At 57.7% G+C, this 96,164-nt stretch carries 103 protein-coding genes, 4 tRNA genes and 2 pseudogenes; 89 read left to right on the forward strand and 20 right to left on the reverse strand.

Features of this window, described 5'->3' with window-relative positions; all coding sequences use genetic code 11:
• Positions 1–420 precede the first annotated feature (420 nt).
• The 49 genes from birA to bfr all read left to right on the forward strand — a co-directional run bounded on the left by birA (position 421) and on the right by bfr (position 35,818).
• The gene (birA, locus tag AC19YR_RS16235) at positions 421–1,380 is read left to right on the forward strand and encodes a bifunctional biotin--[acetyl-CoA-carboxylase] ligase/biotin operon repressor BirA (protein ID WP_095109695.1); all 960 of its coding nucleotides are present in this window, start codon (positions 421–423) and stop codon (positions 1,378–1,380) included.
• On the forward strand, positions 1,370–2,119 hold the full coding sequence (locus tag AC19YR_RS16240; RefSeq protein WP_500599242.1) for a pantothenate kinase: 750 nt from the start codon (positions 1,370–1,372) through the stop codon (positions 2,117–2,119). Before birA ends, AC19YR_RS16240 begins: the two co-directional genes overlap by 11 nt.
• Before the next feature lie 7 nt (positions 2,120–2,126).
• Positions 2,127–2,576, forward strand: coding sequence for a hypothetical protein (locus AC19YR_RS16245; RefSeq protein WP_095109693.1), 450 nt, complete (start codon positions 2,127–2,129; stop codon positions 2,574–2,576).
• A 143-nt stretch (positions 2,577–2,719) separates the two neighbouring features.
• A tRNA-Tyr gene (locus AC19YR_RS16250) sits at positions 2,720–2,804 on the forward strand.
• 24 nt (positions 2,805–2,828) lie between these two features.
• Positions 2,829–2,902 (forward strand) — tRNA-Gly (locus tag AC19YR_RS16255).
• Between the two features lie 26 nt (positions 2,903–2,928).
• Positions 2,929–3,004, forward strand: a tRNA-Thr gene (locus AC19YR_RS16260).
• Positions 3,005–3,149: 145 nt separating this feature from the next.
• Positions 3,150–3,225 (forward strand) — tRNA-Trp (locus AC19YR_RS16265).
• Positions 3,226–3,270: 45 nt separating this feature from the next.
• Positions 3,271–3,639: a preprotein translocase subunit SecE gene (secE, locus tag AC19YR_RS16270; protein WP_009045851.1), complete on the forward strand. Its 369-nt coding sequence runs from the start codon at positions 3,271–3,273 to the stop codon at positions 3,637–3,639.
• Positions 3,640–3,648: 9 nt separating this feature from the next.
• Positions 3,649–4,182, forward strand: a complete 534-nt coding sequence (gene nusG / locus AC19YR_RS16275) for a transcription termination/antitermination protein NusG (protein WP_003186097.1) — start codon at positions 3,649–3,651, stop codon at positions 4,180–4,182.
• A gap of 117 nt (positions 4,183–4,299) precedes the next feature.
• On the forward strand, positions 4,300–4,731 hold the full coding sequence (gene rplK, locus AC19YR_RS16280) for a 50S ribosomal protein L11 (protein WP_003210097.1): 432 nt from the start codon (positions 4,300–4,302) through the stop codon (positions 4,729–4,731).
• On the forward strand, positions 4,731–5,426 hold the full coding sequence (gene rplA / locus AC19YR_RS16285; RefSeq protein WP_003232403.1) for a 50S ribosomal protein L1: 696 nt from the start codon (positions 4,731–4,733) through the stop codon (positions 5,424–5,426). Before rplK ends, rplA begins: the two co-directional genes overlap by 1 nt.
• A 198-nt stretch (positions 5,427–5,624) precedes the next feature.
• Complete coding sequence (gene rplJ, locus AC19YR_RS16290; RefSeq protein WP_095109692.1) at positions 5,625–6,125, forward strand: 50S ribosomal protein L10; 501 nt, start codon at positions 5,625–5,627, stop codon at positions 6,123–6,125.
• 78 nt (positions 6,126–6,203) lie between these two features.
• Entirely contained in the window at positions 6,204–6,569 is a 366-nt protein-coding gene (rplL, locus tag AC19YR_RS16295) for a 50S ribosomal protein L7/L12 (RefSeq protein ID WP_003176432.1), read from the forward strand.
• 220 nt (positions 6,570–6,789) lie between these two features.
• The gene (gene rpoB / locus AC19YR_RS16300) at positions 6,790–10,863 is read left to right on the forward strand and encodes a DNA-directed RNA polymerase subunit beta (protein WP_095109691.1); all 4,074 of its coding nucleotides are present in this window, start codon (positions 6,790–6,792) and stop codon (positions 10,861–10,863) included.
• Positions 10,864–10,927: 64 nt separating this feature from the next.
• Positions 10,928–15,127 (forward strand): DNA-directed RNA polymerase subunit beta', encoded by a 4,200-nt coding sequence (rpoC, locus tag AC19YR_RS16305; protein WP_095109690.1) that lies wholly within the window; start codon positions 10,928–10,930, stop codon positions 15,125–15,127.
• 216 nt (positions 15,128–15,343) lie between these two features.
• Positions 15,344–15,715, forward strand: a complete 372-nt coding sequence (rpsL, locus tag AC19YR_RS16310) for a 30S ribosomal protein S12 (RefSeq protein WP_002555494.1) — start codon at positions 15,344–15,346, stop codon at positions 15,713–15,715.
• 119 nt (positions 15,716–15,834) lie between these two features.
• Complete coding sequence (rpsG, locus tag AC19YR_RS16315) at positions 15,835–16,305, forward strand: 30S ribosomal protein S7 (RefSeq protein WP_002555493.1); 471 nt, start codon at positions 15,835–15,837, stop codon at positions 16,303–16,305.
• A 30-nt stretch (positions 16,306–16,335) separates the two neighbouring features.
• A complete protein-coding gene (fusA, locus tag AC19YR_RS16320; RefSeq protein ID WP_095109689.1) occupies positions 16,336–18,441 on the forward strand; it encodes an elongation factor G in 2,106 nt (701 codons plus the stop codon).
• Between the two features lie 30 nt (positions 18,442–18,471).
• Positions 18,472–19,665 (forward strand): elongation factor Tu, encoded by a 1,194-nt coding sequence (tuf, locus tag AC19YR_RS16325; protein ID WP_095109688.1) that lies wholly within the window; start codon positions 18,472–18,474, stop codon positions 19,663–19,665.
• A gap of 159 nt (positions 19,666–19,824) precedes the next feature.
• Positions 19,825–20,136, forward strand: a complete 312-nt coding sequence (gene rpsJ / locus AC19YR_RS16330; protein WP_003186070.1) for a 30S ribosomal protein S10 — start codon at positions 19,825–19,827, stop codon at positions 20,134–20,136.
• An 80-nt stretch (positions 20,137–20,216) separates the two neighbouring features.
• The gene (gene rplC, locus AC19YR_RS16335) at positions 20,217–20,852 is read left to right on the forward strand and encodes a 50S ribosomal protein L3 (protein WP_003186059.1); all 636 of its coding nucleotides are present in this window, start codon (positions 20,217–20,219) and stop codon (positions 20,850–20,852) included.
• 12 nt (positions 20,853–20,864) lie between these two features.
• On the forward strand, positions 20,865–21,467 hold the full coding sequence (gene rplD, locus AC19YR_RS16340) for a 50S ribosomal protein L4 (protein WP_003210082.1): 603 nt from the start codon (positions 20,865–20,867) through the stop codon (positions 21,465–21,467).
• Positions 21,464–21,763: a 50S ribosomal protein L23 gene (gene rplW / locus AC19YR_RS16345; protein WP_002555488.1), complete on the forward strand. Its 300-nt coding sequence runs from the start codon at positions 21,464–21,466 to the stop codon at positions 21,761–21,763. Before rplD ends, rplW begins: the two co-directional genes overlap by 4 nt.
• A gap of 14 nt (positions 21,764–21,777) precedes the next feature.
• The gene (gene rplB / locus AC19YR_RS16350) at positions 21,778–22,602 is read left to right on the forward strand and encodes a 50S ribosomal protein L2 (RefSeq protein ID WP_003176423.1); all 825 of its coding nucleotides are present in this window, start codon (positions 21,778–21,780) and stop codon (positions 22,600–22,602) included.
• Between the two features lie 16 nt (positions 22,603–22,618).
• Positions 22,619–22,894, forward strand: a complete 276-nt coding sequence (rpsS, locus tag AC19YR_RS16355) for a 30S ribosomal protein S19 (RefSeq protein ID WP_002555486.1) — start codon at positions 22,619–22,621, stop codon at positions 22,892–22,894.
• 11 nt (positions 22,895–22,905) lie between these two features.
• Positions 22,906–23,238 carry a 50S ribosomal protein L22 gene (gene rplV / locus AC19YR_RS16360; protein ID WP_003210077.1) on the forward strand — a complete coding sequence of 111 codons (333 nt, stop codon included), beginning with the start codon at positions 22,906–22,908 and terminating at the stop codon, positions 23,236–23,238.
• A gap of 13 nt (positions 23,239–23,251) precedes the next feature.
• Entirely contained in the window at positions 23,252–23,938 is a 687-nt protein-coding gene (rpsC, locus tag AC19YR_RS16365; protein ID WP_003176422.1) for a 30S ribosomal protein S3, read from the forward strand.
• Positions 23,939–23,950: 12 nt separating this feature from the next.
• Entirely contained in the window at positions 23,951–24,364 is a 414-nt protein-coding gene (gene rplP / locus AC19YR_RS16370) for a 50S ribosomal protein L16 (protein ID WP_003232424.1), read from the forward strand.
• Positions 24,364–24,555, forward strand: a complete 192-nt coding sequence (rpmC, locus tag AC19YR_RS16375; protein ID WP_002555481.1) for a 50S ribosomal protein L29 — start codon at positions 24,364–24,366, stop codon at positions 24,553–24,555. Before rplP ends, rpmC begins: the two co-directional genes overlap by 1 nt.
• Before the next feature lie 2 nt (positions 24,556–24,557).
• Positions 24,558–24,824: a 30S ribosomal protein S17 gene (gene rpsQ, locus AC19YR_RS16380; protein WP_003176419.1), complete on the forward strand. Its 267-nt coding sequence runs from the start codon at positions 24,558–24,560 to the stop codon at positions 24,822–24,824.
• A 23-nt stretch (positions 24,825–24,847) separates the two neighbouring features.
• The gene (gene rplN / locus AC19YR_RS16385) at positions 24,848–25,216 is read left to right on the forward strand and encodes a 50S ribosomal protein L14 (protein WP_002555479.1); all 369 of its coding nucleotides are present in this window, start codon (positions 24,848–24,850) and stop codon (positions 25,214–25,216) included.
• An 11-nt stretch (positions 25,217–25,227) separates the two neighbouring features.
• Entirely contained in the window at positions 25,228–25,542 is a 315-nt protein-coding gene (gene rplX, locus AC19YR_RS16390) for a 50S ribosomal protein L24 (RefSeq protein WP_042561341.1), read from the forward strand.
• A gap of 20 nt (positions 25,543–25,562) precedes the next feature.
• Positions 25,563–26,102 (forward strand): 50S ribosomal protein L5, encoded by a 540-nt coding sequence (gene rplE / locus AC19YR_RS16395; RefSeq protein ID WP_003210069.1) that lies wholly within the window; start codon positions 25,563–25,565, stop codon positions 26,100–26,102.
• Positions 26,103–26,115: 13 nt separating this feature from the next.
• The gene (gene rpsN, locus AC19YR_RS16400; protein WP_095109687.1) at positions 26,116–26,421 is read left to right on the forward strand and encodes a 30S ribosomal protein S14; all 306 of its coding nucleotides are present in this window, start codon (positions 26,116–26,118) and stop codon (positions 26,419–26,421) included.
• A 209-nt stretch (positions 26,422–26,630) separates the two neighbouring features.
• A complete protein-coding gene (gene rpsH / locus AC19YR_RS16405; protein ID WP_017848802.1) occupies positions 26,631–27,023 on the forward strand; it encodes a 30S ribosomal protein S8 in 393 nt (130 codons plus the stop codon).
• A gap of 12 nt (positions 27,024–27,035) precedes the next feature.
• Positions 27,036–27,569, forward strand: coding sequence for a 50S ribosomal protein L6 (rplF, locus tag AC19YR_RS16410; protein WP_007896774.1), 534 nt, complete (start codon positions 27,036–27,038; stop codon positions 27,567–27,569).
• A 10-nt stretch (positions 27,570–27,579) separates the two neighbouring features.
• Positions 27,580–27,930: a 50S ribosomal protein L18 gene (rplR, locus tag AC19YR_RS16415; RefSeq protein ID WP_003186037.1), complete on the forward strand. Its 351-nt coding sequence runs from the start codon at positions 27,580–27,582 to the stop codon at positions 27,928–27,930.
• Positions 27,931–27,933: 3 nt separating this feature from the next.
• Positions 27,934–28,434, forward strand: a complete 501-nt coding sequence (gene rpsE / locus AC19YR_RS16420; protein WP_003176409.1) for a 30S ribosomal protein S5 — start codon at positions 27,934–27,936, stop codon at positions 28,432–28,434.
• A 2-nt stretch (positions 28,435–28,436) separates the two neighbouring features.
• Positions 28,437–28,613: a 50S ribosomal protein L30 gene (gene rpmD / locus AC19YR_RS16425; protein ID WP_003186033.1), complete on the forward strand. Its 177-nt coding sequence runs from the start codon at positions 28,437–28,439 to the stop codon at positions 28,611–28,613.
• Positions 28,614–28,616: 3 nt separating this feature from the next.
• Complete coding sequence (rplO, locus tag AC19YR_RS16430) at positions 28,617–29,051, forward strand: 50S ribosomal protein L15 (RefSeq protein WP_047277881.1); 435 nt, start codon at positions 28,617–28,619, stop codon at positions 29,049–29,051.
• On the forward strand, positions 29,052–30,380 hold the full coding sequence (gene secY / locus AC19YR_RS16435) for a preprotein translocase subunit SecY (protein WP_095109686.1): 1,329 nt from the start codon (positions 29,052–29,054) through the stop codon (positions 30,378–30,380). It begins immediately after the preceding gene.
• Positions 30,381–30,410: 30 nt separating this feature from the next.
• Positions 30,411–30,527 carry a 50S ribosomal protein L36 gene (rpmJ, locus tag AC19YR_RS16440; RefSeq protein ID WP_002555468.1) on the forward strand — a complete coding sequence of 39 codons (117 nt, stop codon included), beginning with the start codon at positions 30,411–30,413 and terminating at the stop codon, positions 30,525–30,527.
• Between the two features lie 129 nt (positions 30,528–30,656).
• Positions 30,657–31,013 (forward strand): 30S ribosomal protein S13, encoded by a 357-nt coding sequence (rpsM, locus tag AC19YR_RS16445; protein WP_003194635.1) that lies wholly within the window; start codon positions 30,657–30,659, stop codon positions 31,011–31,013.
• 30 nt (positions 31,014–31,043) lie between these two features.
• Positions 31,044–31,433, forward strand: a complete 390-nt coding sequence (gene rpsK, locus AC19YR_RS16450) for a 30S ribosomal protein S11 (protein WP_007924177.1) — start codon at positions 31,044–31,046, stop codon at positions 31,431–31,433.
• 18 nt (positions 31,434–31,451) lie between these two features.
• Positions 31,452–32,072 (forward strand): 30S ribosomal protein S4, encoded by a 621-nt coding sequence (rpsD, locus tag AC19YR_RS16455; protein WP_003210056.1) that lies wholly within the window; start codon positions 31,452–31,454, stop codon positions 32,070–32,072.
• Positions 32,073–32,094: 22 nt separating this feature from the next.
• Positions 32,095–33,096, forward strand: a complete 1,002-nt coding sequence (locus AC19YR_RS16460; RefSeq protein WP_003176403.1) for a DNA-directed RNA polymerase subunit alpha — start codon at positions 32,095–32,097, stop codon at positions 33,094–33,096.
• A gap of 41 nt (positions 33,097–33,137) precedes the next feature.
• Complete coding sequence (rplQ, locus tag AC19YR_RS16465; protein ID WP_095109685.1) at positions 33,138–33,524, forward strand: 50S ribosomal protein L17; 387 nt, start codon at positions 33,138–33,140, stop codon at positions 33,522–33,524.
• A 225-nt stretch (positions 33,525–33,749) separates the two neighbouring features.
• The gene (locus AC19YR_RS16470) at positions 33,750–35,198 is read left to right on the forward strand and encodes a catalase (protein WP_095109684.1); all 1,449 of its coding nucleotides are present in this window, start codon (positions 33,750–33,752) and stop codon (positions 35,196–35,198) included.
• Positions 35,199–35,353: 155 nt separating this feature from the next.
• The gene (gene bfr, locus AC19YR_RS16475) at positions 35,354–35,818 is read left to right on the forward strand and encodes a bacterioferritin (protein ID WP_095109683.1); all 465 of its coding nucleotides are present in this window, start codon (positions 35,354–35,356) and stop codon (positions 35,816–35,818) included.
• A gap of 91 nt (positions 35,819–35,909) precedes the next feature.
• On the opposite strand, the gene uvrA is transcribed toward bfr, so the two are convergent.
• Positions 35,910–38,744: an excinuclease ABC subunit UvrA gene (gene uvrA / locus AC19YR_RS16480; protein ID WP_095109707.1), complete on the reverse strand. Its 2,835-nt coding sequence runs from the start codon at positions 38,742–38,744 to the stop codon at positions 35,910–35,912.
• A 189-nt stretch (positions 38,745–38,933) separates the two neighbouring features.
• Between uvrA and AC19YR_RS16485 the strand changes: the two genes are divergently transcribed.
• Together AC19YR_RS16485 and AC19YR_RS16490 are read left to right on the forward strand one after the other, a co-directional pair.
• Positions 38,934–40,331, forward strand: coding sequence for an MFS transporter (locus AC19YR_RS16485; RefSeq protein WP_095109682.1), 1,398 nt, complete (start codon positions 38,934–38,936; stop codon positions 40,329–40,331).
• A 9-nt stretch (positions 40,332–40,340) separates the two neighbouring features.
• Positions 40,341–40,859 carry a single-stranded DNA-binding protein gene (locus AC19YR_RS16490; protein ID WP_095109681.1) on the forward strand — a complete coding sequence of 173 codons (519 nt, stop codon included), beginning with the start codon at positions 40,341–40,343 and terminating at the stop codon, positions 40,857–40,859.
• Between the two features lie 78 nt (positions 40,860–40,937).
• Here the strand turns inward: AC19YR_RS16490 and AC19YR_RS16495 are convergent, their stop codons facing one another.
• Entirely contained in the window at positions 40,938–41,492 is a 555-nt protein-coding gene (locus tag AC19YR_RS16495) for a cysteine hydrolase family protein (RefSeq protein ID WP_500599264.1), read from the reverse strand.
• Between the two features lie 96 nt (positions 41,493–41,588).
• Between AC19YR_RS16495 and AC19YR_RS16500 the strand changes: the two genes are divergently transcribed.
• The 3 genes from AC19YR_RS16500 to pgnE all read left to right on the forward strand — a co-directional run bounded on the left by AC19YR_RS16500 (position 41,589) and on the right by pgnE (position 44,532).
• Complete coding sequence (locus AC19YR_RS16500) at positions 41,589–42,593, forward strand: GlxA family transcriptional regulator (RefSeq protein ID WP_095109680.1); 1,005 nt, start codon at positions 41,589–41,591, stop codon at positions 42,591–42,593.
• Positions 42,594–42,725: 132 nt separating this feature from the next.
• Positions 42,726–43,610, forward strand: coding sequence for a sugar nucleotide-binding protein (locus tag AC19YR_RS16505; protein ID WP_095109679.1), 885 nt, complete (start codon positions 42,726–42,728; stop codon positions 43,608–43,610).
• Positions 43,603–44,532 (forward strand): UDP-N-acetylglucosamine epimerase PgnE, encoded by a 930-nt coding sequence (gene pgnE, locus AC19YR_RS16510; protein WP_095109678.1) that lies wholly within the window; start codon positions 43,603–43,605, stop codon positions 44,530–44,532. Before AC19YR_RS16505 ends, pgnE begins: the two co-directional genes overlap by 8 nt.
• Before the next feature lie 58 nt (positions 44,533–44,590).
• Here pgnE and AC19YR_RS16515 read toward each other — a convergent pair whose 3' ends face one another.
• The 5 genes from AC19YR_RS16515 to AC19YR_RS16535 all read right to left on the reverse strand — a co-directional run bounded on the left by AC19YR_RS16515 (position 44,591) and on the right by AC19YR_RS16535 (position 48,572).
• Complete coding sequence (locus AC19YR_RS16515; protein WP_500599267.1) at positions 44,591–45,289, reverse strand: OmpW/AlkL family protein; 699 nt, start codon at positions 45,287–45,289, stop codon at positions 44,591–44,593.
• A 120-nt stretch (positions 45,290–45,409) separates the two neighbouring features.
• Positions 45,410–45,928 (reverse strand): DUF3299 domain-containing protein, encoded by a 519-nt coding sequence (locus tag AC19YR_RS16520; protein ID WP_095109676.1) that lies wholly within the window; start codon positions 45,926–45,928, stop codon positions 45,410–45,412.
• Positions 45,929–45,939: 11 nt separating this feature from the next.
• Positions 45,940–47,205, reverse strand: coding sequence for an ABC transporter permease (locus tag AC19YR_RS16525; protein WP_500599268.1), 1,266 nt, complete (start codon positions 47,203–47,205; stop codon positions 45,940–45,942).
• A gap of 1 nt (position 47,206) precedes the next feature.
• Positions 47,207–47,917, reverse strand: coding sequence for an ABC transporter ATP-binding protein (locus tag AC19YR_RS16530; RefSeq protein WP_500599269.1), 711 nt, complete (start codon positions 47,915–47,917; stop codon positions 47,207–47,209).
• A gap of 82 nt (positions 47,918–47,999) precedes the next feature.
• The gene (locus AC19YR_RS16535) at positions 48,000–48,572 is read right to left on the reverse strand and encodes a DUF2796 domain-containing protein (protein WP_500599271.1); all 573 of its coding nucleotides are present in this window, start codon (positions 48,570–48,572) and stop codon (positions 48,000–48,002) included.
• A 122-nt stretch (positions 48,573–48,694) separates the two neighbouring features.
• On the opposite strand from AC19YR_RS16535, the gene AC19YR_RS16540 reads away from it, so the two are divergent.
• Positions 48,695–49,048, forward strand: coding sequence for a hypothetical protein (locus AC19YR_RS16540; protein ID WP_095109672.1), 354 nt, complete (start codon positions 48,695–48,697; stop codon positions 49,046–49,048).
• Here AC19YR_RS16540 and trxA read toward each other — a convergent pair.
• The 3 genes from trxA to AC19YR_RS16555 form a co-directional block, all read right to left on the reverse strand.
• Positions 49,045–49,917, reverse strand: coding sequence for a thioredoxin (gene trxA, locus AC19YR_RS16545; RefSeq protein ID WP_095109671.1), 873 nt, complete (start codon positions 49,915–49,917; stop codon positions 49,045–49,047). The two genes, AC19YR_RS16540 and trxA, sit on opposite strands and share 4 nt — an antisense overlap.
• Before the next feature lie 92 nt (positions 49,918–50,009).
• A complete protein-coding gene (locus tag AC19YR_RS16550) occupies positions 50,010–50,666 on the reverse strand; it encodes a class I SAM-dependent methyltransferase (protein ID WP_500599273.1) in 657 nt (218 codons plus the stop codon).
• Entirely contained in the window at positions 50,663–51,127 is a 465-nt protein-coding gene (locus tag AC19YR_RS16555; RefSeq protein ID WP_095109669.1) for a hypothetical protein, read from the reverse strand. Before AC19YR_RS16555 ends, AC19YR_RS16550 begins: the two co-directional genes overlap by 4 nt.
• A 129-nt stretch (positions 51,128–51,256) precedes the next feature.
• Here AC19YR_RS16555 and nrdR point away from each other — a divergent pair, with 129 nt between their 5' ends.
• The 12 genes from nrdR (at position 51,257) to AC19YR_RS16615 (ending at position 59,936) form a co-directional block, all read left to right on the forward strand.
• Positions 51,257–51,721 (forward strand): transcriptional regulator NrdR, encoded by a 465-nt coding sequence (nrdR, locus tag AC19YR_RS16560; RefSeq protein ID WP_176465121.1) that lies wholly within the window; start codon positions 51,257–51,259, stop codon positions 51,719–51,721.
• Positions 51,718–52,851: a bifunctional diaminohydroxyphosphoribosylaminopyrimidine deaminase/5-amino-6-(5-phosphoribosylamino)uracil reductase RibD gene (gene ribD, locus AC19YR_RS16565; RefSeq protein ID WP_095109668.1), complete on the forward strand. Its 1,134-nt coding sequence runs from the start codon at positions 51,718–51,720 to the stop codon at positions 52,849–52,851. The genes nrdR and ribD overlap by 4 nt, the downstream gene beginning before the upstream one ends.
• A gap of 45 nt (positions 52,852–52,896) precedes the next feature.
• Entirely contained in the window at positions 52,897–53,562 is a 666-nt protein-coding gene (locus AC19YR_RS16570; protein ID WP_095109667.1) for a riboflavin synthase, read from the forward strand.
• Positions 53,563–53,578: 16 nt separating this feature from the next.
• Positions 53,579–54,670, forward strand: coding sequence for a bifunctional 3,4-dihydroxy-2-butanone-4-phosphate synthase/GTP cyclohydrolase II (ribBA, locus tag AC19YR_RS16575; protein ID WP_095109666.1), 1,092 nt, complete (start codon positions 53,579–53,581; stop codon positions 54,668–54,670).
• 92 nt (positions 54,671–54,762) lie between these two features.
• On the forward strand, positions 54,763–55,239 hold the full coding sequence (gene ribH / locus AC19YR_RS16580) for a 6,7-dimethyl-8-ribityllumazine synthase (protein WP_095109665.1): 477 nt from the start codon (positions 54,763–54,765) through the stop codon (positions 55,237–55,239).
• Complete coding sequence (nusB, locus tag AC19YR_RS16585) at positions 55,236–55,736, forward strand: transcription antitermination factor NusB (RefSeq protein ID WP_095109664.1); 501 nt, start codon at positions 55,236–55,238, stop codon at positions 55,734–55,736. The genes ribH and nusB overlap by 4 nt, the downstream gene beginning before the upstream one ends.
• Before the next feature lie 18 nt (positions 55,737–55,754).
• The gene (gene thiL, locus AC19YR_RS16590; protein ID WP_500599276.1) at positions 55,755–56,720 is read left to right on the forward strand and encodes a thiamine-phosphate kinase; all 966 of its coding nucleotides are present in this window, start codon (positions 55,755–55,757) and stop codon (positions 56,718–56,720) included.
• A complete protein-coding gene (locus tag AC19YR_RS16595; protein WP_095109662.1) occupies positions 56,717–57,220 on the forward strand; it encodes a phosphatidylglycerophosphatase A family protein in 504 nt (167 codons plus the stop codon). The genes thiL and AC19YR_RS16595 overlap by 4 nt, the downstream gene beginning before the upstream one ends.
• Positions 57,221–57,242: 22 nt before the next feature.
• The gene (locus AC19YR_RS16600; protein ID WP_500599277.1) at positions 57,243–58,004 is read left to right on the forward strand and encodes a substrate-binding periplasmic protein; all 762 of its coding nucleotides are present in this window, start codon (positions 57,243–57,245) and stop codon (positions 58,002–58,004) included.
• Between the two features lie 104 nt (positions 58,005–58,108).
• Entirely contained in the window at positions 58,109–58,726 is a 618-nt protein-coding gene (gene ribA / locus AC19YR_RS16605; protein ID WP_095109661.1) for a GTP cyclohydrolase II, read from the forward strand.
• Positions 58,723–59,142: an MFS transporter gene (locus AC19YR_RS16610; protein ID WP_500599279.1), complete on the forward strand. Its 420-nt coding sequence runs from the start codon at positions 58,723–58,725 to the stop codon at positions 59,140–59,142. The genes ribA and AC19YR_RS16610 overlap by 4 nt, the downstream gene beginning before the upstream one ends.
• On the forward strand, positions 59,142–59,936 hold the full coding sequence (locus AC19YR_RS16615; RefSeq protein ID WP_095109659.1) for a cobalamin-binding protein: 795 nt from the start codon (positions 59,142–59,144) through the stop codon (positions 59,934–59,936). Before AC19YR_RS16610 ends, AC19YR_RS16615 begins: the two co-directional genes overlap by 1 nt.
• 168 nt (positions 59,937–60,104) lie before the next feature.
• Here the strand turns inward: AC19YR_RS16615 and AC19YR_RS16620 are convergent, their stop codons facing one another.
• The 4 genes from AC19YR_RS16620 to AC19YR_RS16635 all read right to left on the reverse strand — a co-directional run bounded on the left by AC19YR_RS16620 (position 60,105) and on the right by AC19YR_RS16635 (position 65,228).
• Positions 60,105–61,985, reverse strand: coding sequence for a TonB-dependent receptor domain-containing protein (locus tag AC19YR_RS16620; protein WP_500599281.1), 1,881 nt, complete (start codon positions 61,983–61,985; stop codon positions 60,105–60,107).
• 104 nt (positions 61,986–62,089) lie between these two features.
• The gene (dxs, locus tag AC19YR_RS16625) at positions 62,090–63,988 is read right to left on the reverse strand and encodes a 1-deoxy-D-xylulose-5-phosphate synthase (protein ID WP_500599282.1); all 1,899 of its coding nucleotides are present in this window, start codon (positions 63,986–63,988) and stop codon (positions 62,090–62,092) included.
• Positions 63,989–64,101: 113 nt separating this feature from the next.
• Positions 64,102–64,989 (reverse strand): (2E,6E)-farnesyl diphosphate synthase, encoded by an 888-nt coding sequence (gene ispA, locus AC19YR_RS16630; RefSeq protein WP_095109656.1) that lies wholly within the window; start codon positions 64,987–64,989, stop codon positions 64,102–64,104.
• Positions 64,986–65,228, reverse strand: coding sequence for an exodeoxyribonuclease VII small subunit (locus AC19YR_RS16635; RefSeq protein ID WP_095109655.1), 243 nt, complete (start codon positions 65,226–65,228; stop codon positions 64,986–64,988). The genes ispA and AC19YR_RS16635 overlap by 4 nt, the downstream gene beginning before the upstream one ends.
• A 132-nt stretch (positions 65,229–65,360) precedes the next feature.
• Between AC19YR_RS16635 and AC19YR_RS16640 the strand changes: the two genes are divergently transcribed.
• Together AC19YR_RS16640 and AC19YR_RS16645 are read left to right on the forward strand one after the other, a co-directional pair.
• On the forward strand, positions 65,361–65,660 hold the full coding sequence (locus AC19YR_RS16640) for a hypothetical protein (RefSeq protein WP_500599283.1): 300 nt from the start codon (positions 65,361–65,363) through the stop codon (positions 65,658–65,660).
• Positions 65,661–65,755: 95 nt separating this feature from the next.
• Positions 65,756–66,910, forward strand: coding sequence for an MFS transporter (locus AC19YR_RS16645; protein WP_500599317.1), 1,155 nt, complete (start codon positions 65,756–65,758; stop codon positions 66,908–66,910).
• Positions 66,911–66,915: 5 nt separating this feature from the next.
• Here AC19YR_RS16645 and AC19YR_RS16650 read toward each other — a convergent pair whose 3' ends face one another.
• From AC19YR_RS16650 to AC19YR_RS16675, 6 genes are all read right to left on the reverse strand, one after another.
• Positions 66,916–68,100, reverse strand: a complete 1,185-nt coding sequence (locus AC19YR_RS16650) for a GGDEF domain-containing protein (protein WP_500599284.1) — start codon at positions 68,098–68,100, stop codon at positions 66,916–66,918.
• 186 nt (positions 68,101–68,286) lie between these two features.
• The gene (locus AC19YR_RS16655; protein WP_500599286.1) at positions 68,287–69,735 is read right to left on the reverse strand and encodes a surface lipoprotein assembly modifier; all 1,449 of its coding nucleotides are present in this window, start codon (positions 69,733–69,735) and stop codon (positions 68,287–68,289) included.
• Positions 69,736–69,879: 144 nt separating this feature from the next.
• On the reverse strand, positions 69,880–70,638 hold the full coding sequence (locus AC19YR_RS16660; protein ID WP_095109641.1) for a Slam-dependent surface lipoprotein: 759 nt from the start codon (positions 70,636–70,638) through the stop codon (positions 69,880–69,882).
• Between the two features lie 88 nt (positions 70,639–70,726).
• The gene (locus AC19YR_RS16665) at positions 70,727–73,876 is read right to left on the reverse strand and encodes a TonB-dependent receptor domain-containing protein (RefSeq protein ID WP_500599288.1); all 3,150 of its coding nucleotides are present in this window, start codon (positions 73,874–73,876) and stop codon (positions 70,727–70,729) included.
• A gap of 128 nt (positions 73,877–74,004) precedes the next feature.
• The gene (locus tag AC19YR_RS16670; RefSeq protein WP_500599290.1) at positions 74,005–75,000 is read right to left on the reverse strand and encodes a FecR family protein; all 996 of its coding nucleotides are present in this window, start codon (positions 74,998–75,000) and stop codon (positions 74,005–74,007) included.
• A gap of 49 nt (positions 75,001–75,049) precedes the next feature.
• Entirely contained in the window at positions 75,050–75,538 is a 489-nt protein-coding gene (locus tag AC19YR_RS16675) for an RNA polymerase sigma factor (RefSeq protein WP_095109638.1), read from the reverse strand.
• 328 nt (positions 75,539–75,866) lie between these two features.
• On the opposite strand from AC19YR_RS16675, the pseudogene AC19YR_RS16680 reads away from it, so the two are divergent.
• From AC19YR_RS16680 to AC19YR_RS16775, 20 genes and pseudogenes are all read left to right on the forward strand, one after another.
• Positions 75,867–76,136: pseudogene (locus AC19YR_RS16680) on the forward strand (CopG family ribbon-helix-helix protein); the annotation flags it as partial.
• Positions 76,127–76,420: a type II toxin-antitoxin system RelE/ParE family toxin gene (locus tag AC19YR_RS16685; RefSeq protein ID WP_500599292.1), complete on the forward strand. Its 294-nt coding sequence runs from the start codon at positions 76,127–76,129 to the stop codon at positions 76,418–76,420. The pseudogene AC19YR_RS16680 and the gene AC19YR_RS16685, both read left to right, overlap by 10 nt.
• Before the next feature lie 389 nt (positions 76,421–76,809).
• A complete protein-coding gene (locus tag AC19YR_RS16690) occupies positions 76,810–77,709 on the forward strand; it encodes a glycosyltransferase family 2 protein (RefSeq protein WP_500599319.1) in 900 nt (299 codons plus the stop codon).
• A 4-nt stretch (positions 77,710–77,713) separates the two neighbouring features.
• Positions 77,714–78,784 carry a dTDP-glucose 4,6-dehydratase gene (rfbB, locus tag AC19YR_RS16695; protein ID WP_500599294.1) on the forward strand — a complete coding sequence of 357 codons (1,071 nt, stop codon included), beginning with the start codon at positions 77,714–77,716 and terminating at the stop codon, positions 78,782–78,784.
• The gene (gene rfbD, locus AC19YR_RS16700) at positions 78,781–79,683 is read left to right on the forward strand and encodes a dTDP-4-dehydrorhamnose reductase (RefSeq protein ID WP_500599296.1); all 903 of its coding nucleotides are present in this window, start codon (positions 78,781–78,783) and stop codon (positions 79,681–79,683) included. Before rfbB ends, rfbD begins: the two co-directional genes overlap by 4 nt.
• A complete protein-coding gene (gene rfbA, locus AC19YR_RS16705) occupies positions 79,683–80,564 on the forward strand; it encodes a glucose-1-phosphate thymidylyltransferase RfbA (protein WP_500599321.1) in 882 nt (293 codons plus the stop codon). Before rfbD ends, rfbA begins: the two co-directional genes overlap by 1 nt.
• Positions 80,564–81,106, forward strand: coding sequence for a dTDP-4-dehydrorhamnose 3,5-epimerase (gene rfbC / locus AC19YR_RS16710; RefSeq protein WP_500599298.1), 543 nt, complete (start codon positions 80,564–80,566; stop codon positions 81,104–81,106). Before rfbA ends, rfbC begins: the two co-directional genes overlap by 1 nt.
• 17 nt (positions 81,107–81,123) lie before the next feature.
• A complete protein-coding gene (locus tag AC19YR_RS16715; protein ID WP_500599299.1) occupies positions 81,124–82,578 on the forward strand; it encodes an ABC transporter permease in 1,455 nt (484 codons plus the stop codon).
• A 98-nt stretch (positions 82,579–82,676) separates the two neighbouring features.
• A pseudogene (locus AC19YR_RS16720) lies at positions 82,677–83,288 on the forward strand (ABC transporter ATP-binding protein); the annotation flags it as partial.
• A gap of 17 nt (positions 83,289–83,305) precedes the next feature.
• Complete coding sequence (locus AC19YR_RS16725; RefSeq protein ID WP_500599301.1) at positions 83,306–83,776, forward strand: hypothetical protein; 471 nt, start codon at positions 83,306–83,308, stop codon at positions 83,774–83,776.
• 138 nt (positions 83,777–83,914) lie between these two features.
• Entirely contained in the window at positions 83,915–85,186 is a 1,272-nt protein-coding gene (locus AC19YR_RS16730) for a rhamnan synthesis F family protein (protein ID WP_500599303.1), read from the forward strand.
• Complete coding sequence (locus tag AC19YR_RS16735) at positions 85,183–86,367, forward strand: hypothetical protein (RefSeq protein WP_500599304.1); 1,185 nt, start codon at positions 85,183–85,185, stop codon at positions 86,365–86,367. The genes AC19YR_RS16730 and AC19YR_RS16735 overlap by 4 nt, the downstream gene beginning before the upstream one ends.
• Positions 86,368–86,447: 80 nt before the next feature.
• Positions 86,448–87,473: a glycosyltransferase gene (locus AC19YR_RS16740; RefSeq protein WP_500599323.1), complete on the forward strand. Its 1,026-nt coding sequence runs from the start codon at positions 86,448–86,450 to the stop codon at positions 87,471–87,473.
• A complete protein-coding gene (locus tag AC19YR_RS16745) occupies positions 87,473–88,603 on the forward strand; it encodes an NAD(P)/FAD-dependent oxidoreductase (protein ID WP_500599306.1) in 1,131 nt (376 codons plus the stop codon). Before AC19YR_RS16740 ends, AC19YR_RS16745 begins: the two co-directional genes overlap by 1 nt.
• Positions 88,590–89,948 carry a hypothetical protein gene (locus tag AC19YR_RS16750; RefSeq protein WP_500599307.1) on the forward strand — a complete coding sequence of 453 codons (1,359 nt, stop codon included), beginning with the start codon at positions 88,590–88,592 and terminating at the stop codon, positions 89,946–89,948. The genes AC19YR_RS16745 and AC19YR_RS16750 overlap by 14 nt, the downstream gene beginning before the upstream one ends.
• Entirely contained in the window at positions 89,941–90,735 is a 795-nt protein-coding gene (locus tag AC19YR_RS16755; RefSeq protein WP_500599309.1) for an NAD-dependent epimerase/dehydratase family protein, read from the forward strand. Before AC19YR_RS16750 ends, AC19YR_RS16755 begins: the two co-directional genes overlap by 8 nt.
• Positions 90,732–91,568 (forward strand): sugar phosphate isomerase/epimerase family protein, encoded by an 837-nt coding sequence (locus AC19YR_RS16760; RefSeq protein WP_500599311.1) that lies wholly within the window; start codon positions 90,732–90,734, stop codon positions 91,566–91,568. Before AC19YR_RS16755 ends, AC19YR_RS16760 begins: the two co-directional genes overlap by 4 nt.
• A 2-nt stretch (positions 91,569–91,570) precedes the next feature.
• Positions 91,571–91,927 carry an SMR family transporter gene (locus AC19YR_RS16765; RefSeq protein ID WP_500599325.1) on the forward strand — a complete coding sequence of 119 codons (357 nt, stop codon included), beginning with the start codon at positions 91,571–91,573 and terminating at the stop codon, positions 91,925–91,927.
• On the forward strand, positions 91,927–92,757 hold the full coding sequence (locus AC19YR_RS16770; protein WP_500599313.1) for a glycosyltransferase family 2 protein: 831 nt from the start codon (positions 91,927–91,929) through the stop codon (positions 92,755–92,757). Before AC19YR_RS16765 ends, AC19YR_RS16770 begins: the two co-directional genes overlap by 1 nt.
• A gap of 4 nt (positions 92,758–92,761) precedes the next feature.
• Positions 92,762–95,971, forward strand: a complete 3,210-nt coding sequence (locus AC19YR_RS16775; RefSeq protein WP_500599315.1) for a hypothetical protein — start codon at positions 92,762–92,764, stop codon at positions 95,969–95,971.
• Positions 95,972–96,164: the final 193 nt, after the last annotated feature.

Here is a 96,164-nt window from a genome sequence, read left to right on the forward strand (position 1 = left end):
AGTGAAACGATGCATCGCCGATGGTAGTGTGGGGTTTCCCCATGTGAGAGTAGGTCATCGTCAAGATTAAATTCCGAAACCCCATTTGCGAAAGCAGATGGGGTTTTGTTTTGCGCGATGGAAAAGTTCGAGTAGCAAAGGCGAAGCTAAGTTGTTGGATTGCCGCACCACTCTTTGATTTAGGCCAGCTTCTGCTCTATTTTTGTATGCGCGCAACTTTCTGGGAGATTGGAAGGCAAGTTGGTCTGTGACGACTGCTGACGTAGTGGGTGAGTGAAATTGGGGAGTTGTTGTCACATCGTTGGCAGTCGGCTTAGCTACGCAAGATGGGATGCCTGACCACTTCACCCCTCTTGTGATTTCTATGCAATAGGCTGAGGCATGGCTATTATGCGTGCCTCATTGTGAGGCGAGGCTTGCATGCTGACGTTGTTAAAGCTCCTGAAGGATGGTCGGTTTCACTCGGGTGAAGCGCTGGGCGCGATCCTAGGCGTCAGTCGAAGTGCTGTATGGAAACAACTACAGCGCCTTGAATCTGAACTCGGCATGCCTATCCATAGAGTGAGAGGGCGTGGGTACCGTTTAGCTGAGCCACTGCAGCTGTTGGAGGCTGGCGCCATAATGAGTCTCGCTCATGGGTCCTGCTGGCCGATGTTCATTTCTGATTCTGTTGACTCCACAAATGCCCACGCCTTACGTCTTGTTGAGGAGGGAGTGGTTGCGCCATTTCTCGTGCTCGCAGAACAGCAGTTGGCTGGGCGTGGGCGACGTGGCCGCAAATGGGTGAGTCCTTTTGCTCAAAACCTTTATTACAGTCTTGTTCTACGCATCGATGGCGGTCTTCGGCAACTAGAAGGGCTTAGCTTGGTTGTCGGCTTGGCGGTGCTCCAGGCGCTACGTGATTCCGGTGTATCGGAGGCGGGCTTAAAGTGGCCGAATGATGTGTTGGTCGGGCCTAGGAAAATAGCTGGGATTTTGTTGGAGCTGGTCGGTGATCCTGCGGATGTTTGCCACGTCGTGCTTGGTATAGGAGTTAATGCGAACATGCGGGTTGCTGAGGAGGTCGATCAGCAATGGACGTCAATCCGGCTCGAAACGGGTGAATTGGTTGATCGTAATCAGCTGGTGGCTCACTTGGGAGGTGTGCTCCAGAGCTACCTGCTTCGTCATCAGCAGTTTGGTTTTGCGGCGATTCAGGCGGAATGGGAAAAAAATCACCTGTGGCAGGGGTGTGCGGTCTCTCTCGTTGCTGGAGTTAGCCAGATTGATGGCGTCGTACTTGGAATTGATCGGCAGGGGGCCTTGCGCCTGGATGTGGCCGGGGTTGAGAACACATATAGCGGTGGCGAGCTGAGTCTGAGGTTGCGTGATGATACTTGAGCTCGATTGTGGAAATAGCTTCATCAAATGGCGGGTCCTTGAAGCGGACAAGGTGCGAGTGTTTGCCGAAGGCGTCGTTGATTCGGATCTTGCTCTGTTGGTAGGGTTGCATGCCCTCGTGGGGCTCTCATTGGAGCATTGCCGCCTGGTAAGTGTCAGGGCTGCGGCGGAGACCGCTAATCTAGTTGCTGTCTTGGTGGACGCCTTTGGTGTCTCTATCGCCTGTGCTGCTCCTGCTCGGGAGATGTCGGGGGTGAAGAATGGCTATGAGGATTTTGAACGCTTAGGGTTGGATCGCTGGCTCGCGATGCTTGGAGGGTTTCGTCTGGCGTCAGGGGCATGTTTGGTGCTCGACTTCGGTACCGCCGCCACGGCGGATTTCATCTGTGCAGATGGTGAGCACCTGGGTGGGTTTATCTGCCCTGGCATGCCGTTGATGCGTCACCAGCTACGAACGCATACACGAAAAATAAGATATGACGATATGGCTGCCGAGCGCGCGCTGGATAGTTTTACTCCTGGTCGCTCAACCGTGGAGGCCGTCGAGCGCGGATGTACATTGATGCTCCGGGGTTTTGTGCTGACCCAGCTTGAGTTGGCCCGCAGCTATTGGGGGGACGATTTTGAAGTATTCCTCACAGGTGGGGATGCGGCGCTGGTCTCGAGCATAGTGCCGAAGGCGAAGGTTGTCCCTGACCTGGTATTTGTCGGCTTGGCGATGGCGTGCCCATTGTCTTGAGGTGTTTATGCGTTGGTTGTTTTTGTTGCTGGTGGTTCTCAATGTCTTCTATTACTTCTGGCATCAGCAGGAGGCGCCGTTAAGGGCGAAAGACGTTATGCCGCTAACGCTGTACCGCGGGTCCCAGCAAGATATTCGGCTGGTCAGTGAGTCGGCGATTACGGGTATGTCGTGGGGGGCAGGTGGCGCGGCGCCGCAAGCCAAAAGTACTTGCCTCTTTGTTGGTGGCTTTGCCAGCTCGCAGGAGGTTCAGTCTTTGGAGCGGCGCCTGGCGGGACTCCAGATTCGGAGTCGACGTGAGTCTGCTGGTTTGGGTGGCGTGATGGGTGTTTGGCTTCGTATTGAGCCTGAAAGTCGTAACCTGTTGGACGATCCGTTGTTGCAGAACCTTGCCAAGGAATTCAATGAGTTAAAACATAAAATAATGCCCTGTGAGGGGGTTGCAACTCAGGAATAGGTTGCATAGAATGGCGCCCGCTCAGCAGTGATGACCTTAGCGGGTTGATAGTGTAGAGCGAAGGTCAACGCAGCTAACCTCAGGTTTTTAATGAGAAAATGCTTGACAGAAGGTCGGCGTAATGTAAAATGCCGGCTCGCTTAGGAGGGGTTCCCGAGCGGCCAAAGGGATCAGACTGTAAATCTGACGTCTACGACTTCGAAGGTTCGAATCCTTCCCCCTCCACCATTTTTAGCGTGAGCTGCAAGCTCCGCGGGTATAGTTTAGTGGTAGAACCTCAGCCTTCCAAGCTGATGATGCGGGTTCGATTCCCGCTACCCGCTCCAAGTTTGCAGGTTGTGCGGCGTGTTTTGCTCTTGTAGCTCAGTTGGTAGAGCACACCCTTGGTAAGGGTGAGGTCAGCGGTTCAAATCCGCTCAAGAGCTCCATATGACAAGGCAGATATGAAAATATCTGCCTTTGTTTTAAGGGTTGGATTGGTCGGCTTGCAGGTGATGTTGGGCCGCAGTTCAGCAGTCAAGTGGTTGTAATGTCTTTTTCAGGTCTGCATAATGGTCGGCCTGATTTTGTTTTAGGTCAGTAGCTCAATTGGCAGAGCGACGGTCTCCAAAACCGTAGGTTGGGGGTTCGATTCCCTCCTGACCTGCCAGATTCACTCGGTGTGTCTGGCTTTCTTTTCACAGGATCTTCATAGATGACTCCTAAAGCTGAAGCTCAAGGCTCTCGCTTCGATCTGCTCAAGTGGCTTGTAGTAGTCGCTTTGGTTGTTGTTGGCGTTGTTGGTAATCAATACTATTCCGCCTCGCCGATCCTGTACCGCGTACTCGCCTTGCTTGCTATTGCTGCTGTAGCTGCCTTTGTAGGTCTGCAGACTGCCAAGGGCAAGTCATTCTTTGTGCTGGTAAAGGAAGCTCGTACCGAGATTCGTAAAGTCGTTTGGCCAACTCGCCAAGAAACCACGCAGACCACGTTGATCGTTGTGGCTGTTGTTCTGGTTATGGCGTTGCTGTTGTGGGGTTTGGATTCCCTGCTAGGCTGGCTTGTTTCTTTGATTGTTGGCTAAGGGTGTCCCGTGGCTAAGCGTTGGTACGTTGTGCATGCTTACTCGGGTTACGAGAAGCACGTGATGCGCTCGCTGGTAGAGCGTGTAAAGCTGGCAGGCATGGAAGATGGCTTCGGCGAAATTCTGGTTCCCACTGAAGAAGTGGTTGAGATGCGTAATGGCCAGAAACGCAAAAGTGAGCGTAAGTTCTTTCCTGGTTATGTGCTAGTTCAAATGGATATGAATGAGGGTACTTGGCACTTGGTCAAGGATACTCCTCGCGTCATGGGCTTTATCGGCGGTACGGCTGACAAGCCGGCTCCGATTACCGACAAAGAAGCGGAAGCGATTCTGCGTCGCGTTGCCGATGGTAGTGACAAGCCGAAGCCGAAAACACTGTTCGAGCCGGGTGAAGTTGTGCGTGTCACCGACGGTCCGTTCGCTGATTTCAACGGTACAGTCGAAGAAGTTAACTACGAAAAGAGCCGGATTCAGGTCGCGGTGCTCATTTTCGGTCGCTCTACCCCGGTAGAGCTAGAGTTCAGCCAGGTCGAAAAGGTCTAGCAGAACAAACATCCCAACCCCGCAGCCTTAGGCTGTGGGGTTTTGTCGTCACTGGGATAAACGCGCAAGTAACCGGGGAGCCTTTCGAGGCGTTTGAACCCGTAATTGGAGTGCCTCATGGCCAAGAAGATTACCGCTTACATCAAGCTGCAAGTTAAGGCCGCTCAGGCCAACCCAAGCCCGCCCGTCGGTCCAGCTCTGGGTCAACACGGTGTGAACATCATGGAGTTCTGCAAAGCTTTCAACGCCCGTACTCAGGGTATTGAGCCAGGCCTGCCGACTCCAGTGATTATTACTGTCTATAGCGACCGTAGCTTCACGTTCGAAACCAAGTCGACCCCTGCTTCGGTTCTGCTGAAGAAGGCTGCTGGTCTGACTAGCGGTTCCGCTCGTCCTAACACCGTTAAGGTTGGCACCGTTACCCGTGCTCAGCTGGAAGAAATCGCGAAAACCAAAAACGCGGATCTGACTGCAGCTGATATGGATGCAGCCGTGCGTACCATCGCCGGTTCTGCTCGTAGCATGGGCCTTAACGTGGAGGGTGTGTAATGGCTAAGCTGACCAAGCGCCAAAAGGCTATCGCCGGCAAAATCGAAGCAGGCAAGGCCTACAACTTTGTAGACGCCGCCGCTCTGCTGACTGAGCTGTCGACTGTCAAGTTCAGCGAGTCCGTAGACGTTGCTGTAAATCTGGGTGTTGACCCGCGTAAATCCGACCAGGTCGTTCGTAGCGCAACTGTGCTGCCGCACGGTACTGGCAAGACTGTACGCGTTGCTGTCTTCACCCAAGGCCCGGCGGCTGAAGCTGCTCTGGCCGCTGGCGCCGATCGCGTTGGCATGGATGATCTGGCTGCCGAAATGAAAGGCGGCGACCTGAACTATGACGTCGTTATTGCTTCCCCGGATGCAATGCGTGTTGTAGGTCAGTTGGGTCAAATCCTCGGCCCGCGCGGCCTGATGCCCAACCCTAAAGTTGGCACCGTAACGCCAGACGTAGCTACCGCGGTTAAAAACGCCAAGGCTGGTCAGGTTCGTTATCGCACCGACAAAAACGGCATCATTCACACTTCTGTTGGCAAGGTTGGTTTCGACGCCGTCAAGCTGAAGGAAAACGTTGAAGCCCTGATCGCTGATCTGAAGCGTATCAAGCCAGCTTCCTCGAAAGGCATCTACGTCAAGCGCGTTACCCTGAGCACCACTATGGGCCCAGGTCTGGTCATCGACCAAGGCTCGCTGGACGTATAAAACACAGGTTGGCATGAGTAATCGTGCCAATTGAAAGATTGGGGTCCCTGCCTGGCGGGGGCTATCCAAGACCGTAGGCGACGCAAGTCTTAAACCTCAAGCCTACGCAGATGGTGCTCCCGGTTCCTTACCGAATCAGACACCAAAACGACATCCGGCTCCGGTTGGATGAAACGGTAACAAGCAGGAGTTAAACCCGTGGCAATTAATCTCGAAGACAAGAAGGCCATCGTCGCTGAAGTCAACGAGGCTGCCAAAGCTGCTCTGTCCGCTGTCGTGGCTGATGCCCGTGGTGTGACAGTAGGCGCTATGACCGGACTCCGTAAAGAGGCTCGTGAAGCTGGCGTTTACGTACGTGTTGTACGTAACACCCTGCTCAAGCGCGCTGTTGCGGACACTGAATACAGTGTTCTCAATGACGTGTTCACCGGCCCGACCCTGATTGCGTTTTCCAAGGATCATCCAGGCGCTGCTGCCCGTTTGTTCAAGGAATTCGCCAAGGGTCAGGATAAGTTCGAGATCAAGGCAGCTGCGTTCGAGGGCAAGTTCCTCGCAGCTAACCAAATCGACGTACTGGCAACACTGCCGACCCGTGACGAAGCTATTTCGCAGCTGATGAGCGTGATTCAAGGCGCTACCAGCAAGCTGGCTCGTACTCTGGCTGCAGTTCGCGAACAAAAAGAAGCTGCAGCAGCCTAAGGCTGAGCATTTTCTCTCGCGTATTTTTGTTTATTTCGATGGCCGCGTAGGCCGTCCCCCAATTCAGGAAATACAGCAATGTCTATCTCCCAAGACGATATCCTCAACGCCGTAGCTGAAATGTCGGTTCTGCAGGTTGTTGAGCTGATCAAAGCTTTCGAAGAAAAATTCGGCGTTTCCGCTGCCGCTGCTTCCGCTGGCCCAGCTGTTGCTGCTGTTGCTGCTGAAGAGCAAACCGAATTCAACGTCATGCTGCTGGAAGCTGGCGAGAAGAAAGTAAACGTAATTAAGGCAGTACGTGAACTGACCGGTCTGGGCCTGAAAGAAGCCAAGGCTGTAGTTGACGGCGCTCCTGCCCAGGTTCTGGAAGCTGTATCGAAAGACGCAGCTGACAAAGCCAAAGCAACTCTGGAAGAAGCAGGCGCTAAAGTCGAGCTGAAGTAAGCATCGACTTTGCGTCTCCAGCCCAAGCGTTAAGCGAAAGGCTGATGGCTGGTGGCTCTTGCCACCGGCCTTTTTCCGTTATTGGCAATCGACTCGGTCGTCGCCATTAACGTGCGGTAACCACCCGATGCGGTGGCGCAGACCATGGGGTTTGCACGATTTTCTGGCTGCTCCCGTCGGGAGGGGCCAAACAAGCAGGTGACCAAGCTGGGGAACGCTGATGGCTTACTCATATACTGAGAAAAAACGTATCCGCAAGGACTTTAGCAAGTTGCCGGACGTCATGGATGTCCCGTACCTTCTGGCTATCCAGCTGGATTCGTATCGTGAATTCTTGCAGGCGGGAGCGACCAAAGATCAGTTCCGCGACGTGGGCCTGCATGCGGCCTTCAAATCCGTTTTCCCGATCATCAGCTACTCCGGCAATGCTGCGCTGGAGTACGTCGGTTATCGCCTGGGCGAACCGGCATTTGATGTCAAAGAATGCGTATTGCGCGGTGTAACTTACGCCGTACCTTTGCGGGTAAAAGTGCGCCTGATCATTTTCGACAAAGAGTCGTCGAACAAAGCGATCAAGGACATCAAAGAGCAAGAAGTCTACATGGGTGAAATCCCCCTGATGACTGAGAACGGTACCTTCGTAATCAACGGTACCGAACGTGTAATCGTTTCCCAGTTGCACCGTTCCCCTGGCGTGTTCTTCGACCACGACCGTGGCAAGACGCACAGCTCCGGTAAACTGCTGTACTCCGCGCGCATCATCCCTTACCGCGGTTCGTGGTTGGACTTCGAGTTCGACCCGAAAGACTGCGTGTTTGTGCGTATCGACCGTCGTCGCAAACTGCCTGCGTCGGTACTGTTGCGTGCCCTGGGTTACACCACCGAGCAAGTGCTCGATGCGTTCTACACCACCAACGTATTCCATGTGCAAGGTGAGAACCTCAGCCTGGAGCTGGTGCCTCAGCGCCTGCGTGGTGAAATTGCTGTCCTCGACATTCTCGATGACAAGGGCAAGGTTATTGTCGAGCAGGGTCGCCGAATTACCGCTCGCCACATCAACCAGCTGGAAAAAGCCGGGATCAAGGAGCTGCAAGTGCCTCTGGACTATGTCCTGGGCCGCACTACTGCCAAGGTCATCGTGCATCCGGCCACCGGTGAAATCCTGGCCGAGTGCAACACCGAGCTGAACACCGAGATTCTGGCCAAAATCGCCAAGTCTCAGGTTGTCCGCATCGAGACGCTGTACACCAACGACATCGACTGCGGTCCGTTCGTTTCCGACACGCTGAAGATCGACTCCACCAGCAACCAATTGGAAGCGCTGGTCGAGATCTATCGCATGATGCGTCCAGGCGAGCCGCCAACCAAAGACGCTGCCGAAACTCTGTTCAACAACCTGTTCTTCAGCCCTGAGCGTTATGACCTGTCTGCGGTCGGCCGGATGAAGTTCAACCGTCGTATCGGTCGTACCGAGATCGAAGGTTCGGGCGTGTTGTGCAAGGAAGACATCGTTGCTGTGCTGAAGACCCTGGTCGACATCCGCAACGGTAAAGGCATCGTCGACGACATCGACCACCTGGGTAACCGCCGTGTTCGCTGCGTAGGCGAAATGGCTGAGAACCAGTTCCGTGTTGGCCTGGTGCGCGTAGAGCGTGCGGTCAAAGAGCGTCTGTCGATGGCGGAAAGCGAAGGCCTGATGCCTCAGGACCTTATCAATGCCAAGCCTGTGGCTGCGGCAGTGAAAGAGTTCTTCGGCTCCAGCCAGCTTTCGCAGTTCATGGACCAGAACAACCCGCTCTCCGAGATTACCCACAAGCGCCGTGTCTCCGCACTGGGCCCGGGCGGTCTGACCCGTGAGCGTGCTGGCTTTGAAGTGCGTGACGTACACCCGACGCACTACGGTCGAGTTTGCCCGATCGAAACGCCTGAAGGTCCGAACATCGGTCTGATTAACTCCCTGGCCGCCTACGCGCGCACCAACCAGTACGGCTTCCTCGAGAGCCCGTACCGTGTGGTGAAAGACGCTCTGGTAACCGACGAGATCGTGTTCCTGTCCGCCATCGAAGAAGCCGATCACGTGATCGCTCAGGCCTCGGCCACGATGAACGACAAGAAAGTCCTGATCGATGAGCTGGTGGCTGTTCGTCACTTGAACGAGTTCACCGTCAAGGCGCCGGAAGACGTCACCCTGATGGACGTATCGCCCAAGCAGGTAGTTTCGGTTGCTGCGTCGCTGATCCCGTTCCTGGAACACGATGACGCCAACCGTGCGTTGATGGGTTCCAACATGCAGCGTCAAGCTGTACCGACCCTGCGCGCTGACAAGCCGCTGGTAGGTACCGGCATGGAGCGTAACGTAGCCCGTGACTCCGGCGTTTGCGTCGTGGCTCGTCGTGGTGGCGTGATCGACTCTGTTGATGCCAGCCGTATCGTGGTTCGTGTTGCCGATGACGAAGTTGAAACTGGCGAAGCTGGTGTCGACATCTACAACCTGACCAAGTACACCCGCTCGAACCAGAACACCTGCATCAACCAGCGTCCGCTGGTGAGCAAGGGTGATCGCGTTCAGCGTAGCGACATCATGGCCGACGGCCCGTCCACCGACATGGGTGAACTGGCGCTTGGCCAGAACATGCGCATCGCGTTCATGGCATGGAACGGCTTCAACTTCGAAGACTCCATCTGCTTGTCCGAGCGTGTGGTTCAAGAAGATCGCTTCACCACGATCCACATCCAGGAACTGACCTGTGTGGCACGTGACACCAAGCTTGGGCCTGAGGAAATCACTGCGGACATCCCGAACGTGGGTGAAGCCGCACTGAACAAGCTGGACGAAGCCGGTATCGTTTATGTAGGTGCTGAAGTCGGCGCAGGCGACATTCTGGTCGGTAAGGTCACTCCGAAAGGCGAGACCCAACTGACTCCAGAAGAAAAACTGCTGCGTGCCATCTTCGGTGAGAAAGCTAGCGACGTTAAAGACACTTCCCTGCGTGTGCCAACCGGCACCAAAGGTACTGTCATCGACGTGCAGGTCTTCACCCGTGACGGCGTTGAGCGTGATGCTCGTGCCCTGTCCATCGAGAAGACTCAGCTCGACGAGATCCGCAAGGACCTCAACGAAGAGTTCCGTATCGTTGAAGGTGCGACCTTCGAGCGTCTGCGCTCCGCTCTGGTCGGCCACAAAGCCGAAGGCGGCGCGGGCCTGAAGAAAGGTCAGGAGATCACCGACGAAGTGCTCGACGGTCTTGAGCATGGCCAGTGGTTCAAACTGCGCATGGCTGAGGATGCTCTGAACGAGCAGCTCGAGAAGGCTCAGGCCTATATCGTTGATCGCCGCCGTCTGCTGGACGACAAGTTCGAAGACAAGAAGCGCAAACTGCAGCAGGGCGATGACCTGGCTCCAGGCGTGCTGAAAATCGTCAAGGTCTACCTGGCAATCCGCCGCCGCATCCAGCCGGGCGACAAGATGGCCGGTCGTCACGGTAACAAAGGTGTGGTGTCCGTCATCATGCCGGTTGAAGACATGCCGCACGATGCCAATGGCACGCCGGTAGACGTCGTTCTCAACCCGTTGGGCGTACCTTCGCGTATGAACGTCGGTCAGATCCTTGAAACCCACCTGGGCCTCGCGGCCAAAGGTCTGGGCGAGAAGATCAACCGCATGATCGAAGAGCAGCGCAAAGTCGCTGACCTGCGCAAGTTCCTGCACGAGATCTACAACGAGATCGGCGGCCGCAACGAAGAGCTGGACACCTTCTCCGACCAGGAAATCCTGGACCTGGCGAAGAACCTGCGCGGCGGTGTACCGATGGCCACTCCGGTGTTCGACGGTGCCAAGGAAAGCGAAATCAAGGCCATGCTGAAACTGGCTGACCTGCCGGAAAGCGGCCAGATGCAGCTGACTGATGGCCGTACCGGCAACAAGTTCGAGCGCCCGGTTACCGTTGGCTACATGTACATGCTGAAGCTGAACCACTTGGTAGACGACAAGATGCACGCTCGTTCTACCGGTTCGTACAGCCTGGTTACCCAGCAGCCGCTGGGTGGTAAGGCGCAGTTCGGTGGTCAGCGTTTCGGGGAGATGGAGGTCTGGGCACTGGAAGCATACGGTGCTGCATACACTCTGCAAGAAATGCTCACAGTGAAGTCGGACGATGTGAACGGCCGGACCAAGATGTACAAAAACATCGTGGACGGCGATCACCGTATGGAGCCGGGCATGCCCGAGTCCTTCAACGTGTTGATCAAAGAAATTCGTTCCCTCGGCATCGATATCGATCTGGAAACCGAATAACACGTGACGCGAATCGAGAGCGTGGCAGTGATGCCCGCTCTCTGCTCCGCCAGGAGGAAAGGCCTTGAAAGACCTACTGAATTTGCTGAAAAACCAGGGTCAAGTCGAAGAGTTCGACGCCATCCGTATTGGGTTGGCATCGCCTGAGATGATCCGTTCGTGGTCGTTCGGTGAAGTTAAAAAGCCGGAAACCATCAACTACCGTACGTTCAAACCTGAGCGTGACGGCCTGTTCTGCGCCAAGATCTTTGGCCCGGTAAAGGATTACGAGTGCCTGTGCGGTAAGTACAAGCGCTTGAAGCACCGTGGTGTGATCTGCGAGAAGTGCGGCGTTGAAGTTGCGCTGGCAAAAGTTCGCCGTGAGCGCATGGCGCACATCGAACTGGCTTCGCCGGTTGCCCACATCTGGTTCCTGAAGTCACTGCCGTCGCGTATCGGCTTGCTGATGGACATGACCCTGCGTGATATCGAACGCGTTCTCTACTTCGAGAGCTACGTCGTTATCGATCCAGGCATGACCACCCTTGAAAAAGGTCAGCTGCTCAACGATGAGCAGTACTTCGAAGCGCTGGAAGAGTTTGGCGACGATTTCGATGCCCGCATGGGTGCCGAGGCTGTGCGCGAACTGCTGCACGCTATCGACCTGGAACACGAGATTGGTCGTCTGCGTGAAGAAATTCCGCAAACCAACTCCGAAACCAAAATCAAGAAACTGTCCAAGCGTCTGAAGTTGATGGAAGCCTTTCAGGGTTCCGGCAACCTGCCAGAGTGGATGGTGCTGACCGTTCTGCCGGTTCTGCCGCCAGACCTGCGTCCGCTGGTACCGTTGGATGGCGGCCGCTTCGCGACTTCCGACCTCAACGACCTGTACCGCCGCGTTATCAACCGTAACAACCGCTTGAAGCGTCTGCTCGACCTGTCCGCTCCGGACATCATCGTGCGCAACGAAAAGCGTATGTTGCAGGAAGCGGTTGACGCCTTGCTCGACAACGGCCGTCGTGGCCGTGCGATCACCGGTTCGAACAAGCGTCCTCTGAAATCCCTGGCTGACATGATTAAGGGTAAGCAGGGTCGTTTCCGTCAGAACTTGCTCGGTAAGCGTGTTGACTACTCCGGTCGTTCGGTAATTACCGTGGGCCCGACCTTGCGTCTGCACCAGTGCGGTCTGCCGAAGAAGATGGCTCTGGAACTGTTCAAGCCGTTCATTTTCGGCAAGCTTGAAATGCGTGGCCTCGCGACCACCATCAAAGCGGCCAAGAAAATGGTCGAGCGCGAGCTGCCAGAGGTTTGGGACGTTCTCGCTGAAGTGATCCGCGAACACCCGGTTCTCCTCAACCGTGCACCGACCCTTCACCGTCTGGGTATCCAGGCGTTTGAACCGGTACTGATCGAAGGTAAGGCTATCCAGCTGCACCCTCTGGTCTGTGCTGCGTACAACGCCGACTTCGACGGCGACCAAATGGCCGTGCACGTACCGCTGACACTGGAAGCCCAGTTGGAAGCGCGTGCGTTGATGATGTCGACCAACAACATTCTGTCGCCAGCCAACGGTGAGCCAATCATCGTTCCGTCGCAGGACGTTGTATTGGGTCTGTACTACATGACCCGTGAAGCGATCAACGCCAAGGGCGAAGGTCGTGTGTTCGCTGACCTGCAAGAAGTTGACCGTGTATTCCGTGCCGGCGAAGCCGCACTGCATGCCAAGGTCAAAGTGCGGATCCACGAAACCGTCAACGACCGTGATGGCGGCAGCGTGAGCAACGTTCGTATTGTCGACACGACTGTCGGCCGTGCACTGTTGTATCAAGTTGTGCCAAAAGGTCTGTCGTACGACGTCGTCAACCTGCCGATGAAGAAAAAGGCGATCTCCAAGCTGATTAACCAGTGCTACCGCGTGGTTGGTTTGAAAGAGACCGTGATCTTCGCTGACCAGTTGATGTACACCGGTTTTGCTTATTCGACCATTTCCGGCGTTTCCATCGGTGTTAACGACTTCGTTATCCCGGATGAAAAAGCCCGCATCATCAGTGCTGCCACTGATGAAGTGAAAGAGATCGAGAGCCAGTATGCCTCTGGCCTGGTAACCCAGGGCGAGAAGTACAACAAGGTGATCGACCTTTGGTCCAAGGCCAACGACGAAGTCTCCAAGGCAATGATGGCCAACCTCTCGAAAGAGAAAGTCATCGACCGCCATGGCGTTGAAGTCGATCAAGAATCGTTCAACTCGATGTACATGATGGCCGACTCGGGTGCGCGGGGTTCTGCTGCGCAGATCCGTCAGCTCGCCGGTATGCGTGGCCTGATGGCCAAGCCGGACGGCTCCATCATCGAAACGCCGATTACCGCGAACTTCCGTGAAGGTTTGAGCGTACTCCAGTACTTCATCTCCACTCACGGTGCTCGTAAAGGTCTGGCGGATACCGCGTTGAAAACCGCTAACTCCGGTTACCTGACTCGTCGTCTGGTAGACGTTGCACAAGACTTGGTCGTGACCGAGATCGACTGCGGCACCGAGCACGGCCTGCTGATGACTCCGCACATTGAAGGCGGTGATGTAGTTGAGCCTTTGGGTGAGCGCGTACTGGGTCGAGTCATCGCCCGCGACGTATTCAAGCCAGGTACCGAGGACGTTATCGTTCCTGCCGGCACCCTGGTGGACGAGAAGTGGGTCGAGTTCATCGAACTCAACAGCATCGATGAAGTGATCGTTCGCTCGCCGATCAGCTGCGAAACCCGCTACGGCATTTGCGCCAAGTGCTACGGCCGTGATCTGGCCCGTGGTCACCAGGTGAACATCGGTGAAGCGGTCGGCGTAATCGCTGCCCAGTCCATCGGTGAGCCGGGTACCCAGCTGACCATGCGTACGTTCCACATCGGTGGTGCGGCAAGCCGGACCTCCGCAGCCGACAGCGTTCAGGTGAAGAATGGCGGTACCGTCCGTCTGCATAACCTCAAGCACGTTGAGCGAGTGGATGGTCACCTGGTGGCTGTATCCCGTTCCGGTGAGCTGGCCATCGCTGATGACTTCGGTCGTGAGCGTGAGCGCTACAAGCTGCCATACGGCGCCGTGATTTCGGTTAAAGAAGGTGACAAGGTCGACGCTGGCGCAATCGTGGCCAAGTGGGATCCGCACACTCACCCAATCGTTACCGAAATGAAAGGTACCGTGACCTACGTGGGCATGGAAGAAGGCATCACGATCAAGCGTCAGACTGACGAATTGACCGGTATGACCAACATTGAAGTACTTGACGCGAAAGATCGTCCAGCTGCTGGCAAGGACATCCGTCCAGCCGTGAAGATGGTCGACGACAACGGCAAGGATCTGTTGCTGCCAGGCACTGACGTAATCGCTCAGTACTTCCTGCCAGCCAACGCCCTCGTCGGTGTGGCGGACGGTGCGCGGATCGCGATCGGTGATGTAATCGCTCGTATCCCGCAAGAGACCTCGAAGACCCGTGACATCACCGGTGGTCTGCCGCGTGTTGCCGACCTGTTTGAAGCTCGTCGTCCGAAAGAAGCCTCGATTCTGGCTGAAGTCAGCGGCACCATCGCGTTCGGTAAAGAGACTAAGGGCAAGCGCCGTCTGGTCATTACCCCGAACGATGGTACCGACCCGTACGAGGAGCTGATTCCGAAGTGGCGTCACCTGAACGTCTTCGAAGGCGAACAAGTGAACCGCGGCGAAGTTATCTCCGACGGTCCGAGCGACCCGCACGACATCCTGCGTCTGCTGGGTGTGAGTGCATTGGCCAAGTACATCGTCAACGAGATCCAGGACGTTTATCGCCTGCAAGGCGTGAAGATCAACGACAAGCACATCGAGACCATCCTGCGTCAGATGCTGCGTAAAGTTGAGATCGCTGAATCCGGCGATTCCAGTTTCATCAAGGGCGACCAGATGGAACTGACTCATGTACTGGTAGAGAACGAGCGTTTGAGCGCAGAAGACAAATTTGTCTCCAAGTTCACTCGCGTACTGCTGGGTATCACCAAGGCGTCGTTGTCCACCGAATCGTTCATCTCGGCGGCTTCCTTCCAGGAAACCACTCGCGTACTGACCGAAGCGGCGGTAACTGGCAAGCGTGACTACCTGCGCGGCCTGAAAGAAAACGTGGTTGTGGGTCGTTTGATCCCGGCCGGTACCGGCCTGGCCTATCACAGCGAGCGCAAGCGCCGCCGTGATGCTGACAAGCCGCTGCGCGTGAGCGCCAGTGAAGTGGAAGCTGCACTGACCGAAGCGCTGAACTCTAGCGGTAACTGAGTTCTGCGATAAATAAGGCCGGGCCCTGGCAACTCCGTTCGTCGGATCGAGACATTCATGTCCCGGCACGAAGGGTGGAGAGGTCGGGGCCTTGCCTTGACTGGGGGCAAGATCCTCTTTAGACTCTTGTACCCCTAAATTTGGCGGGAACTCGTTCCTGCCATTTTGCTTTTCTTGCAAGACAATAGCGTCGCAAGACAACAGTGGAGCTAGTAGATGGCAACTATCAACCAGCTGGTACGTCAGCCGCGTAAGCGTATCGTCGAGAAATCCGACGTACCTGCGCTGCAGAACTGCCCGCAACGTCGTGGCGTATGCACCCGTGTGTATACCACCACGCCGAAAAAACCTAACTCGGCACTGCGTAAAGTATGCCGTGTGCGTCTGACCAACGGTTTCGAGGTTTCCTCGTACATCGGCGGTGAAGGCCACAACCTGCAAGAACACAGCGTGGTACTGATCCGTGGCGGTCGTGTAAAAGACTTGCCGGGTGTTCGTTATCACACCGTACGCGGCTCTCTGGATACTTCCGGCGTTAAAGGTCGTAACCAGGGCCGTTCGAAGTACGGTACCAAGAAGCCTAAGTAGTAGCGGCTTTTTGTAAAAACTGAACCATCTTATTTTCTGAGTCGATAAGAGTAAGGTCGGAGGCGTCCCGAAAGGGCACCGATTCCGAGCGAACCTGAAGACCGTTTGAGGGCTTATCCATGCCAAGAAGACGCGTAGCAGCCAAGCGCGAAGTGCTTGACGATCCAAAATACGGAAGCCAAATCCTGGCCAAGTTCATGAACCACGTAATGGAAAGCGGCAAGAAAGCCGTTGCCGAGCGTATCGTTTATGGCGCGCTGGAAAAGGTTAAAGAACGCAAGAACAGCGACCCCCTGGAAATCTTCGAGAAAGCTCTCGACGCCATCGCTCCGCTGGTCGAAGTGAAGTCGCGCCGTGTAGGCGGTGCTACTTACCAGGTTCCGGTCGAAGTTCGCCCGTCCCGTCGTAACGCTCTGGCAATGCGCTGGTTGGTAGACTTCGCCCGTAAGCGCGGCGAGAAGTCTATGGCTCTGCGTTTGGCTGGCGAACTGTTGGACGCTGCTGAAGGTAAAGGTGCTGCAGTTAAGAAGCGTGAAGACGTGCACCGTATGGCTGAGGCTAACAAAGCTTTCTCGCACTACCGCTTCTAATTTCAGCGCTACTCATTTTGCGAGGGCTTTATGGCTCGTACTACACCGATTAACCGCTACCGTAACATCGGTATCGTTGCTCACGTGGATGCTGGTAAAACCACCACCACCGAGCGCGTCCTTTTTTACACTGGCAAAAGTCACAAGATGGGCGAGGTGCATGACGGCGCCGCGACCACCGACTGGATGGTTCAGGAGCAGGAGCGTGGTATTACCATTACTTCTGCTGCCATTACCGCCTTCTGGAAGGGTTCTGCTAAGCAGTACAAAGACGAACATCGCTTTAACGTTATTGATACCCCGGGTCACGTAGACTTCACCATTGAAGTTGAACGTTCCCTGCGCGTGCTCGACGGCGCTGTCGTCGTGTTCTGCGGTACTTCGGGTGTTGAGCCTCAGTCGGAAACCGTATGGCGCCAAGCCAACAAATACGGCGTTCCACGTCTTGTTTACGTCAACAAGATGGACCGTGCGGGTGCGAACTTCCTGCGCGTGATCGGTCAGATCAAGCAGCGTCTGGGTCACACTCCGGTGCCAATTCAGTTGGCTATCGGTTCCGAAGATAACTTCCAGGGTCAGATCGATCTGGTCACCATGGAAGCTGTTTATTGGAATGATGCCGACAAGGGCATGACTCCTCGTCGCGAAGCTATTCCTGCTGAGTTGCAGGAGCTGGCTGACGAGTGGCGCAACAACATGGTCGAGGCTGCAGCCGAAGCCAACGAAGAGCTCATGAACAAGTACCTCGAAGGTGAAGAGCTCACCAACGAGGAAATCAAGGCCGCTCTGCGTCAGCGTACTATTGCGGGTGAGATCGTTCTGGCTGTTTGCGGTTCCTCCTTCAAGAACAAGGGTGTTCCCCTGGTTCTCGACGCTGTTATCGACTACTTGCCGGCTCCTACCGACATTCCTGCCATCAAGGGTACTGACCCGGATGATGAGGAAAAGGAAATGGAGCGTCATGCAGACGATAGCGAGCCTTTCTCGGCTCTGGCGTTCAAGATCGCTACCGACCCATTCGTGGGTACCTTGACCTTCGTCCGTGTTTACTCGGGCGTGTTGAACTCCGGCGACGGCGTAATCAACTCGGTCAAAGGCAAGAAAGAGCGCGTGGGTCGTATGGTGCAAATGCACGCAAACGCCCGTGAAGAAATCAAGGAAGTGCGCGCTGGCGACATCGCGGCCTTGATCGGTATGAAGGACGTCACTACTGGCGAGACTTTGTGCAACGCTGACAAGCCAATCATCCTGGTTCGCATGGACTTCCCGGAGCCGGTTATTTCGGTTGCCGTTGAGCCTAAGACCAAGGATGACCAGGAAAAAATGGGCATCGCACTGGGCAAGCTTGCTCAGGAAGATCCATCTTTCCGTGTGAAAACTGATGAAGAGACTGGTCAGACGATCATCTCTGGCATGGGCGAGTTGCACCTGGACATCCTGGTTGACCGGATGCGCCGTGAGTTCAACGTTGAAGCCAACATCGGTAAGCCTCAGGTTTCCTATCGTGAGCGCATCACGAAGAACTGTGAAATCGAAGGCAAGTTCGTTCGTCAGTCCGGCGGTCGTGGTCAGTTTGGCCATTGCTGGATCCGTTTTGCTCCTGCTGACGAAGGTCAGGAAGGTCTGCAATTCGTGAACGAAGTAGTGGGTGGTGTGGTTCCTAAGGAATACATCCCGGCTATCCAGAAGGGTATCGAAGAGCAGATGAAGAACGGTGTTGTTGCCGGCTATCCGCTGATCGGCCTGAAGGCGACCGTTTTTGATGGTTCTTACCACGACGTCGACTCGAACGAGATGGCGTTTAAGGTAGCTGCTTCCATGGCGACCAAACAGCTGGCCCAGAAGGGTGGTGGTGAGCTGCTTGAGCCGATCATGGCGGTGGAAGTTGTTACGCCTGAAGACTATATGGGTGACGTAATGGGCGACCTTAACCGTCGTCGCGGCATGATCCTGGGTATGGAAGATACGGTTTCCGGTAAGGTTATCCGTGCTGAAGTTCCGTTGGGCGAGATGTTCGGTTACGCGACCGACGTTCGTTCGATGTCTCAGGGTCGCGCAAGCTACTCTATGGAATTCAAAAAATACAATACGGCTCCGTCGCACATCGTCGAAACCGTTACCAAAAAACAAGGCTGATTCAGTCCTTTAGGCAAGGAGTTAATTGTCGTGGCTAAAGAAAAATTTGATCGTTCCCTACCGCACGTCAACGTTGGCACTATCGGTCACGTTGACCACGGTAAAACTACGCTGACTGCTGCTCTGACTCGTGTTTGCTCCGAGATTTTCGGTTCGGCTGTTGTTGATTTCGACAAAATCGACAGTGCGCCAGAAGAAAAAGCTCGTGGTATCACGATCAACACTGCTCACGTTGAATACAACTCGCTGATCCGTCACTACGCTCACGTTGACTGCCCAGGTCACGCCGACTATGTGAAGAACATGATCACCGGTGCTGCCCAAATGGACGGCGCGATCCTGGTTTGCTCGGCCGCTGATGGTCCGATGCCACAAACCCGTGAGCACATCCTGCTGTCCCGCCAGGTTGGCGTTCCGTACATCGTGGTTTACCTGAACAAGGCTGACCTGGTAGACGACGCTGAGCTGCTGGAACTGGTTGAGATGGAAGTGCGCGATCTGCTGAGCACTTACGACTTCCCAGGCGACGACACTCCGATCATCATCGGTTCTGCTCGTATGGCGCTGGAAGGCAAAGACGACAACGAAATGGGCACCACTTCCGTACGGAAACTGGTTGAGACTCTGGATAGCTACATCCCAGATCCTGTCCGTGTTATCGACAAGCCGTTCCTGATGCCAATCGAAGACGTATTCTCGATCTCCGGTCGCGGTACTGTTGTAACTGGTCGTATCGAGCGCGGTATCGTCAAGGTTCAAGATCCACTGGAAATCGTTGGTCTGCGTGACACTACCGTCACCACCTGCACCGGTGTTGAGATGTTCCGTAAGCTGCTCGACGAAGGTCGTGCTGGCGAGAACTGCGGCGTTCTCCTGCGTGGTACCAAGCGTGACGACGTTGAGCGTGGCCAGGTTCTGGTCAAGCCAGGTTCGGTTAAGCCGCACACCAAGTTCGAAGCAGAAGTTTACGTTCTGAGCAAGGAAGAAGGCGGTCGTCACACTCCGTTCTTCAAAGGCTACCGTCCACAGTTCTACTTCCGTACTACTGACGTGACTGGTAACTGCGAGCTGCCAGAAGGCGTTGAAATGGTAATGCCGGGCGACAACATCAAAATGGTTGTCACCCTGATCAAAACCATCGCAATGGAAGACGGTCTGCGTTTCGCAATCCGCGAAGGCGGCCGTACCGTTGGTGCTGGCGTTGTAGCTAAAATCATCGAGTAATCTCTCTTCTGAGATTGCGCCGATGTTTTGAGAGAGGCCCCCGCTTAGCGGGGGCCTTTTTTATTGGGTTGACACCTATCTGGGCCGTCTATAGAATTGCGCCTCCTTTTAACGGGCGTATTGCGCTCGCTGGGAATAGCAGCCGGAGTCTGAAATCCAATGCAAAATCAGCAAATCCGTATCAGGTTGAAGGCTTTCGACCATCGCCTGATCGACCAATCCACCCAGGAAATCGTGGAAACCGCGAAACGTACTGGTGCTCAAGTGCGTGGTCCAATTCCACTGCCTACCCGTAAAGAGCGGTTCACCGTTCTGGTCTCCCCGCACGTCAACAAAGACGCGCGTGACCAGTACGAGATCCGTACTCATAAGCGCGTTCTGGATATCGTCCAGCCAACGGATAAAACCGTTGATGCACTTATGAAGCTTGATCTTGCGGCCGGTGTGGAAGTGCAGATCAGCCTCGGCTAAGACTCGGTCTTAGTCGTGTAACGCTCTGAAATGGGCGGCCATAGCGGGTGAAAGCCCCGTACACTCATGAGGTTTACAACATGACTATTGGTGTAGTCGGTCGTAAATGCGGTATGACCCGTATTTTCACCGAAGAAGGTGTCTCCATTCCGGTCACGGTCATTGAGATCGAGCCGAATCGCGTCACCCAGTTCAAAACTGAAGAAACCGATGGCTATCGTGCAGTGCAAGTCACTGTCGGCGAGCGTCGTGCTTCGCGTGTGACTGCTGCTCAAGCAGGTCACTTCGCTAAAGCAAACGTTGCAGCTGGTCGTACCGTAATGGAATTCCGCCTTGAAGAAGGCGAGTACCAAGCAGGCGATCTGATCAACGCTGAAATCTTCGCTGCTGGTCAACTGGTTGATGTAACCGGTCAGTCCAAAGGTAAAGGCTTCCAGGGTACGATCAAGCGTTGGAATTTCCGTGGTCAAGACAACACTCACGGCAACTCCGTTTCCCACCGCGTCCCGGGCTCTATTGGCCAGTGCCAGACTCCTGGTCGTGTATTCAAGGGCAAAAAAATGTCCGGTCATATGGGCGCTGAGCGCGTGACCGTGCAGTCCCTCGAAGTAGTGCGCGTCGACGCTGAACGCAATCTGTTGTTGGTCAAGGGTGCTGTTCCTGGCGCTACTGGCGGCAACCTGGTTGTACGTCCAGCGGCCAAGGCTCGCGGTTAAGGGGAAGCTGACATGCAATTAAATGTAAATGACGCTCAAGCGATCGAAGTTTCCGAACTGACATTTGGCGGCGAATTCAACGAGACGCTGGTTCACCAAGCAGTCGTGGCCTACATGGCCGGCGGCCGTCAAGGTAGCAAGCAGCAAAAGACCCGTTCCGACGTTCGTGGTGGCGGTAAGCGCCCTTGGCGTCAGAAAGGTACTGGCCGTGCTCGTGCCGGTACTATCCGTAGCCCTATCTGGCGCGGCGGCGGTACTACTTTCGCAGCTCGTCCGCAGGATCACACTCAGAAGCTCAACAAGAAGATGTACCGCGCAGCTCTGCGCTCCATCCTTGCTGAACTCGTGCGTACTGATCGTCTGGTCGTGGTTCAGGACTTCGCTGTTGAAGCGCCGAAAACCAAAGATCTGCTGAACAAGCTCAATGGCATGGGTCTGACTGATGTCCTGATCGTGTCCGAAGCTGTAGATCAGAACCTGTACCTGGCTGCTCGCAACCTGCCACATGTTGATGTACGTGACGTGCAAGGTTCCGATCCAGTTAGTCTGATCGCATACGACAAGGTATTGATTACCGTGTCGGCCGTGAAGAAATTCGAGGAGCTGCTGGGATGAACCAGGAACGCGTATTTAAAGTTCTGCTTGGCCCGCACGTTTCCGAGAAGGCTACGGTTCTGGCAGACAAGAAAGGCCAGTTCGTTTTCAAGGTTGCTACTGATGCAACCAAGCTGGAAATCAAGAAGGCCGTCGAAAGCCTGTTCAGCGTGAAAGTAGAGCGTGTTACTACCCTGAATGTTCTGGGTAAGAGCAAGCGCACTGCTCGCGGTCTGGGCAAGCGTAATGACTGGAAGAAGGCAGTTATCTCCCTTCAGCCAGGCCAAGATCTCGATTTCAGCAGCAGTGCTGAGTAAGGAAGGGGTGCATCATGGCAATCGTTAAATGCAAACCGACTTCCCCTGGCCGCCGTTTTGTGGTCAAGGTGGTCAACCAGGAGCTGCATAAAGGCGCTCCTCACGCACCGCTGCTCGAGAAGAAATCGAAGACTGGTGGTCGTAACAACAATGGTCGTATTACCACTCGTCACATTGGTGGTGGCCATAAGCAGCATTATCGTCTGGTCGATTTCCGTCGTAACGACAAAGATGGCATCTCTGCCACTGTCGAGCGTATCGAATACGATCCAAACCGTACTGCTCACATCGCTCTGCTGCTGTACGCAGATGGCGAGCGTCGCTACATCATCGCGCCTAAAGGCGTGAGCGCTGGCGACCAGCTGATCGCAGGTGCCCTGGCACCGATCAAGCCGGGCAACGCTCTGCAACTGCGTAACATTCCAGTTGGTAGCACCGTACACGGCATCGAATTGAAGCCAGGCAAGGGCGCGCAAATCGCTCGTTCCGCTGGTGCTTCGGCTCAGTTGATCGCTCGCGAAGGTGTCTACGTGACCCTGCGTCTGCGTTCCGGTGAGATGCGTAAAGTATTGGCTGAATGCCGTGCGACTCTGGGCGAGGTCTCGAACTCCGAGCACAGCCTGCGTTCGCTGGGTAAAGCTGGTGCCAAACGCTGGCGTGGCGTTCGCCCAACCGTTCGTGGTGTTGCCATGAACCCGGTTGACCACCCACATGGTGGTGGTGAAGGTCGTACCTCTGGTGGTCGTCATCCGGTATCGCCATGGGGCTTCCCGACTAAGGGCGCGAAGACTCGTGGTAATAAGCGTACCGACAAAATGATCGTCCGTCGTCGCAAGTAAATAGAGGGATACGACAGTGCCACGTTCTCTGAAAAAAGGTCCTTTTATTGATCTTCACCTACTGAAGAAGATCGAAGTGGCGGCGGAAAAGAACGATCGCAAACCAGTTAAGACCTGGTCGCGTCGTTCGATGATCCTGCCACAAATGGTCGGTCTGACCATCGCAGTACACAACGGTCGTCAGCACGTCCCAGTTCTCGTTAACGAAGACATGGTCGGCCACAAACTAGGCGAGTTTGCCGGTACCCGCACATATCGTGGGCACGTGGCAGACAAGAAAGCCAAGCGTTAAGGGGTAAGGAAATGGAAGTAGCCGCTAAGTTGTCGGGCGCTCGAATCTCCGCCCAGAAAGCCCGCTTGGTCGCCGACCAGATCCGCGGGAAGAAGGTGGGCGAAGCGCTCAACCTGTTGGCTTTCAGCAGTAAGAAAGCCGCCGAGATCATCAAGAAAGTGCTGGAGTCGGCCGTAGCCAACGCCGAGCATAACGAAGGCGCAGACGTTGATGACCTTAAGGTCTCCACCGTTTTCGTCAACGAAGGGCGTTCGCTGAAGCGAATCATGCCACGTGCCAAAGGCCGTGCTGATCGCATCGTCAAGCGGTCTTGCCATATCACTGTCAAGGTTGCTGACAAGTAACGGAGTCGAAGAGATGGGTCAGAAAGTACATCCCATTGGCATTCGCCTGGGAATCGTCAAGGAGCACACCTCCGTCTGGTACGCAGACGGTCGGACTTATGCGGACTATTTGTTCGCTGATCTGAAGGTGCGTGAGTATCTCCAAGACAAACTAAAAAGCGCGTCCGTAAGCCGTATCGATATCCATCGTCCGGCGCAAACTGCACGTATCACCATCCACACTGCTCGTCCAGGTATCGTTATCGGGAAGAAAGGTGAAGATGTTGAGAAACTGCGTCAGGACCTGACCAAGCAAATGGGTGTGCCTGTGCACATCAATATCGAAGAGATCCGTAAGCCGGAGCTCGACGGTATGCTGGTTGCGCAGAGCGTAGCTCAGCAGCTGGAGCGTCGCGTAATGTTCCGTCGCGCTATGAAACGCGCCGTACAGAACGCCATGCGCATTGGTGCCAAAGGCATCAAAATCCAAGTGAGCGGTCGTCTCGGCGGTGCTGAAATCGCACGTACTGAATGGTATCGCGAAGGTCGTGTGCCACTGCACACCCTGCGTGCCGACATCGACTATGCCAACTACGAAGCTCACACCACTTACGGTGTGATCGGTGTAAAGGTTTGGATCTTCAAAGGCGAAGTAATTGGTGGTCGCCAAGAAGAACTGAAACCACAAGCACCTGCGCCTCGTAAAAAAGCTGCTAAGTAAGGGGTACGCCAAATGTTGCAACCAAAGCGTACGAAGTTCCGCAAGCAGATGACAGGCCACAACCGTGGTCTGGCTCAGCGCGGTAGCAAAGTCAGCTTCGGCGAGTTCGCGCTGAAGTCTGTAGCTCGTGGTCGTCTCACCGCTCGTCAGATCGAGTCAGCGCGTCGTGCTCTGACCCGTCACGTAAAACGTGGCGGCAAGATCTGGATCCGTGTATTCCCGGACAAGCCTATTTCCAAGAAGCCACTCGAAGTTCGGATGGGTAAAGGTAAGGGTAACGTGGAGTACTGGGTTGCCCAGATTCAGCCAGGCAAAGTCCTGTATGAAATCGAGGGTGTAACTGAAGAGCTGGCGCGTGAGGCTTTTGCCCTGGCTGCTGCAAAGCTGCCGCTCGCCACCGCCTTTGTTAAACGGACGGTGATGTGATGAAAGCGAATGAACTTCGTGAAAAATCCGCACAGCAGCTGAACGAGCAACTGCTCGGCCTGCTGCGCGACCAGTTCAATCTGCGTATGCAGAAAGCAACTGGCCAGTTGGGGCAGTCTCATCTGCTCTCGCAAGTTAAGCGTGACATCGCTCGCGTGAAGACTGTGCTCAACCAGCAGGCAGGTAAGTAATCATGGCTGAAGCCGAAAAAACTGTCCGTACGCTGACTGGCCGTGTTGTCAGCGACAAGATGGACAAAACCATCACCGTTCTGATCGAGCGTCGCGTTAAGCACCCGATCTACGGTAAATATGTTAAGCGTTCGACTAAGCTGCACGCGCACGACGAAACCAACCAGTGCCACATCGGCGACAAAGTCACTATTCGTGAAACTCGTCCGTTGGCCAAGACCAAGTCTTGGGCACTGGTTGATGTTCTCGAACGCGCTGTGGAAGTCTAAGGACTAGGGGTCGGAGAAATTATATGATTCAGACTCAATCCATGCTCGATGTGGCCGATAACAGCGGCGCTCGCCGTGTTATGTGCATCAAGGTGCTGGGTGGCTCCCATCGTCGTTACGCTGGTATCGGTGACATCATCAAAGTTACCGTGAAGGAAGCAATTCCTCGCGGTAAAGTGAAAAAAGGCCAAGTGATGACTGCCGTAGTAGTCCGCACTCGTCACGGCGTTCGCCGTGCAGATGGCTCCATTATCCGCTTTGATGGCAACGCTGCTGTTCTTCTGAACAACAAGCAAGAGCCAATCGGCACCCGTATCTTTGGGCCAGTGACCCGTGAGCTTCGTACTGAGAAGTTCATGAAGATCGTCTCGCTCGCCCCAGAAGTGCTGTAAGGAGATCCGACATGCAAAAGATTCGTCGTGACGACGAGATCATCGTGATCGCCGGCAAAGACAAAGGTAAGCGCGGTAAGGTGCTGAAGGTTCTTGCTGACAACCGTCTGGTTGTTGGTGGTCTGAACCTGGTCAAGCGTCATACCAAGCCTAACCCGATGTCGGGCGTACAAGGCGGTATCGTCGAGAAAGAAGCGCCATTGCACGCTTCTAACGTCGCCATCTTCAACGGCGAAACCAACAAAGCTGATCGCGTTGGTTTCAAAGTAGAAGAAGGTAAGAAAATTCGTGTCTTCAAGTCGACCCAAAAAGCGGTTGATGCTTGAACACTGCTAGGTAGAAGACCATGGCACGACTAAAAGAGATTTACCGGAAGGAAATCGCACCGAAACTTAAGGAAGAACTTAAGCTTTCGAACGTGATGGAAGTTCCGCGCGTTACAAAAATCACCCTGAACATGGGTCTGGGCGAAGCGATCGGTGACAAGAAAGTCATCGAACACGCTGTTGCTGACCTGGAAAAGATCACCGGCCAGAAAGTCGTTGTGACCTACGCTCGCAAATCCATCGCAGGCTTTAAAGTCCGCGAAGGTTGGCCGATCGGCGTCAAAGTGACCCTGCGTCGTGAGCGTATGTACGAATTCCTGGATCGTCTGCTGTCGATCTCCCTGCCTCGGGTTCGCGACTTCCGCGGCCTGAATGCCAAGTCCTTCGATGGTCGTGGTAACTACAGCATGGGCGTAAAAGAGCAGATCATTTTCCCGGAAATCGACTACGACAAGATCGATGCTCTCCGCGGTCTGGACATCACCCTGACCACCACTGCCAAGAACGATGATGAAGGCCGCGCTCTGCTGCGTGCATTCAAATTCCCGTTCCGCAACTGATTGGAGTAGGACCATGGCCAAGACGAGCATGAAAAACCGCGAGCTGAAGCGTCAGCTCACGGTTGCCAAGTACGCCAAAAAGCGTGCAGCACTGAAAGCAATCATCGTTGATCTGAACGCAAGTCCAGAAGCGCGTTGGGAAGCTACAGTTGCTCTGCAGAAGCAGCCACGTGACGCAAGCGCTTCGCGCATGCGTAACCGCTGCCGCCTGACTGGTCGTCCACACGGCGTTTACCGCAAGTTCGGCCTCGGCCGTAACAAACTGCGTGAAGCGGCAATGCGTGGTGACGTGCCGGGTCTGGTTAAAGCCAGCTGGTAAGTACGTTCAGCGTCAAGGTGGTTGGTCTCGCAAGATACTGACCGCCGGTGACCTTGAATCAGGAACAAGCCCCTTTTGGGGCTTGTTTCATTTCCGCAGTGTGTCTAGAATACCCGGCTCGCCTGAGCCCGTGTTTTTCTATGCTCGGAGATTCTCGGCGACATATGTAGCCGCAAGGCTAATTTTTTTGTATTAGGAGCGTCTAGCCCATGAGTATGCAGGACCCGTTAGCGGACATGCTAACTCGTATCCGTAATGCCCAGATGGCTGAAAAGTCCGTCGTAAGCATGCCATCTTCCACGTTGAAGGTAGCTGTTGCCAAAGTCCTGAAAGACGAAGGCTACATTGCGGGTTATCAGATCAGCAGCGAAATCAAGCCACTGCTGTCCATCGAGCTGAAGTACTTCGAGGGCCGTCCGGTCATCGAGGAAGTGAAGCGCGTTAGCCGTCCAGGCCTGCGTCAGTACAAGTCCGTTGAAGATCTGCCGAAAGTTCGTGGCGGTCTTGGCGTGTCTATCGTCTCCACCAACAAAGGTGTGATGACGGATCGTGCTGCGCGCGCTGCCGGTGTCGGCGGCGAAGTTCTTTGCACTGTGTTCTAAGGGGGGATAAGCATGTCTCGCGTCGCTAAGAACCCCGTTAAGCTGCCAGCCGGTGTCGAAGTCAAATTCGCAGGCCAACAGCTTTCGGTGAAGGGTGCCAAGGGTACTCTTGAACTGAACATCCATTCGTCCGTTGAGATTGTTGAAGAAGCTGGTGAGCTGCGTTTCGCTGCTCGCAATGGCGATCAACAAACCCGTGCAATGGCCGGTACCACTCGTGCGTTGGTAAACAACATGGTCCAAGGCGTAAGCCAAGGCTTCGAGCGTAAGCTCCAGCTGGTCGGTGTTGGTTACAAAGCGCAAGCAAAAGGCACGGTGCTGAACCTGGCCCTTGGCTTCTCGCACCCAGTGGATTACGAACTGCCGGAAGGCATCACCGCTGAGACTCCTAGCCAGACCGATATCCTGATCCGGGGCATCGATAAACAGCTAGTGGGTCAAGTGGCCGCTGAGATCCGCGACTTCCGTCCACCAGAGCCTTACAAAGGCAAAGGTGTGCGCTACGCGGACGAAGTCGTCCGTCGTAAAGAAGCCAAGAAGAAGTAGGGCATAGCAAATGACCGACAAAAAAGTTACTCGACTGCGTCGCGCTCGCAAAGCACGCCTGAAAATGCACGAACTCGAAGTCGTGCGTCTCTGCGTGTTCCGCTCGTCGCAGCACATCTACGCCCAGGTCATCTCGGCCGACGGCAACAAAGTCCTGGCAAGCGCCTCGACTTTGGATAAAGAACTGCGTGATGGTGCCACCGGCAACATCGACGCGGCCACTAAGGTTGGCCAGCTGGTCGCTACGCGTGCAAAAGCCGCTGGCGTCTCGCAGGTGGCTTTCGACCGCTCTGGCTTCAAGTACCACGGCCGCGTCAAGGCGCTGGCTGATGCTGCTCGTGAAGCTGGGCTGGAGTTCTAAGTTATGTCAAATAACGACCAAAAGCGCGACGAAGGCTACATTGAGAAGTTGGTTCAAGTTAACCGCGTAGCCAAAACCGTTAAAGGCGGCCGTATCTTCACTTTCACCGCGTTGACCGTGGTAGGTGATGGTAAAGGGCGTGTTGGCTTCGGCCGTGGCAAGTCGCGTGAAGTGCCTGCTGCGATCCAGAAGGCAATGGAAGCTGCTCGTCGCAACATGATCCAAGTGGACCTGAACGGCACCACTCTGCAGTACGCCATGAAATCCGCCCACGGCGCTTCCAAGGTTTACATGCAGCCTGCTTCTGAAGGTACCGGTATCATCGCAGGCGGCGCTATGCGTGCTGTCCTCGAAGTTGCTGGCGTTCAGAACGTTCTGGCCAAGTGCTACGGCTCGACTAACCCGGTAAACGTGGTTCACGCCACTTTCAAGGGTTTGAAGGCCATGCAATCTCCTGAGTCTATCGCCGCCAAGCGTGGCTTGACTGTCAAGGAGATCTTCTGATCATGGCTACCGTAAAAGTAACGCTGATCAAAAGCATGACCGGCCGCATCCCTAACCACAAGCTGTGCGTTAAGGGTCTGGGTCTGCGTCGCATCGGTCACACTGTAGAAGTACTTGATACTCCCGAGAATCGCGGGATGATCAACAAGGCTTACTACATGCTGCGTGTCGAGGGTTAATCGATGAAACTCAATGATCTGAGTCCAGCGCCGGGTTCCCGTCGCGAAAAGCATCGTCCGGGCCGTGGTATCGGTAGTGGTTTGGGCAAGACCGGTGGCCGTGGCCACAAAGGTCAGACCTCCCGCTCCGGTGGCACCATTGCTCCAGGCTTTGAAGGCGGTCAACAGCCGCTGCATCGTCGCCTGCCGAAGTTCGGTTTCGTTTCCCTGAAAGCCATGGATCGCGCAGAAGTGCGTCTGTCCGAGCTGGCCAAAGTGGAAGGCGACATCGTCACCGTGCAGACCCTGAAAGATGCCAACGTGATTAACGTCAACGTACAACGTGTGAAAATCATGCTGTCCGGTGAAGTCACTCGCGCTGTCACCATCAAGGGCATCGCCGCCACCAAAGGTGCGCGTGCGGCTATCGAAGCAGCTGGCGGCAAGTTCGAGGAATAAATGGCTAAGCAAGGTGCTCTCTCTGCGCTCGGCAAAGGCGGTATGTCTGAACTCTGGGCTCGTCTGCGTTTTCTGTTCCTGGCGATTATCGTCTACCGAATAGGCGCACACATCCCGGTTCCAGGTATTAACCCTGACCGACTCGCGGACCTGTTTCGACAGAATGAGGGGACCATTCTTAGCTTGTTCAACATGTTTTCCGGCGGCGCGCTGGAACGGATGAGCATATTTGCGCTGGGGATCATGCCGTACATTTCGGCATCGATCATCATGCAACTTATGACCGCCGTCAGCCCGCAGCTGGAGCAGTTGAAGAAGGAAGGTGAAGCTGGCCGTCGCAAGATCAGCCAGTACACCCGCTACGGCACTGTCATCCTCGCCCTGGTTCAGGCTATCGGCATGTCCGTTGGTCTGGCGGGGCAGGGTGTTGCGTTCACTGGTGACTTTGGCTTCCATTTCGTCGCGGTAACCACGTTTGTGGCTGGTGCGATGTTCATGATGTGGCTGGGTGAGCAGATTACTGAGCGTGGTGTTGGCAACGGTATCTCGATGTTGATTTTCGCGGGTATCGTCGCCGGTCTTCCGAGAGCGATTGGGCAGTCTTTCGAGTCTGCCCGTCAGGGCGATATCAATATCTTTGCCCTGGTTGCCATCGGTTTGTTGGCAGTAGCGATTATCGGTTTTGTGGTGTTCATTGAGCGTGGCCAGCGTCGTATCGCTGTTCATTACGCCAAGCGTCAGCAGGGCCGCAAGGTCTTCGCTGCGCAGACGAGCCACTTGCCGTTGAAAGTGAACATGGCTGGTGTTATTCCGGCTATCTTCGCGAGCAGCATTTTGCTGTTCCCGGCTTCGCTGGGTGCCTGGTTCGGTCAGTCTGAAGGTTTGGGCTGGTTGCAGGACATCTCGCAGTCGATCGCTCCTGGTCAGCCGTTGAATATTCTGCTGTTTAGTGCAGGGATTATTTTCTTCTGCTTCTTCTATACGGCGTTGATGTTCAATCCGAAAGACGTAGCGGAAAACCTGAAGAAGTCCGGTGCCTTTATTCCGGGTATCCGTCCAGGTGAGCAGTCTGCGCGCTACATTGATGGCGTTCTGACTCGCTTGACCATGTTCGGTGCTCTATATATGACGGCCGTATGTCTGTTGCCCCAGTTCCTGGTGGTTGCGGCAAACGTTCCGTTCTACCTTGGCGGGACCTCGTTGCTGATCGTGGTCGTGGTTGTGATGGACTTCATGTCCCAAGTACAATCGCACCTCGTTTCGCACCAGTATGAATCCCTGATGAAGAAAGCCAACCTGAAGGGTTACGGCAGCGGCATGTTGCGCTGAGTAGCACCCATAAGGTTCGAGGAGTTGGTGATGAAAGTTCGTGCATCGGTGAAAAAGCTGTGCCGTAACTGCAAGATTATTCGCCGCGAAGGTGTTGTTCGAGTAATTTGCAGCGCGGAACCGCGTCACAAACAGCGCCAAGGCTGAGTGTGATCCGCTTGAAGCCCGGCAGCTAGTGCGCTGCCGGGTTGATTATTTGTTATTACAGCGATATTATCTCGCGCCCTATTTCTTGGCTTCCGGGGCGTAGGTAGCTGTCAATTGGAGTCCCACTGAATGGCCCGTATTGCAGGCGTTAACATTCCAGATAACAAGCACACTGTTATCTCGCTGACCTACATCTATGGTGTTGGTCGCACCACTGCACAAAAAATTTGTGCAGTTGCTGGGGTCAACCCAGCCGCAAAGATCAAGGATCTGAGCGACGAGCAGATTGAACAGCTGCGTGGCGAAGTGGCGAAGTTCACCACTGAAGGTGACCTGCGCCGCGAAATCAACATGAAAATCAAGCGTTTGATGGACCTCGGTTGCTATCGCGGTCTGCGTCATCGTCGTGGTCTTCCAGTACGCGGTCAGCGTACTAAGACTAACGCGCGTACCCGTAAAGGTCCGCGTAAGCCGATCCGCAAGTAATCGCCCCAGCGAATCGACAGGAAATTAATCATGGCAAAACCTGCTGCTCGTCCTCGTAAAAAAATCAAAAAGACAGTGGTTGATGGCATCGCCCACATCCACGCGTCTTTCAATAACACCATCGTGACCATCACCGACCGTCAGGGTAACGCGCTTTCTTGGGCTACCTCCGGTGGTTCGGGTTTCCGCGGTTCTCGCAAGTCCACCCCGTTCGCTGCTCAAGTAGCTGCTGAGCGTGCTGGTCAAGCTGCGCTGGAATATGGCCTGAAAAACCTTGACGTCAACGTCAAAGGTCCAGGTCCAGGTCGTGAATCCGCAGTCCGCGCTTTGAATGGCTGTGGCTACAAGATCGCCAGCATCACCGACGTGACGCCAATCCCGCACAACGGGTGCCGTCCGCCGAAGAAGCGCCGCGTGTAATCCAGGAGATTGTAAAGAATGGCTCGTTACATTGGTCCAAAATGCAAACTCGCTCGTCGCGAAGGCACCGATCTCTTCCTGAAGAGCGGCGTGCGCGCGATCGAATCGAAGTGCAACATTGAAGCAGCACCTGGTATCCACGGCCAACGCCGCGGTCGCCAGTCCGACTACGGCACACAACTGCGTGAAAAGCAGAAGGTCCGTCGTATCTACGGCGTTCTCGAGCGTCAGTTCAGCGGCTACTACAAAGAAGCTGCTGGCAAGAAAGGTGCAACCGGTGAAAACCTGCTGCAACTGCTCGAATGCCGTCTGGACAACGTTGTATACCGTATGGGCTTTGGTTCGACTCGTGCCGAATCCCGTCAGCTGGTATCGCACAAATCCGTCAGCGTAAACGGCCAAACCGTTAACGTCCCGTCCTACCAGGTTCGTGCTGGTGACGTGGTCGCGATTCGCGAGAAAGCAAAGAACCAACTTCGCATTGTCCAAGCTCTCGATCTGTGTGCCCAACGTGGCCGCGTAGAATGGGTAGAAGTAGACACTGAGAAGAAGTCGGGCGTTTTCAAGAACGTTCCAGCTCGCAGTGATCTGTCCGCCGACATCAACGAAAGCCTGATTGTCGAGCTCTACTCCAAGTAAGGGCTAGAAAATAGGTGCATCCATGCAGATTTCGGTAAATGAGTTCCTGACACCCCGCCATATTGATGTGCAGGTTGTCAGTCCAACCCGCGCCAAGATCACTCTCGAGCCTCTCGAGCGTGGTTTTGGCCACACCCTGGGCAACGCGCTGCGCCGCATCCTGTTGTCCTCAATGCCCGGCTGTGCAGTAGTCGAGGCCGAGATTGACGGTGTGCTCCACGAGTACAGCGCCATCGAAGGTGTACAGGAAGACGTAATTGAAATCCTGTTGAACCTTAAAGGTCTGGCTATCAAGCTGCACGGCCGTGACGAAGTTACGCTGACCTTGTCGAAGAAGGGTTCGGGGGTGGTTACCGCTGCCGATATTCAGCTGGATCATGATGTCGAGATCGTTAATCCCGATCACGTAATCGCTAACCTGGCGTCTAACGGCGCCCTGAACATGAAGCTCACTGTAGCTCGTGGTCGTGGTTATGAACCGGCCGACTCGCGTCAGAGCGATGAAGATGAGAGCCGCAGCATTGGTCGCTTGCAGCTTGACTCTTCGTTCAGCCCGGTACGTCGCATCGCATACGTGGTGGAAAACGCCCGTGTCGAGCAACGTACTAACCTGGACAAGCTGGTTATTGATCTGGAAACCAACGGTACCCTGGATCCTGAAGAGGCTATCCGCCGCGCTGCAACCATCCTGCAACAGCAGTTGGCTGCGTTCGTCGACCTCAAGGGTGACAGCGAACCAGTGGTAATCGAGCAAGAAGACGAGATCGATCCGATCCTGCTTCGCCCGGTTGACGATCTGGAACTGACTGTACGTTCGGCTAACTGCCTTAAGGCGGAAAACATTTACTACATCGGCGACCTGATTCAGCGTACCGAAGTAGAACTGTTGAAGACTCCGAACCTGGGCAAGAAATCCTTGACTGAAATCAAGGACGTTCTGGCCTCCCGCGGTCTGTCCCTCGGCATGCGCCTCGACAACTGGCCGCCTGCAAGTCTTAAGAAGGACGACAAGGCGACTGCCTGATCGTCGTAATCACCGAACGTGAGTTTGGTAAGGAATGAACCATGCGTCATCGTAAAAGTGGTCGTCACCTGAGCCGTACCAGCTCGCACCGCAAGGCCATGTTCCAAAACATGGCGGTGTCGCTGTTCGAGCACGAGCTGATTAAAACTACACTGCCGAAAGCCAAAGAATTGCGCCGCGTTGCCGAGCCGCTGATTACTCTGGCCAAGACAGACAGCCTGGCTAACCGCCGTCTGGCTTTCGACCGTACTCGTTCGAAAGCTATCGTTGGTAAGCTCTTCAACGACCTGGGCAAGCGTTACGCTACCCGTGAGGGTGGTTACCTGCGCATCCTCAAGTGCGGTTTCCGCGCTGGCGACAACGCGCCTATGGCGTATGTCGAGTTGGTTGATCGTTCTACCAGCGGTGAAGCTGTATCCGCTGAGTAAGACGTCAGTCTGAACAAAGAACCGGGCCTAGTGCCCGGTTTTTTGTGTGTGCGTGAAAAGTGTCCGTTGCTGATTGGAATAGGCGCACTACATATGGGGGTTAATAATTAGTTATTTTCTATCACGCGCGAATAATTAATGAATTTGATGGTGTCATCGCCATGGTCGATACTCCTCCCCAGCCGATTAGCCGGCAGTGTCCAGGACTGAAGAGGAAGATTGAGCATGAGCCAGAGCAAAACCCTGACGACCGCCAGTGGCGCTCCCGTCGCTGATAACCAGAATTCCCGTTCCGCCGGCCCGCGCGGCCCATTGTTGCTCGACGACTTTCATCTGATCGAGAAGCTTGCCCACTTCAATCGTGAAAACATCCCGGAGCGCCGCGTGCATGCGAAAGGCTCGGGTGCCTACGGCACGTTCACGGTGACGCGGGATATCACTGCCTACACCAGCGCCAAGCTCTTTGAGTCTGTGGGCAAGCAGACCCCGACCTTCCTGCGTTTCTCCACTGTCGGTGGCGAGCGCGGTTCGGCGGATACCGAGCGCGATCCACGCGGCTTTGCCTTGAAGTTCTACACCGAGGAAGGTAACTGGGACATTGTGGGCAACAACACGCCAGTGTTCTTTATCCGCGACCCCCTGAAGTTCCCGGACTTTATCCACACCCAAAAACGTCTGCCGCAAAGCAACCTGAAAAGTGCGCAGATGATGTGGGATTTTTGGTCGCATTCCCCTGAGGCGCTGCACCAGGTCACCATTCTGTTTTCGGATCGCGGGATCCCGGACGGCTATCGCCACATGCATGGTTTCGGCAGCCACACCTACAGCTTGATTAATGCTCAAGGCGAGCGGCACTGGGTCAAGTGGCACTACAAGACCAAGCAAGGCATCAAGAACCTGGCCCCGGCCGAGGCCGCGCGCCTGGCCGGTACCGACCCGGACTACGCCCAGCGCGACCTGTTCGGTGCCATCGAGCGCGGGGACTTCCCGAAATGGCGTGTGTGCATCCAGATCATGACCGAGGCCCAGGCCGTCGCTCATTACGAAAACCCTTTTGACGTGACCAAGACCTGGTCGCAAAAAGAGTTCCCGCTGATCGAAGTGGGTGAGTTGGAACTCAATCGCAACCCGCTCAATTATTTCGCTGAAGTCGAGCAGGCCGCGTTCGGCCCCAGCAACATGGTGCCGGGTGTTGGCCTGTCGCCGGACCGCATGCTGCAGGGGCGCGTATTCGCTTACGCCGATGCTCACCGCTACCGTGTAGGCACCAATCACCAGCAGTTACCGGTGAACGCGCCACGTAGCCCGGTCAACAGCTATCAGCGTGACGGTTCGATGGCTTTGGGCAGCAATGGTGGAGCGGCACCGAACTATGAGCCCAACAGCTACGCTGATGCGCCCAAGCAGGCCCCGCAATACGCTGAGCCGTCGTTGGCGCTGAGCGGCGCGGCAGATCGCTACGATCATCGCGAAGACACCGATTACTACAGCCATGCCGGTGCGCTTTTCCGGTTGATGAATGACGATCAGAAAGCACTGTTGATCGCCAACATTGCCGGCGCGATGGCTGGCGTTTCGGCGGATGTGGTTCAGCGTCAATTGCAGCATTTCATCAAGGCTGACCCTGCTTATGGAGAAGGAGTCGCAGCGGCGCTAGGCGTATCGCTTAACTGACTCTAAACGAGAAGCAGAACCGCCCTCAATTGGGCGGTTTTTGCGTTATTTCGGCCACGTTTCCCGGAAAATCTTCACTTTTCTGCCGTTTGTCCCGTGACCTGCAAGTCCCGTTGGTTCAAACTAGGGCCTTTCAAGCAGGGAGATGTAGGGCGATGCAAGGTCACCCGGACGTAATCGATTACCTCAACACGTTGCTGACGGGAGAACTGGCAGCTCGTGACCAATATTTCATTCACTCGCGGATGTACGAAGACTGGGGCTTTACCAAGCTCTTCGAACGCATCAACCACGAAATGGAAGAGGAGGCGCAACACGCGGATGCTCTGATGCGCCGCATCCTGATGCTTGAAGGCACGCCCCGCATGCGCCCCGACGACCTGGACACCGGCACCACGGTGCCTGAGATGCTCGCCAGCGATCTGCGTCTGGAGAACAAGGTCCGTGCCGCACTCTGTAAGGGCATCGAGTTGTGCGAGCAGCACAACGACTATGTGAGCCGCGAGATCCTGCGGGTTCAATTGAACGACACCGAGGAAGATCACACTTACTGGCTGGAAAAGCAGTTGGGCCTGATTAAATCCATCGGTTTGCAAAACTACCTGCAATCGCAGTTCTGATGCGGCCGCGGACCAGCCCCGCGCCCACATGCCAGAAATGAAGAAGCCCCTGTCACGATTCAAGTGACAGGGGCTTTTTTGTGGCCCGTAATCAGGCGCGGTCGCGCTCCAACAATGGCTTGAGGTAGAAGCCGGTGTGGGATTGCTTCATGTCCGCCACTTCCTCCGGTGTGCCGACGGCGATGATCTGGCCGCCCTTGGAGCCGCCCTCCGGCCCCAAGTCCACCAGCCAGTCGGCGGTCTTGATGACGTCCAGGTTGTGCTCGATCACCACCACCGTGTTGCCGTGATCGCGCAGGCGATGCAGCACATCCAGCAACTGTTGGATATCGGCGAAGTGCAGGCCGGTGGTCGGCTCGTCGAGGATATACAGGGTCTTGCCGGTATCGCGCTTGGATAGCTCGCGGGACAGCTTCACCCGCTGCGCCTCGCCCCCGGACAGGGTGGTCGCCGATTGCCCCAGCTTGATGTAGGACAGGCCTACATCCATCAGGGTTTGCAGTTTGCGCGCCAGGGCCGGGACGGCATCGAAGAACACTCGCGCTTCTTCGATGGTCATCTCCAGGGTTTCGTGGATGCTCTTGCCCTTGTACTTGATCTCCAGGGTTTCGCGGTTGTAGCGCTTGCTCTTGCACACGTCGCACGGCACATAGATGTCCGGTAGAAAGTGCATTTCCACCTTGATAAGGCCATCGCCTTGGCACGCCTCGCAGCGGCCGCCCTTGACGTTGAAGGAGAACCGCCCCGGCCCGTAGCCCCGGGAGCGGGACTCCGGTACGCCGGCGAAGAGTTCGCGGATCGGCGTGAACAACCCGGTGTAGGTGGCCGGGTTGGAGCGCGGCGTGCGGCCGATGGGGCTTTGGTCGATATCGACCACTTTGTCCAGGTGTTCCAGGCCCTTGATGCTGTCGTGGGCTGCCGCTTCCAGGGTGGTCGCGCCGTTCAGTGCCGTGGCGCTGAGGGGGAACAGGGTGTTGTTGATAAGCGTCGATTTACCCGAGCCAGACACGCCAGTGACGCAGGTCAGCAGGCCGATGGGGATTTCCAGGTCGACGTTGCGCAGGTTGTTGCCGCGCGCGCCTTTGAGGGACAGGGTCAGCTTCTTGTTGCGCGGGGTGCGTTTGGCGGGCACTTCGATTTTCACGCGGCCCGACAGGTATTTGCCGGTCAGCGAATCCGGGTGCGCCATGACTTCGGCGGGCGTGCCCTCGGCGACGATGTGGCCGCCATGCACGCCGGCACCGGGGCCGATATCGACCACGTAATCGGCCAGGCGAATGGCGTCTTCGTCGTGCTCGACCACGATCACCGTATTGCCGATGTCGCGCAGGTGCTTGAGGGTGCCGAGTAAGCGGTCGTTATCCCGTTGATGCAGGCCAATGGACGGCTCGTCGAGGATGTACAGCACGCCCACGAGGCCCGCGCCGATCTGGCTGGCCAGGCGAATACGCTGGGCTTCACCGCCGGATAGGGTGTCGGCACTGCGATCCAGGGACAGGTAGTCCAGGCCCACATTGACGAGAAATTGCAGGCGTTCGCGGATTTCCTTGAGGATCTTGTCGGCGATTTCGCCACGCCGGCCGGTCAGCTTCAGCCCGGCAAAGTATTCGCTGGCGTCGCCAATCGGCAGGTTGGTCACCGCCGGCAGGGTTTTTTCGCCGACCCACACGTGCCGAGCTTCACGGCGTAAGCGCGTGCCGCGGCAGTCCGGGCAGGACTGGGTGCTGAGGAACTTGGCCAACTCTTCGCGCACGCTGGCCGACTCGGTTTCGCGGTAGCGCCGCTCCAGGTTCGGCACGATGCCCTCGAACGGGTGGGAGCGCTTGACGATATCGCCCCGGTCGTTGAGGTATTTGAAATCGACGTTCTTCGAGCCACTGCCATGCAGGACGACTTTCTGCTGTTCGGCCGGCAGTTCATTGAACGGCACTTCCAGGCTGAAGCCGAAGTGGCTGGCCAGGGAGCCGAGCATCTGGAAATAATAGACGTTGCGCCGGTCCCAGCCGCGTATCGCACCTTCGGCGAGGGTCAGGTCACCGTTGACCAGGCGTTTGATGTCGAAGAACTGCTTCACTCCCAGGCCATCGCAGGTCGGGCAGGCACCGGCGGGGTTGTTGAAGGAGAACAGCTTGGGCTCCAGCTCGCTGATGGCGTGGCCGCAAATCGGGCAGGCAAAGCGTGCGGAGAAGATGATTTCCTCGCCGGGCTCGTCGTCCATCGGCGCCACCAGAGCGATGCCGTCCGCCAGTTTCAGCGCGGTTTCAAAGGATTCGGCCAGCCGCTGTTGCAGGTCGGCGCGCACCTTGAAGCGGTCGACCACCACGTCGATGGAGTGCTTTTTCTGTTTATCCAGTTTCGGCAACTCGTCCAGCTCGCACAGCTTGCCGTTGACCCGGGCTCGCACGAAGCCCTGCGCACGCAGTTCTTCAAAGACTGAAAGGTGTTCGCCCTTGCGTTCGCGGATCACCGGCGCCAGCAGCATCAGCTTGGCGCCTTCGGGCTGGGCCAGCACCAAGTCAACCATTTGGCTGACGGTCTGGGCTTCCAGCGGGATGTCGTGATCCGGGCAGCGCGGAATGCCGACGCGCGCGTAAAGCAGGCGCAGGTAGTCGTAGATCTCGGTGATGGTGCCCACAGTGGAGCGCGGGTTATGGGACGTCGACTTTTGCTCGATGGAAATGGCCGGCGACAGGCCCTCGATGGTATCGACATCGGGTTTTTCCATCATCGACAGGAACTGGCGGGCGTAGGCTGACAGCGATTCTACATAGCGCCGCTGACCTTCGGCATACAACGTATCGAAGGCCAGGGAAGACTTGCCCGAACCGGACAAGCCAGTGATAACGATCAATTTGTCCCGTGGCAGGGTCAGGTCGATGTTCTTCAGGTTGTGGGTTCGAGCCCCACGAATCAGGATCTTGTCCAAGGTGGCCTCGCTCGGCGGGCGTAAAGGCAGGAGTATAAAGCCAAATACTGGATGGATGCACACTATCAAATGCGCCTTTGCAGGCCATGCCGGGCTGACGCGGGATACATCCTCGCGGCAAACGGTCGCATGTACCCCCTCCCTCGATCGGACTGGTAGAATCGCCGCCGGTTCACACGAGGTTTTTCCATGCACGATCCCCACAGCGAACGCATGAGCAGCGGTGAGACCCGCGCGGCAAGCGGTCTGGCCCTGGTGTTTGCGTTCCGTATGCTTGGCATGTTCATGGTGCTGCCGGTGCTGGCGACCTATGGCATGGACCTGGCGGGCGCCACCCCGGCCCTGATCGGCCTGGCGATCGGCGCCTATGGCCTGACCCAGGCGTTGTTCCAGATTCCCTTTGGCGTCATTTCCGACCGTATCGGTCGTCGGCCGGTGATTTACCTGGGGCTCATCATCTTTGCCCTGGGCAGCGTGCTGGCGGCCAACGCCGATTCCATCTGGGGCGTGATTGCCGGGCGGGTGCTGCAGGGTGCCGGGGCGATTTCCGCGGCGGTCATGGCGCTGCTTTCGGACCTGACCCGCGAACAGCACCGCACCAAGGCCATGGCGATGATCGGCATGACCATCGGCCTGTCGTTCGCCGTGGCCATGGTCGTCGGCCCGCTGCTGACCCGCGCCTTTGGCCTGTCGGGCCTGTTCCTGGCTACCGGGGCGATGGCCATGCTTGGCATTCTGATCGTGGCCTTCATGGTGCCGCGCTCCACCGGCACCTTGCAGCACCGCGAATCCGGCGTCGCGCGCCAGGCCCTGATGCCGACGCTCAAGCACCCGGACCTGCTGCGCCTGGATCTGGGCATTTTTGTGTTGCACGCGATGCTGATGTCCAGCTTCGTCGCCTTGCCCCTGGCCCTGGTAGAAAAGGCCGGGCTGCCCAAGGAGCAGCATTGGTGGGTGTACCTCACCGCGTTGCTGATTTCGTTCTTCGCCATGATCCCGTTCATCATCTACGGCGAGAAGAAACGCAAAATGAAACGAGTGTTGCTCGGCGCCGTGCTGACGCTGCTGCTCACTGAGCTATTCTTCTGGCGGTTCGGCGACAGCCTGAGGGCGCTGGTGGTGGCGACGGTGGTGTTCTTCACCGCGTTCAATCTACTGGAGGCTACGCTGCCGTCGCTGATTAGCAAGGTTTCACCGGCGGGGGGCAAGGGCACGGCGATGGGGGTCTACTCCACCAGCCAGTTCCTCGGTTCGGCGTTGGGCGGCATCATGGGCGGCTGGTTGTACCAGCATGGCGGTTTGTCGGTTGTGTTCCTGGGATGCGCTGCGCTGGCTGCACTCTGGTTCGCCTTTGCTGTTACCATGCGCGAACCTCCGTATGTGACGAGCCTGCGCTTGCCGCTGTCGCCCGAAGCGATTCGCGAAGCCGGCCTGGTCGAGCGCCTCAAGGCCGTCGTCGGAGTAACGGATGCAGTGGTGGTGGCCGAAGAGGCCGCCATTTATATCAAATTGGACACCGAACTATTGGATCGCACGACCCTCGAAGGCCTGGTCAACAACCCGGCACCGACAGCGTGCGAAGCCTAGGAGAACGTTATGGCCCGTGGGGTTAACAAAGTCATATTGGTCGGCACTTGCGGCCAGGATCCCGAAGTTCGCTACTTGCCTAACGGTAACGCCGTGACCAACCTGAGTCTGGCGACCAGCGAACAATGGACCGACAAGCAAACCGGTCAGAAGGTCGAGAAAACCGAATGGCACCGTGTGTCGATGTTCGGCAAAGTGGCGGAGATCGCCGGCGAATACCTGCGTAAAGGTTCGCAAGTCTACATCGAAGGCAAGTTGCAGACCCGCGAGTGGGAAAAAGACGGCATCAAGCGTTACACCACTGAAATCGTGGTTGACATGCAAGGCACCATGCAACTGCTCGGCGGCCGCCCACAACAGGGCGAGCAACAAGGTGGCGGCAACAACTACCAGCAGCAGGCCCCACGCCAGCAGGCTCCGCGCCCGCAGCAGTCGGCCCCGCAACAGCGTTCGGCCCCGGCTCCTCAGCAGGCCGCGCCGCAACCGGCTCCGGATTTCGACAGTTTTGATGACGACATTCCCTTTTAGGCCCTAGCCTCAGGCTGGCAGAACGCACAAAACCCGCGTTTCCTCCCTTGGAAACGCGGGTTTTTTATTGACCGCAATTCAGCCTTGGGAGGCCAGGAATTCATCCGTCGAGACCACGCTGGCATAGGCGAACGCCAACGCCGACATGAACGCCGCATGCGCCTGGGCGGCGGGGACGGTGATGCCGTTGAACTCCAGCTCGCAGGTGGCGCAGGCGTCGTGGATCACGCTGACGTTGTAGCCCAGGTCGGCAGCGGCGCGGGTGATGGCGTCGATGCACATATGACTCATGCTACCGGCGATCACCAGGCTGTCGATGTGATGCTGTTCAAGGATCGCTTGCAGCTCAGTGTCGCGAAATGAATTGACGAAGTGCTTGAGCACCACCGGTTCTTCGGCGCGGTTTTGCACCTTGGGGTGCAGGTGCGCGCCCAGGGAGCCTGGGGTGAAGAACGGCGCATCGTCGTGGGTGAACTCATGGCGGATGTGCACCACCAGGTCTCCCGCCGCGCGGGCCGCGCCGAGCAGGCGGGCGGCGTTGTCGGCGGCGGCTTCCACGCCCGCAAGTGGCCATTTGCCGTCGGGGAAGTAGTCGTTCTGGATATCGACTAGGATGAGCGCTTGCTTGGCCATGGGGCGGTCCTCGGTGATGGAAGTGGCGCCCAGTATCGGCAACGGCTGCGCCTGCGGGCATTGGCCGTACCGACAATAAAGAGGGGAAAACTGACAATGGCGGGAGAACGTGCGGTCGTTGAGTTGGGCGTGCTGGTGTATCCGGGCGCGCAGTGGGCGGCGGTTCATGGTTTGACGGATCTGTTCGGGGTGGCTAACCGCATTGCCGCCGAACAGTGCAGCGCCCAGCTCCCACGCCTGCGGGTCAGCCACTGGCAAACCGAGGCGGATGGCAGGCCAGTGCGGGTGTTCGACAGCCACCCCGGGGCCGAACATCCGCTGGTCGCGGTATTGATTCCACCTTCCATCGCGGCGTTTTCCGACAACCTGCCCTTGCAGGCGCTGACCCAGTGGCTGCGTGAGCAGCACGCCAACGGCGCGACCCTGGGCGGCGTGTGCGTCGGCTCGCTGCTGTTGGCTGAAAGCGGCCTGCTTGATGGGCGCAGCGCCACCACCCACTGGACATCGGTCACGGCCTTCGCCGAGCGTTACCCGGCGATCAAGGTGCAGGCCAATACCCCCATTGTCGACGACGGCGACCTGATAACCACTGCCGGCTTGATGGCCTGGGCCGAGTTGGGCCTGCGCCTGGTGGATCGCCTGCTGGGGCCGAGCATCGCGGCGGGCACGGCGCGGTTTTTGGTGATCGAGCACAGCGACAGCGCACGCCACTGTGGCAGCAATTTTGCGCCGATCCTCAGCCATGGCGATGGGGCGGTGCTCAAGGTCCAACATTGGTTGCAAGGCAATGGCGCGGTGGATGTGTCGGTGGCAGCGATGGCGCAGTGCGCGGGCCTGGAGGAGCGCACGTTCCTGCGGCGTTTTCGCGCCGCCACGGGGCTTAAGCCGACGCAATACTGCCAGCACCTGCGGGTCGGCAAGGCGCGCGAATTGCTGGAGTTCACCCAAGGCACTATCGACCACATCGCCTGGACGGTGGGTTACCAGGACCCCAGCGCTTTTCGCGCCACCTTCAAGAAAATCACCGGCCTGGCGCCGAGCGAATACCGCACGCGTTTTGGTGTGGGTTCGCCCACGGTGGTGCGGGTGGCGGCGCACTGAATGGGCGTACTTTGTAAGTGACGGTTGCGCTGCAAAGCCGCAAAATGCAACGATTCCGGCAATCATCACGGCAAGACCTCCGGGTTTTTGCGCATCAACAATCGTTCTCGACAGACTGGGCCTGCTGACTTTATGCGAATGCGCCTTATGTTATTGGGCGGCGGGAATGCCCTCGGGCAGGCGCTGATTCGCCTCGGTGCGGAAGAAGACATCGGTTTTCTCGCGCCCCGCCCACCGCAAGACGGTTGGGACGCCGCGAGCTTGACGCAACTGCTCGACGACACCCGCCCCGACGCCTTGATTAACCTCGCCTACTACTTCGACTGGTTCCAGGCCGAAGCGGTGGCCGAGCCACGCCTGGCCGAGCAGGAACGCGCGGTGGAACGCCTCGCCGAGCTGTGCCAGCACCACAACATCATCCTCCTGCAACCCTCCAGCTATCGCGTGTTCGACGGCTCGCGGGCCACGGCCTACAGCGAAAAAGACGAGCCGGTGCCGTTGGGCCTGCGCGGCCAGGCGCTATGGCGGATCGAGCAAAGCGTGCGCGCTACGTGCCCGCAGCATGTGCTGTTGCGCTTTGGCTGGTTGCTGGACGACAGCCTCGACGGCACCCTGGGGCGTTTCCTGGCCCGGGCCGAAACCGCCGAAGAGTTGCTGATGGCCGACGACCGGCGTGGCAACCCGACCCCGGCCGACGACGCCGCCCGGGTGATTATCTCGGTGCTCAAGCAGCTCGATTGCGCCGCGCCCCTGTGGGGCACGTACCACTACGCCGGGCACGAAGCCACCACGCCGCTGGCGCTGGGGCAGGCGATTCTCAGCGAGGCGCGGCAGTTGCACCCCCTGGCGATCGAAGCGCCTACCGCGCAGGCCCACGCCGCGCGCCCGGATGCTGGCGAAGAACCGCAACACGCGGTGCTGGCCTGCAAGAAAATTCTGCACACTTTCGGGATCAAGCCACGTGCCTGGCGCGCGGCGCTCCCGGGCTTACTGGATAGGTTTTATCGTCATGGCTAAAGGCATTGTCTTAATCACCGGCGGCGCCGGTTTCATTGGTTCCCACCTGACCGACGCACTGTTGGCCAAGGGTTACTCGGTGCGGGTGCTTGACGACCTGTCCACTGGCAAGCGCAGCAACCTGGCGCTGGATAACCCCAAGGTCGAGCTGATCGTCGGCGACGCCGCCGATGCCGCGTTGGTGGCCCAGGCCATGGCCGGGTGCCAGGCTGTCGCCCACTTGGCGGCAGTCGCATCGGTGCAGGCCTCGGTGGACGACCCGGTACGCACCCACCAGAGCAACTTCATCGCTACCCTCAATGTTTGTGAGGCCATGCGCGAGCACGGCGTCAAGCGTGTGGTGTTCGCCTCCAGCGCGGCGGTGTACGGCAACAACGGCGAAGGCCAGGCCATCGACGAAGACACTCCCAAGGCGCCGCTCACGCCCTACGCCTCGGACAAACTGGCCAGCGAGTATTACCTGGATTTCTACCGCCGCGAGCATGGGCTGGCGCCGGCGATCTTCCGCTTTTTCAACATCTTTGGCCCACGCCAGGACCCGTCTTCGCCGTACTCCGGGGTCATCAGCATTTTCAGCGAGCGGGCGGCCAAGGGCCTGCCGATCACCGTGTTTGGCGATGGCGAGCAAACCCGCGACTTCCTCTACGTGGCAGACCTGGTCGGCCTACTGGTGCAAGCCCTCGAAGCGCCGAGCCTGGAAGTGGGCGCGGTGAACGTCGGCTGGAACCAGTCCATCAGCCTCAAGCAATTGCTGGTGGCGCTTGAAGGCGTGGTCGGTTCGCTGCCCGCCATCAGCCATGGCCCGGCGCGGGCCGGCGATATCCGCCATTCGCGGGCCAACAACCAGCGCCTGGCGCAGCGTTTTGAGCTGCCTGTGCAAACACCGCTGACCGTGGGCCTGGCGCGCCTGCTCGGCCGCTGAGCATTCGACGGGCATAAAAAAGGCGCCTTCGCAGGCGCCTTTTTCGTGGGCGGGGTACTTAGAACTTGTAGCCCAGGCCAACCATGTACACGAACGGATCAACATCAACGTCGACCTTGGCGCGGGTGCCAGGGGATACGCCGTCGTTGTTCACGTAGGCGGTGGTTTCGATGTCGATGTAGCGAACCTGGGCGTTGAGCATGATTCTGTCGGTAATCATGTAGTCGGCGCCCAGTTGAGCGGCCCAGCCCCAGCTGTTGCTGGCGCGGAAATTGTCGAAACCGGCGGCTTGCGCGTCGCTGCCAACGTGTTCGTCATAGATCCAGGTGTAGTTGATGCCGGCGCCCACGTAGGGTTGGAATGCGGACTTGGTGTCCAGCGGGTAGTAGACCACGCTCAGGGTTGGCGGCAGGTGCTTGAGGGAGCCGAGCTTGCCGTTGGCCGGGGCCAGGGCAGTGCCTTTGATTTTCACGTCGTGTTCAAACGGCGTGGCGGCCAGCAGTTCGAGACCCCAGTGGTCGGTCAGCATGTAAGCGAAGTTCAGACCCAGCTGAGTGTCGCTGTTCATGGTGGCTTTGCCGCCCAGGTCGTGACCAGCCAGCGCGCCGCGGTCTACCTTGACGCTGGAGGTGTCGGCTTTCGGGTTGACGGTGATGGCACCGGCACGCACGAGGATGTCGCCAGCCTGGTGGGCATGGGCGATCGGCGCGGCGAGCGCGAGGGCAAACAGGGAAGCGCTAAGCAAAGACTTGTGCATGGGGGCTCCAAAGGACGTTTTTAGTTGGCTGCGTCCAATGGTAGTGATGACCCAGGGGCAGGCTTTGACACAGCTCAATGAAAACGCGATGGACCCCGTAAACAGGGAACCTTTTGCGTTTTACTCGGGCAACTCGTAGAGATAGATCTTCTCGGCGTCCATCTGGTAGCCGGCATCGGCCAATTCGCTGCTGGACGCTTTGACCTGCAACGCGCCCTCGATCCAGTACGGCTGGTACAACTCTTCGAGCTTGACCCCCACTTCGCTTTTCACATGCACGATCTGGTTCGACGGCGGTGGCGGCACGTGGATGCAGGCGCCGAAGTAGGGCACCAGGAGGAAGTCCGTGGTGCGCCCTGCCTCGTTGACCTCCAGCGGCACGATGTAGCCCGGCAGGCGGATGCGCTCACCGTTCAGGCCCTTGACCACCGGCGCGTCGGGCATGTCCTGATGGGCGGCGGGGCCGGCCTCGGCGGCCAGGGCATCGCTGAGCTTGGCCAGGTCGTGTAGGGGCGTCATGTTCGGCTCGACTACGGGCGCGTCGGGCGGGATCATTTCCGACCAGGTCAGGTCCCGGGGCTCGGCCGCCCACGACGGCAGGGCGACCAGTAACAGCAGCGCAAGCAGGGCGCGGGGCATGCGGTGTTTCCTCATAAACGAATGGACAGGCCATCGGCCAGGGATTGCCGGTAGGCGCGCCAGGCCGGCACGCTGCCCATCAGCACAGCGGCCGCCAGGATAGCGCCCATCAGCGCCCACTCATACTCGCTTGGCCAGGCCAGCGGCAGGTACAACCCATAGTTGGCCTGCACATAGCCTTGGGCGAGGGCGATGCCCAGGTACAGCAACCCCAGGCCCGCCGTGACCCCGGCCAACGCCAGGGCGAACGCCTCCAGCACCAGCAGGCTCGCGATGTGCCAGGGCCGCGCGCCCACCGAGCGCAGGATCGCCATCTCGCGGCGGCGTTCGTTGAGGCTGGTGAGAATTGCCGTGAGCATGCCGATCAACCCCGTCAGCACCACGAACAGCGACACCACGAACAGCGCCTTTTCGGCGGTGCCCATCAGGCTCCACAGCTCTTGCAACGCCACCCCCGGCAGGATCGCCAGCAGCGGTTCGCCACGGAACTCGTTGATTTCGCGCTGCACAGCGAAGGTGGAAATCTTGCTGTTGAGGCCGAGCATGAACGCGGTGATGGCTTGGGGCTTGAGGTCCATGTTGCGTGCCTGTTCGGCGCTGACCCGGCCTTTGCCCCGGGCGGGCATGCCGTTTTGCCAATCGATGTGGATCGCTTCCATGCCGCCCAGGCTGATATGCAGCGTGCGGTCCACCGGCGTGCCGGTGCGCTGGAGGATGCCGACCACGGTGAAGGGCTTGTCGTCGTGCTTGGCCAGGCTCACCGCCGCCACGCCATGGGCCAGCACCAGTTGTTCGCCCAGTGTGTAATGCAGTGCCTGGGCCACTTCGGCACCCAGCACCACCTCGAACGGGTCGCTGGCGAAGGCGCGGCCATTGGCCAGCGCCAGGTGCTGCTGGCGCCCGTATTGGTAATGCTGGAAGTAGGCCTCGGTGGTGCCCATCACCCGGTAGCCGCGATGGGAGTCGCCCAGGGACATGGGGATCGCCCACTTCACTTTCGGGTGGCTGGCGAAGTGCTCGAAGCTGTCCCAGCGGATGTTGTTGGTGGCGTTGCCGATGCGAAACACCGAATACAGCAGCAGGTTCACCGAGCCTGAGCGGGCGCCGACGATCAAGTCGCTGCCGCTGATGGTGCTGGCGAAACTGGCGCGGGCCTCGGTGCGCACCCGCTCCACCGCCAGCAGCAGGCACACCGACAGGGCAATGGCGAACGCGGTGAGGGTCGCGGTAAAGCGGCGATTAGCCAGGCTGGCCATGGCTAGGCGGAACAAGTACATCTCAAACCTCGCAGGGCGCGGCGGCGCGATTGAGTTCGGCCAGGGACAAGTGGCGGTCGAACAGCGGCGCCAGGCTTTGGTCATGGCTGACGAACAACAGGCTGGCGCCGGCCTCGCGGCATTCGGCGAACAGCAGGCGGATAAAGGCCTCGCGGGCGTCGTAGTCCAGGGCCGAGGTCGGTTCGTCGGCGATCACCAGCTCCGGTTGGCCGATCAGCGCACGGGCGGCGGCCACCCGTTGCTGTTGGCCGATGGACAGGGCATCGGCGCGCCGGCCCAGCAGGCTGGGGTCGGTCAGGCCCAGGTGCGCCAGCAGGGTGCTGGCGGCTTTTTCCACGCTGCCATGGCGCTGCGCCGCGCGGCACGCGCGCAGCTTGGAGAAGTGGCACGGCAACTCGACGTTTTCACGCACCGACAAAAAGGGCAGCAAGTTGAATTGCTGGAAGATGTAGCCCGTGTGATCGACCCGGAAGCGGTCACGGGCGCCCGCCGCCAGCGCGGTCAACTCCTGGCCCAGCAGGCGGATGCTGCCGCTGTCGGGCTTCTGCACCCCGCCCAACAGGCCCAGCAGGGTGGTCTTGCCGCTGCCGCTGGGGCCTTTGAGAAACAGCGTCTGGCCGGGTTCCAGGCGAAACGCCGGGATATCCAGCAACTGCGGGTGGCCGGGCCAACTGAAACTCAGGTGGGAGAGTTCGATAAGCGCTTGGGTCATGGCGACGGGTTCTTGGTGGGTTCGGTGCAACCCCAGCCCTCTTTGGGAGCAGGCTTGCTCCCACAGAGGGCTGGGTATGTTTTTAGAAGGTCAGCAGCGCAGCCTTGGCCGTGACTTCAACCCCTTGCTGGCCGCTCGGGCCGATGAGTTGTACCGCAATTTTCTGGGTGGCGGGGAAGGTCTTGAACAGATTGCCCAGGTCCAGGTGCTTCAACGCGGCGGGCGTGGCGCAGGTGAACTGGTAGTGGGCGTGGATTTCGCTGTGGTCGTGGTCGTGTTCGTCGCCCTCTGCATCGTGGTCGTGATCTTCGGCTTTGTCGCCGAACAGCGGGCTCTCCAACTCTTGGCTGGCCACCGTGCAACCGGCAGTGGCGGGCAAGCTGAACAGCGCCAGAGGTTGCGCCAGTTGCGCGTGCACGGCGGCGACCTTGGCCTTGTCGGCGTCGCTGCTGGCCACGTGCTCGAAACCCACCAGGTTCATCGCCGGGCTTTGTAGTTCCAGCTCCAGGGTCTTGCCATCCAGCGCCGCATTCAGGCGCGCGACCCCGTGTTCGTGGGCGCCGAGGCTGCCATGCTCGTGGTCGTGGGTGTCGGCGGCTTGGGCGGCCACCAGGGGCAACAGGGCAAACGGCAGGGCGAGAAGCAGACGGCGCATGGCAAGTCTCCGAGGGGAAATGTTATGTAATCTTATAACGATTGGTCGCGGAGTGTGCCCCTCTACTTGGCGTTACGCAAGCTGCGTGGGAGCATGCCCGCCACAAATATGAGGCAGACCCTATGTTGCGGATTCGTGGAAGCATCGGCGATTGGCCGGTGGATTTGACCCTGGAACTGGATGAGCAAGACTGGGCGCGCCTGGGTGGCCAGTTGCAGGTGGAAAAGGTCGAGGCAGCCGCGCCGGCCGCCAGCACGGCGGGCAAACCGGTGAACCAGGATGATGCCTTGTGGCTGATCGCCCAGGACCTGCTGCGCCAGGCCGGGCAACTGAGCGGGCCGGATTTGCTGGCCCGGCTCGAAAGCCTGACCGGCAGCGCGGCGGCGGGCAAGCGCCTGTTGGTGCGCTTGCGCCATAGCGCCGGGGTCAAGGTGGTGAGCGGTGGGGATACGCCGCTTTATAGCTGGGTGGACTAGTACAGCGCGGCGAACAGCTTGCGCCGGTAGGTGGTCACTAACGGGTGATCGTTGCCCAGCAGGAGGAACACTTGCAGCAGGGTCTTGTGGGGCAGGCCTTCGCTGTAGCTGCGGTTGCGCACGAACAGCTTGAGCAACGCTTCCAGGGCCGCTTCGTACTGCTGGCGCGCCAGTTGCTGGATCGCCAGTTGATACGCCGCTTCATCGTCCTGCGGGTTTTGCGCCAGGCGGGTTTTCAGGTCGGCGGCGTCCGGCAGGTCGGCCGCTTGGCGCAGGAAGGTGATTTGCGCCTTGGCCCCGGCCAGCGCGGCTTTGTGCTCGTCGCTCTTGACTGCGTCGAGCACGGTTTGTGCCTCGCCCAATTCGCCCCGTTCGGCGAGGCAACGGGCGTAGAGAATCAGCGCGCCGGCGTGGGTGTTGTCTTCTCCCAGCAGCGCTTTGAGCGCGGCTTCGGCGTCGGCGAAACGGCCGCTGTCGAACAAGGCCTGGGCCTGCTCGAAGGGGTCGGCCGCCGCCGGTGGTGGCATTTGCACATGGGGTTCGAGCAGGGCGCGCACAGCCGACTCCGGCTGCGCCCCGGCAAAGCCGTCCACCGGTTGGCCATCCTTGAACAGCACCACGGTGGGCAGGCTGCGAATGCCGAAGCGGGCGACGATGTCTGCCTCGGCATCGCAATCGACCTTGGCCAACAGCAACGCACCCTGATAGCTCTCGGCGATCTGCGCCAGCATGGGCATCAGCGCCTTGCACGGCGCGCACCACTCGGCCCAGAAATCCACCAGCACGGGTTTATGGAACGACGCCTCGATCACCGTTTGATCGAAGTCGGCAGTGGTGGCGTCGAAGATGTAGGGGGTGTCCTGGCTCATGGGGCAATCTCGCAAAACGTGGATGGGCGCACTATACGGCGTGGCGGGGGGTGGCCGGTAGGTCGAGTGGCTGCGGCGAAACCCTGTAGGCGTTAGCTGCGCTGCGCGTGGTAAAGGCTGACATGGCGGAATTCTTCCGGTTCGGCCAGGTCCGGCAGGGTCATGGCCTGGAGCATCAGCAGGCGGGTGTACAGCGGGTGGCGAAAATCCCGTACCCGCGAGTCGGCCACCAGGGCTTCACGGCCGCGGCTCAAGAAGGCGTCGAGCAGCGGCAGGTTGGCACGGTCGTACAGCACATCGGCGACCAGGATCAGGTCGAAGCGGTCGGCCTCGGCGAAAAAATCCGTCGAGTAGCCCAGGGTCACGCCGTTGAGCGCAGCGTTGGCTTGGCACGCGGCAAGCGCCAAGGGGTCGAGGTCGCAGGCCACCACTTCCAGCGCCCCGGCCTTGGCCGCGGCAATCCCTGCCACGCCGGAGCCGGCGCCGAAATCCAACACGCGCTTGCCGCGCACCCACTGCGGGTGTTGCGCCAGGTAGCGCGCCAGCGCCAGGCCACTGGCCCAGCAGAAGCTCCAGTACGGCGGTTCATGGAGGATGCGCCGGGTTTCTTCCGGGCTGAAGGCGCGGTCCATGTTGTCGCCATCGATCAGCCACAGCTTGAGGTCGGTGCCCGGCAGCGGGCAGGGCACCAGGCGCGCGTCCCCCAGCAATTGAGCCAGGGCCTGTTGCAGGTCGAACGGTGCGGTCATGGCGCTTTGACGAGTTGCAGCGCGCCCAGGGCCTGGGTGGTGGGTTGCTCGATACGCAGCGCCGGCAGGTGCAGGATCAATTGCCCGGACTGGCTGGCGCGCCCACGCAACTCGACGCGCGCGCCACCGGGGAAGGCTTCGGGGTTGAAGCGCAGGCGAAACGGCAGGGCCTGGTTATTGCCGATCAGGCTGGAGCTGGCGAGCAACTGCTGCGGGCGGCCACGGTCGTCGATCACCAGCAGCGCCAGCTCTACTTCCGCCCCCGCCGGGACGTTTTGCAGGCTGCCGCTCAGTTCGCGCTGGAAGGCTGGCAACGGGCCGAGGTCGGCGGCGCTGTGGGCTTTTTTCTGCGCCTGGGTGCTGGCGGGGCCGGGCTTGGGTTCGGCGGGCTTGGGCGCCTCACTGCTGCACGCCGCCAGGAGGCCGACCAGACTGAGCAAAACGAGGGGACGTAGCGGCATGTGAAGCTCCAGCAAAGCGAAGTGTTGTGTGCGGTACAGCGTAGCCCGTCTGTATACCGCAAAGCCTATGGCTTGTCTTGCCACCGGGATGCGCTACCATGGCCCTCCCTTTTTTTGTTGCCTGCCACCATGCACTGTCCCTTCTGCGGTGCCAACGACACCAAGGTCATCGATTCCCGTCTGGTCGCCGAAGGCGATCAGGTCCGCCGCCGCCGCGAATGCCTGGCCTGCGGTGAGCGCTTCACCACGTTTGAAACCGCCGAACTGGTGTTGCCGCGCCTTATCAAGAGCGATGGCAGCCGCCAGCCGTTCGACGAAGAGAAGCTGCGCGCCGGGATGCTGCGCGCCCTGGAAAAACGTCCGGTGAGTGTCGAGCGCCTGGAGTCGTCCCTGGCCCACATCAAGCACAAACTGCGCGCCACCGGCGAGCGCGAGGTCAAGTCCCTGGTGGTCGGTGAACTGGTGATGGCCGAGCTGCAAAAGCTGGATGAAGTCGCCTATATCCGTTTCGCCTCGGTGTATCGCCGCTTCCAGGACCTCAACGAGTTCCGCGAAGAAATCGATCGCCTGGCCCGGGAGCCCGCCAAAGAATGAGCCTTTCTCCAGAGCAAGCCGTCCTCGACGCCCACTACATGGCGCGAGCCCTGGAATTGGCGCGCAAAGGCCTCTACACCACCCACCCCAACCCCCGTGTCGGTTGCGTGATCGTGCGCGACGGCGAGGTGGTCGGCGAAGGCTGGCACGTGCGCACTGGCGAGCCCCATGCCGAAGTCCACGCCCTGCGCGCCGCTGGCGCCAAGGCCCGCGACGCCACGGCTTACGTCACCTTGGAGCCGTGCAGCCATCACGGCCACACGCCGCCCTGCGCCGATGCGCTGGTGACGGCCGGGGTGGCGCGGGTGGTCGCGGCCATGCAGGACCCCAACCCGGAAGTTGCCGGGCGCGGTTTGCAGCGCCTGGCCCAGGCCGGGATCGCGGTGCACAGCGGCGTGCTCGAAGGCGAAGCGCGGGCGCTCAACCGCGGTTTTCTCAAGCGCATGGAACACGGTTTACCCTTTGTGCGGGTCAAGTTGGCCATGAGCCTGGATGGGCGCACCGCCATGGAAAGCGGCGAGAGCCAATGGATCACCGGCCCCGCCGCGCGGTCGGCGGTGCAACGCCTGCGGGCCGAGGCCAGCGTGGTGCTGACCGGCGCCGACACCGTGCTGGCCGACGACGCGCGCCTGACCGTGCGTGCCGCCGAACTGGGCCTGGACGCTGAAAACACCGCCCTGGCCATGAGCCGCCCGCCGCTGCGGGTGCTGGTGGACGGGCGCTTGCGGGTGCCGCTGGACGCGCCGTTCTTCAAGGCCGGCCCGGTACTGGTCGCCACCTGCGTGGCCATCGAGGAGCAATACGCCACTGGGCCGGAGTGCCTCATCGTGCCGGGCCTTGAAGGCCAGGTCGATTTGCACGCGTTGCTACAGGCACTGGCCGCCCGGGGCGTCAACGACGTGCTGGTGGAAGCGGGGCCGCGCCTGGCCGGGGCCTTTGCGCGCCAGGGCCTGGTGGACGAATACCAGATATTCATCGCCGGCAAGTTCCTCGGCTCCACCGGCCGGCCGTTGCTCGACTGGCCGCTGGCGCAGATGAAAGACGCGCCGCAGCTGAAAATCACTGAAATGCGTGCGGTCGGCGATGACTGGCGGGTCACTGCGATCCCGCTGCCGAACGCAGGCGTATAATCGCGGCCTTTGGCCTGGCGCAGGCCTGTTCTCGAGGAGAACCCCATGTTCACCGGCATCATCGAATCCATCGGCAGCATCCGCGCATTGACCCCCAAGGGCGGCGATGTGCGGGTCTATGTTGAAACCGGCAAGCTCGACCTGGGCGACGTCAAACTGGGCGACAGCATCGCCGTCAACGGCGTGTGCCTGACCGCGGTGGAGCTGCCCGGCGACGGTTTTTGGGCCGATGTCAGCCGCGAAACCCTGGACTGCACCGCGTTCCACCAGTTGAAGGCCGGCAGCCGGGTCAACCTAGAAAAAGCCCTGACCCCCACCACCCGCTTAGGTGGGCACCTGGTCAGTGGCCACGTTGACGGCGTGGGCGAGGTGATTGCACGGGAAGAAAACGCCCGCGCCATTCAATTTCGCATCCGCGCGCCCAAGGAACTGGCCAAGTACATCGCCCACAAAGGCTCGATCACCGTCGATGGCACCAGCCTGACGGTCAACGCAGTCAATGGCGCTGAATTCGAATTGACCATCGTCCCCCACACGCTGGCCGAGACCATCATGGCCGACTACCGGCCGGGGCGTGAGGTCAACCTGGAAGTTGACTTGCTTGCACGTTATCTGGAGCGCTTGCTGCTGGGCGATAAAGCCGCCGAGCCTGCCGCGCCCGGCAAGATCACCGAAAGCTTTCTAGCCGCCAATGGCTATCTCAAATCCTGAACCAAGGGGGTGCCGCGTGGCGCTCAATAGCATCGAAGAACTGGTCGAAGACATCCGCCAAGGCAAGATGGTCATCCTGATGGATGACGAAGACCGCGAGAACGAAGGCGACTTGATTATGGCCGCCGAATGCTGCAAGGCCGAAGACATCAACTTCATGGTCAAGCACGCCCGGGGCCTGGTGTGCATGCCCATGAGCCGCGAGCGCTGCGAACTGCTCAAGTTGCCGCTGATGTCGCCGCGCAACGGCTCGGGTTTCGGCACCAAGTTCACCGTCTCCATCGAAGCCACCACGGGCGTCACCACCGGCATTTCCGCCGCTGACCGCGCCCGCACCGTGCAGGCCGCCGCCGCCAAGGACGCCAAGGCCGAAGACATCGTTAGCCCCGGCCACATCTTCCCGCTGATGGCCCAGCCGGGCGGCACCCTGGCCCGCGCCGGCCACACCGAGGCCGCATGCGACCTGGCGCGCATGGCCGGGTTCGAGCCCAGCGGCGTGATCTGCGAAGTGATGAACGACGACGGCACCATGTCCCGCCGCGCGGAACTGGAGGCGTTCGCCGCCGAGCACAACATCAAGATCGGCACCATTGCCGACCTGATCCACTACCGGATGATCCACGAACGTACCGTTCAGCGGATTGCCGAGCAGCCGCTGGACAGCGAACTGGGGCAGTTCAACCTGGTGACCTACCGTGATTCGGTCGAAGGCGACGTGCACATGGCCCTGACCCTGGGCAACATCTGCGCCGAAGAACCGACCCTGGTGCGCGTGCACAACATGGACCCCTTGCGCGACCTGCTGCTGGTCAAGCAACCAGGGCGTTGGAGCCTGCGGGCCGCCATGGCCGCAGTGGCCCAGGCCGGCAGCGGCGTGGTGCTATTGCTCGGTCACCCCCTCGATGGCGATGTGTTGCTGGCCCATATCCGCGAAACCGCGGACCAGGCGCCGGCGAAAAAACCGACCACCTACAGCATTGTCGGGGCCGGTTCGCAGATCCTGCGGGACCTGGGCGTGCGCAAGATGCGCCTGATGAGCGCGCCAATGAAATTTAATGCGATATCCGGTTTCGACCTGGAAGTTGTAGAATACGTGCCCTCCGAATAAAGGCCGGGCGTTTTCCGCCCCTTGTTCGCGGTTCAAATATCACCGAGGGACGCGCAAAAAGGCGCGTCCCGGCTCTTTAAGAGATTTGTCGAATGACCCTCAAGACCATCGAAGGTACCTTCATCGCCCCCAAGGGCCGCTACGCGCTCGTCGTTGGCCGCTTCAACAGCTTCGTGGTTGAAAGCCTGGTCAGTGGCGCCGTTGATGCCCTGGTTCGCCATGGCGTGAGCGAAAGCGATATCACCCTGATCCGCGCCCCGGGCGCCTTCGAGATTCCGCTGGTGGCGCAGAAAGTCGCGCAAAAGGGCGAATACGCAGCGATCATCGCCCTGGGCGCAGTCATTCGCGGCGGCACTCCGCACTTTGAATACGTGGCAGGCGAATGCACCAAGGGCCTGGCCCAGGTGTCCATGGAGTTCGGCGTGCCGGTTGCGTTTGGCGTGCTGACTGTCGACTCCATCGAGCAAGCCATCGAACGTTCCGGCACCAAGGCCGGTAACAAAGGCGCCGAAGCTGCCCTGTCCGCCCTGGAAATGGTCAGCCTGCTGGCGCAGTTGGAGGCCAAGTGATTAGCGACGAAAGCGATCGTTTCAACCCGCGCGATCCGAAACCTGCGGACGCTGGCAAGCCATCCAAGAGCGTCAAGCGTCGCGAGGCCCGTCAGCTCGCGACCCAAGCGCTGTACCAATGGCACATGGCCAAAACTTCGCTGAACGAAATCGAAGCGCAGTTCCGGGTCGATAACGACTTCACCGATGTCGACTCCGGCTACTTCCGCGAGATCCTGCACGGCGTCCCGGCCAACAAGACCGAGATCGACGAGGCCCTCGCGCCTTGCCTGGACATCACCATCGAAGAGCTGGACCCGGTTGAACTGGCGGTGTTGCGCCTGTCCACCTGGGAACTCATCAAGCGCGTCGATGTGCCTTACCGTGTGGTCATCAACGAAGGCATCGAGCTGGCCAAGGTCTACGGTTCCACCGACGGCCACAAGTTCGTCAACGGCGTGCTCGACAAACTGGCCCCGCGCCTGCGTGAAGCCGAAGTGAAGGCGTTCAAGCGCTGATTGGCGCTGGCGTGCGCCATGGGCGAGTTTGAGCTGATCCGTCATTACTTCGCCGCCGCGCCTTGTGCGCAGGCCGGCGAGGGCGTGGCACTGGGGATCGGCGACGACTGCGCCCTGTTGGCGGTTCCCCCCGGGGAACAGTTGGCCATTTCTACCGATACCCTGGTCGCCGGCGTGCATTTTGCCGATCCGTGCGAGCCTTTCCTGCTCGGCCAGCGCTCGCTGGCCGTGGCGGTCAGTGACCTGGCTGCCATGGGCGCCACCCCCATTGCCTTTACCCTTGCCCTGACCCTGCCGACGGTGACCGCCGAGTGGCTGGACGCCTATGCCCGTGGTTTGAACCGCATGGCCCAGGCCTGTGGCGTGAGCCTGGTGGGCGGCGACACCACCCGCGGCCCGTTGAGCCTGACCCTCACCGTGTTCGGCCGGGTGCCCGCGGGCCAGGCCCTGACCCGCAGCGGCGCACGGGCGGGTGACCTGCTCTGCGTGGGCGGCGACCTGGGCCGGGCGGCGGGGGCATTGCCCCTGGTGTTGGGCCAGCGCACGGCCGATGCGGCCATCGCCGAGCCCTTGCTGGCCCAGTACTGGTCGCCTCAGCCACAACTGGCGCTGGGCCAGGCGTTGCGGGGCCGGGCCACGGCCGCGCTGGATATTTCCGACGGTTTGCTGGCCGATTGCGGGCATATCGCCAAGGCCTCTGGCGTAGGCTTGCAGATTGAGCGCGAGCGTGTACCCCTAAGCCCGGCGCTGGTGGCGTTCCTCGGGCTGCAAGGTGCGCAGGCGGCGGCGTTGAGCGGTGGTGACGATTACATCCTGGCCTTTACCCTGCCGGCTGCCGAACTGGCGCCGTTGCAGGCCCAGGGCTGGCCGGTGCACGTCATCGGCCACGTGGTGGCGGGGCAGGGCGTGACGCTGCTGGACGCCGCCGGACACGACATCACCCCGGCAACCCGGGGCTATCAACATTTTCGGGAGACACCGTGACAGATCATCCCAATCAGGTTCCGGCAGAGTTCGTGCCGCCGTCGGTCTGGCGTAATCCCTGGCATTTCCTGGCCTTCGGCTTTGGCTCCGGCACGCTGCCCAAGGCGCCGGGCACCTGGGGTTCGTTAGTTGCGCTACCCTTCATCCCGTTATGGCAGATGCTGCCGGACTGGGGTTACTGGCTGATGCTGGGCATCACCATGCTGTTTGGCTTCTGGCTGTGCGGCAAGGTGGCCGACGATTTGCGGGTACACGACCACGAAGGCATCGTCTGGGACGAAATGGTCGGGATGTGGATCACCCTGTGGCTGGTGCCCGAAGGCTGGTACTGGTTGCTGGCGGGTTTCTTGATGTTCCGCTTCTTCGACATTCTCAAGCCATGGCCGATTCGCTGGATCGACCGGCACGTGCACGGTGGCGTGGGGATCATGCTCGACGACGTGCTGGCCGGGGTGTTTGCCTGGTTGGCGATGCAGGGATTGGTGTGGTGTTTCGCCTGAGGGGCTGCTTGAGGAACCGAGCATGGGCAAGGCTGGATGCTGGCTGTTGATACTGATGTTGGCGGGTTTTGGCACCATAGCCCGGGCCGTTGACCCAGCGGTGCTGCCGCAGCAGATATTGCTGGCCAGCGAGGAGTGGGTCGATTACACCGACGCCAATGGTGGCGGCCTGGCCTGGGAGGTGCTGCGCGAGGTCTTCGAGCCGGCCGGTGTGCGCCTGAACATCCGCACCGAGCCTTACACCCGCTCCGTGGGCCTGGCGCAATTGCGCGAGGTGGACGCCCTGGTCGGTTCCTACCGCGACGAGGCCGAAGGCGTGTTGTACCCGCGCTGGAATTTCGACTCCGACCACATCTACGCCCTTGGGCTGGCGACACTGCCGGCGCCAACCCTGGCGACTTTGGGCAAGTATCGCCTGGCCTGGGTGCGCGGCTACCGCTACGAGAACTACCTGCCCAACGTTCGTGCGTTCAACCAGATCGAGCGCCGCGACGGCATCCTGTCGATGCTGCGCCATGGCCGCGCCGACTTTTACATCGATGCCCTGACCGAGGTCGAATACGTCCAAGGCAAGGCCGCCGATCCGTCGCTCTACCGCCGCAGCCACTTGGCTGAACTGCCGCTCTACCTGGGGTTCGCCGACACCCCGCGCGGGCGGGCGCTAATGGCCTTGTACGATCAGCGCATGGCGGTGTTGGTCAGCAGTGGCCAGTTGCGCGGCATTTTCGAGCGCTGGAAACAGCCCTACCCGTTCGCGGACAGCGGCCTGCCGGGCGGGCAGTAATCAAACTTCTTGATCTTTATGGTCGGTAATTCAGCCTAAGCGCCTGTAGGAACCTGCTGTTACAATGCCGCCTCTGCGAATCACAACCAGATCAGGAGCACACGGTGCCCGTCGTTTTTGTCGCCGCTTCCAAGCTGCCAACCCCTTTTGCGCAATTCACCATGCACGGCTTCCTCGACGAAGCCACGGGCCGCGAGCATGTAGTGCTCAGCCTCGGTGAGTTCGACGATGGCGCCCCGGTTCTGGGCCGCTTGCACTCCGAGTGCCTGACCGGTGACGCCCTGTTCAGCCAGCGTTGCGACTGTGGCTCGCAACTGGAAGCCGCGATGCGCGCCATCGCCCGTGAGGGCCGCGGCGTGCTGCTGTACCTGCGCCAGGAAGGGCGCGGTATCGGTTTGCTGAACAAGATCCGCGCCTACGAACTGCAAGATGGCGGCGCCGACACCGTCGAAGCCAACGAACGCCTGGGCTTTGCCGCCGACCAGCGCGACTACGCCATCTGCCTGCCGATGCTCGAACACCTGGGGGTCAAATCCCTGCGCCTGATGACCAACAACCCGCGCAAGGTCAAGGCCTTGACCGATATGGGCATCACCGTCGCCGAGCGCGTGCCGCTGCACACCGGCCATAACCCGCACAACAAGCTCTACCTGGCGACGAAGGCCAGCAAGCTCGACCACATGATGGGCAACGAGCACCAGGGCGAGGTAGAAGGGGCGTGACCCGTGGTCAAGTTCGGCGGCGACTGGCCGTCAATTGGTGGCAATACCTGGCGCTGGCGTTGTTGCCGCTGTTCGTCATCAATGGCGTGTTCAGCCAGACCGACCCTGTATTGCCACTGCTGGCGATGCCATTTTTCATCGCCGGCATGGCTTCGATGTTTGTCAGCCTGAAGTTTTTCGGCGGTTTCAAGCACGCCTTGATCGACACCCACAAAGCCCTCGACACCCCTGAGGAGCCCGCAGCCTGGATCAACCTGGCGGCGCGCCGCCGCGTGGCATTCCTGGCCGCCTCGCTGCCGGCGTGGATCGGTGCCCTGGCCGTGTTCGTCGGCCTGGAAGCGATACCCGTGATGCTGCTAGCGCTGGCCAGCGCGGTGCTGTTCTACCTCTATCGCATTCCGCGCCAACTGGGTTGATGCGCTTCTGGTGGGTGGTCCTGCTGTTGGCCGCCAGCCCCTGGGCGGCGGCGCAACGGGTGGTCAGCCTGGCGCCGTCGCTGACGGAAATCGTCGTTGAGCTGGGCGCCGGCGACTTGCTGGTGGGTGTGCTCGATGCCGGTGAGCGCCCGGTCGGGCTCCAAGGCCTGCCATCCTTGGGCCGCTACGGCCAGTTGGACATCGAGCGCCTGCTCAGCCTGCAACCCGACTTGCTGCTGCTCTGGCCCGGCAGCGTTGGCCCGGCCCAGCGCGAGCAGCTCAAGCGCCTGAATATCCCGACCTTTGTCGCCGAACCCCATAGCCTCGAACAACTCATCCACCAGATCGACCAGATCGGCCAACGCCTGGGGCGCGCCGAACGTGGCCGCGCCTTGGCCGGCGAGCTGCGCCACCGGCTCGATGAGCTGCGCCAGCGCTATCACCGGGATGAACCGCTGCGGGTGTTCTACCAGGTCTGGGACCAGCCGCTGTACACCGTGGGCGGCGGCCAGATCATCAGCGATGCCCTGACGGTGTGCGGCGCGCGCAATGTGTTCGACGACCTCCCGCTGCCGGCCCCGCAAGTCAGCCTCGAAGCGGTGTTGCAGCGCAACCCGCAGTTGATCCTGGCCAGCGACCAACGGCAACTGGACGCCTGGAAGGCCTGGCCGCAGGTAGCGGCGGTGGCCCAGGGGCGGTTGCTGCGGATCGCGGATAAAGGCCTGGAGCGGCCCAGCGGGCAGATGATCGAAGCCACCGCGCGCTTGTGCCAAGGAATTGCGGCGCAGCACTGAGGCCGCTTTAGCCGGTAGCCACCAACCCTCTGTGGGAGCAGCTGTCATTCGTCACCGCCACCCGGTGCCGCCATGGCGAGCAGGCTCGCTCCCACAGAGGAAAAATCCCCCCACACCACCGTTCAACCGTGGGAGCGGGCCTGCCCGCGATGGGCCCGGCAGCAACCCCTAAAGCTGCGGCGTCCAGGTCACGCCGAGCATCCAGGTCTGGCCTGCTTCGCGGTAGTTTTGGTTGTTCTTGAAACTCGGCTCTTGGTAGCTATAGCGGGCGCGGGCATAGTGCTTGTCCAGCAGGTTGTCGACCTTGAGTTGCAACGCCACCTCGCGGCTCAGCGCCCAACTGCCGCGTACGCCGAGCAACCCATAGCCACCCAGAACCTGCTGGTTTTTTTCGTCGTCGTAGCTGCCGCTCACCGCTTGCCAACTGGCGCCCAGGCCCAAGCGGTCGAACTGGCGGTCCAGGTCCAGGCTCAGGGTGCGCCGGGCGCGACGGGGCAGGGTGCGGCCGCTGCCGCGGTCACGCGGGTCGATGATCGACAGGCCCAGGCTGCCCTGCCAGCCGAACAGCTCTTGGGTGAGGGAGGCTTCAAAACCATTGATGCGTGCGGAAGCGACGTTGTAGGGAAGGTAAGCGGTCGATTCCAGAGCCACGATCGCATTCTTCAGGTCGGTGCGGTACAGCGAGGCTTCCAAGCGGCTGCTGTCGCTGAGTTGGCTGCGCCATTGCAGCTCGTAGCTCTTGGCGTGTTCCGCCTTGAGGTTTGGGTTGCTGCTCTTCTCAAAGGGGTAGTAAAGGTCATTGAAGGTCGGCGCCCGAAACCCTTCGCTGTAGCTCAGCAGCAGGTCATTGTCGGGGTTGAGCGGCAAGGTGAAGGTGCCGCTCCAACTGTTCTGGCTGCCGAATTGCTGGTTCTGGTCGTGGCGCAGGCCCAGTTCCGTGGCAAAGCCGTCGCCCTGGAAGCGATGCTGGATAAACGCCGCGCGGTTCCAGCGGCTGTCTTCGTTGAGGGCGGTGCTGCTGTTGACCCGGTCTTCGTACCAGTCACCGCCCAGGATCAGGCTGTTGCGCTCATCCAGGCTCAGGTCGTTCTGCCAGTTCAGCGAATCGCGGTAGGTGTTGAACACCGCGCGTTCGGTGCTGAGCTTGTCGAGGGTTTCTTCGCGGTTTTCGCTGTGGCCCAGTTCCAGGCGTGAACGCCAGGTGTCATTGAGCCGCGCGTCTACGTAGCTGCTGACGCCGCTGACGGTGAACTGGCTATAGAGCTCTTGCGCATCGCGGCCAAACGGGTTGTCAAACTCACTCTTGCCGCGGTTATCCAGCACATTCAGGCCCGCTTCGAGGTCGTCGTCAAAGGCATGGCTGAGGCTGAAACTCAGGGCCTTGTTGCGGTAGGCGTCGTGGTCGCTGTCGCTGGCGAAGGACTGGTGCGTGCGGTCGATGCCAGCGGTGTCGTCGAGGCTGGCGCCGAGGTTGAAACGGGTCTGCGCATCGCCGCCAGACAACCCGAGGCTGCGTTCCCAGGTCTGCTGGCTGCCAAAGCCCAGGTGCAGGCGCGGTTGCAGGCCGGCGCCGTCGCCGCGGCGGGTGAAAATCTGGATCACCCCGCCAATGGCGTCGCTGCCGTAGATCACCGAGCGCGAGCCGCGCAGCACTTCGACGCGTTCGATCTGCTGGATATTGAGGTGTTGCAGGTTGCTGTCGCCGGAGGTGGCGTTGCCGATGCGCTGGCCGTCCACCAACACCAGGCTCTGCGCCGATTTGGTGCCGCGGATATAGATCGCTGGCAAACTGCCGCGCCCGCCGGCCTCGGCGACCTGCACGCCCGGTACGCGGCGCAGCAGGTCGGTGACGCTGCCTGGCTGTAGGCGGTCGATATCGTCGCGGGTGAACACGGTGTTGGCGGCGCTGCTGTCGTTGCGCGCTTGGACCTGGCGGTTGGCGCTAATCAGGGTGTCCGGCAGTTTCAGTGCGGCGTCGCGCTCGAAGGTGTCGGCGAGCAGGTCGGTGGCGGGCAGTAACAGCAGGGGCAGGAGGTGGTGCAGGTTCATGGCGATGTAGATCCCTCTTGTGGGCGCGAGCTTGCTCGCGATGGCGGCATGTCAGTCACCGCGCCCTCGCGAACAGCCTCGCTCCTACAGGGTTTTGCGTGGGGTCAGAGGCCCAGGAGCTCCAGGCGCTGGGCGATCGACGCTGCGATCCCGGCTTCGTCCAGGCCGCATTCGGCGAGCATCTGCGCAGGTTTGGCGTGTTCGACGTAACTGTCCGGCAAGCCCAGGTGCAGCATCGACTTGAGGATGTTTTCGCGGGCCAGGAATTCGCTGACCGCCGCGCCGGCGCCGCCCATGATGGCGTTTTCTTCGATGGTCACCAGCAGTTCATGGCGGGCCGCCAGGTCGCGTACCAGGGCTTCGTCCAGGGGTTTGACGAAGCGCATGTCGACCACGGTGGCGTCGAGCTTTTCTGCCACTTTCAGGGCCTCGGCCAGTTGCACGCCGAACACCAGGATCGCCAGGCGCGAGCCTTGGCGGCGCACCACGCCCTTGCCGATCTCGATGGGGTTGAGGTCTTTGCTGATGGCTGCATTCGGCCCCGAACCACGCGGGTAACGCACGGCGGCTGGGCCGTTATAGAGGTGGCCGGTGGTGAGCATCTTGCGCAGTTCGTTTTCGTCGCTGGGGGTCATCACCAGCATGCCGGGGATGCACCGCAGGTACGACAGGTCGAAGCTGCCGGCGTGGGTCGGGCCGTCTTCGCCCACCAGGCCGGCGCGGTCGATGGCGAACAGGACGTCGAGGTTCTGCACCGCCACGTCATGAATCAATTGGTCGTAGCCGCGTTGCAGGAAGGTGGAGTAGATCGCCACCACCGGTTTGGCGCCCTCGCAGGCCATGCCGGCGGCGAAGGTCACGGCGTGCTGTTCGGCAATCGCCACGTCGAAGTAGCGCAGCGGGAAACGTTCGCTGAAGGCCACCAGGTCGGAGCCTTCCTTCATTGCCGGGGTGATGCCCACCAGGCGTTGGTCGGCGGCGGCCATGTCGCACAGCCACTGGCCAAAAACGCTGGAATACTTCGGCCCGCTGGCGGTTTTCGGCGGGTTGGCCGGGGCGTCCAGGGGGTCGAGCTTGGTGATGGCGTGGTAGCCGATGGGGTCGATTTCAGCCGGGGCGAAGCCTTTGCCCTTCTTGGTGACCACGTGCAGGAACTGCGGGCCCTTGAGGTCGCGCATGTTGCGCAGGGTGGCGATCAGGGTCGGCAGGTCATGGCCATCGATGGGGCCGATGTAGTTCCAGCCCAACTCCTCGAACAGCGTGCCAGGGACCAGCATGCCTTTTGCGTATTCTTCGGTGCGGCGGGCGATTTCCCAGGCGCCGGGCAGGCGCGAGAGAACTTTCTTGCTGCCCTCGCGCATGCTGGCGTAGGTGCGGCTGGAGAGGATTTTTGCCAGGTAGTTGGACAACCCGCCGACATTGCGCGAGATCGACATGTCGTTGTCGTTGAGGATCACCAGCATGTTGGCGTTCACTTCCGGCGCATGGTTGAGCGCCTCGAAGGCCATGCCGGCGGTCAACGCGCCATCGCCGATCACGGCAATTGCCTTGCGCTCGCTGTTTTGCAGGCGGGCGGCAATGGCCATGCCCAGGGCGGCGCTGATGGAGGTACTGGAGTGGCCGACGCCAAAGGTGTCGTACTCGCTCTCGGATCGACGCGGGAAGGCGGCGATGCCGTCCTTCTGGCGCAGGGTGCCCATGCGCGCGCGGCGGCCGGTGAGGATCTTGTGCGGATACGCCTGATGGCCCACGTCCCACACCAACCGGTCGTCCGGGGTGTCGAAGACGTAATGCAGGGCGATGGTCAGCTCGATGACGCCCAGGCCGGCACCAAAATGCCCGCCGGTCTGGCCGACCGAATAGAGCAGCTCCAGGCGCAACTCATCGGCCAGGGTTTCGAGCTCGGCTTCACCCAACCGGCGCAGCCCGGCCGGCGTGTCGGCGCGGTCGAGCAGGGGCGTGGTCGGGCGTTTGCGGGGAATCTCATGAAACGTCGTGGGCATCAGGCGAATCGTTATAGGTATAGAAAGAGGCGGCAGTTTACCTGATGCATCGCAGGCTGCCCACGCGCAGCGCGGAACTTGGCCGATATGCGGTCAGGCGCGTGGGCGCCGCATCAGCTGCGGCGTTCGACGATGTAGCGGGCCAGATCGCGCAGCGGCTCGGCCGACGCGTCAAAGGGTCGCAGGGCATGCAGGGCCAGGTCGCGCAGTTCCAGGGCGTAGCCCTTGGCCGCCTCCAGGCCCAGCAGCGCCGGGTAGGTGGGCTTGTCGCGGGCGGCGTCGGCGCCTTGGCGCTTGCCCAGTGTGGCGGTATCGCTTTCGACATCGAGAATGTCGTCCTGCACCTGAAAGGCCAGGCCGATGGCTTGGGCGTAGGTTTGCAGGGACTTGAGTTCGGCTTTCTCGGCCCGGCCGCTGGCCAGGGCGCCAAGCTTGACGCTGGCCTCGATCAGCGCGCCGGTCTTGTGCCGGTGCATGTATTCCAGGGCAGTCTGGTCGAGCTTGAGGCCGACCGAGCCGAGGTCGATGGCTTGGCCGCCGACCATGCCGGCCGGGCCCGCGGCCAGGGCCAGGGCGCTGACCATGCGCAGGCGCGTCTCGGCATCGGCGCTGTTCAGGCGCGGGTCGAGCAGGGCGCTGAAGGCCAGGCTCTGCAAGCCGTCGCCGGCGAGGATGGCGCAGGCTTCGTCGAAGGCTCTATGGGTGGTGGGCTGGCCGCGGCGTAGGTCATCGTCGTCCATCGCCGGCAAATCGTCGTGAACCAGGGAGTAAGCGTGGATCAACTCCACCGCGCACGCGGCGCCGTTGGCCTGCTCGGGCTCGCCGCCCATGGCCTGGCACGCGGCGTAGGCCAGCAACGGGCGCACGCGCTTGCCGCCATTCATTACGCTGTAGCGCATGGCTTCGTAGAGGCGGGCGAGTTCGGGGCTGGGGGCGATGAACAGGGTTTGCAGCGCGGCGTTGACCCGCGCCTGGCTGCTGGCCTGGTAGGCGGCGATCATTGCGGGTCTTCCGCGTCGAAGGGTTCCTCGGCCAGTTCGCCATCGCGTTCGAGCAACACCTGGACCTTCTGCTCGGCCTGGGCCAGCGCGGCTTGGCAATCGCGGGTCAGGCCGATGCCTTGTTCAAAGGCCGTCAACGAGTCTTCCAGCGACAGCTCGCCGTTCTCCAGACGCTCGACCAGCGTTTGCAGGTCAGCGAGGGATTGTTCGAAATCCAGTGCAGCTTTTTTGCGGGCCATGGCGGCTATCCCGGTTGACGTTAAACCGGCGCGACACTAGCAGACCAAGGGTTGTGGGGCAAATGGCGGGGATGATGGGTGGCATTTGATCGGCTCGTTAGGCGACCTCGTGTGGGAGCGAGCCTGCTCGCGATGGCGCTCTATCAGCCCCCGATGGAGTGGCTGAGCCACCGTAATCGCGAGCGGGCTCGCTTCCACAATGAGTTTGGGGGGCCGGATTTGAGCCCCGCCACGCTTTGGCGTAGGCTGGCGCCGCTCAGCCTGCCGCGCGGTTGGCGCGTTGGCTTTCTTTTGGCGATTGATACTTCCATGTTCCCTGACGTTGTCTGCCCGTTCCTGCACGTTATCCACCTTGGCGTCTCGCAAGAGCATTGCGTGAACAGCCGCCGCCGCAGCATTTTGTTCGCGTTCACCTTCTCTCCACACCGCTGAACCACCCCAGTTGTTGATGCGCCCGGCGTGGGCCTGAGCCTGCGCGGTGGGCGTTTGCCTGAAGGTTTTAGGAGTGAGTGGTAATGGCGATGTCGATCAATCGCGCGGTCTTGGCTGCGTTGATCCTGGGTGTGTCGGTGGTGGGCCTGTGCATCGGTGCGACGGTGCCGGTGGTGGCTTTGCGCTTGTATCAGGCCGGGGCGTCGAGTGTGCAGATCGGCCTGATGTCGGCGCTGCCGGCGGCAGGGATGATGCTTTCGGCTTTTATGGTGGATTGGGTGTGCCAGCGCCTGAGCCGGCGGCAGATCTACCTGTGGTGCTTCGCCGTGTCGGCCCTGAGCATCGCCGCGTTGCAATTGCCCGGCCAGGGCCTGCTGGGCCTGGGCGTGGCGCGGCTGGTGATGGGCGTGGCGGCGGGGCTGATTATCATCCTGGGCGAATCCTGGGTGAACGAAGTGGCGCTGGATGCCCACCGCGGGCGCACGGTGGCGGTCTACACCACCTGCTTCACCGTGTTCCAGCTGTTCGGCCCGGCAATGGTGGCGCTGTTCGGCACCGAAGGGGTGGAGGTGATCGCCAGTGTGCTCGCCTGCCACGTTGTGGCCTTTGCAGTGATCTGGCGCATTCTGCCCCATACGCCTTTGAGCGGCGCCCATGCCCAGAGCAAGTCGTTCTCGGTGCTGGGCTTTATCCGCGTGGCCCCGGCGCTGTGCATGGGCATCGTGTTCTTCTCGTTCTTCGATAGCGTGATTCTGTCGATGTTTCCCGTGTATGCCGCCGGGCATGGCTACGTCATCAAGGTGGCGGCGTTGATGGTCACGGTGATTTTGCTGGGCGACGCGGCGTTCCAATTCCCCTTGGGCTGGCTCTCGGACAAGGTCGACCGGCCGACGATTTACCTGGCCTACGGGGTGATCGCACTGGCCATTGGCCTGGGCTTGCCGTGGCTGATGGACTATCCGCTGCTGCTGTGGCCGAGCCTGGTGATCCTGGGGGCGGTGGCGGGCGGCATCTACACCTTGGCGATCATCCTGATCGGCCAGGGCTTCAAGGGTGCGGACCTGGTCACTGCCAACGCCAGTGCCGGGTTCCTGTGGGGCGTGGGTAGCCTGCTGGGGCCGCTGGTCAGCGGCGCGGCGATGGCCACTTCGGTCAATGGCCTGCCGCTGGCACTGTGCACGGCGGCCGTGCTGTTTGTGTGGCTGGCCCTGGGGTTGCTGCGCCGGGAAGTGGCGGTGGCGGCGGGCTAAGGCCTTTATGTGGGAAGGGGGCCGGTGTTGCCACTGACGCTGTCTGACGCCTTCTGCACCCGGTTGCGCCCGCTGCCCTTGGCGCTGTACAGCGCTTCGTCGGCCCGCGACAGCAGGCGTGAGAGGTCGTAGCCAGACTCGCGGCTGGTTACCACGCCAATGCTCACGCTCAGCAGGCCCGGTTCCAGCAACGGTAATTGGGCGAAGCCCTGGCGGATGCGCTCGGCCACCTGCACGGCGGTGTGCTCGTCGGTATCGGCCAGCAGGCAGGCGAACTCTTCGCCGCCGATGCGCGCAAATACGTCCTTTTTGCGCAGTTTTTCCGCGCTGATGCGGCTAAAGGCAATCAGCGCCTCATCGCCGGTCTGGTGGCCGAAGGCGTCGTTGAGGCGCTTGAAGTTGTCCAGGTCGCACAGCAGCAAGGCCACCGGCTCGCCCCGACGTTGGCAATGGCTGAGCAGTTGCTCGCCGTGCTGCATGAACGCGCGGCGGTTGCCGATGCCGGTTAACGCGTCGCAATAGGCGGCAGCCTTGAAGCGTAACTCGGCGCGTTCCTTGACCATGGCCAGCGTGACGTAGGCGATGCCAACCACGTAGAGCATCGACTCGAACAGCATCAAGGAGAAAAACGGCACGCCCCTGCCCATCCCGGACAAGGCCTCCGTCAGCGGGAAACCCCGCTCGTTGATGGCGCGCACGATGTAAAACAGCGTGTGAAAAAGGGTCAGGATCAGCGCCGGCATATAGGCCACTTCCCACTGCTGGCGGTTGCGCCACAGTTCATGGGCGGTCAGCAGGCAATAACCCACCGTCAGCAGCGAATACACCGACACCCGCACTGCCATCGACTCGCGAAAAAACGGCCACTGATACAGCACCAGCCACACCACCGCCCCCGCGACAATCCCCGGCACATAAGGCGCGCGCCCAGCAAACACGCGCATCGCCGTCCAGTTCATCCCCGCGCCGAGCAGCAAAATCACATTGCCCAGCACCAGTGGGATCAGGTCCATGCCGGTGTCGCGCAAACTCACCAGCACCACCCCCACCCCGGCCAACAGCATCATTGCGCCCAAGTAACCCAGGCACCGCTCGCGGGTTTCCCGCAGCCAGGCATGCACCGTCAACAGCCCCATCAGAAAAAAAATGAAGACCGAAGCCACCAGCAGGGTAGGAATATGCAGCGCCATGTGCGGGGTTTCCGTTGAGCGTCATCGCGAGGGCAACCCGCAAGACCTGTCGGGAGCAGGGAGAGCGCAGGTGTCAACGGCAGTGTTGGCACTTTGGCATCACCCGGCGGATTGTAGCGGTATGGGGTGGGGGATGGGTGGGGAGTTTTGCTGGCGGGGTGCGGCGGGCCGCCGCCCCCACCCGCTCTAGAACGCTTTCTCCAACTTCAAACTCACACTGTTTTTGTCGTAGCTGTAAAACCAATCAACGTTGCTCTGCACCTTGTTGTACTTGACCGTCAGGCTGGGGATGAGGTCGTACACGGCCAGGCGTGGGGCGCGGAGGATGAAGGTGTAGGCTTGTTCGTCGTCGTTGCGTCGGGCATCGAAGATTGAGCTGTAGGCGTCGTATTGGCGTTTGCGGTAGGAGGCGAAGAGTACGGCGCTGGCGCCGACCTCGAAGTCTTTGGCCACGCCCAGGCGCAGGCCTTTTTGCAGGTAGGCGACGGTGCGGTCCTGGGCGTCGCGGTCGGTGATGTCGACGCCGCCGAATAGGGTCCAGCGCTGGGGCAGGGCTTGCCACAGGGTGGCGTAGACCGAACGGGTGGCGCCGTCGTTGTTGGTGTTGATGTCGTGCTTGTAGGCCATGTCTTTGTACTCGCCTTCGAGCTTGAACAGGCGCGTGGCGCTGAGGGTGTGCAGCCACTCGCCGCGCAGGCCCCAGGCGTCGTACATGGCGTTGTCGCCGATGCTGTTGAACTCGAACGATGGGCCTACGGAATATTGGTTGCGCCCATCGTGGTAGCTGTAGCCGGCGTTGGTGGTGAGGGTGCTTTCGTTGTATTTGCTTTGCGCGTCGTAGGCCTGGCCGTAGAGCAGCGCACGGGCGAAGACGCCATGGTGGCCGCTCAGGGCCATGCGTTTGTTGAGGGTGCCTTCGTAGTCCACGCCATGGGCGGACACCGCTTTGGGCAGTGAACGCTTGAGGTAGTAGGTTTCGTCGGGGGTGACCATGCGGTAGGTCACAGTGCTTTCGGAGGACTGGTTGAGGTTGTCGCTCCAGGTCGGGCCGATGGCGAAGGAGCCTTGCCAGGCTTCGCGGTTGTCCAGGGCCTGGAGGAAGCTGTCGACCGTTTTGCCCAGCCCCATGGCTTGGGCGTCGGCGGGGCTGAGGCCGCTGCTGATCTGCTGGAACGCGGTGTGTGCTTCGCGGTCCTTGCGGTTTTCAAACAGCACCCGCGCCAGCTCCAGGCGCCCGGGCAGGAAGTCGGCCTGCATCGCCAGCAGTTGGCGGTAGTCGCTTTCGGCCTGTTCCAGGTGCCCGTCGTTGCGCGCCAGTGCGCCATTGGCGTAGGCCACCAGCATGGCGTCGTGGCCGGGCAGGGCGCTGTAGCGCTTGAGGTACTCGGCCGCCGCCGCCCACTGGCGACGCTCGATGGACAGGTACAGCGCGCGGCCCAGTTCATCGAGGTTGTTGCCCACGCTGTAGGTCTGGCCGTCGATGGTCAGCAGCGGCGCGTCGTGGCCATTGGGCTGTTCATCCTTGAGCAACTCGCGCTCTTGTTCATTGGCGCGGTATTCGATGGTTTGGTTCAGGCGCAGGTTGGTGTCCTGGTCGGCACTCATCGCCGGGGCCGCGAGCAGCACCAGGGACATGAGCAGCAGGAGAAGGGTTAAGCATCGCATGCAAGGAAATGGGGGCATTACTGCGCTCTCGGGGTCGTTCTAAAACGCCAAAAGCAAGTGCCCGGAAGTTCAGGCACTTGCTCTGTGGTGCAACTTCAAACGGTGAGGCTTGGCTTACTTACGCACGCCACCGAAAGCGGTGTCGTAGTTGCGGTCGGCGAACTTGGCGATACCGGCCAGGGACGCGTTGGCGCCGGCGCCGAAGAAGCTGCCGGTGGTGGTGCCAACGATCGGTGCTGCGCCGGTGGCGAGGTTTTGCCCGACTGCCGCGCCGTTAAAGCTGGCGGTGGCGGTATCGATGTTGGCGGACAGTTGAACTTTCAATGCGCTGTTGGCCAGCGAACCGGTCAATTTCGGCGCTGCGGTGCCGAAGGTAGCGGTCAGGTCGCCGGACAGCAGGTTGGCGCCGGAGTAGTTGTTGATGCCCTGTACCGCGTAGGTCACGTTGGTGGTCGGCAGCACGCGGCCGGCGGTGTCGCCGGAGTAGTAGACAACGCGAGTCGGGTCGTTGGTGGCGCCGTTTTGCGACCACTCACCGTAGTAAACCTGTTGGGCCGCAACCTGTTTGAAGTCGAAGTTGCCCAGCGCCGAGTGGGAGGCCGGCATCATGGCGGGGGTGATGGTGGTGACGCCATTGGTGTCGGTTGCCACCATCCCTTTGAGGCCGCTGAACGGAACTTTTGCGCCGCCGTAGAAGGCCAGCACCCCCACCGCAGGCTGGCCAGGTGAGCTTGGGTGATTGGGCGATGTGGCGCCAGTACCGCCTACAACGATAGTGCCGGTGTAACTTTGCCCCGAGGCGCTGTCTGCCTGAGCAACGCCAGTCAAACCAAGAAGTGCCAATGCCAATACTGTGCAGTTAAAAGATTTCATTTCATTATCCATTGAGTGATTTAAATTAATTCAACACGTCAAGCATTTGCCGACTCTCTTTTCAGCCGCCCATGACATACCTCGCAGGTTAGAACGTAGTGGTAAAGCCGAGTTTTAAGGTTCGCCCCGGTGCCGGCATGGCCGAGCGGGTGAGGGGGTCGATGTAATACAGGTTGCTCAAGTTGGTGCCGGTCAGTTCGATGGAGGCATCGTCGGTCAACTTGTAATTGATATAGGCGTCATAGGTGACGATCTTGTCCCAGGACATGGGTGTGTTCAGGTAATAGCTGACCATGGCGCTGTTTTTATAGTTGTCGTAGAACTTGCTTTCATGTTGGCGGTAATAAATGGCCCGCCCGCCCACTTCCAGTTTGCGTTCAAGGAATCGCGCACCCAGGCCCAGGTTGGCCGACCACTCGGGCATAGCCATGCCCACCAAATAGCCGCCGACAAAGCCGTCATCCACACAGTTGGGGGTGCTGCCGTCATTGCTAATCATGACCGCCGAATTTTCATCGCAGACTTTGTTCTTCAGTACGTGGCCGATACTCAGGTCGGTAAACACCCGGCCATTGTCGTAGCGGCCCTGCAATTCCACCCCCGCAGTGGTCTGCTTCTCCAGGTTGGAGAAGCGCATCTGCGGGCTGCGCTCGATCACGTTCTTGGTGGTGTTGTGGTAGTAACTGAGCTTGATATCGGCGGTTTCACTGCCGCCCAGGCCCGCCAGGTTGTGGACGTAGGCGGCCTCGTAGTTATGGGCATGTTCGGGCTCAAGGCCCCACGGGTTGAGGGAGGAGGAAAAACCGATGGTGCTTTCAAACATGCTCGGGTAGCGAAGGGCTTCGCTGTAGCGAAGATAGACCCGGCCATTTTCGGACGTATAGAAAGTGGCCGAAAGTGTCGGGGTCCACCCATGATCTTTTTGATGTTTTGCGCGGGCGTCCTTCTTTTCATTAAGGGGCTTGCCATCTTTGTCCACGGCGCCGTAGCCATACTCATAAGCGGCGCATGAAACAATATTCTCACCTGATTTTTTCAGGTTAATGCACGGGTTGTTGCCACGGGCATAGCGGCCTTTTCCATCGTGTGCCCAATCTGTCAGGTGTTGAGTGTCCTCAATGCGTGGCGTGTCTTTCTTGGCTTGTTCTATGGAACTTAAACGCTCTTCCTCGGTGAAGCCAAATAGTTCCGATACAAGATTAATGTTCTCGATTTTTTCATCGACCGATGCTTGCCACTCTGCATCCGTCAGGGTCTTTCGGGTGGTGTAAGCCACTTGTTGGCCTTTAGAGACAATTTGAGTCGTCTCACCACTCTTGTCCTGAGTCTCTTTCAAGTAATCGTCAAACGCCCAATACGACGAATAACGCATCCCGGCATTGAAGCGGGCAAAGCTGACAGGCCGCCAATCGAAGTTGAAGTTGTATTCCTGTTCGGCCCGGCGCCCGGCCCGGGGGTACATGCGCAGGGTGTCGAAAATCATCACGTCGTTGTAGTTGTCGTTGGAGCCCAATTTTTCATGCTGGTAGCTGCCGCCCAACGTCAGGTCGAGGCTGTCCAGCAGTTTGAGTTTGTTGCTCATGGTCAGGCCAACCCGGTCGTGCTTGGCGTTGGAGAGGGCGGTATTGCGGAACACCGGGTCGGCGATGGTGGTTTGGTTGGGTATGCCACCGCTGCTGTAGGTGTCGCTGCGGGTGTTGGTGGCCCAGAGGTTGGCGTACAGGTCTACCCAGGGGTTGCCCTCGGGTTTGAGGTTGTATTCCAGGTTGTAGGCCTTGCTTTTCACATGGCTGAGGGGCCATTGCGGCACGCCGTGGGTGGCGGCGTCGTATTGGGTGCCGGGGGAGAAGAACGAGATGCGCGAGGGCAGGATTTCACCGTACAGGGCATTGGTGTCGCGGTAGCCGAACTCCAGGGACTGGCCTTCGTCGATCTTGAGTTTGGCCTTGCCCAGCCACGATTCCATCTTGCTGGAAGTGTTGGGCACTTCGTCGCCCGGTTTGTAGATGGTGGCCAGGTTGGGGATGTAGTCCCAGTAGCCATTGACCTTTTTGCCGCTGGCATAGAAGTCGCTCTTTTCCTTGCCCGCGTAGTGGTTGCCTTTTTCCCGGTAGGCGTAGGCGGTCAGCAGTTCGAATTTTTCCTGGCGCGTGCCCAGGGCGAGGCGGTAGGCGTAGTCGTCGCTGGAGAGCAGGCCATTGCTGCTACTGGTGCGCGGGTTCTTGTACAGCGACGGGTCGTAGTAGGAACTGATGGGGAAATACTGGTAGTCGGGGCTGGGCATCTGCCCGGTCATCAGGGTGGGCAACTTGGGCGAGACCGAGTTGTTGCTGCCCTCGATCTTGAATTCGCCGCCGTACTCGCGGCCTTCCTTGAGGATATCGTCGACGTTCAGGGTGCTGGCCACCACCGCGCCACCCACGCCGGAATAGACGTTGCGCTCCAGGCTCGGGCCTTTGATGACCTTGATGCTGCCGATGAGGTTGGGGTCGATGTAGTTGCGGTTGTTGGCACCCATGTAGCCGCGGTACACGGTCAGGGCCTGCTCGGTGCCGTCGATGGTCAGCGGCACGCGGCCCGGGCCCTGGATGCCGCGGATGTTGGGGTCCAGGGCGCCGCTGTTGCGGGCGTCGCCGCTGTAGACGTTGAGCATGCCCTTGAACAGGTCGGCGGGGGCGGCGCCTTTGTAGCGTTCGATCTGCTCCTTGCCGGCGTAGACGGTGGAGAGGTCCTGATCGTAGATGTCGTTGTAGCCTTTTTCGTCGCGCGACTGCTTGGCTTGCAGGCCATAAACGTAGGTCGGTTGCAGGTCGCCCTCCAGCCCGGAGGTCTCGCCCTTGCCGCGCAACTGGATGATCGGCCGTTCGGCTTGCCCGCCCAGGCTGTAGGTGACGCCTTGGTCGCCCAGCAGTTGTTGCAGCGCGGCGTCGAGGGAGAGCCGGCCCTGTACCGGGTGGGCATAGGCACCCGCAAAATCGCTGCTGCCCATGTACAGCTCGGCGCCAGCCTGGCGGGCCAGCAGCACCAGCGCGTCGTCCAGGGCTTGGGCGGGCACGTTGAAGTCGTGGTAGCGGTCGGCCAGCTCGCTGTGGGCGGCTCCTGCGCCCGGGTTGGCCTGCACGGCGCGGATATCGGCGGCGCTGGCGATCAGGGCCAGTGCGGCCAGTTGGATCGCCAGGCTCAGCCCGCTACGTTTGGGCGCTAGGCGCTTCTTGTTGTTCGCACGCATCTGCAACATCGGCCTCACTAGATACAAATAAGATTGATTTACATCTAGTAGAAACGCGCGAGCGGGCAAAACGAAATAGATCGATATGATCTATCTGCGATGATTTATATGTGTTTTTGTTTTTTTAACGCGGCGGCTCAGTAGATCAGCGTCAGCCCGGGCAGTTCGACAATGCGCGCGCGGGCCTGGGCGGCCAGGTGTTTGAGGGCGTCGTCGAGGTTGTCCAGGCGCATCACCGCGCTGACCCGCACATTGCGCAGCGCCTCACCCTTGACCAACACCAGGCCTGGGCGATAGCGGTTGATGCGCACGGCGGCATCGGCCAGGGTTTCGCGGCGCAGCACTAGGCGCCCGTCCTGCCAACTGGCCAGTTCTTCGGGGCTGACAGCCAGGGGCACCAGGCCTTGCTTCGGGCCGAAGCGCAGGCTGTTGCCCTGTTCCAGCAGCGCGGAAGCGGCCATGTCGTCCAGTTCGTGATGCACCAGGTTGACCTCAACCCGGTGCTGCAAAACGCCGACCCAGCCGTCGCGATCTGCACCAACGCCCACCAGGTAACGGGTGCCGCGGGCGGTGATGGTGGCGCCGGGGGCCTGCACGGTAAAGGGGCGGCGCTCCTGCTCAGTGACGGGCGCGGGGGTGAATACTGCCTCGCCGTGGGTCAGGCGCACCAAGCGGGTCTGCTCGTCGTAGGCGAGGGTCAACAGGCTGCGGCTGCCCAGTTCCACCTGGCTACCGTCGGCCAAGGTGATCTGGCGGGTTTCGCCGAAACCGGTGTGGTAGTCGCTGCCCAACGATTGCACCCAGAAGGGCGGGGCCAGCAGCAGCCAGCAACCCAAGGCCAGCGCCGCCATGCCGCTGCCGGTGAGCAGCGGCGCGTGCAGCAGGCTTTGCAACCAGGCACCGGGGCCGGAGGGGCGCGGCGGCCGCACATAACCTGGGCGCTGTTTGAGTTGGCCGGTGGCCTGCCAGGCACGGTCGGCGCGCTCGGCGGCGGCCGCATGTGCAGGGTCGGCCGCCAGCCAGCGGCGAAAGGCTTGTTGCTCACGCGCCGAAAGCTGCCCCTGGCGATGACGCAGCACCCAGTCGGCAGCCTTGCGCTCAACCGGGTCGATAGGCTGTGGAGAAACATTCACGGTGGGGTCTGGTTACCTTCTGGCTTTTTATAGTGTCCGGGGCCGTGGCCTAACCCGGATCGAGGGCCCGGCCCATCTTGGCCAGTGCCGTAGCCATGTGCTTTTGTACAGAGCTGGTGGAAATCCGTAAATAGTGCGCGGCTTCCTTATACGTCATGCCCTCGACCCGGCACAGCATGAACACATCCCGCGTGCGCTGTGGTAACCGCGCCAACAGGTTCTCTAGATGCTCCAGCTCCAGGGCGCCCAAGGCCTGGGATTCAGGGCAACTGACTTCGTCCACCAAGGTGCCTAAAAAATGTTCGGCGTCGTTATCGAAGCGCTTTTCGCCATAACGGCGATGGTGATCGATCAACAAATTGTGCGCGACCCGAAACAGGTAGGAAGGGCTGCCCAGAATGCGCTCGAAGTTTTCCAACTGCGCAATCCGCAAAAACGTCTCCTGCACCAGGTCCGACGCCAGGCTGGGCGTGCACTTTTTACGCAGAAGGTAGCGATGCAGGGAGGGCGAATGTTGGATGAACAGTTTTTCCAGCACGGCAGCACTTTCCTATGCTCGGGCAGAACCGGGGCGCAGAGTATAATGAGACTTCTTCTCATTAAGCTAGGGAAAGTCGTGTGGGAAAGGTCTTTGTTTTTTACGGGGTTGGTTTTTTGCGGGCGTTAAAAAGCCGGCTTGTGGGCGGCGTTTTTTAATATCCAATGTATTGATTTTTATAGATTTATTATTTATGAGAATCTTTGTCCCCCCACATGTCCCCCCATCCATGCTCTGCGTGACATCGTCCTCTAAGAGCATGGACAGATGTGCTGGGTGACTGATACCTTATCAAAAGGTAATACCTTTAGATAACGAGGGTTCGGCTATGGCCACTTCTATCAAGATTGATGACGAGTTGAAGAATCGCATTCAGCATTTGGCTGGTCTGCGTCAACGTTCGTCTCACTGGATTATGCGCGAAGCGATAGCGCAGTACGTTGAGCGCGAAGAAGCCCGCGAGAGTTTCAAGCAGGAAGCTTTGGCGTCGTGGGCAGCGTATCAGGAAACAGGTAGGCATCTGACCGGCCAAGAAACTCGGGCCTGGCTCAATACCTGGGGTACTGAGGCTGAGGCGGAGCTTCCCAAGTGCCACGAGCAATTATCACTGAAGGTGCTGCACAAGGGCTGGAGCGTTGTCGTCAGTTTCTTATCGAGAAAGGCCCGCAGATTGCTCGGCGAGCGGCCCAGGCGATTGAGCGACAATTCGCGCGATTGGAAGAAGGCCCGGAAGTCGGTCGCCCATTCCCAGAGTTGCCGGAATTGCGTGAGCTGATCATCGAGTTCGGTGATTCGGGTTATGTGGCGCTCTATCGGCATGAGCGTGCGGATGACGCTGTTTATGTATTGGCCTTTCGACATCAAAAAGAAGTCGGTTACTAAAGGTGCGGTCTAGTGGGGTTGATGATGCCGCCGATATTTTGGTGCAACACAACTAGCGCATTGCATAAGGAAGAGCACACCTGATGGTTTTCAGTGAAGATTCGCGCGTCAAGATTCCCTGTATCTTGAATTAATCAGGTTTCTGCCATGCAGTCGCTTGTGTGCGAGGCTCGAATCTGACCGGACGTACATAAAACATGGCGATTTAATGTTACTATTCTGCACGCTGCACGTTTGCAGGCTCAGTCGTCGAATCCACTACCTCACCTCTTTGAGCGGGTTTTGCATTTTAAAAGGGATTTTTTGTGCGTCTATTGGCTTCAAGTGCGACGGTTGCTACGGCAAGCGTTCAGCTTAGAGACTGCAGCGTAGCAAGCGTTGCGGTGCTGATGTGCACCTATGATGGCGCGCCATTTCTTGCTGAGCAGCTGAGTTCTTTTGAGCAACAGACGCATCGTAACTGGACTCTCCATGTCTCTGACGACGGATCTAAAGATGGCACTTTGGAGCTGCTGCAAGCCTTTAAAGCTCAATGCGGAGTTGGGCGTTTACACGTAGTCGAGGGACCTCAGCGAGGTTTCGTAGCCAATTTTCTATCCTTGACCTGCCGAACTGACATACAAGCAGATTTCTACGCTTGGTCGGATCAGGACGATGTTTGGAAGAGAGATAAACTCCAGAGAGCGCTAGCCTGGCTACAAACAATCCCGCGCCATACTCCAGCACTTTACTGTGGCCGCACTGAGCTGATCTGTGAGTCGGGCCAGGTGTGTGGGCGCTCCCCCAAGTTTTGCCTCGCGCCGCATTTCTCAAATGCACTGGTTCAAAATATTGGTGGTGGTAACACCATGGTTTTCAATCAGGCTGCCCGCGCCCTGCTGCAAGAGGCGGGCGATAGTCTTAGCGTACCTTCTCACGATTGGTGGGCCTATCAGCTAATTTCCGGTGCTGGCGGTGTGGTTCATTACGATCCTGAGCCAATGGTGCTGTACCGTCAGCATGCTGAAAACCTAGTGGGTAGCAACTCTAGTTGGGCGGCGCGAGCCCTGCGCATACGCATGATTTTTCAAGGCCGTTTCTATGAGTGGAATGCTCAGTGCATCTATGCACTTGAAACAATGCACCACCGGCTGGCCGCGGAGCATCAAGCGACCCTTGCCCAATTCAAAGCTGCGCGCAGTCAAAAACTTCTAGCAAGAATCTTAAGCTTCAAACGCGCAGGTTTGTACAGGCAAACCCTGCTTGGAAATCTAGGGCTAATACTCGCAACCTTACTGAAAAAGATTTAAATCCATGACTATTTTAGTGACTGGCGGCGCCGGCTTTATTGGTGCGAACTTTGTTTTGGATTGGCTGGCGCAGTCCGATGAGCGGGTGATCAACCTAGACAAGCTGACCTACGCCGGCAATCTAGAAAACCTCAACAGCTTAGACGGCGATGCACGGCATTTGTTTGTGCACGGCGATATTGGCGACTCAGCCTTAATCGAGCGTTTGCTGGCCGAGCATCAGCCGCGGGCGATTGTCAATTTTGCGGCCGAGTCGCATGTCGATCGCTCGATTCATGGTCCGGAAGACTTTATCGAGACCAATATCGTCGGCACCTTCCGTCTGTTGGAAGCCGTACGCGCTCACTGGAAGGGCCTTGCGCCTGATGCGCAGCAGGCTTTTCGCTTTCTGCATGTGTCGACCGACGAGGTTTACGGCTCGCTGGGCAAAAATGAGCCGGCGTTTAACGAGCACCATCAGTACGAGCCCAACAGTCCTTACTCGGCCAGCAAGGCCGCCAGTGACCACTTGGTGCGCGCTTACCATCACACCTATGGTTTGCCGGTGCTGACCACCAACTGCTCGAACAACTACGGGCCGTACCACTTTCCGGAAAAACTAATCCCGTTGATGATCGTCAATGCCTTGGCCGGTAAAGATTTACCGGTGTACGGCGACGGCCAGCAAATTCGCGATTGGCTGTATGTGAAAGACCACTGCAGCGCGATCCGCCGGGTGCTGGAAGCCGGCACGGTGGGCGAGGTGTACAACGTTGGCGGTTGGAACGAGAAGCCCAATCTGGACATCGTGCACACCGTTTGCGCGCTGCTCGACGAGTTACGCCCGCGCGCCGATGGCCAGCCGTATCAGCAGCAAATTGCCTACGTCACCGATCGGCCCGGCCATGACCGCCGTTATGCCATTGATGCGACGAAACTCGCCGATGAGCTGGGCTGGAAGCCGGCAGAAACCTTCGAAACCGGCATCCGCAAAACCGTGCAGTGGTACTTAGACAATCAACCTTGGGTCGCCAATATCCAGTCCGGTAGCTACCGCGAATGGGTGGAGAAGAACTACGCCGGGCGCAATGCATGAAGATTCTGCTGTTGGGTAAAAACGGTCAGGTCGGTTGGGAGCTGCAGCGCAGCCTGGCGCCTTTGGGCGAGTTGCTGGCGCTGGACTCAAAAAGCCACGACTACTGTGGCGATTTAAATGATCTCGATGGCTTGGCTGTGACGATGCAACGCTTCGCCCCTGATGTGATCGTCAATGCCGCCGCCTATACCGCCGTGGACAAGGCCGAAAGCGAGCCCGAGCAAGCTCAGCGGGTGAATGCCGAGGCGGTCGCCGTGCTGGCTCGCGAAGCTCAGCAACTGGGCAGCTTGTTGGTGCACTATTCAACCGATTATGTGTTTGCCGGTGACGGCCAGCAGCCTTGGCGCGAGGACGATGCCGTGGCGCCGTTGAATCAGTACGGCGCCAGCAAGCTGGCCGGCGAGCAGGCGATTCTGGCCAGCGGTTGTCTGCACCTGATTCTGCGCACCAGTTGGGTGTACGCCGCGCGCGGCAATAACTTTGCTAAAACCATGCTGCGTCTGGCCAGCGAACGCGACAGCCTGAATGTAATCGACGATCAATTTGGCGCGCCGACCGGCGCTGAGCTACTGGCTGATGTCAGTGCCCATGCTATCCGCGCTGTGCGTCAGCAACCGCAATTAGGTGGTCTGTATCACTTGGCGGCCGCGGGCGAGACCAGCTGGCATGCTTATGCCTGCTTTGTGCTCGAGCAAGCTGCGGCGGCGGGTGTGCTACTTAAAGTGCCTGCCGCGCAAGTCGGCGCGATTGCCAGCAGTGCTTACCCGACACCGGCTAAGCGCCCGGCCAACTCGCGACTCAATACCCAGAAACTGCAAAAGGCCTTCGCCCTGCAACTGCCGCACTGGCGGTCGGGGGTGGCACGGATGCTCACCGAAGTGTTGGAGACAACTCAATGATTAAGCGTAAAGGCATCATCCTCGCAGGCGGTTCCGGTACCCGTTTGCACCCGGCCACCTTGGCGATTTCCAAGCAGCTGCTGCCGGTGTACGACAAGCCGATGATTTACTACCCGCTGACCACTTTAATGTTGGCGGGCATTCGCGACATTCTGATCATTTCCACGCCACAAGACACGCCGCGCTTCGAGCAGCTGCTCGGTGACGGTGCGCGCTGGGGGCTGAATATCAGTTACGCCGTGCAAGCCTCGCCGGATGGCTTGGCGCAGGCCTTTTTGATTGGTGAGGACTTTATCGGTAACGACCTGTCGGCCTTGGTGTTGGGCGACAACATTTACCACGGCCATCATTTTAATGAGCTGCTGCAAAGCGCCATGGTGCGGCAAGAAGGTGCGAGCGTCTTCGCTTATCACGTGCACGATCCCGAGCGTTACGGTGTGGTCGAGTTTGATGGCGCGGGCAAGGCCATCAGCCTAGAAGAAAAGCCTCTTCAGCCTAAATCTAATTACGCAGTGACGGGCCTGTACTTCTACGACAATCAAGTTGTCGACATCGCCAAGAGCGTTAAACCATCGCCCCGTGGCGAGCTAGAAATCACTGATCTTAATCGCGTGTATCTCGAACAAGGCAACCTATCGGTAGAGATCATGGGCCGTGGTTACGCCTGGCTCGACACCGGCACTCATGAGTCGTTATTAGAGGCCGGCCACTTCATCGCCATCCTTGAGCATCGTCAGGGCCTTAAAGTGGCCTGCCCGGAAGAAATCGCTTTCCGGCAACAATGGATCACTGCCGAGCAGCTTGAGCAGCTGGCAGCGCCACTCGCTAAAAATGGCTACGGCCAGTACCTCAAGCGATTGCTACAAGAGACCATTTACTAATGAAAGCCATTCCATTAGCCATTACAGACGTAGTGCTTTTCGAACCTAAAGTATTTGGCGATGAGCGCGGTTTTTTCTACGAAAGCTTCAATCATCGCCATTTTGAAGAGGCGCTTGGTCGCAGCGTGCAGTTCGTTCAAGACAATCACTCGCGCTCGGTCAAAGGTGTGCTCCGCGGCCTGCATTACCAAGTGCAACAGCCCCAGGGCAAATTGGTGCGGGTGACGGAAGGCGAAGTGTTCGATGTTGCAGTGGATATCCGCAAAAACTCTGTAACCTTTGGGCAGTGGGTCGGCGCGCATTTAAGTGCAGAGAACAAACATCAGCTCTGGGTGCCGGAAGGTTTCGCGCATGGCTTTGTAGTGCTCTCTGACAGCGCCGAGTTTCTCTATAAAACCACCGACTACTACGCCCCTGAACACGAGCGCTGCATTATCTGGAACGACCCGCAAATCGCAATCCAGTGGCCTTTCGATACGCCGCCAGCATTGTCCGCCAAGGACCAACAAGGCAAGTCCTTGTCAGATGCTGACCTCTACTGAGCGATGCCGAGAGCCCCATGTTGAAGACTGAATTACTGCCCCCAGCCACCGCGTTTGAGTTGGCGCTCAAGCCTATGCGAGAGGGCAGTTGGCCAGAGGCTTCTGCACTCTGGCGGCTATATCGCGACCAGTACCAAGGGCATCCCGCCCCTTGGACGCAGGGAGCTATTAGCCTGATGCGGCAAGGCGATATGGCTGCAGCGGGAGACCTGCTGACTTACGCGCGAGAGCATTATGCTCAACTTGCCGATACTTGGCTTATTAGTGCTGAATGGGCACGCTTGCAACATGAGTTTAATCTGGAGCGCGATCATCTTGCCCAAGGCCGTCTGAATTGCCCTAATCACTGGATATTGCTTTGCAAATCAGCTGATTTAGAACTCACGCTAGGCAATATCGACAGCGCCGAAGATTTTAATCGCCTGGCCCGCCAGCACGCTAACGGGCGCATTGAGCCGCAGTTGCAGTTCGCCGAACTGGCCGAGAAAAGCCAAGATTGGCCGCAGGCCGAACAACGCTGGCTACAAGTGATTGCAAGCAAACCTGAGCATACCCGCGCGTATACGCAGTTGGCAGAGGCCTACAAACAACAGGGTAAAACAGTCGAAGCCAGACGTTATCGCCTCGCCGCCCAATATGGCTTAGAACTGCTCACCCCGCAGGTACAACTGGCCCAGCCAATAACTGCGCGCAAGGGGAAGCATGGGTTGTTGCATTTTATCCAGCTGGTGAACACTAAAGCGCTATTGAGCTTGAAGGCTGAGACCTCTCGTACGCACCTAAATTATGCTTGGGTCGTTATCGAACCATTGTTGCATTTGGTAATTTACTACTTCTTGTTTGGGCGGCTGCTTAATGCAGGGGTAGAAAACTACGGCCTGTTCTTATTGTGTGGCTTGGTGCCCTGGATGTGGTTTGCCAAAGCAATATCAACCAGTGCTACTAGCATTATTGGTGGGCAAGCGCTGATGCTCAATAGCAATATATCGCCGGTGTTTTTTCCGTTGGTGAGTATTGTGCAGTCCACGTTTAAGCAACTACCGGCATTGCTATTTGTATTAGCGCTGGGTATGGCAACTGATGTAAAAACCATTAGCTGGAGTTTGCTCTGGCTGCCGAGCGTCCTCTTGGTTCAGTTATTGCTAACCATTGCGTTGGGTTTACTGCTGGCGGCAATCATTCCTTTTTTTCGTGACTTGGCAAATCTCGTAAGCACTGGTTTGACCCTGCTGATGTTCTTATCCGGGGTGATTTTCGATTACCGCTCGATGCCGGGGCGTATCGGCCAATGGCTTGAGTACAATCCGCTGGCTGTAGTCATAGGCGCGTATCGAGATGTGATCATGGAAGGCCGCTCGCCAGATATCATTGGCCTCGGCTATGTCGCATTGGTGTCGGTGGTGTTACTGGCTGTTAATTATGTCGTTTACAAACATCACAGACGTAATTTTGTGCGGCGAGGTATGAGTTGATGCCTAGGGTTTTTCTGTCCCTGGAGAATGTCGGGGTGCGCTTCAAAATGAGTGGCAAAGCCAGCAAGAGTGGCTATGTTGAGCCGCTTAAGGGCGTGTCGCTAGATGTACGCGCCGGTGAAACCTTGGGCGTTTTGGGTGCCAACGGCGCTGGCAAGTCAACCCTGCTTAAAATCATGTCTGGAGCCTTGCGCCCAGACAGTGGGCAGCTGATTAACCATCGCGCATCAGTGGCATTATTAGCCTTGCAGGCCGGTTTTGACGCTGATCTCAGTGGCCGTGACAACGCCCTGTTTGGCGGCATGTTACTTGGCTACAGTCGCAAGGATGTACTGCAGCGACTGGATGAGGTTAAGGAATATGCCGAACTGAATGAATTCTTTGACGAGCCCGTACGCACCTACTCAAGCGGCATGGCCTCGCGCCTAGGCTTTGCCATCAGCACCGTAATCAGCCCAGACGTACTGCTCGTCGATGAGGTACTCAGCGTAGGCGATGCCCACTTCAAGAAAAAAGCCGAGCGCACCATGATGCAAAAAATCGCCGCCGGCCAAACAGTTGTGCTGGTGTCGCATTCGCGCGAGCAAATTGCCAGTCTGTGTGATCGCTGCGTGATATTGAATCAAGGCGCCTTGTTTAAAGGTGAGACGCTAGAACAAACCCTAAATATGTACGACCAAATTATGCAAGCCAAGTCGTTATCAACCTAGTAATAAGGAATATAGATATGTTTAAGGATAAAAAAGTTGTTGCACTCATTCCCGCATTAGCACTGACCCTGTTAAGCGGTTGCGGTCAGGAGCAGGAAACTGCAGCGAAACACGCCCCTCGGCAGGCAAGCAACCTATGCGCTCTCGATTCTATTAATGGTGTGAACGCCCCAGTAATGGAAACCAAGACTGGCAAGGCCGACTTTCGGGGCTGGGCAGCAGATAGCAACAGCAACACAACTCCTGAAACTCTGAATGTGGTGCTGGCCGATACAAAAGGCGTGTCTTATGTTTTTTCAGGTGCTCAACGAAGTGAGCGTCACGATGTGGTTAAGGCCACTCAGCAAGATGCATTTCTTAAGTCAGGTTTCGTACTCAATGCCGATGTTTCAACTTTGGCTAAGGGTACTTATGGCATTAGATTAGAAATGCCGCTTAGCAACAGTGTAGTGGTGTGCAAAACCCCTAAGGTATTGCTTGTCAATTAGTACTGTAAGTACTGGAGGGCGAGAAGAGGCCGAGCTTCTCGTGCTGCTGATAAATAATTATCAAATCATTACCGTGCAGTCTGTTACTAAAGCGGCGTGCTGGTTATGGTAAGTAACAAATATTATCTGGATCATTAAATGAAGTTAGTAGATCAACTGAAAAATCGACTGATGTATCCAGCCGCGTACACCTATATTGCATGGCAGTCGAACCTTAGCAAAATTAAAAGCTGGGGCAAAAAGGACCAGATTCGTTTCGCCAAGCCCTATGCTGGGCAAAAAATCATGCTAATGGCCTTGTATCAAAAAGGTCGCATTCGCGACGACGTAGTGGCCGCAATGAGCGCTGCTCGAACGTTGGGTATTTATGTGGTTGGGGTTAATACCCTGAAGCTGGGCAGTCCCGATGATTATCGTGAGGTCATGGATTGCTATATCGAACGCTATAATTTTGGTCGAGACTTCGGCAGTTATAAGTCTGGTTTTAACTACATGTACAACCAAGACCTTGCGGGAAAGTGCCCTCGATTGCTGATGATCAATGACAGTTTGTTTTTCAGTAGTAAGCATATATCTAGCTTCTTGCAAGATATGTTTGTTTCCAGCGTCGAAGTGCTTGGATCTACTGAAAACTTTGAAATAGAGCATCATCTAGGTTCATTTTGTATTGCTATGAGTCACTCAGTACTCAATCATAAAAAATTAAAGAATTATTGGCGGAACTATAAGTGCAGTGACATACGTCCGCTTGTAATAAAAACGGGTGAAATGAAGCTGTCTAAAGTGCTGAAGAGTACGGTAAGTCATTTAGAAGGTTTTCGCTCGTTATACGACACGGCGCACGTGGCTAAGGTGCTAAAGTCCAATCCTGTTATTTTAGATGGTGTGGCAAACCTGTCGCGGAGTTCTGATTTGGTCGATTGGCCAAGGTTTTCATTTGCCGCAGTTGTTAAGACCTTTGCTGCTAATTATGTACACAGTTCAGCCACAATTGCAGACGTTAGTGTCAGCTTGGAAGGCAGCGATCTGTCAGTAGTGAATACACAGTATGTAGGTTCGGTATTTGAGCTCGAAGATTATATATGTAATTCGCTCAATAACTCAGCTGCCGTAGGCGCAAATCTCAGCGCGACAGTAAGGGACGAGGTTGTAGCCCTGTTTGTCGATTGCTTTGCTCGTGGTTCGCAGATACATCAAAGCAATACTTTTCTGCACAAAATCGGTTTACCTTTAATAAAATTAGACGGTATCTATCGTGGCATGTTCAATTCGCGAGATATTGAGAAAGTAACGGGTGACCTCGATGCGAGTCAGCAAGAGAGTTTTCGCCGTATTATGTACTCGAGACCCTTCGGTGGCAGTGTTTTAACAGGCTGGAAGCTGGCTGCTTTTATGCGAGGATTGATTTGAGTATGTTTGAAAAAATATATATTCATATTGGCATGCATAAGACAGGGTCTTCTTATATCCAGCATTGTCTTAATAAGTTGTCTGCTGGGGGTATGCTTGCTGATGTTGATTATCCATTGACTTCAGGGACTGTTGAGGATTTCAGTAGTCAGACAGGAAATGGACAACTAATAGCTGACTTTTTGATTCGGGGGCAAGACGGGGGTGCGTCTGTCGGTAGTCTGAAAGCGCATGTCGATAGGTTGTTTGAAATTTCAAATCCGAACAAATCAGCAGTGCTTATATCCAGTGAAGAATTTTGGTTGATTAGTGCTGGCGACTTTAATGATCTTAAAGAAGAGCTTTTGCGTTATGCAAGAGAAGTAGTTCCTTTGATTGTTGTTCGGCCTCTTGATGAAGTGTGCAAATCGGCTTATCAGCAGATTGTAAAAGACACTGGGGCGTGTTTTGGATATGATAAAAACTTTGTCCGTGAATACTGTGGTGAAGTGATTTTAGGTTTGAATAAGTTGGAGCGATATTTTGATGGGGAGATAGTGGTTTATGATAGGGGAGGTGTGCTTGAGGATTTTTTGATTTCAATTGGAGAGAATCCTTCTCTTTCAAGTGGGTTTGATGGGGTTAAAGTTAATCGAGGCTTGAGTGATCTGGAGCTTGAGTTGCTGCGACTGATAAACTCTGTATTTGAGAGTAAGGATTTATCTTTAGCTGTCTGTAAGGCTTGGGCCTCGTCGAGGCCGGATCTTGACTTTAAATCTAAAGTCGCGAAAATTAATTGTCGTGAAGAGTTTTTAAAGTTGGTTGTCGATTCTGGTATTTCGAATGAATATGTTCTGAGGGTTGTTAATATTCTGGTTGGCTCTGGTCTGGATGACTGTGAGTTAATTAGATCTTCAGATGATGCGGTGAAATTGGATTTTGAGTGGTCGGATTTGATTCGGTTGTTAGGTGTGGCGCTATGCGAGATTAAAAAATTAGGCCTTGGGCTTGATGCTTTTTATAGCTACATCGATAAAGAAAATATTCCACTAACTACGGAGTCGTTTGATCCTTTGATGTATTTGCTGATTAATAAGGATGTGTTGCTTGCTGGAGATAATCCGTATCGGCACTATCGTGAGTTTGGCGCGAAAGAGAATAGATTTACTTCGTACAATGCTAATTCGCTTCTGCTAATTTGAGTTCGCAATTTTTAGTTATTTTCCAAGCGCAAGTCCTAAGTGTAATGCGCAAGTCTGGTGTTTTTCTGAGCGAGTTAAATATGGCCTTCTTTCCCTGCTTTTTGTCCGTTGTATTTGTAGTGCGCAACCAATCAGATAATCTTGAAAATATATTGTCTGATGCCACCGCTGTCATCGCAGATATCGTTGGTGATTATGAGTTGATCGTGGTGGATAACGCCTCAGATGACGACAGTATTGCAGTGCTTAAGCGTCTAACTGGCGAAAAAGGGTTAGCCAACTTGCAAGTGTATGCACTGACCAAAGAGGTGGATGCGGACACTGCCTCATGGGTTGGGTTGGAGAATGCATTAGGTGACTTCGTTGCTGTTATTGATCCGCTCGCGGATGACATTAGCTTTGTCCCTACGATGCTCGATCAAGCGGTCAGCGGTGCTGATGTGGTGTTTGCTAATAATGCGCAAAAGCCCGCGCAGAGCCTTGCGTATCGAGGGGCTAACGCTGTGTTTCATAGCCTCTACAATCGCTTCAATGGGGTTCATTTAGCCAAGGAAGCGCCTCAATACCGCATTCTAAGCAAGCGAGTCATCAACTTCATTTTGCAGCATCCACAGCCTGCGATGACTTATAGGCACCTTCCTGCTACGGGTGGTTTCGCGCGGGCGTACCTGAGTTACAGCTCCACACCGCAGGCTTCTAGACCCAAGCGCTTGGGTGAGAGCATTGACCGTGGTATGCGCTTATTGGTCTCGACCACGCGTGCACCGATGCGTTTGGTGACTTCGCTCTCCTTGTTTGGCGCCGTTGCCAATCTGGTGTACTGCGTTTATGTACTTGCGATTGGTGTTTTAAAAACCGATGTTGCGCCGGGCTGGATTAGCTTTTCGTTGCAACAGTCGGGCATGTTCTTTCTGATCTCGCTCGTTTTACTGGTTCTAGGCGAATACATTTTGAACATGGCCAGCCTGTCGAATGAGGGCCCGCTTTATCATGTGGGTCAAGAATTCACCAGTGCCCGCATGACCCGGCTTGAGAAACTGAATATCGAAGAAGTGCTGCCTGATTCAGTCGAGGCGGAAAGCTCGGCCACTGTACGTCCCTCCTGATGTCACACCTTGAAGCAGGCCAGCCCAGCCACGATGCTGTGATAATTGGTGGTGGGTTCTACGGTGCGGCTATTGCGGTGTATCTGGCCAAGCAGCGTGGCCTTAAACGCATCCTGCTGGTTGAGCGTGAGCCGGCATTGCTAATGCGAGCCTCGTACAATAATCAGGCACGTGTGCATAACGGCTATCACTACCCGCGCAGTTTCACGACGGCTTATCGAAGCCGGGTAAACCTACCTAAATTTGTACGGGACTGGCCGCTCGCGGTGAAGCAAGACTTCACCAAGCTTTACGCTATCGCGCGGCGCAACTCGAAAGTCACGGCCAAGCAGTTCGAGCGTTTTTGTCGGGAAATTGGGGCTGATATCCAGCCAGCAGATCCGCTGTTGCGCGCATTATTTGAGCCGCGCCTGATCGAAGATGTGTACCTGGTCGAAGAGTATGCGTTCGACACCACGCAACTCGCGAGCTGGGCCGCGCGTGAACTTGAAGAGTGCGGGGTGCAGATCCGCTACAACACACGGGTGACTGAAATTTCGCAAGGGGCACAGACGCCTTTGCAAGTAGTGACTGAGACGCAGCAAGGGTGCAAAGAGTTAATTACCTGTCGCTATGTATTCAACTGCACTTATAGCGGCCTTAATCAGTTTAAGGGTGATTTTCCCGGCGTTAGTACCAGCCTCAAGCAAGAAATTACAGAAATGGCCCTCATGCAGATGCCTGCATCACTCAGCGGTTTGGGTATTACGGTGATGGATGGCCCGTTTTTCTCGATGATGCCTTTTCCTGCGCGTGAACTGCATACGCTTTCCCATGTACGTTATACGCCGCACCTGCATTGGAATGACCAGAATGGAATTGACCCTTATGAGAAGCTGCGTCACTACGAACAGGCCACGCGTGTCGATCGCATGGTCAGGGATGTGGGGCGTTATATTCCGGAGGTATTAAAAGCCAAGCACATGGACTCGTTATTCGAAGTTAAAACCATTTTAGCTAAGAACGAGAGCGATGACGGAAGGCCCATTCTTTTTGAAAAACACGCAACATTGCCCGGTTGTTATTCAGTGTTGGGTGGTAAAATTGACAATATATACGATGTTTTGGAGATGTTAGATGTTGCGTTTTAATTGTCGGTTAAATATAGGTAAGGGTGTATCTCTAAAAATTTCAATAGCGGTGATTTTATTTCTTGCTATGCTGCTGACTTTTTTGGTGTATCCATTTATTGCTACTGCTGACGGGTTAACTCGAGTTGCTATTGCTAGCGGACTTCCGTTCAGTAATTTCACTGTTCTTCCCCCACTGCAGTCGTTTCTGATAAAGTCCTCAATAAGGGCGGTCGGCGGAGTTGGGCTTTATACACTGGTACAAGTTGTTCTGTTTTACATTTCTGTTTTAGCTGTTTACAAATGTCTATTAAGGGCGGCACCATCCGTTTTTATTTTTATAGCGTTGCCAACCATCCTTATTCCTATTTTTTTTGTATTCCCCGCAATTCTTACAGACTCTTCTTTGGTTTTTACTTGCCTTGCATTGATAGGGTTTATGATAATTCACATTGGTGAATCTAACGCTAATAAGTATTTTTGTTTTTTTATTTTTACAGGGTTGCTGTGTGTTCTTTTTGGTATTAGATTGAATTCTATAGTTGTTGCCCCTGTTATCGTGGTTCTAGTTTTTCTATATGCGAATAGCTTTAAATGGTACTCTGTCGTGAGTGTTTGTTTGTCTGCTGTATTTGTTTTAATTATTAATTCTGACTTTAGAAGCAGTGCTAGACCGGAAGCGCTGGGTATGGCTTGGGAAATTATTTCAGTGGTGAAAGATAATAAAAATGACAAGTTTCTTGGCTCTGCACTGGATTTTTGCGGGAGTACGGAGCAAGCAGTCAGTAGGTATAATGACAGATTTTTAAATTCTATTTTTTGGGACGCTAGTCCGCCACTTCCAGTTCAATGCATCACTTCTGTTGCGGGTAGTGCTCAGGTTAAAAATTTTTATTTTTCAATGATTTCTAAATATCCGCTGGAGTGGATAAGAGTTAAAGCTTCTTTTTTGGGGCGGGTTTATGGGCTTAGCGCACCGCTGGAAAATATTAGAAGAGGGGTGCATGGTGTTGACGATAGAACTAAGGCTTGGGGTGGGAGGGAAAGCCCACATCAGTTGATGATTAGGGAGTCTTTTTTTAACTCTGCAGATTTTCTTGGCGCTCTAGTTTATCGTCCGGTGGTTAGTCTGGTACTTTCTTTGCTGTCTGTAGTTATGGTTTTTTATTTTAGTAAGGAATCATTTGGTAGGTTTTTCTGTATTTTTTCTTTATCAAACTTTTACTATGCGGGATTTATGATTTCTGCGCAGTCAATGGAGTTTAGGTATTTTGCGCCAACGTTCTATTTGAATTTTATAATTTTTGTTTCTTTGGTGTTGCTGCTTATAGTTAGATTTCTTCGGAGAGGTGTTTTGTATGTTTAATTCCCTTATTGGTTATTCGGGTTATGTGGGCGGCACCCTGCTTAAACAAGCAGATTTCACATCGCTTTATCGCTCAACCAATATTGGCGATATCGATAATAAAATATTTGATACGGTGGTGTGTGCCGGCGCTCCGGCGCAAAAGTGGATTGCCAATCGGGAGCCAGACGCGGATCGAGAAAAAATCGAGGCGCTGATTGCACACCTGAAAACCATCCAGTGCAAAACCTTTATTTTGATCAGCACGGTGGATGTATTTAAAAGTCCCATCGGCGTTGACGAAGATAGTCTTGTCGATCGGTCGGGCCTGCATGCTTATGGTCTGCATCGTCGATTGCTGGAGACATTTGTCGAGGAACATTTCCCGAGCCACCTGATTGTCCGTTTACCGGGGCTGGTTGGCCCGGGGCTGCGCAAGAATGTCATCTTCGATTTTTTGAATGACAACAACCTTGAGGCTATTGATAGCCGTGGGGTGTTCCAGTTTTATCCGATGGTTAATCTTTGGTATGACATTCAAACGGCACTCAATGCCGGTTTGCAGCTGGTTCACCTTACGGCCGAGCCCGTGAGTGTGGGCGATGTTTCCCTGCAGGGGTTCGGTAAATCTTTCACCCATACCTTGGCCAACCCTGCCGCTACCTATGACCTACAGACCAAGCATGCCCACGTATTTGGTACGTCGGGCCGTTATCAGTACAGCGCCCGCGAAACGATTATGGCGGTGCGGGCTTATGCACAGTCCGAGCCGCTGATGATTAAAACTGATACGGAGATGAGTGCATGAGGTTGGCGATCTCCAATATTGCGTGGGACACCGTTGAAGACGACGCGGTCGCGACGCTGCTACAACGATTTGCTATTGATGCCATCGATATCGCACCGGGTAAGTATTTTCCAGAACCCGCCAATGCTACGGATGCGGATATTGCACAAGTCAAAGGCTGGTGGGCTGAACGCGGGATTGAGATCACCGGCATGCAGGCGTTGTTGTTCGGCACTACTGGGCTTAATGTCTTTGGCACCGCCGCAAGCCAGGCCGCCCTGCTAAAGCACTTGGCTGCTGTATGCCGTATCGGCGCAGGTCTAGGGGGCAATCGAGTGGTTTTTGGCTCACCGAAGAACCGTGATCGCAGTGGGTTGAGTGATCAAGAGGCTTTGGAAATGGCGATTCCTTTTTTCCGACGTTTAGGCGATATCGCTCAAGCATCTGGGGTGACTATTTGCCTCGAGCCAAACCCTACCTGTTATGGCGCTAACTTCATGACCACCAGCGCGGAGACTGCACAGGTGGTGAAGTGCGTTGCGCATCCCGCCATTCAGATGCAGCTAGATACTGGTGCGCTTACGATTAATGGCGAGGGCCCTTTGGAGGTCCTGCATGACTGTGCCGCGCTGATTGGCCATGTACATGCCAGCGAACCAGATCTGTTGCCTTTGGGCGATGGGGGGACTGAGCATGGGCAAATGGCTGTCGCCTTGTCGCAATACTTGCCCACTCATGTAGTCACCATCGAGATGGTGGCGACCAAGGATGAATCACACCTAGTGTCGATTGAGCGAGCCCTGCAGGTGGCGACGCAGCATTACCGCAGGACTGCTGTTGAGGTGGGCGCATGAGCATGAAGTGGCTGATCCTGATTCTCGGCATTCTTTCCAATGCTTCCGCCAGTGTTCTGGTGAAGATGGCCATGATGCCCCCGCGCAAATTCCCCTCGTTCAGCGACCCTATGGCGGCGTTGACTAATTGGCCTTTTTGGATAGGGCTGGGGTTATACGGCGCGGCCTTTTTGCTCTACGCCGCGGCTTTGGCGCGGCTCCCGCTGAATGTGGCGCATCCTGTTCTGACCGCCGGTGCAATCGCGACGGTTGCGCTGTCTTCGGTCATTTTTTTTCGTGAGCCTTTCCACTGGACGACAGTGGTTGGGATCGTATTGGTAATCGCTGGCGTCGGGCTTATTACAGCTCGCGTGGCTTGATGGTAAACATGATGACTTCTTCTGATATTGCTCCTGCTGTGCGCGAAAAGTGGCAAGTACCTTCTTTTGACACCCCGCTTTGGCTTGGCCGGCAGCAGCCTTGGTGCGTTGTTATCCCGGTAATCAATGAAGGGGAGCGAATCAAAAACCTGCTGGCCAAAATGGCGGCGCTCAAAGTCGATAATATGGCTGACATTATCATTGTCGATGGCGGCAGCACGGATGGTTCGCTGGAGTTGCATGCCTTGCAGCAGGTCGGCGTCCGGGGGCTGTTGGTCAAGACGGCACCGGGCAAACTCAGCGCTCAGCTTCGTTGCGCATACGCCTTTGCGCTTGATCAGGGCTATGAGGGGATTGTGACCATCGATGGTAATGACAAGGATGATCCAGAGGCGATATCGCGTTTTATTGACGCGCTGAAACAGGGGGTGGATTTTGTCCAGGCCTCACGCTTTGTGGCGGGAGGTGTCGCTGAGAACACCCCAAAATCGCGGGATTTCGCCATTCGTTTTATTCATGCGCCTATGTTGAGTTTTTTCTCTGGATTTAAGTGGACGGATACCACCCAAGGCTTTCGGGCTTACAGCCGAAAGATGCTGCTAGACCCGAAAGTAGAACCGTTTCGTGATGTATTTATGACTTATGAATTACTGGCTTATCTATCTTACTGCGCGCCGAAGTTGGGCTATCGCTGCGTAGAGTTGGCGACAGTTCGGCGCTATCCAAAGGGTGAAGTGCCGACCAAGATCAGTAGTTTTACAGGCAATTTATCGGTGCTTGAAGTGCTGTTTCGTGCTTGTGCGGGTCACTACAATCCTGCGAGGAAATGACCGAGTGAAAGCCTCGATATCGTTATCACATTCAACTGTTGAAAGAATTGCTGTGCTCGTTGCCTCCGGTTGCATGGCGATGTCGGCGCTATTGGCATGTCTGAAGCTAACTTTTGCTCCGTCGTATGCAGATTTTATTGTTGGCAATATTGCATGGAATGCTGGCACGAAGATTCAAGATCTGCTTGCCGCGCCGATATTTATTGGTGTCTTACTATTCGGTTTTTGGTTCTTTAGTAGACAGATAACGAACATTAAAATTAAGTGGGGGAGCGAGACTGCAGATGGGCTAGTCAGTCAATTATTATGGTGGTCGGTACCTGCAATAGCGACATTGGGCGCGAGCGTGGTCGGTCTGCCGTTTGACAAGAAACTATTCGGTATATCTTTATTTGGCTTGTTGGGCCTAGGGCTGGCTCATGCTGCGCTTTTGTATAGAAAGCGTCGAGTCGACTCAATAGTAGTCGGGCTGGGGTTGTTAAGTATTCTGTTGATTGCGATTTTACCTTTAGAGGTTGCGTTGGTCATGGGGCGGCTCCCAATGAGTTGGTTTCATGATCTCGCGCTCGATTGGTATTTGAAGTTTGCTTACTCGTTAATTGGATTAGGCTTCGCACTCATGCTGATCGGCATGGCAGCCTGCTCAGGATATGTTGTTAGTGTATTGCCACGCTTATTACTGATCGGGCAACTCGGCCTCCCTCTTTTGTTTTTGTGTTTCTATCCGGCTAGGTTGCTGACTCCAAGCGGAGAGTTGACCAAGTACAGCACTGCGCCAGCGTTGAAAGCTCTTCTGGTGGCGTTGGTGATCTGGGGTGCTGTTGATGTTTTGCGGCGCTACTTTTCGTTCATGCGTAGCCAAAGGACGAATTGGAAGGCTTTACTCTCGCCGATAGCCCTTTTCGCGCTGGTGATGGCGTTGAAGGCCGGTATGACTATTGCCCCGCAGGTCAATCCAGATGACTACCACTTCGGTGAGCATCTGCTGGGTTGGTGGTTGTATTTGCAGGGAGTGATTCCCTATATAGGTTATATGCCGGCGCACGGAGTAATTGGTGATGACTTGCCAGGCCTGTTGTCCCATTTATTTTACGACGGTAAAGCTTCCAGTATTGTCGAGGCTAGTCGGTTAGCCACCTTGCTGCTGGCGTTGTTCGCCTTTTTGGCGCTTAACCGGTATAGCGGTAGTGTTGGGTTAGCGTTTGTTTCTATTCTTTATCTCGGTGGATTCTCTCAATCTACAAACTTGAGCTGGTTGTACCTTGTGCCGTTTATTTGCCTATGGTTGCATCCTGAACTGATGGCTCGGCCGGCTAGATGGCTCGGCATATGGATAGTAACCGCTCCGTTAGTGATTCTTGGTGTTCCACCTCAGGGGCTGTTGTTGGTGGTGGCATCTGGATTGGCTGCGCTCTATATGACCTGGCGTTATTGGCAGGTTGGCAATATCTGGCATGGCCGTAAGGACATTGGTTGGGCTCTGGTACTTTTGTTATTAATGGCGGTGTTCAGTCCCTTGGTGCCGATGTTGTTCAATGCGATTAGGTATGTACTCGAAAATGGACCAATTAACCAAGTAGCCTATGGTATTCCTTGGGGGCGGAGTTGGGGTGCGGGGCCTCGTTCAGGTTTTATATTTGAGCTTGTTAGAATGTCGTGGTTCATTGTCCCCGTGATTTGCGGAGTGCTGATATTTATTCACCGTAATATTTCAGATGCCAGTCGTGCTCTTCTCTTACCTGCACTTGTATTGCTGTTTTTTTCCTTGTTGTTGATTCCTTATTCCATGGGTCGTATCGACCCCGCAGCAGGATCACGGCCGGGAATCGTTGGTATTTTGGCCTGGACAATTCTCTTGCCAATTGCGCTGTGGGTATTAGTCAAAGAGCGAGAAAAAGCAGCATGGGTGCTGCTAATTGTTGGCGTGAGTGCCAGTCTTAATATTTTCCCGCCATCCCCTTCAATGCTTGTCTCGAGTGTTGCGTCACGAATCTCCGTGGGACAGTTGCGCGATGGCGCATCTGTAGGGTTGCCTAATTTGGGCGTTGGAGTTATTCAGGGTGAGCATTGGGCGCGTTTGACGCGTTTGAATACTTTGCTGAACAGCAAACTCACGCCTGGAGAGACTTATCTCGATCTGACTTCTCGGCATGCACAGTATTTTTATATGAACCGCATGCCGGAGCAAGTGGTTACGGCACCTTATAATATGGTGTCGCTTTCGCAGCAGCGCCGTGCGATCAAGCATTTAACACAGACGTTGCCGCGTATCGCGTTACTTGAAGGTAATAATATTATCCATGATGGTGGTGGCCTGGCTTTACGCAATCCACTCTTGTATCGCTTTGTGTTGGAGAATTATATACCGAGTCTCGAGAACGGCTTTATTATTGGTTACCGAAAGACAGATATATCTGTACAGGACAATATAGTAAGTCTGCCTTTGAAAAATCTGACGGATGCTAACTGGAAGCAGGGCGTTAGTCGTCGTGACAGTGCTGTTGTGTTGGCTGATGCGACACTTACTTCGCTGCTGAAGCCGGATCAGTCGGTGCGCTTGGCCAGTGGAGAGTTTCGTACTGTGACTCGGGTGTGGGAGCAAGGTAGCGCTATTTGGTTGAGTGGTGGCGTGCTTGATCCTGCTGTAGTCGGCGCTCCCAAAGCCATTGAGGTCAGAATGGATCAGCCAAGGTTATCAACTTACCGAGCTGCGTTGCTGCAAAGGGCATTTAGCGTTGCTGATTATGCGAAGGTTCCGATCGCTTGGGGGCGCTCGGAAAGATCGCTTTTGCATAAGATGGAGTTGGTGACACCTTTGGCTTCTCGTAAGCAACTGATCCGAGATTTGCGTCTGGAAGGCAATATTTACAAGATAGTCGGGCCAGATCCGCAGATTAACTTTGATCTGTCTGATCTCAAGCTATCTGGGCGTGATGTTGGATTGCTGCGGTTCGAGTTCACTTGCATTGGCCAGATCAAAAACCCGAACATGCAGATGTTCTGGTGGGGGGATTCTGACAGTGGGCCTAGTGAGGCCTCTAGCGTTAGGTTCTCACTTGAGAATGGCGTGCTGATTGTCCCGCTAGATGCGGCCCCAAGCTGGTTGACTTTAAGCCTGGTTCGAGGTCTTCGGCTCGACCTCGATAATGCTGCTGCGTGCGCGGGCATTCGCATCGAGGGCGCCGGTTTGTACCAGCGAGCAATCGTCAAGTGAGCTTGTAAAGGCCACTGGGTTCTAGGGAAACTCTGAAAAAGGCTTCCAGATTTGGTGAAATACCCACCTCACAGGAATCGAACGGTTGAGTCCCGATGAAACAGATGTCCTTCGCCGATGCTGAGTACGCCGGCAAACGTAAGCAGACCCGCCGTGAGCGCTTCCTGATCGAGATGGATCAGGTCGTGCCCTG

The sequence above is a fragment of the Pseudomonas sp. MF08817 genome (assembly GCF_059862705.1).

Excerpts from the sequence above, each read along its gene's own strand:
- secY (WP_095109686.1), top strand. The coding sequence starts at position 29,052 with ATGGCTAAGCAAGGTGCTCTCTCTGCGCTCGGCAAAGGCGGTATGTCT.
- AC19YR_RS16535 (WP_500599271.1), bottom strand. The coding sequence starts at position 48,572 with ATGCGCCGTCTGCTTCTCGCCCTGCCGTTTGCCCTGTTGCCCCTGGTG.
- AC19YR_RS16615 (WP_095109659.1), top strand. The coding sequence starts at position 59,142 with ATGCGCTTCTGGTGGGTGGTCCTGCTGTTGGCCGCCAGCCCCTGGGCG.
- AC19YR_RS16755 (WP_500599309.1), top strand. The coding sequence starts at position 89,941 with ATGTTTAATTCCCTTATTGGTTATTCGGGTTATGTGGGCGGCACCCTG.
- rplA (WP_003232403.1), top strand. The coding sequence starts at position 4,731 with ATGGCTAAGCTGACCAAGCGCCAAAAGGCTATCGCCGGCAAAATCGAA.
- rplD (WP_003210082.1), top strand. The coding sequence starts at position 20,865 with ATGCAATTAAATGTAAATGACGCTCAAGCGATCGAAGTTTCCGAACTG.
- rfbD (WP_500599296.1), top strand. The coding sequence starts at position 78,781 with ATGAAGATTCTGCTGTTGGGTAAAAACGGTCAGGTCGGTTGGGAGCTG.
- rplF (WP_007896774.1), top strand. The coding sequence starts at position 27,036 with ATGTCTCGCGTCGCTAAGAACCCCGTTAAGCTGCCAGCCGGTGTCGAA.
- rpsK (WP_007924177.1), top strand. The coding sequence starts at position 31,044 with ATGGCAAAACCTGCTGCTCGTCCTCGTAAAAAAATCAAAAAGACAGTG.
- bfr (WP_095109683.1), top strand. The coding sequence starts at position 35,354 with ATGCAAGGTCACCCGGACGTAATCGATTACCTCAACACGTTGCTGACG.
- AC19YR_RS16620 (WP_500599281.1), bottom strand. The coding sequence starts at position 61,985 with ATGAACCTGCACCACCTCCTGCCCCTGCTGTTACTGCCCGCCACCGAC.
- AC19YR_RS16740 (WP_500599323.1), top strand. The coding sequence starts at position 86,448 with ATGGCCTTCTTTCCCTGCTTTTTGTCCGTTGTATTTGTAGTGCGCAAC.
- rpoB (WP_095109691.1), top strand. The coding sequence starts at position 6,790 with ATGGCTTACTCATATACTGAGAAAAAACGTATCCGCAAGGACTTTAGC.
- rpsH (WP_017848802.1), top strand. The coding sequence starts at position 26,631 with ATGAGTATGCAGGACCCGTTAGCGGACATGCTAACTCGTATCCGTAAT.
- AC19YR_RS16490 (WP_095109681.1), top strand. The coding sequence starts at position 40,341 with ATGGCCCGTGGGGTTAACAAAGTCATATTGGTCGGCACTTGCGGCCAG.
- rplX (WP_042561341.1), top strand. The coding sequence starts at position 25,228 with ATGCAAAAGATTCGTCGTGACGACGAGATCATCGTGATCGCCGGCAAA.
- ribH (WP_095109665.1), top strand. The coding sequence starts at position 54,763 with ATGACCCTCAAGACCATCGAAGGTACCTTCATCGCCCCCAAGGGCCGC.
- AC19YR_RS16770 (WP_500599313.1), top strand. The coding sequence starts at position 91,927 with ATGGTAAACATGATGACTTCTTCTGATATTGCTCCTGCTGTGCGCGAA.
- AC19YR_RS16495 (WP_500599264.1), bottom strand. The coding sequence starts at position 41,492 with ATGGCCAAGCAAGCGCTCATCCTAGTCGATATCCAGAACGACTACTTC.
- birA (WP_095109695.1), top strand. The coding sequence starts at position 421 with ATGCTGACGTTGTTAAAGCTCCTGAAGGATGGTCGGTTTCACTCGGGT.
- rplK (WP_003210097.1), top strand. The coding sequence starts at position 4,300 with ATGGCCAAGAAGATTACCGCTTACATCAAGCTGCAAGTTAAGGCCGCT.
- AC19YR_RS16730 (WP_500599303.1), top strand. The coding sequence starts at position 83,915 with ATGAAGTTAGTAGATCAACTGAAAAATCGACTGATGTATCCAGCCGCG.
- rpsE (WP_003176409.1), top strand. The coding sequence starts at position 27,934 with ATGTCAAATAACGACCAAAAGCGCGACGAAGGCTACATTGAGAAGTTG.
- rplN (WP_002555479.1), top strand. The coding sequence starts at position 24,848 with ATGATTCAGACTCAATCCATGCTCGATGTGGCCGATAACAGCGGCGCT.
- rplR (WP_003186037.1), top strand. The coding sequence starts at position 27,580 with ATGACCGACAAAAAAGTTACTCGACTGCGTCGCGCTCGCAAAGCACGC.
- rpsD (WP_003210056.1), top strand. The coding sequence starts at position 31,452 with ATGGCTCGTTACATTGGTCCAAAATGCAAACTCGCTCGTCGCGAAGGC.
- rplP (WP_003232424.1), top strand. The coding sequence starts at position 23,951 with ATGTTGCAACCAAAGCGTACGAAGTTCCGCAAGCAGATGACAGGCCAC.
- AC19YR_RS16750 (WP_500599307.1), top strand. The coding sequence starts at position 88,590 with ATGTTGCGTTTTAATTGTCGGTTAAATATAGGTAAGGGTGTATCTCTA.
- ribD (WP_095109668.1), top strand. The coding sequence starts at position 51,718 with ATGAGCCTTTCTCCAGAGCAAGCCGTCCTCGACGCCCACTACATGGCG.
- AC19YR_RS16520 (WP_095109676.1), bottom strand. The coding sequence starts at position 45,928 with ATGCCCCGCGCCCTGCTTGCGCTGCTGTTACTGGTCGCCCTGCCGTCG.
- rpsL (WP_002555494.1), top strand. The coding sequence starts at position 15,344 with ATGGCAACTATCAACCAGCTGGTACGTCAGCCGCGTAAGCGTATCGTC.
- trxA (WP_095109671.1), bottom strand. The coding sequence starts at position 49,917 with ATGAGCCAGGACACCCCCTACATCTTCGACGCCACCACTGCCGACTTC.
- AC19YR_RS16550 (WP_500599273.1), bottom strand. The coding sequence starts at position 50,666 with ATGACCGCACCGTTCGACCTGCAACAGGCCCTGGCTCAATTGCTGGGG.
- AC19YR_RS16245 (WP_095109693.1), top strand. The coding sequence starts at position 2,127 with ATGCGTTGGTTGTTTTTGTTGCTGGTGGTTCTCAATGTCTTCTATTAC.
- rplE (WP_003210069.1), top strand. The coding sequence starts at position 25,563 with ATGGCACGACTAAAAGAGATTTACCGGAAGGAAATCGCACCGAAACTT.
- nrdR (WP_176465121.1), top strand. The coding sequence starts at position 51,257 with ATGCACTGTCCCTTCTGCGGTGCCAACGACACCAAGGTCATCGATTCC.
- rpmJ (WP_002555468.1), top strand. The coding sequence starts at position 30,411 with ATGAAAGTTCGTGCATCGGTGAAAAAGCTGTGCCGTAACTGCAAGATT.
- AC19YR_RS16515 (WP_500599267.1), bottom strand. The coding sequence starts at position 45,289 with ATGCACAAGTCTTTGCTTAGCGCTTCCCTGTTTGCCCTCGCGCTCGCC.
- rpsG (WP_002555493.1), top strand. The coding sequence starts at position 15,835 with ATGCCAAGAAGACGCGTAGCAGCCAAGCGCGAAGTGCTTGACGATCCA.
- AC19YR_RS16660 (WP_095109641.1), bottom strand. The coding sequence starts at position 70,638 with ATGAAATCTTTTAACTGCACAGTATTGGCATTGGCACTTCTTGGTTTG.
- rplQ (WP_095109685.1), top strand. The coding sequence starts at position 33,138 with ATGCGTCATCGTAAAAGTGGTCGTCACCTGAGCCGTACCAGCTCGCAC.
- rpmD (WP_003186033.1), top strand. The coding sequence starts at position 28,437 with ATGGCTACCGTAAAAGTAACGCTGATCAAAAGCATGACCGGCCGCATC.
- AC19YR_RS16655 (WP_500599286.1), bottom strand. The coding sequence starts at position 69,735 with ATGTCCCTGGTGCTGCTCGCGGCCCCGGCGATGAGTGCCGACCAGGAC.
- AC19YR_RS16570 (WP_095109667.1), top strand. The coding sequence starts at position 52,897 with ATGTTCACCGGCATCATCGAATCCATCGGCAGCATCCGCGCATTGACC.
- rpsJ (WP_003186070.1), top strand. The coding sequence starts at position 19,825 with ATGCAAAATCAGCAAATCCGTATCAGGTTGAAGGCTTTCGACCATCGC.
- AC19YR_RS16635 (WP_095109655.1), bottom strand. The coding sequence starts at position 65,228 with ATGGCCCGCAAAAAAGCTGCACTGGATTTCGAACAATCCCTCGCTGAC.
- AC19YR_RS16765 (WP_500599325.1), top strand. The coding sequence starts at position 91,571 with ATGAAGTGGCTGATCCTGATTCTCGGCATTCTTTCCAATGCTTCCGCC.
- AC19YR_RS16500 (WP_095109680.1), top strand. The coding sequence starts at position 41,589 with ATGGCGGGAGAACGTGCGGTCGTTGAGTTGGGCGTGCTGGTGTATCCG.
- rpsC (WP_003176422.1), top strand. The coding sequence starts at position 23,252 with ATGGGTCAGAAAGTACATCCCATTGGCATTCGCCTGGGAATCGTCAAG.
- AC19YR_RS16470 (WP_095109684.1), top strand. The coding sequence starts at position 33,750 with ATGAGCCAGAGCAAAACCCTGACGACCGCCAGTGGCGCTCCCGTCGCT.
- AC19YR_RS16650 (WP_500599284.1), bottom strand. The coding sequence starts at position 68,100 with ATGGCGCTGCATATTCCTACCCTGCTGGTGGCTTCGGTCTTCATTTTT.
- AC19YR_RS16600 (WP_500599277.1), top strand. The coding sequence starts at position 57,243 with ATGGGCAAGGCTGGATGCTGGCTGTTGATACTGATGTTGGCGGGTTTT.
- AC19YR_RS16725 (WP_500599301.1), top strand. The coding sequence starts at position 83,306 with ATGTTTAAGGATAAAAAAGTTGTTGCACTCATTCCCGCATTAGCACTG.
- secE (WP_009045851.1), top strand. The coding sequence starts at position 3,271 with ATGACTCCTAAAGCTGAAGCTCAAGGCTCTCGCTTCGATCTGCTCAAG.
- AC19YR_RS16760 (WP_500599311.1), top strand. The coding sequence starts at position 90,732 with ATGAGGTTGGCGATCTCCAATATTGCGTGGGACACCGTTGAAGACGAC.
- rplB (WP_003176423.1), top strand. The coding sequence starts at position 21,778 with ATGGCAATCGTTAAATGCAAACCGACTTCCCCTGGCCGCCGTTTTGTG.
- rplL (WP_003176432.1), top strand. The coding sequence starts at position 6,204 with ATGTCTATCTCCCAAGACGATATCCTCAACGCCGTAGCTGAAATGTCG.
- ispA (WP_095109656.1), bottom strand. The coding sequence starts at position 64,989 with ATGATCGCCGCCTACCAGGCCAGCAGCCAGGCGCGGGTCAACGCCGCG.
- AC19YR_RS16690 (WP_500599319.1), top strand. The coding sequence starts at position 76,810 with ATGTGCACCTATGATGGCGCGCCATTTCTTGCTGAGCAGCTGAGTTCT.
- AC19YR_RS16715 (WP_500599299.1), top strand. The coding sequence starts at position 81,124 with ATGTTGAAGACTGAATTACTGCCCCCAGCCACCGCGTTTGAGTTGGCG.
- rpmC (WP_002555481.1), top strand. The coding sequence starts at position 24,364 with ATGAAAGCGAATGAACTTCGTGAAAAATCCGCACAGCAGCTGAACGAG.
- pgnE (WP_095109678.1), top strand. The coding sequence starts at position 43,603 with ATGGCTAAAGGCATTGTCTTAATCACCGGCGGCGCCGGTTTCATTGGT.
- rpsN (WP_095109687.1), top strand. The coding sequence starts at position 26,116 with ATGGCCAAGACGAGCATGAAAAACCGCGAGCTGAAGCGTCAGCTCACG.
- rfbC (WP_500599298.1), top strand. The coding sequence starts at position 80,564 with ATGAAAGCCATTCCATTAGCCATTACAGACGTAGTGCTTTTCGAACCT.
- AC19YR_RS16640 (WP_500599283.1), top strand. The coding sequence starts at position 65,361 with ATGGCGCTCTATCAGCCCCCGATGGAGTGGCTGAGCCACCGTAATCGC.
- rpsQ (WP_003176419.1), top strand. The coding sequence starts at position 24,558 with ATGGCTGAAGCCGAAAAAACTGTCCGTACGCTGACTGGCCGTGTTGTC.
- AC19YR_RS16540 (WP_095109672.1), top strand. The coding sequence starts at position 48,695 with ATGTTGCGGATTCGTGGAAGCATCGGCGATTGGCCGGTGGATTTGACC.
- AC19YR_RS16665 (WP_500599288.1), bottom strand. The coding sequence starts at position 73,876 with ATGTTGCAGATGCGTGCGAACAACAAGAAGCGCCTAGCGCCCAAACGT.
- thiL (WP_500599276.1), top strand. The coding sequence starts at position 55,755 with ATGGGCGAGTTTGAGCTGATCCGTCATTACTTCGCCGCCGCGCCTTGT.
- AC19YR_RS16745 (WP_500599306.1), top strand. The coding sequence starts at position 87,473 with ATGTCACACCTTGAAGCAGGCCAGCCCAGCCACGATGCTGTGATAATT.
- AC19YR_RS16555 (WP_095109669.1), bottom strand. The coding sequence starts at position 51,127 with ATGCCGCTACGTCCCCTCGTTTTGCTCAGTCTGGTCGGCCTCCTGGCG.
- AC19YR_RS16460 (WP_003176403.1), top strand. The coding sequence starts at position 32,095 with ATGCAGATTTCGGTAAATGAGTTCCTGACACCCCGCCATATTGATGTG.
- AC19YR_RS16525 (WP_500599268.1), bottom strand. The coding sequence starts at position 47,205 with ATGTACTTGTTCCGCCTAGCCATGGCCAGCCTGGCTAATCGCCGCTTT.
- fusA (WP_095109689.1), top strand. The coding sequence starts at position 16,336 with ATGGCTCGTACTACACCGATTAACCGCTACCGTAACATCGGTATCGTT.
- rfbB (WP_500599294.1), top strand. The coding sequence starts at position 77,714 with ATGACTATTTTAGTGACTGGCGGCGCCGGCTTTATTGGTGCGAACTTT.
- rplV (WP_003210077.1), top strand. The coding sequence starts at position 22,906 with ATGGAAGTAGCCGCTAAGTTGTCGGGCGCTCGAATCTCCGCCCAGAAA.
- rplC (WP_003186059.1), top strand. The coding sequence starts at position 20,217 with ATGACTATTGGTGTAGTCGGTCGTAAATGCGGTATGACCCGTATTTTC.
- AC19YR_RS16240 (WP_500599242.1), top strand. The coding sequence starts at position 1,370 with ATGATACTTGAGCTCGATTGTGGAAATAGCTTCATCAAATGGCGGGTC.
- rpsM (WP_003194635.1), top strand. The coding sequence starts at position 30,657 with ATGGCCCGTATTGCAGGCGTTAACATTCCAGATAACAAGCACACTGTT.
- rplO (WP_047277881.1), top strand. The coding sequence starts at position 28,617 with ATGAAACTCAATGATCTGAGTCCAGCGCCGGGTTCCCGTCGCGAAAAG.
- AC19YR_RS16530 (WP_500599269.1), bottom strand. The coding sequence starts at position 47,917 with ATGACCCAAGCGCTTATCGAACTCTCCCACCTGAGTTTCAGTTGGCCC.
- AC19YR_RS16485 (WP_095109682.1), top strand. The coding sequence starts at position 38,934 with ATGCACGATCCCCACAGCGAACGCATGAGCAGCGGTGAGACCCGCGCG.
- rplW (WP_002555488.1), top strand. The coding sequence starts at position 21,464 with ATGAACCAGGAACGCGTATTTAAAGTTCTGCTTGGCCCGCACGTTTCC.
- AC19YR_RS16505 (WP_095109679.1), top strand. The coding sequence starts at position 42,726 with ATGCGAATGCGCCTTATGTTATTGGGCGGCGGGAATGCCCTCGGGCAG.
- dxs (WP_500599282.1), bottom strand. The coding sequence starts at position 63,988 with ATGCCCACGACGTTTCATGAGATTCCCCGCAAACGCCCGACCACGCCC.